Raw genomic sequence first — 93,785 nt, 5'->3', positions numbered from 1 at the left:
TCTTTGCTCACATCAAACAATTTAGGCGGGTTGCAACGCGATACGACAAACTCGCTGAACGATTTGCTTCATTTGTGGCAATTGCAGCTTCGATGCTTTGGTTAAAATAAATGTCAACACGCCCTAATCAAAAATAAGATGATTTATAAATTTTCCGCTCTTATTTATGGCGGTAGTAACAACGTACTCGTTCTACGCATTGATCTCACAAAATCACCTGCATAAATGACGTTGTGAAGAATGATTGGGATTCCAATCAGGTCATAGCGAGCTTCTGCAAAGCTGCCCGCTTCACAACCTTAGCGTAAGTTTATAGCAGATTGCAACAATGTGTTGTTGCAAGACACAATGAATATCTTCAGAGAAATAATATGCGCTTAACCTAAGCAAACGATGCGGATATTAGAAGGCATCTGGGTGCCTGTTACTCCACCATTCCGCCGACAAGAAGTCGATCGCATAGCGATACAAAAGCTTGCACTAGGTTTATACAGGTCAGGCACCAACGATATCGTCTTAGGTGGTACGACGGGTGAAGCTGACGAGATCCTACGTATTGTTTTTCAATAGATTACAAATTAATGTTAGATGTTTTTTCTCGTCGCTCTACAAACTGTAAGAAATCTTTAGAAGGTATCGCACGCCCAAAAAGGAATCCCTGAAAATGCATGCATCCCATCTCAAAAAGTAAACTGCGCTGCTCTTCTGTTTCAACCCCCTCGGCGAGAATCTGAAGATTTAATTCTGTAGCTAGAGTAATAATCGTTCTTACAATTGCTAAATCTTTTTCAGACACTGTCATTTGACCAACAAAACTTTTATCTATTTTCAATTGCGTCAGAGGTAATTGTCGAAGATAGGAAAGTGCCGAAAAACCAGTGCCAAAATCATCCAATGCAAATTGAATACCGTGGCGACCAAGCATCGACATAATAGAGACGACATCATTGACGTCTTGGGCAAGCGTACTTTCGGTAAGTTCTATTTTTAGTAGGCGGGCTGGCGCACCGGCATCTGCTATTTGAATAAGGACGTTTTCGGCAAACCGTTGATCAACGAATTGTGATGCGCTAACGTTCACTGCAAGCCATAGATGCTTCATTGATGGATGATTGCTCCATGACGCCAGTTGTTCGCATGCAGTTTTGAGAACCCAGTCACCTAACTGCGGCATCAGCCCGGCAGCTTCGGCGACAGGAATGAACTCTGCTGGAGAAATAAAACCACGTGCAGGATGTCGCCAGCGCAGCAAAGACTCGGCACCAACAACTTCTCCTTTTTCATTCAACTGGGGTTGATAATAAAGCTCCATTTCTCCCCGAATAAGACCATCGGCAATTTCCCCATCAAGTGAATCTTTATCCCTAACGTCGGCTTGAAACGCATGTAGTGTAAAAAATAAAGCAACTAAACCGAACAGGACATTCAGTGCAGTACCGGGGACTCTGATACTTTCATCCAAAAGGTAAGGTGTGATCCAGATCGGATTAACTACGGCAAAATAGCCATAAGCAAGCAAACAAACGACGGTGGATGTGTTGCGTATAAAAGCATTTTCTTCCCTGAGTAAAAGACAGCCTGCAGCAGCTAACGGGAGAAAACAAAGATGAATCGTCCGCGGCGTCGTTAGTGTAGGAATGTCAGTTAAAGCGGCACTCAGAAAAACGGCTAAATACAAGCACGTTAACCAAATCCATGATGCAGCTCTTAGCAAATTTCTTTGTTCTAAACGTAGCGAATAAAAAAGTGCCGCAATAGTAAGTGAGACAAAGGTAATGCCGAGCCAGTTCACGATAACGAGAAATAAAATAAGCCAGGCGAGACAGATGGTAATAGTGATCGCCGATCCTGTTCGTAGGATCAGTCGAATCCGCAGTTCATGCTGCCTCGCTCGTGTCAGAAGCGAAGTGGGGGTGAGTTTTTTCCTTGGGAATAGAGATGTTATTAATTTTCTCATATGACCGTCGGTGTAAGCTGTAGAGCTTTTTGTTGTTGTGGTAACGAATACTTGCCCAAATGAATTTCTATTTGATCTTATATTAAATCCTTGCTTCTAGCTGTCTCAACTTTGTCAAATTTAGTCAATCTTAACGGGATAGCCTTAGTTGATTAAGAAATAAATCAATAACCTCATTCCTAGTCAACCGTAACGTTGCAAATAAATACAGTTGTCAATTTCACTTCTGACGTCAACAATGAATCATTGTGTCCTCCGACTCAGAAGTAAAACTTATCAAAGTTAATTCACTTACACTAATGTAGCCAACGCTTGTTTAATCTGCGGCATCGCTTGAAGAGCTGCTTGGTAACCGGCAGCAATAAGCTCCTTTCGTGATTGGAAATCAGTACTTGAGAATTTTTTAAGATCTGGATGAATGAGAATGTCAGCTTTTTCTGCTTCCATACGTATCAATGATTGCCCCATAATGTCAAAAGACTGCATCAGCAATTCAAACATCCCATATAAATTGGCATTGTCTGTCTGTGCACTCACGTCAACGGCAATCACATAATTTGCCCCCATTTTTCTTGCTTCGTTGACTGGCAGAGGACTGATCAGACCACCATCGACAAACTCATCGCTACCCTGTCTTGCCGGGATGAAGACCCCAGGCATGCTACAAGACGCGCGCACAGCAAATCCGGGATTGCCAGATCGGAACAAATTGGCTTTACCAGAAATTAAATTCGTTGCAACAGCGCAAAATGGAATAGGGAAAGTTTCAATCGGTTTGGACTGCAAATATTGGTTCACCACGTTTTGTAAAGCGGTTCCAACGACCATCCCTCGTTTAGATCCCACAGAGAGATCGATGACTTCCATATCTTTCAGTTTAAGGGCGACCTCTTCCATTTGCGCACCAGTAAATCCTGCTGCGTAAAAGGCGCCAATAATACTGCCAGCACTGGTACCGACCACAAGGTCAGGTCGGATTTTATGCTTTTCGAGTGCCTGGATCACACCGATATGCGCAAACCCGCGTGCTGAGCCGCCGCCAAGCGCTAAACCAACTTTGGGTGGGCGACCAGAAGCAGTCGGTTTATTGGCAGCGACTGTATCGCCGGTATTTTTTTGTGCTGCAGATGCCGCAAATGGCAGACTAGCGCCCATTGCCAACATCAGGCGACGTTTCAGTTGAGTTTCCATGGCGGTCTTTCTATTTTTCAGGCGACTGTAAAATGCCTTGGTCAACCATACTCTTGAGTCTACTAAATGCAGTTTCAAACGTATTTGCTGCCTCTCCCTGAGTGATGTTTTCAATCTTCTCATCAAGGATAATAATTTCTGTCCGGCGATTAAATTTTCGTCCCTCGTCGGTCGCATTTGAGGCGACTGGATGCGTGAAAGAAAATCCTACAGTAGTCATTCGTGCATCAGGCACTTTGAGGTCAGTCAGCACTTTTTTGACTGCCGCCGCACGTTGTTCAGATAATTTTTGATTCAATGCAGTTGAGCCGAGGTTGTCAGTATGCCCCTCAACCGAAACGATTTTATTAGTTTTGGTGGTCAATAGATACGCAATACGTTCGAGGTAGGATCGCGAAGCATCAAGATTAACTTCCGCCTTACCGCTTTCAAAGAGTACATTGTCTGGCAATACGATTTGTACACCACGATCAAGCTGAGCAATTGGAAGAACTGGAATATTCGCCTTAGGGGCAGGTGGCGTACTGCAGGCGGCGAGGCTTAATGCTAATGTTGCGCAGATAAACGATGTGACGAGTTTTTTCATACTGACTCTCATGACAGAAATGATCGGAAAGTCATTATTTCATATTACACCTGCGGAAGAAATGACGCGTGACAATCGTTTTCATTCAATGACAACAACGCAAAACTCACGAAACTGCTCTTGGTAAATTTTTTGTGCAATGCCTTGATGATCGATTCTGCCAAAGAGAATCGATCATCAAATGTGTTATCGTCAACGGATTTATTTGGTTTTGTAAATGCCAGCTTCTAAGATGATGTCCCCCGTTCTAACAATGTAGGTCGATTTGTTTTCGACTTCTTTAGAAACGGGATTGTTGTAACGATAGTCGACCCACCCTTTACCTTTGGTTTTTGCCAAATTGACGATATCTTTTCTGTAGAGTTTTCCATCTGCGTCTGGTAGCTCGAGCATATTTTTGCCGACTAATTTTGCGTTGACTGGATGAGCCAGAATAATTCCATCAATACTCCGAACGTAGAGATAGATATCCCCTTTGATGAATTCGGGATTTTTATTATTGATTTCAGCAATCAAGCCTTCTTTGCTATTTTTATTTAAATACGACAAACCCTTTTCAACCATGGCAACCGCGTCAGCAGGAACGTCTGCTGCGAGAGTCACATTGATTACGCTAAAGAAAAAAATAGCTGTGAATAGTTTAAGAATGGATTTCATCGTAAGTCTCCATGAGGTAGCAACACTGAGGCTGGATTAGATTTTTTCAACACATGCAAAAGCAACACAACTAATTTGATTGCAAGAAGATGAATGATTAGCGCATAAATTGGTGGAAGTAATAAGTTACGTCCAATTAATTGGACGTGATAACTGTACACCTTTTTAATGCTTTCACTGAAATTATTATTCGTGTTTTTATCTAAGTAATTGAAATACTTACACGCTTTTTTTAACTTCAGCATTATTTTATTGTTATCACAAAAATACTTCATTGATTACGAGACGACTGTCATATTATTCGCATGAATGTATGTGATAATAAAATCTCACCGACGCATACGAACAAACACATGTTTGGTACGGTAAACGAGAACAGCCTATGCGCTTTTTCAGGGAATGTATTCTTCTGAATAAAAAATATTTATCCTTTTTTATCAATTTAGTTTGAAGAAATACGGATAAAATAAATAACAATATTACAAGCTCCCTTATCGATTTTATGTCTTTGTCAAGCAGCACTCAGTTGAACCCACACGTCTTATATGGCGAAAACAATCCTAATCTTATCCGTGACGAAATACTTGCTGATATATTGGAAAACACCGCGCAACGCTTTCCAGACAAGGCTGCGCTTGTATTTCAAGATCAAGTAATGAGCTACGGCACACTTGACGAGCGTGCTGATCAAGTTGCATCCGCACTCCTCCACGCTGGTGTTCGTTCAGGTCACATTGTTGGTCTTTGGTTGCCGCGAGGCATCGATTTATTGGTAATGCAAGCCGGTATTGCAAAGACAGGCGCTGCCTGGTTACCATTTGATGCTGACACACCGATCGATCGTATTGCGGTTTGCTTGGTCGACGCACAAGCTGTTGGATTATTGACATGTGCCGCACTGAGTAATATCTGTAAAGATTTGCCCTGCCAAATCTGGGCTGCTGAGACTATCCTGAATGAAAAGCAGACACCTCTGCTTAGACGAGAAACAGCCGATCCACTAGCCCCAGCCTATGTCATATATACGTCTGGATCAACTGGAAAACCAAAGGGCATCGTCGTTAATCAGACCAGTATCTGCCATTTTTTACGCTCCGAAAACGCGGTGTTGGGTATCCGTGAATCAGATAAAGTGTATCAAGGTTTCTCAGTCGCTTTTGACATGTCGTTTGAGGAAATCTGGATCAGTTATTTGGTGGGCGCTACTCTGTGGATAGCACCGAAAGAAATTACTGCTGATCCTGATGCGCTGCCTCTGGCTTTAGAGGTAAATCAGATTACCGTTCTCCATGCCGTGCCAACGTTGCTTGCCTTGTTCTCGCAGGACATAACTAGTCTTCGCTTGATTAACCTCGGCGGCGAGATGTGTCCTGAAACCTTAGTCAATCGGTTTAGTCGCGCCGGTCGGCAGATATTTAACACCTACGGACCAACTGAAGCGACCGTTTCTGCGAGCCTTGCCTCTTTACATGCCAACCAGCCTGTTAATATTGGAACGCCTTTGCCGAATTACTCGATGATGGTCGTAGCGACTGATATCGAAAATGGACTGCGTTTATTACCAGCAGGAGAAACAGGCGAGCTATGCATCTCAGGCCCTGGGGTGGCCATTGGCTATCTCGGACGCCCTGATCTGACTGCGGAAAAATTTCTACTCAATCCTTGGGCAACTGGTCCCTTTGATCAACGCTTATATCGCACCGGTGATCTCGCCTGTATTGAGACAAATGGCAGCATTCAATGTCTAGGACGTGCTGATGATCAGGTGAAAATCCGGGGCTTTCGGGTTGAACTTGGTGAAATTGAAGCAGTTCTTGCACAACAACCCGGCGTTGGTACGGCCGCAGTCATCCTACGAAAAGAAGATGACATTGATCAAATCATGGCATTTATTATGCGTGATGAGGCAGCGTTGACGAAAGCAGAAAGCTGCCCTTCCGATGCTGAATTTAAAGCGACATTACGTTCTCATTTGTCTCAAGTGTTACCGCCGTACATGGTTCCTTCCAGATTTGAATTTCTGAACGAGGTACCACGTCTGACCTCAGGGAAAATCGACAGAAATGCGCTCAAAAAATTAGAGTTAGGCAGCACAGTTAATCTAGGTGAATCAGATAGTGCAGCAAACAAAACGGAAGAATTTTTGTTTGCTGCTTTACATAGTTTATTCCCGGGACAAACGATCCGACGCCATTCTGATTTTTTCGTTGACCTAGGCGGACACTCGCTCATGGCTGCGAGGCTGGTTTCGCTATTACGGAAAAATAGTCGTTTTGCGTATTTCAAAATCGCGGACATCTATCAGCAACGTAGTGTAGGTAAAATCGCCGAACTATTAGAAGTTGCAGGCGTTGCCCAAGACAATATGCATGATAAAGAAGCGGATTGGGTGCCGCCATCAACCTGGAAGCGCTGGCTATGCGGCACGGCACAGGCGCTCGTTATTCCATGGCTAGTAGCGATTAGGATGGTGCAATGGCTAGCACCGTTCTTTGCCTATCACTTTCTGACAGGTGATCCTGACGACTCAAGTATCAGAGCGGTTCTACTCTCATTGGTAACATTCCTTTTGCTGACGCTTGCTGAATTTGGCATTGCTATTGCGGGCAAATGGATCGTTGTGGGTCGTTTAAAGGCCGGACGCTATCCGTTATGGGGATTGACGTATTTTCGATGGTGGTTAGGTGATCGACTGATTGAAGCTGCGCCGACCTATATGTTGAGTGGTTCTTCCTTGTATCCTTTGTGGTTGCGAGCATTAGGTGCAAAAGTTGGCAAAGACGTGACGATTGGATCCATTACGCTGAGAGTGCCGGATCTGCTGAATCTAGGTGATGGTGTCAGTATTGGCAGCGCGGTTAATTTAGAAAATGCGCGGGTCTGGCATGGGGAGTTGATTCTTGGGTCAATTTCCATCAAAGAAAATGCTTATGTAGGTTCGTATTCAGTGTTGGAAGGAAACGTTAGCCTAGAACCCAGAGCGCATCTTGATGGTCAATCCGCACTAGCGGATGGCATGGTCATTCCTGCAGGACGCGTTTGGAAAGGTTCCCCTGCGAGAGATTTTTCTGCCTTTGACCCAAGCAACTTACCACCCCGCCCTCTTTTCTCGAACATCCGAGCTATCGGTGAGATGGTATTTTTCATTATTGGCACCTTGCTGATTGGTTCTTTATTTTTCGTACCGGTATTTCCTAGCTTTGTCATCATTGATTGGTTTGATAATGCTGATACATTCCCTTGGTTGCAAAGTAGCTCGATTCCATTCCAGTTAACTAAATATTTCACGTTGGCATTCCCTGCAACTGCTCTTCTGATTATTTGTACTGCTTTATTGTCAGCAGGAATCAGATGGTTTATTCTGCCAAAACTCAAACCTGGCCTATATCAAATTCATGGCAATACGTATTGTCAAAAATGGCTGGTCAATCAGATTCAAGAGTCTAGTTTGCACGTATTACACGGTATTTATGCGACAGTCTACGCCCCGTTTTGGTACCGTCTGTTAGGTGCTAAGGTAGGGAAAGGCGCTGAGATTTCGACAGCATTAGGGGTGGTTCCAGATATGCTGACGCTTGGTGATGAAACGTTTATCGCTGATGCAGTTTTGCTGGGTGACGAAGAAATTGACGCTGGATGGATGAAAATGCAGCCAACAGTCATATCGCGGCGTAGTTTTGTTGGTAATGGCGCTTACATCCCCGATGGTACTATTTTACCTGAAAATGTGTTGATTGGCGTTCACAGTTGCGCACCCACAAATGCGCAAATGCATGCAGGTGACACGTGGTTAGGCTCACCTCCGATTCATCTGCCAGCCCGCGAAGAAACCAAAGGATTTCCAGAAAATTTAACCTTTACGCCTTCGGCAGCAAGACGTATCGGTCGTGGTTTAGTTGAAGCCTTCCGTATTATTACGCCGCATGCGATTATCATCGCGGTGGGCTATACGGTAGTACTCAATCTCATGCCTTTAGCAGGTGACGATCGCTGGATGGAAGTATTTTTATACTTATTATTTGCCGGATTGCTATACGGAATGGGCAGCTTTGGCTTTGTTTTAGTATTGAAATGGTTGTTGATCTATCGCTATAAAAAAGCGAGCGTCCCGATGTGGACACCGTTTGTCTGGCTCTCAGAAGGAATCACTAATCTGTATGAGGGCGTCGCTATTCCCAATTTTATGCGTTACTTACGCGGTACGCCGTGGCTTCCTCTTGCTTTCAATATGCTGGGATGCCGAATCGGTAAAGGGGTGTATCTAGATACAACTGATATTACTGAGTTTGATTGCGTAAGCATTGGCAACTACACAGAAATTAATGCCCTAGCCTGCCCACAGACACATTTATTCGAAGATCGTGTGATGAAGGTGGATCATGTGGTAATCGGTGAGCGTGTCTATATGGGAGCACGTAGTTCAGTCTTATACGGTGCTGAGGTCGGTAACGGTGCGAGCCTCGGGGCGCTGACATTAGTAATGAAAGGCGAATTTATACCTGCCAATTCAAGTTGGCGTGGATGTCCGGCGGCAATGACAGGAATTTAATCTGTTGTATCTTTCATTCTCTGATGGCGATGAGTAACTATTTTTCAGTATTAATATGGCCTCTCCAGGCTCAGGTAGCACTGGAGAAGTTTGCATCAGGAAAAATAATTGTCATCGCTACACTCACCCCAGAGAACATGGCACGTGATGCCGCCAGGCAGCATCTTCGTCTAGCGCTCAGTGAGTTTTTAGCAGCGGCATTTCACTCACCTGCTGAGCAATTACGGATAACAAGCGTGATTGCTGAGGGAGTAAAAGTGTCCATCGGTGACGTCGACGTACACATTTCAACTAGCCATGAGTCTGGCATCTCTGTTGCAGCCATTAGCGGCCTAGGCCGAATTGGCGTCGATATCATGCGAATTGACTTACCCGTTGATTGGCAAGATGTTGCCCGACTCTATTTTGGTGAACGACGAACTACAACTCTTATTGCTACTGCAAAACCACATCAAGCTCCGGTATTCGCACAATATTGGACACAACTTGAAGCAACACTAAAATGTGCAGGTTGCGCGTTAACTGAATACGAGACCCAAATTACTCCTGAGTTTAGCGATAAGCTCAAAGATATTCATGTCTACCCTCTTGATGTAACCAACGGCTATACAGCGAGCCTTGCGTTGCAAGGTAAAAAACATCCCCCTCACTGATCTAGATGGCAAAAGCAACTTCTATCCTGAATCAGATCACAAGAGCTTGATAATAACCTCGTCACGATGTCGCTCGATGGTTTTACCCTCCTAGACTTCGCAACAATTACCAGTTTGCCTTAGACAATATAATCAACCACTTTTTGCAAAATAAAATTTCTAAGTGCCCTGCTTGTACGCCTGTAGAACAATCAATCACAGGATTCACATGGTAAGCACGCTGTCTGAAATCACGGCAAACAAAAATTTCACGGCGGCCTAAGCGCATCAAAAAAGAGGTAGGCGCGAATTGCAAACTAAATCGGGTGTCAAATGCTGTGTCGAGGTGTGCCATGGTCAATCTCCGTGTCGGTTGATAATACAAAAATATCATTCAGGACATCATTGAGAACGTCTCATCTTCATTTAAATCATCGTTTGTCCTTGATACAAACTTTAACACAAAGTACTGTATAAGCAATCAGTATTTGTATTAATGTTGCGTAATCTGCACACCCTATCGTTTCTTATAAAATTATAGAAATTTACCTAAAACCCTTACTGGTATTGGGTTTGCAGGCTTTTTTATATTTTTCTATAAAATTCTTTTGAAGTTTCAGCGCTCAGACAATATACTGTATATTTAATCAGTATATTGCTTTGTGATGACTCAACTTCATTTGCCAGCTGACCGCACTCATGAACGACATAGGTTAGAAAACCGATATCCGGGTATCTGGCGTGCATCGCAGTTAGCGCATGATATGGCCGCAACAATTCATACCGGTTATATCGCTTTAAATCAGGAGTTGCCAAATGCGGGCTGGCCGTTGGGTCAGTTAATCGAAATCCTGATTGCGCAGTTTGGTACTGCAGAATTAAATCTATTGATGCCCGCGCTGAAACGACTTGATCACCGCCCTGTCGCCCTTCTCGCACCACCGCATATTCCCTTTGCATCAGCCTACCAACAGGATGCGGCTGAGGCTGTTTCTCTGCTCTGGATTGCGGGGACGAAGCACAGTGATCATTTGTGGTCAGCAGAGCAAATTTTAAAAAATGGTAGTTGTGGTGCTTTATTACTCTGGCAAAAGCAGATAAAAACTGAGGTATTGCGACGGCTGCATCTGTTGGCGCAAAAATCACAGACATTATTTTTTGTTATCCGCCCGATGCAGGCTGCGCAGTCACCATCACCTGCGGTCTTACGGATTGCTCTGACCCCAAAAGCATCAGGGATGCAGATCAATATCCTCAAACGTCGTGGAGCAAGCAACGAAGCCCCGCTATTTTTATACACCAATGATCACCCCTATCTGTCAAGCCGGGTAATTGAACCGCTCCGGCAATCTGTGCCGGACAGTCCATTGGGATTGTCGCGGCAAGATCAGCAAAAGCAGACCAGTATTTTTTAAATCATTACCGACTCTAACCATACCCATTCATACTTTTAGCAGACTACAACATGAAACTTCGCGCAGATACAGGAGAGTCGACCTGGATTGCAGTCCATCTGCCATTGATTGAACTGGAGGCCTTCATCCCCTGCTGGCAACATGGGTTAAGGTCTTCCGCCATCGTCGTATTAAAGCAAAATCGTGTTATCGCAATGTCTCACACGGCGATGGTGGCGGGGGTACGTGTTGGTATGCGACGTGGTGGCGTACAAATGCTACTTCCTGACGTACATTTTTTCACGCAAGACAATACCCGTGAAACAGCCGCTTTATCCGCCATCGCACTTGCCCTACTCCGTTACACACCACAGGTTAGCTTCGCCGAAGATGCCAGTATTTTGCTCGATATTGGTGCCAGCATCAGACTATTTGGAGGATTGCCTTCATTGCGACGTCTGGTGCGTTCAACCGTTAAGTCGCTGGGATATAGTCCCACAATCGGCTGTGCACCGACCGCAAAAACAGCATGGTTATTCGCCAGAAATGCGGCACGTATTGGTCGCTTGGGGCAATCCTGTCTGCGTACGACACACATTTCGGCCGCCACTGACCGCTTATCCGTGGATTTATTGATCGCTGCGGCAAGCTCACACGACCTGTTGCAAGGCCTCGCATGCCATTCCCTTGCAGACCTGAAAGCATTACCCCGCGCTGGTTTGCAACGACGATGTGGTAAGAGTTTGTTGGCAGAACTTGATCTTGCTTATTCGTCACGTTCAACGCCACAAATATGGATTGTGGCTGCGCCTGAATTTTGTGCCAAGATAGAGTTGCCGGATCGGTCAGATAGTACAGAGGAACTATTTACTTATAGCCGGAGTTTGTTAAGCCAACTATTGGGATGGCTTCATGCGCATCAGTTCGCTGTCAAACAATTACGCCTTGAGCTACAACATGAACGTGGTCGTCAGGCAGTTGCGCCGAGTGTGCTTGACATCGATCTGGCCGTCGCCAGTTGGCAAGAGTCTAACTTACTACCGTTACTCAAAGAAAAAATTTCTCTTTTACGCTTACCTGGGCCTGTGATCAGTCTCGTGCTTAAAGCCCCAGAGACGGTGACTAGAGCGCTGGCAAGTGATTCCTTGTTTCCCGAAACCGTCACCAATCCGGCAGATCATCAACATTTGCTGGGTTTATTGGTTGCACGACTCGGTGCAGCGCAGGTGTTACGCCCTTGTAGCCAGGAAGATCACCGTCCTGAATTTGCTAATCAATGGATTTCAGTGATGGAGCCATCCGTATCAACGCATTCCAAAGAAAGCTCAGTAACACCGTTGACGATACTCAGACCAACATGGCTATTAGCGCAGGCTATCGTACTCGAAGTCCGCCGACATAAACCTTACTTAGATTCAGAACTCACACTGATTTCGCCGGCTGAACGAATAGAAGCTGGCTGGTGGACCGATCAGACTCAGGTACGAGACTACTTTGTTGCCGTCAGTGCTGATCATATACGTTACTGGATTTATCGTGAACGCTCCTCTCATCGGAATAATGCAGCGCCTGCGTGGTTCTTGCATGGCATTTTCGGATAACGCGCAGAGCATTAGAGAGTCCATCAGTAACAACCTCAGTGACGCCATCATCAACAATATCAAACTATGCAATTTTTGGATAAAAACCTGAACAAAAACCCGGCAACAACGCTATTGCCTGCGTATACCGAGTTATTCTGCCTATCGAATTTCAGCTTTTTACATGGCGCATCGCATGCCGAAGAATTAGTCAAACGTGCGTCTCAATTAGCCTACCATGCGCTGGCAATCACCGACGAATGCTCGTTCGCAGGCATCGTCCGCGCACACGATGAAGCCAAGTTGCAACAACTAACCTATATTGTCGGCACTTATTTCAAGCTAACCCAAAAGGATGAAACACTTCCACCTATCACCCTAATCGCCTTAGCAATGAACCGCGAGGGCTATGGGAATTTATCTGAACTCATTACCTTAGGGCGTAGTCGCTGCAGCAAAGGCAACTATCTGCTCACGCATGAAGATCTGAGCGCACCGACAAATGACTACGAGCATTTGTCAGGTCTTCCAGACTGTCTTTTGATTTTGGTTCCCGATTATCCAGTGCAGACTGACATCCTAGCTTTACAGGCAAAATGGTGCGCGCAGATTTTTGCCAAGAGGGTCTGGATAGGATTGAATTTATTGCTGCAGTCAGGTGACTACTATCATCAACAAGGCGTGGCACATGTTGCCACTGGATTAGGCCTGCCGGTGGTCGCTCTAGGACATGTACTGATGCATGTGCGATCCCGCAAACCTTTACAAGATACGTTAACAGCTATCCGACTAGGCAAGTCCATTGCCGAATGCGGTTATGCGCTGGCAGCCAATGCAGAGCAACATCTACGTTCCCGACTCAGGCTGGCAAATATCTATCCGACAGAGGCATTGGCAGAGACGATGAAAATCGCTAGTTTATGTCATTTCTCACTCGACGAATTACGCTACGAATACCCAGAAGAAGTTATTCCAAAGGGACAAACACCAGCCAGTTATCTGCGAAGCGAAGTATATGCAGGGGCAGCCTTGCGCTATCCTAACGGCGTTTCTGAGCATCTAAAAAAAACGATCGAACACGAGCTGCATCTGATTAACGAATTAGCCTATGAAGCCTACTTTTTAACAGTGCATGACATCGTCAAGTTTGCGCGTCAACAAGGGATACTTTGTCAGGGACGTGGGTCGGCTGCTAACTCGGTTGTCTGCTACTGCTTATACATTACCGAAGTCAACCCAGAGGTCAATAGCCTGTTATTCGAACGCTTCATTTCAAAAGAGCGTGGTGAGCCGCCCGATATCGATGTCGATTTTGAACACCAGCGACGTGAAGAAGTCATTCAGTACATTTATAAAAAATACGGCCCCAACCGCGCCGCGCTCGCTGCGGCTGTGCACACCTATCGTCCTCGCGGTGCACTGCGTGAAACAGGTAAAGCGCTGGGAATGGATGAAGCCTTCATCGATATGGCTGCTAAGTCGCATCACTGGTTTGATAGCAAACAGGATTTGCTCGGACGGTTTGCAGAATGTGGTCTCGATACAAGCTCAATGCAGGCCCAGCAATGGGCCAGTCTCGCGACACAGTTACTACGTTTCCCGCGCCACTTATCCCAGCATAGCGGTGGTTTTGTGATTGCCCGCGGCAAGTTATCCAGACTGGTGCCGATTGAAAACGCAGCCATGAGAGATCGTCGCGTGATTCAGTGGGATAAGGACGACCTTGAGTCACTAGGTTTATTAAAGGTCGATATTCTGGCGCTAGGGATGTTATCAGCACTCAAACGAGCGTTGAATTTAATGAAAACACTCCCTGGCAAACCAGGCCGGATGCAGGATATCCCCCGTGAAGACAAAGCCACCTATGACATGCTCTGTCGAGCCGACACTGTTGGCGTCTTTCAGATTGAGTCGCGGGCGCAAATGAGCATGCTGCCGCGTCTGCGCCCACGGCAATTTTATGATTTAGTTGTTCAAGTTGCAATTGTGAGACCTGGACCAATTCAAGGTGGGATGGTGCATCCCTATCTACGTCGTCGGCAGGGGCTCGAGCCAATCGAGTCGCATCAGGATCCGGCAATGCAAAAAGCGCTGGGGCGGACACTCGGCATTCCGATCTTTCAGGAGCAAGTCATGCAAATTGCCATGCTTGCAGCCAACTTTACCGCGGGAGAAGCTGATGGCTTGCGGCGCGCGATGGCTGCATGGAAACGCAAAGGTGGACTGGATGCCTATCATGATCGCATCGTGGATGCGATGGTGAAAAACAACTATACGCTGGAATTTTCCGAAGGTATTTTTGAACAAATGAAGGGCTTTGGTGACTATGGTTTCCCTGAAAGCCATGCGGCCAGTTTTGCGATTTTAGCCTATGTCAGTAGCTGGATTAAACGACACGAACCTGCTGTGTTTTTATGCTCGCTGCTTAATTCTCAACCTATGGGGTTTTATTCTCCGTCACAGCTAATTCAGGACGCGAAAAGACATGATGTTCACATCAGGCCAATTGATGTGATGTATAGCACCTGGGATTCAACAGTAGAAACAAATGATCCTCCCACCCACATCAATACGTTCACAGGCACATTACAACCCGCCGTACGTTTAGGAATGTCACTCTTAAATGGCATGTCACAGGATGCCGCCATCCGAATTCATACCGCACGCACACAAGGGGCGTTTACTGATGTCGCCGATCTCGCTGGTCGAGCGCAACTCAATCGACATGATTTACACGTGCTTGCCGCAGGTAATGCGCTGTTGACGCTTGCTGGCCATAGACGGCAGGCATTGTGGTCGGCCGTTGGTGCAATACCTGATCACGATCTATTAAGAGGCACATCATTGCAAGAAACGTCGCCAGTTCTTTCTGCCCCCAGTGAAGCACAAGAAATTATGAGCGACTATCAAAGCACAGGCTTAACTTTGCAGCGTCACCCACTTGCTCTTTTACGCAAACAATTACTGGCTAAACGTTTTTTGCCTGCGACGATGCTCAATACCTTTCAGCAAGGTCAATTTGCGCGTGGTTGCGGTATCGTTACCATCAGACAGCGCCCAGGTACCGCCAATGGTGTCATGTTTGTGACGTTGGAAGACGAAACAGGTACGGTCAATGTACTCGTATGGCCAGCACTAGTTGAACAGCAGCGCCGAGAACTGCTGGGGGCAAGCTTATTAGGTGTGTATGGCATATGGCAAAGAGAAAATGAAGTATGTCACCTGCTCGCCAAACGGCTAGTGGATCTGTCACATTTACTCGGCGAGTTAGACGTCAGCAGCAGGAATTTTTGTTAAAATAAATGCACGTCACATCGCCTGACTCTAAAAGAAAGACCACACTTGAATCCCACATCCAGCACAAGGCCAGATCGGGCAGTCAACATTCCAAGTGCTGCCCATCATCAATATCGTCAGCAGCGCCAGGCATTGACTGCGGCATCAACTGCGCATGCTGTGCATGACGGCTTAACCGATCTGATTTACGTTCTTCTACCCATCTGGCAAACTCAGTTTGGTATTAGCTATGCGATGGCCGGGTTAATGCGCGGAGTTTACGCTGGGTGTATGGCAAGTTTTCAAATTCAAGCAAGTAAATTCGCAGAAAAATATGGCCGGCGAACTTTACTCGTTGGCGGTACGGCACTTGCAGGCCTTGCCTATCTGCTTGCGGGCCAGACAGCAACGTTTATTGGACTGACCGCTGCCCTTGCGATTGCAGGCGTAGGGGCAAGTACACAACACCCATTGGCATCATCATTAGTCGCAGATGCCTATGACGATGACAAATCCCGCTCCCGTTCCGCATTGGCCACCTATAATTTTGCTGGCGATCTCGGCAAAATGGCACTCCCCGCCGCAGTTGGTTTCGCATTAAGCTGGTGGAGTTGGCAGCAAAGCGTCAGTATGGTCGGCATATTTGGCCTTCTAACGGCAATCTGGCTAGCATGGGCAATCAAAGAATCCCCCGTAGCAACTCACCCCTTAGCAACAAACACCATTGAAAAGACGGAGACAAAAAATAACCACGCCTACGGCCGCGGCTTTCAGGCATTGTTAGCCACCGGCGTTATTGATTCAGCAACACGGATGGGTTTTTTAACTTTCCTGCCATTCGTACTTAAAGACAAAGGGGCGACCACAGCAAACATTGGCGTGGCATTGACACTGCTGTTTGTTGGTGGTGCTGCCGGAAAACTGGTCTGTGGTTACCTTGGACGCCGTATTGGTATGCTAAAAACCGTCTGGCTCACAGAAATTCTCACTGCCATCGTCATTTTCTGCATTTTATACCTGCCGCTAACGCCGGCATTGCTGACACTGCCTGTGATTGGTCTGGCGTTAAACGGAACCTCGTCAGTCCTGTATGGTAGTGTTCCAGAACTTGTGTCCACTCATCGCCGTTCACAGGCCTTTGCGCTGTTCTATACCGGCACGATTGGTGGCAGTGCGCTCTCTCCCCTGCTTTTCGGATGGTTAGGCGATCACACAAACATCATTGCAGCGATGAAATGTGTCGCACTTTTTGTCATTCTGACTTTGCCACTGGCGTGGGTGGTAGATAAAGAATTACCGACTTAACAAAAACGCGTCCAGAAAAGTAACCAGATAGATTCCAGCACAAATCAAAAACTGATCTTCTCCATATGCACCCGAATAATTTCGGCACTTTGACGCAATGCACTCTTTTCAGCGGGATTAAGTGGTGGCACAACGGTCATTTGAATTCCATCCCGACCGATAATGTGCGGGAGCGACAACGCAACATTCTCCACGCCCTCAACTGAGGGCATCACCGAACACACGGTATAAGCGACCCGTTCATCGTACAACACACTACGACAAAGACTAGCGATGGCTGTACCCACGCCAAAATACGTCGATCCTTTACCCGCAATAATTTTATAAGCAGCGCCGCGGACATCTTGCTCAACCTGTCGCTTCATTTCTTCAGTTAATATCACTCCTTTTGCCTGCGCGAACTCTTCCAGAGAAACGCCAGCAATCCGTGCGCCTGACCAGACCAAGACCTCTGAGTCGCCATGTTCCCCAACGACGCATGCGTGTACAGAGCTTGGTGCTACCCCGAACAATTGACTGAGTAAAGTCCTAAAACGCGCTGTATCCAGAATCGTGCCACTGCCAAATACCCTGCATGCTGGGATACCTACCCGCACCGCCAGCGTTGTCGCTACTTGTGTCATGATATCAAGCGGATTCGTTGCGATGAGAAAGACAGAATCGCTAGCAGACTGAATAATTTTCGGCATGATATCAGCAAAAACTAATGCGTTTTTTTGCAGCAAATCGAGACGTGTTTCTCCAGGCTGTTGACTAACGCCAGCGGCTATTACCACCAATTGACAACCCGCCAAAGCTGCAAAGTCACCACTAGAAATCAGCACTGGATGACAAAAAGGTGTTGCATCCCGGAGGTCCATTGCCTGTGCAGCAGCCAAGGAGGGTTGATGATCAACCAAAACAATTTCACTAGCCACGCCTTGTAACACTAAACAGTAAGCCGCCGTGCTACCGACATATCCCGTACCCACAATCCCAATTTTCATCTTTACGCCTCCTTTAAGCTAATACCCCCTAAGCATACGTACATTGAAATTTTTAAAAAATAAATACACTGAAAATCTTAATGCAGATCAAATTCTCTCGCTTCAGGGTATGCATTTACATTTTTTAGCATCTCGACAGGATCTACCAATATAAAAAAGCGCTCAAACCAGTGAGCGCTTTTTTGGGAGTCAGACTCATCTGTGTGATTACTTTTTTAAACGCTCCTTGAGCACATTAGCAACCAACGCATCAATCACCTGAAATGTCGCCTGAGTGACTTCATTGCGGTTCATCTTAGGATTGCTCGCAGAGAGCAAAACCGGATTAGTCAAATAGCGTCCGTTAATTATAAAAGTCGGCGTATTCTCGACTTCATAAGTATCAGAGAGCTTAGGTAGGCGCATTCGCGCTGATGTGACTGAAAAAGAGTTGTAAGCATCGACAAATTTCGCTTTATCGATGCCATTAGCGACCGCCCAATCAATATTATCCTGATCCGTTTTTAAACGAATATGATCAATGTGCCACGTTTTTAGCACTTTGGCGTGCATACTTTGTTCCAGACCAAGTGCCTGGAGCGTTAAAAACAGATGCGCTTCCGGATCATTGGGGCCGTCATAAGGCAAATGAATGCGACGAAACTCAACATTATCGCCCTGGCGCTTTAACCATTCTGCAATGTCCACTTCAGTCGCGTTACATGCAGGGCAGTGATACATAAAAAACTCAATCACCTCAACCTTACCTGGAGCAGCTTTTGCCTCTTGGGGTATTTTTAATGCAATGTATTCAACCCCTTTGACCGGGCTGACTGGTGATGAACTTGCAACCGAAGAAATAAAAGCCAAGCTCATCAAAGCGAAACGCACAAAACGCATTATGTTCTTTCTCAAGATTTTTTAAATAAGTTGACCATCTCATCCCTACTTAAGGCGCAAGCTCATAAGCAAGAATGGCTGTATATTGGTCTGAATTAAATTTTTTTCCGACAACTAATAATTGCCCCTGATACGGCGAATTATAGTTGAAAGAGAAGGAGTCCCCCTCTTTATCCATTTCTTGCCATTGATCTGTCTGTACTAACGCCATTTTCTCAAAAATTCCTGCATTGATCTTGAATATGTAACGGCGATCGACTTTAAGGCGATACATCACTGGCGCTTGCAATACCGATACAAGATGGTAAGGCAATTCAAACGTATGTACAAAGCTCCCTGAAAACTCAGGACTTTTAATCGCCTCCCACGCATCTATCGGCGAAATATTATTATGAAAAAAAGTCGGCTCAATCTGAGGCAAAGATTCAAATTCGCGCTGCGATAAACGCGAAGTCCTTTGCAATTGCCACTGTTCATCCAATGGGAAATGACTAAAAACAAATTGTTCTGGCGGGGTTAAAAAAAAGGCTTCTGACATTTCCTTTTTAAACTGATTATTCTTAATATAACCAGCACCCCAGGTGGAATCAATCAAAAACCAATTTCCATTGATGCGTATTGCGTTCCATGCATGATTTGGCTTGTCAAAGTGCTGCCCCTGAGAAGTACCATAAGCCTTTGCAAAGCCTGTAATACTCTTGACCTCTAGACCGGCATCTTTAGCCATTTTTTCAAACAAATTAGAAAATCCAAAGCAAACGCTCAGACGCTTTTTCATGACATCATCGATACTCATGTCATCAATGCGCCCTGACAAGAATGCTGAAGCATCGTAGGCAATACGATCAGTGATCCAACGATAAATTGCGCGGGCTTTTTCGCTGTCGGTATGGAGTCCTTGCATGAGATAAGTGACCAGTGCCTTGCGATCAACTTCAACCTCGGGAGGTGTCGCCAGTGCGTGCGCATCAATTGCCGCCAACTGTTCATCACTCAGATCATGGGGGAAAGCCGTACCATGGAGCGCGAAGGTCAACAGAGCCAGACAACAAACTGCAGACCAGCGCTGGAGAAAAGTCTGCCGAAGATCATTTGAGAAATTCATGCGTACACCGCTAAGACAAAGAAAAACGGAGAAACATCAAAAAATAATGACCAATGCAGACAACCCATGGCGGGTTAATGACCGTCGCCGCTTTTCGCCACAAACGCGAAACACTAGCGTGTCAATCACCGCACAAATCAGCGCAGACCATCACTCACAACAAATGTTACTGGGAATCTAAAGTATGGTCTGTTTTTGAACCTATCGTCAATCAAACAGACATTTTTCTCCATATATTTTCCATAAAGCAAGCATTTTTGTTGCTGCGAGGGTAATAAAAAATGGCAACCTGTCTACGGTTGCCATTCATAAAATACTTTGTCTATTACAAAATATACGAATTATTCTTCGCTCTCTTCTTCTGGTAGCTTCAGACGCCCAGTATGATAGTCATACTCGTAGACCTCGCCGTAACGCCCCCATTCAATGGCGACCTCAAGTACCCGTTTTGCCTCATCTGCCTTCAGAAATTCTTCTAACAATTCCAATAAAGGCTGTTCAGACAAACTACCGTTGACTTCGACTTCCAGTTTACGGCGAATATGGGCAGCTAATGGCACGTGCATCAACAATTGCTCACCGAACAATTCTTGCTTCTGTGCCTGTTCAGCTTCGAAATATTTGCGACCCAACGGGGTCAAAATGATATCGCCTTTTTCAAGAACAGCGAAACCTAAGAGACTCAATGCTTCATAGGTCGGGAATAATTCTTCATCAGATAATTCTGCTTCTTCGGCCAGTTGCGGCAAGTCGGCGCGACCATTGTATGGTGCCTCAGCAACCATATCCAAAATCGCTTCGATACGGCTGACGTCAGTATCAGGCAAGCGGTAACCAAGATGTTTAGTACTAGGCACTTCGGAGCTTGCTTCATGAGTCGTCCGCATGGTCATCAAGCCATACACTTCGTCAATTAATGCGCGAACTTCAGCAGATTCAACGTTACGTGGACGTGGTAGGTCAATCTTCACTTCGCAACGAATCGTACCGGGATCACTCGACAAAATAATGATTCGGTCTGCCATGACCACGGCTTCTTCAATATTATGAGAAACAATCAGAATCCCCTTGGTCGAAATTTTATCCTCGTCCCACAATTCCAGCATGTCATTACGCAGCGTCTCACCTGTCAGCACGTCTAGCGCAGAGAAAGCTTCATCCATCAGCAAAATATCTGGATTTGTCACTAACGCACGGGCAATACCTACGCGCTGCTTCATCCCACCTGATAATTCACGCGGTAACGCGCCACCGAAACCGGCCAAACCGATCAGTTCCAATACCGCATCAGCACGTTCTTCGCGTTCATCTGCAGATACACCTTGCGCTTCCAGTCCTAATTCCACGTTTTGTTGCACGGTCAACCAAGGGAATAACGCAAACGATTGGAACACCATTGCCACACCAGCGACAGGTCCAAAAATAGCTTTGTCGCGATACGAAACCTTACCTTTGTCCGCTGGGATTAAGCCAGCCATAATTCGTAATAACGTGGATTTACCTGAGCCAGATTTGCCCAATAAGGCAACGATTTCACCTTCCTTTAGCTGAAAATCGACTTTATCAAGAATCAGACGCGATTTACCGTCAGTGGCTTTGAAGGACTTAGCGACCTGGTGCAGGTCTATCAATAAATTTTGAGTCATCTTTTTTTCTTTCAGACATGTTCAGATTACATTCAACATATATAAGCTATCAAGAAGCTTAATCTCATGAAAAATGCACGTTATCGAATATGATCCTCTGCCAACAAATACAACTTACGCCAGAAAAAACGGTTCAGCAAGGTCACAAAAATACACATGATGCCAATACCTAAAGCGATACGATGAAAGTCACCTGTTTCGGTCATTTGCTTAATATAACTACCAAGGCCATCTGCAACCAGCGTCGTTTTACCCCATGTAACGTATTCGGCAACGATACTCGCGTTCCATGAGCCACCACTGGCCGTAATTGCACCGGTAATGTAACTAGGGAAAATGGCAGGCAGATAGACGCGCTTCCATTTCAACCACCCTTTCAGTCCAAGATTATCTGCTGCCAGTCGCAACTCGTTAGGGATCGTTGCGGCACCGGCGACTACATTAAACAAGATATACCATTGTGTTCCGAACACCATCAAAGGACTGAGCCAGATATTTGGTGTCAAATTGAATGTGACCATCGCAAAAACAACCAAAGGGAACATCAGATTGACAGGAAATGCCGCCAGGAATTGCGCAATTGCCTGCACTTTTTGTGAATACTGTGGCCGCAAACCAATCCAAACTGACACAGGCACCCACACCAAAGACGCAAGGCCAATCAGCAGCATCACCCGCACCAATGTAATCATCGCCAGGCCAATGACGTGTACTACTTCGCTCATGCCAACGTCACTATGAATAAAGCTAATAAGCCGGAAAATCGCGAGTAAAGTCACCACGGTCAAAACGCCATCCCAGATACGTGACCACAATGGACTCATTGGTTTTTTCAAAGCGCGTTCTGAAGTACCATCATAAGTGACGCTAAACCAGCCTAAACCACGGCTTAAAAATGCCCAGAAACTCTCTGTCCAAGAACGCACCCAACTACTATTACGCATCCAATCCAACAACCACGATTGCTGCGACGTTTCACCTTGCGATTCTTCGAAGCGGAATTTATCTGCCCATGCCAGCAAAGGGCGGAAAAATAATTGATCATAGAACAAAATACCGGTGAGCATTGCGCCTATTGCCCATGCAATCGCATGACCATCTTTGGCTTCAATTGCAACTGCAATATATGAACCGATACCAGGTAATTTAATATCTTGCCCCGCAACTGAAATTGCTTCAGCCGCGACCAGAAAGAACCAACCACCCGACATGGACATCATCATATTCCACAACAAGCCAGGCATCGCAAACGGTAGCTCAAGGCGCCAAAACCGCTGCCAACCAGACAATCGGAAAATATGTGCCGCCTCCGACAACTCAGATGGCACCGTTCGCATGGACTGATATAGACTAAAAGCCATATTCCACGCTTGCGACGTAAAAATCGCAAAGATCGCCGCACACTCAACACCGAGTAAATTACCCGGAAATAAAGCAATAAAAGGCGCAATTGCAATCGCCTGAAAACCTAAAATAGGCACTGATTGCAAAATATCCAATGCAGGAATCATGATCTTCTCAGCCGCAGCATATTTCACAGCAATTGCCGCAAACGCCAGACTGAAAAGCAAAGAGAAACCCAGCGCGGTAAACATGCGCAGAATGGTTCGTAGTAAATAATACGGAAGATAAAAAGGATCCAGTGATACTTGCAACGCTTCGCCCACCGAGAACGGTCGGCTCATCTGCATCGCTGCAAAAGCAAAGATGCTAAATAAGGCAAGGATCAAAGGCAGCAACGCCCAGTCCCAACGGTTTGGGCCTTTATCATCCACCACATCATCACGAGATTGGAGTTTGAACAATTCAAACATGGGCACCACCTTGCAGCAAGCGTTTCATCAAAATAAAATTAATGCGCAACAAACTACCTCCTCGGCTTTTGACGATAAGTCATCAGCACTGGGATAACTCTCACCTCCATTTTTCAACACCAAAAAGGCGCGTTAAAACGTCAGATCGAACAAACAAACTGGGTAGAAAATCAGCGAAAGCTGCAAGAACTACTACCCGCCAATCGGCAAGGTAGCAGCAGGAAATCTGCGGTTACATTGCCGTGTTGAAGTCGACGTGTGATCGACAACTATAACCATCCACAGAATGAACTCCAATAAGAAGAAGCCCGCACTTTAACACAGGGACAGACCTGTCCACAATATGATGCGATGCAAAATAAATGATATATTTTCAGCCTTATATTTGCTGCGAAATCCAATGACAACAAGACAGCCGCCAGCGCTATTTTTTTCCCTGATTAATGCGTTCATTTAACAACAAAATCAGATCTTTTCTCTCTGTTTCGGCGGCAAAATCCATCGCGGTCATACCCGCGTCATTTTTTAGGTGTATGTCTGCACCTGCATTCAATAAAAGTTGAGCCGCATCGTATTTTCCTGATCGGAGCGCCAGCATTAACGGCGTTGTTTTATTCGGAGACTCACTATCGATGTAGGCAGCGTTGTCGAGTAAAAAATTCAGCGTTTCTATATCACCGCCAGCAGCTGCATAGTGAATGGCTGCCCAGCCAGGTTGATTGACTTCTGCGCCTGCTGCGACTAACTTCTTAACAACAGAAGCATTGCCTAAAAAACTCGCCAACATCAATGCGGTATCACCATTTCTGGCGCGTGCTTCCAGATGAATGTTACGCGTACTCAACAACACATCAATGACCCGCGTAGACTTTTCTCTCATGGCAATCATTAACGCGGATTCACCACGCAATGGCTCAACCGAATTCGCATCTGCACCGTCAAGAATTAAACGTTGAACGGTCGGTGCATCATCAAATTTGACCGCAAAAATAAAGTCATCATAAGAGCTCGTTTGCGCAGCTACATTTGCAGCACAAAACATGTGTAACAGTATGCTTAGCGAAAGCGCGATAAATACTCGCCAAGACCATATTCTCCGCGCTACACGATTCTCAGATGCCATTATGATCTTCCCTTACCATACGCTTCCGCACACTCAAGTTAGGATGCAAAACTGAATAATCTAAAAAAATTCTCAGTGGTGACTTTCTGCACTTCCTGAACAGAGATACCCCTTAAATCTGCCAAGAATTCACCAACATGACGTACAAACCCGGGCTCATTCATTTTGCCACGATGCGGCATTGGTGCAAGGTAAGGAGAATCTGTTTCAATCAAAATACGGTCTAACGGTAAGACTTTGGCAACTGCCTGCAAATCTTTTGCACTCTTAAAAGTCAGAATGCCAGAAAACGAAATATAAAACCCCATTGCCACGGCAGCCTGCGCAACCTCCAGCGACTCCGTAAAGCAATGCATAACACCTGCCACCCCACCCTGCTCCACACCAGCGCCTTCTTCATGAAGAATCCGGATGGTATCCTCCGCTGCAGCGCGCGTATGAATAATCAAAGGCTTACGGCTGATCCGAGACGCGCGTATGTGTTGACGGAAACGTTCTCTCTGCCACTCCAGATCCCCCTTTAGACGAAAATAGTCCAATCCTGTTTCGCCAATAGCAATAATTTTCGGATGTTGTGCCAACTCGACCAGCTGTTCTGCACTTGGCTCTGGGGTATCCTCATAATCAGGATGCACCCCAACCGAGGCGAAAATATGAGGATAAGATTCCGCCAATGCCAGCACCTGCGGAAAATCAGGCAGATCAACAGAAACACATAAGGCATGCGTGACACCGTTGTCGGACATCTTTTGAAGGACTTCCGGCATCCGAATAGCAAGCTCAGGAAAATTAATATGGCAATGAGAGTCAACGTACATAGTCATACCAGACAAAAGTTAAAATGGCAGCCTGAGCTGCCACTATATTTAGATAAAAAAAGCGATGACATCGCCAATGTGAGAGACGCAAATCATTTTGACAATCGGTGCTGCGCGATGACATCTAGCACCGCTTGCGCTGATAGATTGGCGGTGTCGCGCAACAGCGTATGATGCATTGCCGTAAAACGTTCTTTGAGATTAGCCTGCAACACATCGTTATTCAATTGCTCCCAAAGCGCATCAGCCATCGCTTCAGGTGTTGCCGCAGACTGCAAAAATTCTGGAACAACGAACTCACGCTCAAGGATATTAGGCAATCCTATCCAAGGCTGATATCCCATATGTTTCATGATTTGCCAGGATGCTTCCATCATCTTGTAGGCAATGACCATTGGTTTCTTAAACAAGGCAACTTCCAAAGAAGCTGTCCCCGACGCAACCAAGACAACATCTGCCGCGGCAATCGCGATATGAGAGCGGCCATCAATCAATAACACAGGAACACCTTCAAGCTTTGCGGCAACCACCAACTTAATATAATAGCTGCGTTGCTTATTGCCGGCCATCGGCACTACGATTTGTAAATGCGGATCGCGCTCTAACAAGCGTTTTGCGGTACGGATGAAAGCTTCTGTGTTGTATTTAATTTCGGAAATACGACTGCCAGGCAATATTGCGACAACCTTAAATCGCGGATCGAGCCCCAATTCATCACGTGCTGCCTGAGTGTCGATTTCCAATGGAATCACTTGTGCAAGCGGATGACCAACATAGGTGGCAGGAATGCCAGCATCGCGATAAATTTTTTCCTCGAAAGGAAACACAACCAGCATGTGGGATACTGCCGCTGCAATCTTTTTGATACGACCGCCACGCCACGCCCAGATCGAGGGACTGATGTAATGCATGGTCGGAATGCCCGCTTGCTTGAGCTTGATTTCCATGTCCAAATTAAAATCAGGTGCATCCACGCCGATAAAGACATCGGGCTTTTCAAGCAATAATTGCTGCGTTAATTGTTTACGGATGCCGCTGATCTCACGGTAATGGGCGAGCACCTCAAACAGGCCGCGGACGGACAGTTTCTCCATGGGCCAGTCGCTAACAAAACCATGTTCTGCCATCCGTGATCCGCCAATGCCATGCATCAACGAATCTGGCAAACGCGGTCTTAAACCAGACAACAAACGTGCCGCCAACATATCGCCGGATGTTTCCCCAGCGACCATAGAAATAACTGGCCGGGTAATGGAGTTCATGGTGTCTTAACGCACGATGCCGCGGGTCGACGTATTAAGGAACTCACGCATGGATTTCACATGAACGGAAACATTATCAGGCAACACACTTATTTGTTCATCCAGCGTGGATTTAGCTTCATCCAGTGTCAACCCCGACTTGTAGAGTGACTTATAGGCTTGGCGGATCGCATTTAACTGTTCGCGATCAAAACCACGGCGCTTCAATCCTTCCAGATTAACACCGTGCGCCACCGCTGGATTGCCAGAAAGCAATACGAATGGCGGTACATCTTGCGTCAGACTGGTATTCATCCCGACAAAGGCATGCGCCCCGATTTTGCAGAATTGGTGTACAGCGGAGAATCCGCTCATAATGACCCAGTCACCGATTTCAACATGCCCCGCCAGCGCCGCGTTATTTGAGAAAATCGTGTTACTGCCAACAGTACAATCATGCGCAATGTGAACATAAGCTAAAAACCAGTTATCACTACCAATGCGCGTGACGCCACGATCTTGCACGGTACCGGAGTTGAAGGTACAAAACTCACGTACCAGATTACGATCACCGATCTCTAGATAAGTTACTTCGCCTGCATATTTTTTATCTTGCGGTGGACCGCCAATCGAAGAAAATGCATGAAAATCGTTATCTTTACCAATGGTCGTGTGACCAGAGATCACCACATGCGGCCCTACCTTCGTTCCAGCCCCGATATTGACGTCAGGACCGATAATCGCATAGGGGCCGACCTCAACTGAACTATCAAGGTTAGCCTTTGAGTCAATCAGGGCGCTTGGATGGATCAACATTATTTCTCCGCATTATCATCAGTTTTGCGCATCGTACACATCAACTCACCTTCTAATGCAAGCTGACCGTCAACTGTACCTTTGGCTTTATATTTCCAGATGCCACGGGCAACCTTAAGAATTTCAACTTCCATCTTCAACTGATCGCCTGGCTCAACCGGACGCTTGAAGCGAGCACCATCGATTCCTAAAAAATACACAATCGTTTTGTCATCTGGTTTTTGCCCCATCGTCAAAAACGATAACAGTGCTGCCGTTTGTGCCAATGCTTCAATCATTAATACACCTGGCATCACAGGTTTATTTGGGAAGTGACCATTAAAAAACTCTTCGTTTGCAGTGACGTTCTTGATGGCAGTGATCGTTTTTCCATCCTCCCAATCGAGCACGCGGTCAACGAGCAGCATCGGGTAGCGATGCGGCAGATATTCTTTAATTTCGTTGATGTTAAGTGTTTTTTTCATGATGATTTTTCAGTCAATGTTTTGATAGTTTTTTCTAGCTGGCGAATTTTTTCCCGCAAGCCAGAGAGATTTCTTACGATAGCGGCAGATTTTTCCCAGTCGGCGTTTTTCGCTAAAGGGTAAAAGCCGGTATATTGCCCCGGTTCCAGGATTGATCTGGAGACCATGCTTGCAGACGAGATATGCACATTATCGACAATGGTCAGATGACCGAGAACCATCGCCGCACCACCGAAGGTGCAATTTTTCCCAATCTTTGCGCTGCCAGCGACGCCAACACATCCAGCCATCGCTGTATTCTCACCGATATGGCAATTATGACCAATCTGGATCTGATTATCCAGAATGACTCCATTTTCAATGACTGTGTCGGCAAGTGCTCCGCGATCAATACTTGTGTTCGCACCGATCTCCACGCGATCACCGATGACAACACGTCCTGTTTGAGGAATCTTAATCCATTGCCCACGTTCATTCGCAAACCCAAAGCCATCCGCACCGATAACAGCACCAGAGTGAATAATACATTGCGCACCAATAATGCAGTGGTCGTAGACACTAACGTTGCCATGCAATAACGTATTATCGCCAATGGATACACCACGCCCAATCACTGTTCCTGCTTTAATCACAACGTCTTCACCGACCACCGCTTCGGCGTCGATACTCACGTGAGGACCTATGCTCGCAGTTGCGGCGACTACCGCATGTGGGCTTACCCAAGCCGTTGGATGAATGCCAAGCGCAGGGGGAATCGCCACCAATGAGGCAAAATACTGCGCCGCTCGAGCAAAATAGACATACGGGTTGGGCGCGATAATGCAAGCACCAGCGTAGTCTTGCGATACTTGCGCATAATCTGACTCAGTCAGTATCAACGCTGCAGCACGGGTACTAGAAGCCTGATGGCGTAGTTTTGAATTGGAGAGAAACGTGATGGAATGATGATCGGCATCGCTCAGTGGAGCAATGCCAATTACAGTAATATCGGGAGATCCAATTAATTGACCACCGAAGCGATCGACCAATTCTCCCAGCCGAGTGCTCGTCGTGGTCATTATTTATTTAGCGAGTGCTTTGAGAACCTTGTCGGTAATATCAACGCGTGGATTTGAGTAAACAGCATCTTGCAATACGATGTCATATTTTTCAGCTTCAGCGATTTGCTTCACGGCTTTGATTGCACGATCTACCAATGCAGCAATTTCTTCATTTTTTCGCTGGCTAAGATCTTCATTAAAGATACGCTGTTTGCGCTTAAAATCTTGATCCAGATCGGTTAATTCGCGCTGTCGTTTAATACGATCTGACTCAGATAAAATCGGAGAATCCTTATCCAATTTTTCTGCCATAGATTTAATTTTCGCAGACATATCCTGCAATTCTTTTCCCCGCTTAGAAAATTCTTGCTCTATCTTTGCTTCCGCTGCTTTCGCAGGGGCAGACTCGCGAATGACGCGTTGCGAGTCAAAAATAGCCACTCGGGAATCTTGTGCAAGAACATGGCCCACGCTAAAAAAACAAGCCGCGCAAACCATTAAACGTTGAAGCAATTTGGACGGGGTAATATGTTGAATCAAAATAATCTCCGTAACTCGAACTAAAGCACGCTTTGCATCAGCGACGCCAATTAAAAACCAGTACCCATCTGGAACTGGAAGGTCTGCTTCTTATCATCAGGCTTCGCATTTAATGCATGCCCGAAGCTGAGCTTCAAAGGTCCCACTGGTGAAATCCAACTAATACCAATACCAGTTGCAAAACGCAAGTCTTGGTATCGCATTTTTTGACCTTCATCAAAAACCTGACCACCATCAAGGAAGGTGAACCAGCGTAAAGACTTATCTGCACCTGGGAACGGCACTTGTAATTCTACATTACCAATCACCCTACTAGCACCACCTAAAGAGTCGCCATTAGGATCTTTTGTTCCAAGAGATGACGGTTCGTAACCACGAACAGAGCCGATACCGCCAGCATAGAAATTCTTAAAGATCGGATAAGGATTGCCGCCTAGTCCATGACCATAGTCAAACTCGCCGTTCAACGCCAAGACAACAGAACGATAGATTGGCTTGAAGTATTGTGCATTATAAATCGCACGGTAATACTTCATATCACCGATTGTCGCAAGCTCAAGATTGGCACGTTGGTAACGTCCAACTGAAGGAGTCATCACACTATCGCGGCTATCCCGCTGCCATGCTACGGTAAATGGGAAAGAATTTGTAGTTGCCGTACCGACACCATATAACGGGTCAGTTGGATCGCGAGAAACATTCGATCCGTATGTTGCTACATATTTGAGATAGCGGGCAGGACTACTGAGGTAGTAGGTGTCAACCTTCGTTCTTTCTGCGCCAATACCAAAGAAGACGGTATCAACTTCAGAGAATGGGACACCAAAACGAACATTACCACCGGTGGTCTGCACTTTATAGTCGCCGACACTGCCAACAGTAGGACGAGTCGTTCGCAGATATACGTCCATACTACGGCTAATACCATCGTCAGTAAAATACGGATCAAAGTGCGACAATGCAATGGTTCTGTTAATCCGGCTGGTATTCATTTCAATACCAATTGTATCCCCACTACCGAAAGCATTGGCTTGCGAAATAGAACCTGTCAGTGTTAATTTCTCGGCATTGGAATAGCCTGCACCAAAAGTAAGGTTACCCGTTGGTTTTTCTGTGACGCTCAGACTCACGTCAACTTCATCAGCGCTGGTTGCCACTTCTGGCGTTTCCAGCTTTACGTCACTGAAGTAACTCAGTCGTTCCACTCGGTCACGAGAAGCTTTAATTTTTTCACCATCGTACCAAGATCCTTCGAATTGACGGAATTCACGACGAATAACTTCATCTCGGGTGCGGGTATTTCCTGCAAGATTGATGCGACGAACATAGACCCGTTTTCCTGGATCAACAGCAACTGTAAAGGCAACTTCCTTTTTCTCTTTATCCAGAATAGGATTAGCGTTGACATTGGCAAACGCGTAACCGAAGTTTCCTAATCGCTCAGAAATACGTTTCGTACTCTCTGTTAACCGAGCAGCGTTATAAACGTCGTTCTTTTTAAGCAACATCAGGGACGCAAGTTCTTCCTCACGCCCAAACATGTCGCCCTCCAACTTGATATTGGAGACAGTATATTTTTCTCCTTCAACCAGATTGATCGTGATGTAGATTTCTTTTTTGTCTGTAGTAATCGCGATTTGACTAGAAAGAATTTGCATTTCCAGATAACCACGATTTTGGTAAAACGACCTGATTGCTTCAATATCACCAGACAACTTCTGTTTAGAATATTGATCTGCTTTCGTGTACCATGAAAACCATGTTGGCGTGTTTAATGCCATTACATCGCGCAATTCACCATCCGAAAATGCTTTATTTCCAATAATTTTAATTTGAGCAATTTTTGCAATATCACCTTCATCCACTGCAAAAAGCACTTTGACACGATTACGCTCTATAGGCGTAATTGTTGTCGTGATCTGCATGCCATAAAGACCTTTGGATAGGTATTGCTTTTTCAACTCTTGCTCGGCGCGGTCGACTGTCGCCTTATCAAAAATCTTTGAATCGCCAATACCGATATCTTTCAGCGCCTTAATCAGCGCATCTTTCTCAAATTCTTTTGTACCTGTAAAGTCCACGCCAGCAATCGTCGGGCGTTCTTCTAACAAGACAACTAACACGCCACCTTGTTCCTCAATCTGAATATCTTTAAAAAATCCAGTTGCATATAAAGATTTAATAGCTGTCGTACTTTTAGCATCATCAAATACCTCGCCTACTTTCACAGGCAGATAGCTAAACACAGTACCAGCTTCAGTTCTTTGCAGACCTTCTACGCGAATATCTTTTACTGTAAATGGTTGAATCGCGAATGCGCTACCAGAACATAAAGCCAATGCGGCTAAAGCCACTGAATGACGACGAAAAATAGGCAAAGTGAAATGCTCGATATGTAATTTCATTGGGTATAAATTTCTTTCAATACTCTCAATATTGCTGTCTAGAATGAGTTTTGTCATCAAGCTGACTATTATGACATTAGTCTGACTATGTCATTAAAAAAAGCTACTGCCATTATTGCCATCAACAATGTCAAACCTACACGTTGTGCGATTTCACCAAAACGTTCCGAAATAGGTTTCCCTGTCAAAACTTCCAGCGAATAATACAACAAATGGCCACCATCCAACACAGGTATGGGCAGCAAATTCATCACCCCAAGGCTAATACTAATCAAAGCCATGAAACTCAAGTAACTAATCAGACCTGATCTTGAGGTCTTTCCAGCATAATCTGCAATGGTCAGCGGGCCGGTAACATTTTTCAAGGACACTTCGCCCGACAGCATTTTGCCTAGCATGCTAAAGCTCATCAAGCTGGTATCCCACGTCTTCTGCCCGGCCTTCACCAACGACTCGACCGCGTCCGTCTGTACTAACACCATCTCCGGTGCCAGCATCATCTGCACCTTCAGACGACCAACTTTTGAACCGCCAACGCTTTCTAGCTCCGGCGTCGCAATCACATCAAATTCGTTTCGCCCTCTCAAAATATGAAGCTTAAGAGCTTGCTCTGGCGACGCATTAACAGACTCGGTGAAAGCCAGCCCATCAAGTACAGCTACGTTATTTATCGCCAGTATAGTATCCCCCGCTAGCAATCCTGCCGCCTGCGCACGACCACCCTTGAGGATTTCACCTAATACTGCGGGCGGCCTGGCAAGGGATAAGCCTAATTTCGACAAAAAATCAGCTTCGACGTCTTTGACGCTCAATTCTTGCAGCGGCAAATCGACAACACGCCTCACGCGCCCATGAGAACCGTTGCCAGCCATAACATCGCTATCGCGTTCAACAACAATCTCTGCGGCTTTTTTTGCTAAAACACGCTGCATTAACTCCCATTGTGCATCACTCCAGCTGCGCACCAACTTCCCGCTCACGCTCAGAATGACATCTCCATGGCGCAGACCCGATTGATACGCAATCGAGTTAACAGATGGGACCCTGATTTTCGCAATTGGTTCAGGAATACCATGCAAAAACAATCCAGCATAGAGGACAATTGCCAACAAAAAGTTAGCAATTGGCCCTGCGGCGACAATAAAGATTCGTTTCCAGACAGACTGGCGACAAAATTCTCGCGGGAGGTCTTCACTAGCAATTTGATCCGCTCCCTGCTCGCGAATATCAAGCATCTTCACATAACCACCAAGTGGTAGCATGGAAATAGCCCACTCCGTCTGGTCTCTACCGAATTTACGCGAAAAAACTACCTTCCCCATTCCAACAGAAAAACGTAACACTTTCACGCCACATAAACGGGCAGCAAGGTAATGTCCAAATTCATGGATCGTTACCAAGGTCCCCAATGCGACCAGAAAGGCGAGAATGGTTTGAACAAGTTTCATTATTGAATCAGACTTGACGCGACACGTCGAGCATGAGCATCAACACCGAGAATACTCTCGAGATCAGCCACCTTACTTGAAGGTATTTTATCGAGACACTGCTCAATCACTTGGGCAATCATGTTAAAGCTGATGTTGCCATCTAAAAATGCCTGTACAGCAATTTCATTGCTCGCATTTAGAACGGTTGGCGCTGAATGCCCCGACCGCAACGCATGGTATGCCAACCGGAGGCATGGAAAACGGACTAAATCGGGGGCTTCAAAATTCAACTTGCCGACTTTGACCAAGTCAAGCGCTTCAACACCCGAGTCTATGCGCTCAGGAAAAGCCAAGCCATACGCAATCGGCGTGCGCATATCTGGATTTCCTAGTTGAGCAAGGACTGATCCATCGTTATACGAGACCATAGAGTGAATCACACTTTGCGGATGAATGACAACATCGATCTGATCTGCGGGCACAGAGAAAAGCCAATGTGCCTCAATGACCTCAAGGCCTTTATTCATCATTGTGGCCGAATCAATAGATATCTTACGTCCCATTACCCAGTTCGGATGCGCGACGGCCTCTTCTGGCGTAACAGCACTCAAAGTATCCACGTCACGATACAAGAAGGGCCCACCAGAGGCGGTAAGTAATATTTTACGAATACCGTGCTTATCTAACTCACCATCAAAACTTCTAGGCAGACATTGGAAGATCGCATTATGTTCACTGTCGATCGGCAATAACGATGCCCCAGTCGACTTAATTGCATTCATAAACAAACTGCCTGACATCACTAAGGCTTCTTTGTTTGCAAGTAAGACCTTTTTACCTGCCTGCGCAGCAGCAAGGGAGGCAGGTAATCCAGCCGCACCTACGATCGCCGCCATGACACTATCGCACTCTGCAGCGGTGGCAGCATCACACAAGGCCTGCGGACCAAATTCAATCTGAATTTTTTCCAAACCACGAGAGAGTAAAAGCTGACGTAGGCCGTCCGCGGCCGATGCAGAACCTACGACCACAACTTGAGGAAGAAAATGTGCACATTGTTGAGCCAATTTCTCAATTTGAGTGTGCGCTGTCAATGCATAGACGCTATAACGATCAGGGTGACGGGCGATGACATCTAAGGTCGAGACGCCAATAGAACCCGTCGAACCCAAAATACATACTCGTTGCTTTTTATACATATTATTCATTGAACTAACGCCATAAATCTAAAAGAACAGCCAGAGGCAACACAGGAATCAACGCATCAATCCGATCCAGCACGCCACCGTGACCAGGAAGCAAATTACTACTATCCTTCATCCCTGCACGACGTTTCAGCATTGACTCGAATAAATCTCCAACCACACTTGCTGCCGACACCAGACTCAGGAGTAACGCGGCGATTAACCAACCTTTACGCATTAATAGTTGCGCTGCGAATGTGTCCTGCAACTGAGGCACTAGCGCCGATCCGCCTGCGATCAACAAGACCGCCAGCCACCCGCCAAACGCACCTTCCCAAGACTTCCCCGGGGAAATAGACGGCGCAAGTTTATGTTTGCCGAATGCTTTTCCAGAAAAATAAGCGCCGATATCGGCCACCCAAACGAGCGCCATTACTGACAACAAATAAAGAGGTGAGCGCTTAAACAAAACTGCAATAGCAATAAAGCACCCAAAAATTGCAATGCCATACAAGGTGCTCAGCAAACCATTAGAAAAGCCGAACCCTGGCAAACCCTTCGCCAGCAATGGTATAAGGCGCAATAGCCAAAAAGCGACACACAGCGCAAAAAGTAAAGGTGTGGAAAAACTTTCCAGATGAAACAATAGATAAGCAAAGAAAATGGTCCAGATAGCAGCCATTAAGAGAGGCCCTGGCTTCTTGAACAAGCGCTGACATTCCCAAATGGCAGCAGCAAAAAATGTAACGACCACAACGGAGAACGCGTAAAAGTTTCCGACATAGAGTACAGGCAATAAAATCGCCAACAAAATCAATGCTGTGATAACGCGGGTCTGTAACATCAATGACTTTCGATCAGATTGGTTTATTGAAAGTGCGTCTCAAAGCAAACTTCTCACGGAGCACTTCGCACTTCATTCATATTTAAGAAAAAAGCGTGAAATTCTACTCTTCCCCCGCTAACAACACACTACCGCCTCTTTGTTATTTTTAAAGGGAGTGCAAGCAAAATCGAGGAGGAGAAAGTACACTATTTTTGCACACAAAAAAGATAGACTTTCTTTACAGTGCACATCAATCTTAGCTCCAGAAAAGACAAAATACACACACCTTGCAAAAAACATAAAAATCTTTTACAAGGAGGTGCGTATCTAACTAGACGATTCGTGCGCTTGTCGCACAATAAAGTATAGGCTATCGAAGAAAAATAAGATCTATACCGTCAATACTTCTTTTTCTTTTTCAAGCAATAATTTATCAACTTCAGTAACAAACTTATCCGTCAATTTCTGAACATCGTCTTGTGCGCGACGCTCATCATCTTCAGAGCATTCTTTATCCTTCAATATTTTTTTCAGGGTTTCATTGGCATCACGGCGAATATTGCGGACGGCAATTTTAGCGCCCTCACCTTCGGTTTTGACCAGTTTCACCATCTCTTTACGGCGCTCTTCTGTCAAGGGTGGGGTTGGCACACGGATCATCTCACCCTGGCTGGATGGATTGAGGCCAAGATCGGAATCGCGAATCGCTTTTTCAATCGCGCCCAGCATTTTCTTTTCCCATGGCTGAACGCCAATCGTGCGCGCGTCAATCAATGTCACATTCGCTACTTGCGTAATGTTTGTCGGTGAGCCGTAGTAATCGACCATCACGTGATCAAGTATGCCGGTGTGAGCACGACCCGTGCGCACTTTCGCGAGATCAGCCTTCAGAGTCTCAATAGACTTCTGCATTCTTTGTTCGCTATTTTTTTTAACGTCTGCTACTGCCATTCTGTCCTCCAGTACATCATTGCAGGGCCTTTGTTTGACAAAGACCCTTATCAAAATTAATCCACTACTTCAGAAACGCTGCATTATACGTGGACAAGTGTGCCTTCGTCTGCACCCATAATGACATTCTTTAGTGCACCAGGCTTAACAATAGAGAAAACCTTGATTGGCAGCTTCTGATCGCGGCACAGCGCAAATGCGGTGGCGTCCATGACTTGTAAATGACGAGAAATTGCCTCATCAAAAGAGATCGTCGAAAACCGCGTTGCGTTCACATCTTTTTTCGGATCAGCCGTGTAGACGCCATCAACTTTCGTGGCCTTCAATACGATCTCAGCACCAATTTCTGAACCACGTAATGCCGCTGCCGTATCCGTTGTAAAAAATGGATTACCAGTACCCGCAGCAAACACGACAACTTTGCCTTCCTCGAGATATTGCAAGGCTTTTGGACGCACGTATGGCTCAACAACTTGATCAATGGCAATGGCGGACATCACACGAGCTGTAATGCCAATCTGACGCATTGCATCTGCTAACGCCAGCGAATTCATCACCGTCGCCAACATTCCCATGTAATCTGCAGTCGCACGATCCATGCCTTGCGCACCTGGCGCTACGCCACGGAAAATATTACCACCACCGATAACGATGGCCAATTCCACGCCCATACGGGAAATTTCTGCTACGTCGGCCACCATGCGTTCAATGGTAGCGCGATTAATGCCAAATGGGTCATCGCCCATCAAGGCTTCGCCAGAGAGCTTCAAGAGCACGCGCTTGTAAGCAGGTTTTGTCATGATAGGACTCCTTCTGGAAAGTTAAATAAACACAATAAAACTGAAAAACTGATTTAATTTAGTTACTCATCTGCGCAATAGTCAGTTATTGCTTCGGATGCAAATAACGAAATAAACAAATTAAATCGTTTTAACTTTAATAAAACAAATTTCAATTACCAACAACAGCTTTAAGCTAAACAATCGGTTTCATTCTGCGCTGGACTTTTTTAACGACCTCATTACATTTGCATTCGGTTAAGTGCACACCGGAAGGTTTATACGGGCTTAAAAAAACGGGCCTTTCGGCCCGTTTCGAATAACGCCTGATTATGCTTGTTTTGCCGCTGCAACTTGCGCAGCAACTTCTGCAGCAAAATCGTCAACTTTCTTCTCAATACCCTCACCAACAACGTACATAGTGAAAGCTTTAACAGAAGAATTAACAGATTTCAGCATTTGCTCCACTGTCTGCTTGTCGTTTTTAACGAAAGGCTGGTTAAACAGGGAAACTTCTTTCAGGAACTTCTGAACAGAACCTTCTACCATTTTCGCAACGATGTCAGCTGGCTTGCCAGATTCTGCTGCTTTTTGCTCAGCGACTGAACGCTCTTTAGCGATCAATTCAGCAGGAACTTGTTCAGTAGAAAGGGAAACTGGCTTCATCGCAGCAATGTGCATTGCCACGTCTCTACCTACTTGATCTTCAGCGCCGTCGAATTCAACGATAACGCCGATGCGTGTGCCGTGCAGGTAAGAAACCAGTTTAGTTGGCGTTTCAAAGCGAGCAAAGCGACGGAAGGACATGTTTTCACCGATTCTACCAACCAATGCAGCACGTACTTCTTCTACTGTTTTACCTTCGAGTGGCAACGCGCCCAATGCAGCGATATCCGCTGGATTATGTTCAGCGATCAGTTTTGCAACTGTGTTAGCCATTGCCAGGAAGTCGTCATTTTTAGTAACGAAGTCAGTTTCGCAGTTAACTTCAACCAAAGCACCAACGTTACCGGAGATATAAGAAGCAACAACGCCTTCTGCAGTAACACGGGAAGCAGCTTTAGACGCTTTACTACCCAGTTTTACACGCAGAATCTCTTCCGCACGATCCATATCACCATCAGCTTCTGTCAAAGCCTTTTTGCATTCCATCATTGGTGCATCAGTCTTTGCACGCAAAGCACCAACCAAAGCTGCTGTAATCGCTGCCATGTCATTCTCCTAATTCAGTAGTGCTAAAAAAGCACAATCATCAAATTTTGTTTAAAAAAAAGGGCGAACGACAGTTGCCCCATTTTTTTGCCTTGAGCCACCAGAGCAACCCAAGACCTATTTACATGAACAAACTATTACGCTTGCTCAACTTCTACAAACTCATCAGAACCTGGCTTAACAGCTTCCAGAACTTCGTTAACCGCATTTGCACGGCCTTCGATAATCGCGTCAGCTACGCCACGAGCGTACAAGGAAATCGCTTTAGAAGAGTCATCATTACCTGGAATGATGTAAGCAACACCTTCTGGAGAATGGTTAGTATCAACTACGCCGATAACTGGGATACCCAATTTAGCAGCTTCAGTGATCGCGCCTTTGTGGTAGCCAACGTCAACCACGAAAATTGCATCAGGAATACCGCCCATGTCTTTGATGCCGCCGATAGATTTTTGCAACTTGATCATTTCGCGCTGGAACATCAACGCTTCTTTTTTGGACAGTTTCTCAACAGAACCGTCTTCAACAGAAACTTCCATATCTTTCAAACGCTTGATAGAAGTTTTTACTGTTTTGAAGTTTGTCAACATACCACCCAACCAGCGTTGATCAACGAAAGGCATACCTGCGCGTTGAGCTTCTGCAGCAATGATTTCACGGGATTGACGCTTAGTACCAACCAACAATACTGTACCGCGGTTTGCGGACAATTGACGGATGTACTTCATCGCTTCCTGGTACATAGACAACGTCTTTTCCAGGTTAACGATATGAATTTTGTTGCGGTGACCGAAAATGTACGGTGCCATTTTTGGATTCCAAAAACGAGTTTGGTGACCAAAGTGCACACCAGCTTCCAGCATTTCACGCATTGTTACAGACATAATAACTCCAGGGTTAGGTCTTGAATCCAGCCAGTGATCTTTAGATACATATCCAAAGACACCCTTTTCGACCGGATTCGATTGATAAGAATTGAATTAACTCACCACGAATTTACATTCATTTGTAAGCTAACCATCTATTCTACTATGAAACCATGAAAATTCTCAAGCAAGATGTTTCAGGGAGCGCTGCGGCGACGCAGTTCCTCGTCTATAATTCTATTTTTAGTAGCCTTTGGCAATTTTTTACATACAGCGACCTCTGATGACTGGTAGATCGAAGTAAGATCAAATAATTAACAGGTCGTTGTCACCAAGAAGAAAAACTATGGAATCCATCTCAATCAAAACGGCCGAAGATATCGCGGGAATGCGCATTGCCGGAAAACTAGCCTCGGAAGTACTCGACTACATCACACCGTTCGTTAAAGTTGGTATAACGACGGGCGAGATTGATCGCCTGTGCCATGAGTATATGGTCAATGTACAGGGCACGATCCCAGCACCACTCAATTATTGCCCGCCGGGCTACACCCCCTACCCTAAGGCTATCTGCACATCCGTCAATGATGTTATTTGTCACGGCATTCCAGGCGACAAGGTATTGAAAAGCGGCGACTCAGTCAACCTTGATATCACCGTTATCAAAAATGGATACCACGGCGATACCAGCCGTATGTTCTTGGTCGGTGAACCCTCCATCCTGAGCAAGCGTCTGAGTGAAATCACCTATGAGTGTATGTGGCTGGGAATCGCAAAAATTAAGCCAGGCGCTTACTTAGGCGATATTGGCCATGTTATCCAGCAACACGCAGAAAAAGCCGGCTATAGCGTCGTACGTGAGTTTTGCGGCCATGGCATTGGCAAAATTTTCCATGAGGCACCACAGGTGATGCACTACGGCAAACCTGGCACGATGGAACGCCTCGAATCCGGTATGATTTTCACTGTTGAACCAATGATTAACGCTGGTCGCCGTGAAATTCGAGAAATGGGCGACGGCTGGACGATCCGTACCAAAGATCGTAGTTTGTCTGCGCAGTGGGAGCACACCGTACTGGTCACTGAATCAGGCTATGAAGTATTAACACTGTCTGACGGATATCCACCCATCCCCGACTTCATCAAAATCAACCAGGGTTAAATTCTCACAATGCTCGTACCTGCCCTCGCGTTCAAAGAAGAAATTAAAGCCAATCAGGCAGCTGTGATCAACGCATTCGCTGAGCATCACAAAGCAGAGCAATTGCTGCATGATCTATGCCGAAACGTCGACCATATCCTTGAAAAAGTCTGGAAACATTTCCAACTACCAAAGGAGTATTCTTTAGTTGCGGTGGGCGGCTATGGCAGAGGCGAGCTTTTTCCACACTCAGACGTTGATGTACTGATCCTACTAAGTAAAGCCCCAGAACAAGCAGAAAAAGAGAAGCTAGAGAATCTGGTTCAACTATTCTGGGATATTGGCCTCGATATCGGCCACAGTATCCGCACTATTGATGAGTGCCTACAAGAGGCTGCTGCCGATATTACAGTTCAAACTAGCCTTTTAGAGGCCAGACTCATTACAGGCAGCCGTAAGCTCTTCTGGGAACTCCAAGAACGCTACGCGGACGCAATGAATCCACAAAAATTCTTTCAGGAAAAATTGCTTGAGTTACGACAGAGGCATGTCAAGTATGAAGATACGCCTTATAGTCTCGAGCCTAACTGCAAAGAAAGCCCTGGCGGATTGCGAGATCTGCAAGTAATTCTGTGGGTGGCTAAAGCTGCCAACCTCGGCAACTCATGGCGGGAGCTTGCTGATCGCGGGCTGATTACAGATACCGAAGCACGACAACTAAAGCGAAACGAACGGGCATTCAAAGATATCCGCATCCGTTTGCATATTTATGCTGGGCGTCGAGAAGATCGCCTTATTTTTGATGTACAGACACCAATTGCCGAGTCCTTTGGCTTCAAAACTACCGAATCACGCCGCGCCAGTGAATATCTGATGCAACGGTATTATTGGGCTGCCAAAGCAGTAACCCAGCTCAATCTGATTTTACTCCAGAACATTGAAGCAGTTTTATTTCCACAACCATCAGTCCCACGCCCAGTCAATGAGCGATTTAATGAAGTTAATGGCTTTATTGATATCGCCCGCGACGACACATTCGAAGTGACGCCATCCGCTTTACTAGAAGTATTTCTTCTCATGGCGAAGCACCCTGAATTAAAAGGCATGACCGCCAGGACGTCACGCGCTTTGTGGCACGCTCGCCTATTAATCGATGCAGAGTTCCGGCACGATATTTTTAATCGAGCACTTTTTTTGCAGTTGCTGCAATCCCCGCAAGGTATTACTCATGCATTGCGACGCATGAACCAGATGAGCATTCTTGGTCGCTACCTACCAAACTTCCGTCGTATCGTCGGGCAAATGCAGCATGATTTGTTTCACGCGTACACCGTTGATCAGCATATTCTGATGGTGGTACGTAATATACGTCGATTTACGATGCCGGAACATGCTCACGAGTATCCGTTCTGCAGTCAGTTAATGGCAAATTTTACTCAACCCTGGGTGCTTTACATTGCTGCGCTGTTCCATGATATTGCCAAAGGTCGTGGTGGCGACCACTCTTTACTCGGCATGTCCGATGCCAAGAAATTTTGCTATGACCATGGATTGAATCGCGCCAACTCAGAATTGATCGTATTCTTGGTGCAAAACCATTTAACGATGTCGCACGTCGCGCAAAAACAAGACCTCTCTGATCCCGATGTCGTCAAAGAATTTGCCCGTTTGGTGAAAGACGAACGCCATCTGACAGCACTTTATCTCTTGACCGTCGCCGATATACGCGGCACCAGCCCGAAGGTATGGAATGGCTGGAAAGGCAAACTTCTCGAAGACCTCTACAAAATGACCTTACGCGTATTGGGGGGAGAGGCGCCATCAAAAGATCGCGAACTAAAGAATCGCCAAGAGGACGCCCTGAAAGCCTTACGCCTAATTGGCATTGCGCCAAATGCCCATGAGAAATTCTGGCAGCAGCTCGATGTCGCTTATTTTTTACGGCACGATGCCTCTGATATTGCGTGGCAAACCAGAGTGCTGCATGACAAAATTGATAGTCCCAACCCAGTTGTCAAATGCCGCTTGTCGCCGATTGGAGAAGGATTACAAGTCACCGTTTACGTCAAAGATCAACCGGACTTGTTTGCGCGCATTTGTAATTATTTTGACAGTAAGAACTTCGGCATTCTGGATGCCAAAATTCACACTAGCAAAAATGGTTACGCGCTAGATACGTTTATGGTGACTGAACCCTCTTTTGCTCATCAATATCGCGACATCATCAATCTTATTGAGCACGAATTAAGCGGAATTCTTGTCCAACAGACGCCGCTATCGCCACCAAACAGAGGGCGGCTATCAAGAATGTCGCGTAGCTTCCCCATCGTTCCGACGGTGGATTTGCGACCAGATGATAAAGGCCAATACTATCTACTCTCGATTTCTGCCAATGATAGAAACGGCTTACTCTACGCCATTGCGGAAATACTCACCAAATACAAGATCAATCTGCATACCGCAAAGATCATGACCTTGGGTGAACGCGTTGAAGACGTCTTTATCGTCGATGGCCCTGCGTTACAGGGGGCGCGCTCGCAAATTCAATTTGAGACTGATTTACTTGATGCGCTACGTGTTTAAGGTGTAAGCTCGCGCCCTGATGAATTTTGCACCATCGCCGTCAGCTGTTTTAGTGAGATAAAAGACATCAGGATCAGAAACATCAAAGTGTGAGCATAAGGTAATCGCTAAGGCTTAATGAGCAATCTAGTACGATTCACGACATAACAACTTATTTACTGAAGCTTACCAAGTACGCTTCGTGACCAGATAGACAGATATAAAAATGACAGAATTAGTAAGACTTTCGAAACGCATGTCCGAGCTGGGGTTATCCTCGCGCCGCGAAGCCGATGAATGGATCGCGCGCGGATGGGTGCGCGTTGATGGCAAAGTTGTTGATGAACTGGGTAGTAAGGTCTTGCCACATCAAAAGGTGACAGTTGAACGTCAGGCCGCGGCTGAACAATCAAAACGGGTCACTATTTTAATCAACAAACCAGTAGGATACGTCAGCGGCCAAGCTGAAGATGGCTATACACCCGCCGTCGCATTGATTAAGCCGGAAAATCGCTGGTCTGAAGATAAGCTCGATACAGTGTTTCATCCTACCCAGTTACGCAGTTTGGTGCCAGCAGGTCGACTTGATATAGACTCTGTCGGTCTTCTGGTTCTAACGCAGGATGGACGTGTCGCAAAGCATCTTATCGGTGAAAACACCGTAGTTGAAAAAGAATATCTCGTGCGCGTAGCGTATACAGCTGGGGGGAAATTACCTGACCATGAACTGCGTCGTTTAAATCACGGCTTAAGTTTAGATGGAAAGAAACTGCTCCCCGCTAAGGTCAGCTGGCAAAATGAGGACCAGCTCAATTTCATCTTACGCGAGGGTAAAAAACGCCAAATCCGCCGGATGTGTGAGATGGTCGGATTGAAAGTACTGGGCCTTAAGCGAGTCCGTATCGGCAAGGTAAGATTAGGAAACTTACCAGAAGGTCAATGGCGATATGTTCGTGAAGACGAGATGTTCTAAACTAACTCTCCAAGAGTAGATCTTGCTAACGCAAAGACAAGTAAGATCTACTTGGACACAAACTCCAAGCCTCTCTTATCAAACTAACGAAGATCATTGAACTAAACCTGCTCGACAAATCCAAACTGTGTCATATCCTTGATTCTCATCGGATACAAAATTCCATTCAAATGATCGCATTCATGCTGTACCACTCGCGCATGGAAACCATCAACCTCGCGACGAATCCCTGTACCAAATTGATCGAAACCTTCGTAACGCAAAGCTGACCAGCGCGGCACCTGACCTCGCATTCCAGGAACGGACAAGCACCCTTCAAGACCGTCTTCTTTAAGATCATTTAAAGGCGTCAATACGGGATTAATTAGAACGGTTTGCGGAACCGCAGGCGCATCAGGATAACGTGGGTTATGTTGAAATCCAAAAACAACTACCTGCAAATCAACCCCGATTTGAGGAGCGGCCAAGCCAACACCGCTCGCATCCATCATTGTCTCCAACATATCAGCGATTAATTGGTGCAATTCAGACGTATTGAACGCACTCACTTTTTGCGCCACTCGCAATAATCGGGAGTCGCCCATTTTCAAAATCGGATGAATCATACCGATATCCTTTCTTCAAAGCATCATCAAAGCAGAACCCACAGTAACTACCAAGTAAAAATGCGGTCAGATAAACTATCCGTACCGCATTTTACCGATGCAACATGCATCACTTTTCACTCGTCGTCAGCTTACCTCAGTGAAATAGCCGAGATTGAGACAACTTCTTATTTTAAGGAATTCAAATATGCCGAAAATTCCGCCGATGTCTCTTTGTGTTTCAGACCCAGTGCGACACTTGCCTTCAAATAGCCAAGCTTAGATCCGCAATCATATCGAGTTGCTTGAGCGCGATAAGCGTACACAGGAAAATCCTTCAACATAGCAGCGATACCATCCGTTAATTGAATTTCCCCACCAGATCCTTTTCCTAACGTTTCCAGGTACGAGAAAATACGACCAGACAAGATATAACGGCCCACAACTGCTAAGGTCGATGGGGCGACATCTGGCATCGGCTTTTCAACAATCGCCTGTACGCGTTCAAGGCGATCTTTATAGGCTGTGCCACTGACAATACCATACTGTCGGGTGAATTCACGAGGAACATCCTGAACAGCGATGATACTACCTCCCTCTTGTTCGTACTCTTTTGTCATTTGAGCCATAACAGATGGCGCACCAGGATCTGCATCCATCAAATCGTCGGCCAGTAACACTGCAAATGGATCGTCGCCGATCACTGGACGTGCGCACAATACAGCATGACCCAACCCAAGGGCTGCAGGCTGACGGATATAAATGCAATTAATGTTTTTCGGGATAACATTGCGCACCAGATCCAGCAATGCCTCTTTACCAGCGGCTTCGAGCTCACTTTCGAGTTCGTAAGCTTTGTCAAAGTGGTCTTCGATCGCTCGTTTATTACGACCAGTAATGAAAACCATCTCTGTAATACCAGCCTCAACTGCTTCTTCAACCGCATATTGAATCAATGGCTTATCAACGATTGGCAACATTTCTTTTGGCTGCGCCTTTGTTGCAGGAAGAAAACGACTCCCCAAACCAGCTACAGGGAACACTGCCTTTTTAATTTTTCTCATTTTTAGCTCCGAAGACAAAGTTGAAGCAAATCTGCTTCTGTTAAGATAGATACACCTAATTCTTGCGCTTTCAATAACTTGCTGCCAGCCTCATCGCCGGCCACCACATAGCTAGTTTTCTTTGATACAGACCCACTGACTTTACCGCCAGCGGCCTCGATCATGGCACTCGCCTGATCACGACTCAGTGTTGGCAAAGTGCCGGTCAGGACGAATGTTTTCCCAGCCAAAATTCCTTCAGATTCGACAATCGCTGGAATTTTAATGATTAAATCTGCCCGCAGGTTTTCTAATTGAAGTAGTTGTTCTCTATTAGCATCTAAAGCAAGCCAATCCCGTAGAGCAGAATTGACGTCCGCCGGCAGGCCTAACTGAACAAACCCCCCGTCCGCTATCTCTGCGAGACTGGCCAACGTGATACCGCGATCCTGTAATTGCTTGCACCGAGTTGGTGTCAGTTTTGGAATCACGAGCGCGGATAACAGCACGGAATTTTCCAACTTTGGCAACAGTTTCGCAGAGGGCAGATGCTCTCCTTGCGGCATTACTCCTGCTGACAATAACTCATCTAGAGCAAGCTGATTTTTTTCTTCAGAAAAGAAGTCTGCAATTGCTTGCGCCACGGCAGAACCAATATCCGGCAATACACGGAATAAACTGACTGGTGCACGTCGAATCAATGCGAGACTACCTAACCATTCAGCTAGCGTCTTTGCCGTTGATTCACCGACATGTCGAATACCCAGCGCAAATAAAAGGCGTTCGATTGGCGGCTGTTTACTAGCTTCTATTGCTTCAATGAGATTCTCTGCCCATTTGGTTGCAATCTTACCTTGCAACACAGTCTCCGGGATGACACCTTCGCGCTCATCTGCACGCCGCTTCATTTCCAGCAGGTCGTCCAGCTTGAGCTTATAGAGATCTGCAATGCCGCGAACATAATCGAAGTCGACTAAATTCTCAATATAGCGTTCACCAAGCCCATCGATATCCATCATTTTGCGAGCGGCGAAATGGCGCAACGCTTCTTTTCGCTGGGCAGAACAAAACCAACCACCAGTACAGCGCGCAATCGCCTCCCCTTCTTCTCGAACAACATGGGAGTCGCACACTGGGCAATGCTTTAACATTTCAAAAATTGCTGGTGCTGGGTCTGGGCGACGTTCAGCAACTACCGCCAACACCTCAGGAATGACATCTCCCGCACGCCGCACAATAACGGTATCGCCAACACGCACATCTTTACGGCGGATCTCATCTTCATTATGCAAAGTCGCATTGGTAATCGTAACACCACCGACGAATACCGGCGCCAACCGTGCAACGGGTGTCAACGCGCCAGTACGTCCTACCTGAATATCGATACCTTGTACGATGGTCATCGCCTCTTCTGCAGGGAACTTATGCGCAATTGCAAAACGTGGTGCCCGAGAAACAAATCCCAACTCTTCCTGCTGTGCAAAATCATTGACCTTGTAGACAACCCCATCAATTTCGTATGCAAGTGAAGGACGTTTAACCTGAATTTGACGATAGAAATCGAGCAAACCTTCGGCCCCAGTGACCACAGCATGTTCATCGCAGACAGGAATTCCCATCTCACGATACCAGTTCAGAAGAGCACGATGGGAGTCCGGCTTTAGCGCACCTTCAAGATGGCCGATGCCATAGGCAAAAAAGCGCAGCTTGCGTTGTGCTGTGATTTTTGAGTCTAATTGGCGCAAGCTACCAGCAGCCGCATTGCGCGGATTGGCAAATTCCTTCCCACCAGAGTCACGCTGGCGCTGATTGAGTCGCGCAAAATCGGCTTTGAACATCAAAACTTCGCCACGCACGTCGAGAATTGTGGGTGGATTGGGTGTATTCAATCGCAATGGAATACTGCGGATTGTGCGAATATTTTCCGTGACATCTTCACCAACGAAACCATCACCGCGTGTCGCGGCCTGAGTGAAAATACCCTCGACATAGCGTAAGTTAATCGCCAGGCCATCAAATTTGAGATCGATCGCATAATCGATAGCAGCGGCTGAGTTCAGGCCTTCACTAACCCGTCGGTCAAATGCACGAATATCTTCATCTTCAAACGCGTTATTGAGAGATAACATAGGAACAGCGTGCTGGACCTGGCCAAATTCAGCCAGCGGCGTACCACCAACACGCAAGGTCGGAGAATCCGATGTTCTGAGCTCAGGATTCTCTTGTTCTAAGTGCTGCAACTCCAAAAATAATTTATCGTATTCGCTGTCGGGAATACTTGGCGTATCTAGCACGTAATAGGCGTGACTATGGCGTTCCAACTCAGCGCGCAACAAACTAGCGCGTTGAGCCTTTGGCGTAACAAGGCTCGTAGTAACATTCTCACTGTTACTAAAGAAATCGTTCTGCATGAATCTCGGCAACCTGCTTAACTGAACAGACGTTGGGCGCGAATCGAACCAGCGGGAATTTGAGCCTCAGCCATAGCGCCATAAAATTCATTCACCTGACCAGCAATTTCATCGAGTGCCGCTTTGGAAATCGGCTGATTACCATCATCAACAACCGTACCACTCAAACGTGTAGCCAATGAGCGCGCGCATGCAGCCATTGCACCAAAGCTGTCACGCGAAGGAGCAACGCAAGGGACGTCCAATAGCAACGTTAGACGTGATGTCATCACCTCGCTTACTGCGGCGTTTGTCGATAATGTAAACAAGCTACCGCCGTCACCATCCGGCATCATTAAGCGACCATCCGGGCGTTGATCAAATCCCATTTTTTCCAATGCGGCGAGCAAGGTATTGAGTGCCCAAGGCGCCCCATTAGAGACAATATTGACACTTAACTGAGCGTCGTGTTCAGCGACAAACTGATGCAACTCCCGCGCGTGGAGAATGACCTTGTTCATATCCGGTATATCCGAATGTGCATTCAAATTATCTGCAATCGCCCGTAATTTCATGATGAACTCTGAGTATTCAAGTTCATTGAGAGGACCACTACGGCTGACCATTTGAATGCCAGCAAACAAAGTTGTATAGGCACCGCCAATTGCGATAACGCCTTGTGATCCATCGTCACTCTGACCAATAAAATGCACTGGTTTTTTACCAATATATTTAAGGTCAGCGATCTCGTTAAGAATCTTCTCACCACGGATAGGCGTATCAAATTCTAGAGGAATAACACAGTCAATTAATTCATCGACTGGCAATTCGCGGGTGTGAGTAACAGGTGCTTGCGACGGAACCTCGACCTCGGCTGACTCATGCTCTGAAACGGAAATGAGTTCTGCCTCTAACGGTGCCGCTTCTGTTGAGATTTCAGTATCAGCATGATCGGGCGCCAAGCTTGATTTAACTACAGGAGCATTTCCCGCTTTTTTCGTCGGTTCGACGAGCTCTTTTTCATCAAATACGGGTTCATGTCGTTGCGCAACACTCGCGGGGTTGTCAGAATTGAGCAACACATCATCATGACCGTCTGAAAACGCATTTTCTACCGTTTTCTTTGCCTTGTATTCTTGCCATCTGTTAAAAATAACAACGCCGACAAGCAGTGTGCCGCCAGCAATTAATAAACTTATTTGGAAATCGGTCATGCCGCTTGAACCTCAGTAGCAAAATTGACAGCAGACTCCATGTCCACTGCCACAATTCGGGAAACCCCCTGCTCTTGCATGGTGACACCAATAAGTTGCTGCGCCATTTCCATTGCAATTTTGTTGTGGGAGATAAATAAAAATTGGGTATTAGACGACATACGTTTCACCATCTTGCAGAAACGCTCGGTATTCGAGTCATCTAATGGTGCATCAACCTCATCAAGCAAACAGAATGGTGCTGGATTGAGTTGGAACATTGAAAACACTAACGCCGTTGCAGTGAGCGCTTTTTCACCACCAGAGAGCAAATGAATCGTTGCATTCTTCTTACCTGGCGGCTGCGCCATGACTTGCACACCGGAATCAAGGATTTCATCTCCAGTCATAATCAGTTTTGCCTGTCCGCCACCAAATAAGATTGGGAAGAGTTCAGCGAAATGGTGATTCACCTTATCAAAGGTGCCTTGTAATAATTCGCGCGTTTCGATGTCGATTTTATGAATCGCGTCCTGCAGTGTCGTAATCGCCTCTGTTAAGTCTGCATGCTGTGAATCAAGGAAGGTTTTGCGTTCTTTTGCCTGCGCCAACTCATCAAGCGCGGCCATATTAACAGCACCTAAGGCAGCAATCGCATTCGTGAGTCTAGTCACTTCACCTTGCAGATAAGACGGTTTTAAATCAGCGTGCAGTTTTTCAGACAGTTTCTCTTCATCGACTTCAAAATTACGCAATTGCTCGGAGAATTGCTCTTGAGAGAGGCGCGCTGCTTGTTCTTTGAGTTGCAATTCAACGATGCGATCACGTTGAGGTTGCAAACCACGCTCAGTCTGGGTTTTGTTGTCTTCAAACTGACGTAATTGCTGCGTCAGTTGGTCTAACTCATGCCGTGCATCAGCTAATGCACGCTCTTGCTCACTGCGCTTATCGAGCAGATCTTGTAAACCTGCCTGAGACGTCTGGTCATTCATGGACTCTAACTCAAGTTGACCTTGCTGCATACTGGCGAACAACTGTGCAGACTGCTCCAATGCGGTCGCGATATTGCGGCGCATTTCTTCCATCTTACTTCGATGAGATTTCTCAGCAAACGCAGCTTCTTGGGCCGCTAGCTCAAACTCCCTGAGTCGCTGGCGAGCATTGTTTAATACCTGCTCTTTTTCTAGGTATTCGGTCTGCCCATCTTCATGGGACTCTTGCAACTCTGCCAGCTCGATATCGAGCTGCTCAAATTTCTGCTCGGACTCGGCCCGTATTTGCTGCTGCTCGGCTTCTTGCGCTGCAATCTCGGCCAGATCACTGCCAATTTGCGTGCTACGTTGATTGAAGCGAGTTTGAACCTCGGCCAGCTTCATGTACTCGATCTGCAAACTATGATTCGTTTGAGTCATGGTCGAAACACGTTGTCGCAACTCTTGCAATCGATGCGTCGCTTGCCCATATGCAGCTTCAGCCCTAACAGCACGCGTTTTCGCTTCATCTGCCAGCAACTGTTTGGCTCGGCATTGCTTGCCGATATTTTCAATTTCTTGTTGCCGACCCAAAACACCATCTTGCTCAGAATCAGACGCATAAAATCTCACACTGGAACGAGAGATGACGTGACCCTGTCTAGTAACAAAAGACGCCCCAACTGGCAACTTAATACGGTCGACAAATGCGGCAGTCACATCATCAGCGACATAAACCTGATGAAGCCAGTCTTGCATCAGACTGCGCACTCCTGCATCATTTAACTGCAAGAGGCTGATGAATGGTTTTAATCCGGGTACGACAGTCGCTTGTTCGGCATTGATCTGAGGACTATAAACCGCTAGTTTTGCTGGAGGCGCGTCACTAAAAAATGCTTTTGCCCAGTCCAGATTAGACATCTCAAGTGAAGCGGTACGTTCGCGCAGTACGGACTCGAGTGCTGTTTCCCAACCGGTTTCAATATGTAATTTTTGCCACAATTTTGGTAAACCACCAAGCTCATGCTTCTCCAGCCATGGTTGGACCTTGCCCTGCGTCTGAACTTTTTCCTGTAGCTGCTTCAGCGCTAGCAAGCGAGCTTCTAATTGTGCCAGCTCGGCCGTATCCTGATTAACTTGCGTCTGCGCCTGCTTGCGCTCATCTTCAAGCAAAGGCAAATTTTCTTGGGCTTCTTCAAGCTCAATGGAGAGTTCTTCAAGTACCTGCTTCTTTTCTTCTAGCTGAAAGCCAAGATTTTCCAAATGACTAGAGTCAGGTAGAGCGAGCCCCTGCTTTTCTTGTTGCAGACGTTCTTTGCGAGAGGCCAGAGAATTAAGAATATTGGAGGCATTGCGTTGATGGGCAGATTCCAGCTCAATTTGTTGCTGCATCTGCATAATTCGGGCGCGCGATTCGGTCGTCTTTAATTGCGACTCGCGCCAAGCCTGCTCCAAGGCTGGCAAGGTATCGGCACTAGAATGCGCCACTTCAGTTGCCTGCTCGGCGCGCATTGCCAGCTCTTCTACTTCAATCTCCGCCTCAGCCAATTCATCTTGCAAATGATGACTTTGTGTCTGCCACTGCTCACGTTGCGCGGTCAGCGAATGCAATTGTGACTGTAATCGCGATCTGGATTCAATGACAAACTTGATTTGCGCTTCTAAGCTGCCGATTTCTGCATTGGTCTGATACAAATGCCCTTGTGCCTGGTGCATGCGATCACCAACAGCATAATGCGCTTGACGCATCTGCTCCAACTCAAGTTCGATGTGACGCAACTTAGCTGTGTGCTCTTCAAGATTGAGCTGTGTCTTCTCAATTTCAGCAAAATATTTTTGCTGTTCGTTGGCGGCTTCTTTTTTACGTAGCAACCACAATAATTTCTGTTTTTCTTCTTGGTCAGATTGCAATTCGTGGAATTTATTTGCGACAACTGCTTGGGCTTCAAGCTTATCGAGGTTGCTATTTAATTCCCTCAAAATATCATCGACACGTACCAGGTTTTCATGGGTATCGTGAATACGGTTTTCAGTTTCGCGACGGCGCTCTTTGTAGCGTGAAACGCCTGCAGCTTCCTCAAGGAAGATACGTAACTCTTCAGGACGCGCTTCAATAATTCTAGAAATCATCCCTTGGCCAATGATCGCGTAAGCGCGTGGACCGAGACCGGTTCCCAAGAAAATATCCTGAATGTCACGTCGCCGCACTGGTTGACCATTGATGTAATACGTCGACGTGCCGTCACGAGTCAGTGTGCGCTTAACTGCAATTTCGCCGTATTGACTCCACTGTCCTGCCGCTTTACCCAAACTATTATCAAAGACCAGTTCAACGGAAGAGCGTCCCGCTGGTTTTCTATGCGTAGATCCATTAAAAATAACGTCCTGCATGGACTCACCGCGCAGCTCAGAAGCCTTCGATTCGCCCAGCACCCAGCGCACCGCATCAATGATGTTGGATTTGCCACAGCCGTTTGGCCCGACAACGCCGACCAATTGGCCTGGGACCTGAAAATGAGTGGGGTCAACGAAAGATTTGAATCCCGACAATTTGATAGAAGTTAATCGCACTTAATGAATTTTAATAATCTTTTGCAATCATATCTACCCGTACAAATCAATAAGTAGATGTTTGCAGGATAGAGCCTAGGCTAGTATCTTGCCATCATACCATTTGAACAGCAAAATTATGATATTTACGACGCTGCATCACGTAAGAAAAATCAAAAATACAGCAACAGGGGAAAAAGGAAACGAAGGAGAAAAGTCAGAAAAAGGCATTAATCCATTATTTTTACCGAGGTACATCGGAAGAAGGCAAGAGGAAATTCACACCGACCTGAAAAACAAGCCAGTGTGAATATCAAGAATACATTAATGACAAGAGACTACCACCGCAGTAATTGGGCCTGACACAGGAATAGTGCCGGAGGTGTTTGCTAAAGTGCAGTTCAAACCTGCAGTTTGACTCTGCAAAGTCACATTATATTGATTGCCTGTCGATACAGCCGTAGGGAATGCAAACATTCCATTAACATTTAAGGTCAGCGTATCCGCGCCGTTCAGCAAAGTCACAAAGTCTCCCGCCGGAAGTCCGGATAGTTGGCCCAAAACAATATTATTGCTATTGGTGCTTGCAACACAATTCACGGCAACGTTTGTCACACCAGAGCCACTGGAATTAACAGTACCCGTTCCATTTGTCACTGTGCAGGTTTCGCCGATTGGCTGCGTTCCGATTGTCACGTTATAAGTAGAACCAGCTGAGATGCTGATAGAAAACGTAAAAACACCATTGGCACTCAAAACAATTGGATTAACGCCATTATTAAGCAATTGCAAGGTTGTACCGGTAGACAAACCCTTTAAAGTGCCACTGATTGGCGCACTTGATGTGCCGCCGCAGCCAGCAACAACCAGACCAACCATCGAACTAACTAACAGCGTTTTCAACTTATTCATCTTTTCCTCTTTTTAAAACCACTTAATTTTGACAGAGATATCTACTCACGTTCATCCTAGGAGATTGCAAAAACACTCTCACATTAACCTTGCAATTAAATACATGTGCTCCTTGTAATGGTAATTTTAACTCAAGCAAGCCAAATGCAACTAAATTTGTCAACATAGTAATCGATCAAAAAAATCAACCAAAGGCGACAGTTGTAAAGCTATTCCGCTCTTTTGTATCTTGATGTACGAACACGATTGAACACATTCCACTTTGCCATCCATGAATCAGCAAAAGAGTATTACTGAAACATTTTTAGCATTTCGCTATTTTTCCGGAGTTAATAGAAACTAAATGCGGTCAATTTATTGAGTAGCCAAACTTTGTACTAGATTGATGAGAAACGCTTCCTCGTTAGAATCTCGGTAGAGATATATAATGTCATTAATTATGGACGACTCGACCAATCAATTGCCTGTTACTCGTGTGCAAACAGATATAGATAGAAAATAACAAAATGGCTTTCCACCCACATCTGACAAAACTACAACCCTACCCCTTCGAAAAACTGAAACGCTTGTTCGCTGGCGTTACGCCAAACCCAGCTTATAGCGCTATCAGCCTAGGAATAGGCGAGCCTAAGCACCCGACGCCAGCATTTATCAAACAAGCGTTGATCGATAATCTAGATGGATTAGCCAGCTATCCTGCGACAGCGGGATCAGAGGCATTGCGCACAGCAATCTCTGATTGGATCACACGTCGTTACAGCATTCCAGCACTTGATCCAGCAACCCAAATCCTGCCTGTAAACGGATCAAGGGAAGCATTGTTTGCGTTGGCACAGACGATCATTAACACAGAAGAAAACAGCTCAGGCTCACCACTCATCCTTTGCCCTAATCCGTTTTATCAGATATACGAGGGTGCGGCATACTTGTCAGGTGCTGAGCCCTATTTTGCCAACTCTGATCCCAAACGGAATTTCGCACCAGATTACAAAAGTATTCCAGAGGAAGTGTGGCGACGCGTTCAACTTGTTTTTGTCTGCTCACCAGGAAACCCAACTGGATCTGTTTTAAGCCTGGAAGACTGGAAAGAGCTGTTTGATTTATCGGATCGCTATGGCTTTGTGATCGCTGCCGACGAGTGCTATTCTGAAATCTATTTTAAAGCGGAAGCACCTTTGGGTAGTCTACAGGCCGCGCAGCTACTCGGCAGGCATGACTACCCAAGGCTAATTACGTTATCAAGTTTGTCAAAGCGTTCAAATGTTCCAGGGATGCGTTCTGGGTTTGTCGCCGGCGATGCGGAGATCATCAAAAACTTTTTACTCTACAGAACTTACCACGGCAATGCGATGAGTCCGGTTATTCAGGCCGCTTCAGTCTTTGCGTGGAGGGATGAGGCGCATGTAGAAGAAAATCGCGCAAAGTACGTTAAAAAATTCGCACAAATCACGCCAATTTTAGAAGAAGTTTTAGATGTGAAGTTACCTGACGCAGCATTTTATCTGTGGGCTAAAGTTGATCATCTCAATGGCATCAACGACGTTGAATTCGCAAAACGTCTTTACGAGAAATACAACGTCACGGTACTCCCTGGTAGTTACCTAGCACGCGAGGCGCACGGCATTAATCCTGGACAAAATCGTATCCGCATGGCATTGGTCGCCGAGGTCGAAGAATGCTTTGAAGCTGCTCAACGCATCGTTGCCTTCTGCAAAGAATTAACAATTTAATAAAATAAAAAAGCGCGATGATCGTTTTTTTTTAAAAAGATCACTATTAATGCTTTAAATTAACCGGAACACGCAAAATAACCTACAACGGGGGGTGACAACAACATGTCATCCCCCTAATATCTTGCTACATTGCACCATAAGTGCTCGCGAGAAATTTTGTGTAGCACCGAACTCATCACCACGATTTTAATTTCATTACAAAGACACATCATGACTCAACAATTACAGCAAATTATCGACCAAGCTTGGGAAGATCGCGCAAATTTCTCCCCTAAATCAGCTCCAGCAGAAATACGTGATGCAGTCGCTCACGTCCTGAGCGAATTAGACAGCGGCAGTTTGCGTGTGGCGCAAAAAGTGGATGGTGCATGGCACGTTAATCAATGGATTAAGAAGGCTGTACTTTTATCTTTCCGTTTGGAAGATAACATTTGCATGCCATCCGGCGATCACATGCAGTTTTTCGATAAAGTGCCGACAAAATTTGCAAACTACACGGCAGAAGATTTTGCAAAAGGCGGCTTCCGGGTCGTCCCACCAGCAGTGGCGCGTCGCGGTAGCTTTATTGCCAAAAACGTGGTTCTGATGCCATCCTATGTCAACATCGGCGCCTACGTCGATGAAGGCGCGATGGTAGATACATGGGCGACTGTTGGCTCTTGCGCACAAATTGGCAAAAACGTCCATCTGTCTGGCGGCGTAGGTATCGGCGGCGTTTTAGAACCAATGCAAGCAAACCCAACCATCATTGAAGACAACTGCTTTATCGGTGCTCGCTCCGAAATCGTTGAAGGCGTGATTGTTGAAGAAAATTCGGTAATTTCTATGGGTGTCTACATTGGTCAGTCAACAAAGATTTATGACCGAGCAACTGGTGAAGTAACCTATGGTCGCGTTCCTTCCGGATCCGTGGTCGTGTCCGGTAGCTTACCCTCGGCCGACGGCAAATACAGTCTTTACTGCGCTGTGATTGTGAAACGTGTAGATGCTCAAACACGGTCAAAAACCAGCATCAACGAACTGCTACGCGGCGCATAAATTGCGTTAATAAGTCAAACCAATTGAATAACCCGCATAGATAGATTTGATTTCAAAGGAAGCATTATGGCAGCAATGGAACGTTTATTTCTATTGATGAAGGAAAAGCGTGCTTCCGACATGTTTTTCGCAATGAACTCCCCTGTTCATCTGAAAATTAACGGTACTCTTTTGCCGATTAATCAACAGAAAATGGACCAAGCAAACATCTTTGCTTTATTGAGCGAAGTTGTTGCCCCAGAGGACATGGAAGTGTTGGCGCAGGAAAACGAACTAAACATCGGGATTGGTGCAGCTGGCATCGGACGTTTCCGTTTATCGGCCTTCCGCCAGCGGGGGTCGATTTCAGCGGTATTTCGTTTTATTCCCGGCGACATACCGAGATTAGACACGCTCAACCTGCCACCTGTGATGTCAGAACTGATCATGGAAAAGCGTGGTCTAATTTTGGTTGTTGGTGCGACCGGCTCAGGAAAATCAACGACGATTGCATCCATGCTGGATTATCGCAATGAAGTCAAGACCGGGCATATTCTGACGTTAGAAGATCCGATTGAGTATCTCTTCCGAAGTAAAAAATCGATCGTCAATCAACGTGAGATTGGCACCGACTCAGAGAGCCTGAAAATGGCACTGAAAAACTCTTTGCGTCAGGCGCCAGACTGCATTCTAATTGGTGAGATCCGCGATCTAGAAACCATGATGGCGGCGATCGCGTATGCACAATCAGGCCACCTGGTTCTTGCTACATTACACGCAAACAATAGTTACCAAGCGCTTAATAGAATTATCAGTTTCTTTCCCATGGAAAACCGGACTGCTTTGTTGTTAGATCTTGCATCGTCTATCCGAGCTATTATTTCCCAGCGTCTGATCCGATCAGTAGATGGCGGTCGCTGTCCTGCTGTTGAGATCATGCTCAATACACGTTACGTTTCTGAGCTGATTGAGCAAGGTGATATTTTCCAAATTAAAGAAGCCATTGAGAAAAGCTTATCCCCAGGTTCCCAAACATTTGAGCGTGCCTTAATGAACCTAATTAGAGAACGACTGATCACAAAAGAAGAAGGCCTTGCTAATGCGGACTCAGCAAATAACCTCCTATGGCTGCTCAATAACGAAGCAGTGTCCGGTGTGGCACCACCACCGGAACCAGAAAATGACGTAAAAGAAGAAGCTTCTTTTACAGAATTCACGTTAAATGTATAAATGTAGGTATTAAATGACTGCTTTACCGTCTTCTCGAATTACTATTTTCGGCATTCCTAATTGCGATACAGTAAAAAAATCACGGACCTGGCTACAAGAACAGGGTCACGACTTTTTGTTTCATGATTTTAAAAAACAAGGTTTGAATCAGACTACGGTCGAAAAATGGCTGCAATATGTGCCACTAGAGACACTGATCAACCGTAAAGGGACCACTTGGCGTGCGCTAACAGACGAGCAAAAAAACTCAGCCACGAGCGAGAATCAGGCAATAACACTTATCCTGAGTAATCCCTCATTAGTAAAACGTCCTGTCTTGCAAATTGAGAACAACGACAGCATCAAACATGTGTCTGTTGGCTTTTCAGCAGATCAGTTTCAAACAATTTTCGACACCCTATAATGAGTAAAACACTTGCCCTGACGGAGCAACTGATTGCCCTTGATTCCGTAACGCCTGAAGATAAAGGCTGCCAACGCACACTGATCTCCTTGCTCGAACCCTTAGGCTTTCAGTGCGAAACTATCCAATCCGGTGATGTCACCAACCTTTGGGCGCGTCGTGGCACAGCGCAACCGTTAGTCGTCTTTGCAGGTCACACAGATGTTGTGCCAACTGGTCCGGTAGCGCAATGGCAGTCTGCTCCATTTACGCCAACTCATCGCGACGGTAAGCTATTTGGACGTGGCGCGGCCGATATGAAAACATCCATCGCCGCCTTTGTTGTTGCCTCTGAAGAGTTTATCGCTGCACACCCAGATCACAACGGTTCCATCGGCTTTCTGATCACCAGTGACGAAGAAGGTCCGGCAACCGATGGTACCGTGGTCGTTTGCAACAAACTCAAAGAGCGTGGTGAACAACTAGACTATTGCATCGTCGGCGAACCGACGTCTGTGGGCGCATTGGGAGACACGATTAAAAATGGTCGCCGTGGCACCATGTCTGGAAAATTGACCATCAAAGGTGTTCAAGGTCATATCGCTTACCCGCAGTTAGCTAAAAATCCTATCCACCTGTTTGCACCTGCGATGGCGGAACTGGTAGCGGAAGTCTGGGATCAGGGCAATGAGTATTACCTGCCAACGTCGTGGCAAATGTCCAATATTCACTCGGGGACTGGCGCATCAAATGTTATTCCTGGCGATGCAGTCATTGACTTCAATTTCCGCTTTTGTACAGCAAGCACCGCAGAGAGCTTGCAACAACGTGTGCATGCCATTCTCGACAAACATCAGCTCGACTACGATCTGAAATGGACCATCGGCGGCCACCCTTTCCTGACGCCAAAGGGTAATCTGAGCGATGCATTAGCAGATGCCATTCGCGCTGAAACTGGCATCGAAACAGAATTATCCACGACAGGCGGCACGTCAGACGGCCGTTTTATTGCCAAAATTTGCCCACAAGTGGTGGAGTTCGGCCCACCGAACGCCAGCATTCATAAAATCGATGAGCACATTGAAGTGCAGTACATCGATCCACTCAAAAATATTTACCGTCGCACCTTAGAAAATTTGCTGACTTAATCTGCGTACGAGGACTTTTTACATGACAACACCCGCTACTACCTTCATCACCATCCGCGATCTGTTACGCTTTGCCGTGACACGTTTCAACAAAGAGAAGCTTTTTTTTGGTCACGGTAGTGTCAATGCACTGGATGAAGCGGCGTATTTGATTTTACATACGCTCAGTTTACCACTCGACAAAATCGATCCGTTTCTGGACGCTAAATTACTTACCAATGAGATTGATGCTGTATTGCGCGTGATCGAACGTCGCGCAACGGACCGCATCCCAGCATCGTACATCACCAATGAAGCATGGTTAGGTACCTACAATTTTTATGTCGATGAGCGTGTCATCGTACCGCGTTCATTTATCGCTGAACTCATCCCCGAACATTTCTCACCATGGGTCAGCGACCCTGACAACATTAGTAACATCCTTGAACTGTGCACTGGTTCTGGCTGTCTACCAATTATGCTGGCTGACATGTTCCAGAACGCCCATGTTGATACTGCTGACATCTCAAAAGATGCACTAGAAGTTGCCAAACGTAATGTTGCCACTTACGAGTTGCAAGACCGTATCACCTTGATTGAGTCCGATCTGTATACCAACGTGCCTGATAAGAAATATGATCTGATTATCACCAATCCACCGTACGTGAATTCAGGCTCGATGGCAAAATTGCCACAGGAATACCTGCATGAGCCACAAATCGCCCTCGCAGGCGGTGAAGATGGCATGGATCTCGTGCGTAAAATCGTGGCAGGCGCAGCTCAGCGCCTCACAGAAGACGGTTTGTTGATGGTTGAGATCGGCAATGAACGCGCGTTTACGGAGGCTGCCTTCCCTGATTTAAACATGACGTGGCTCTCGACCAGCGCTGGAGATGACATGGTATTTTTGGTCGAAGCACGGGATTTAGCGAATTTCAGCGCATAACCATGTAAAATTGCGACCATTATTGCAATATTGAAGTAATACGGGCAAAAAATCACTTTGCCCGTTTTTTATTTAAACATACTCTCGGCGAGTATGTTTTAGAGCCGCTTACTGATTGCTGACTGTGTCAGCAACAAGCGAAATACCCCCTCATTTTTAAGTTTATATGATACGTTTGCAGCAAGTCATCCTCGCCCGCGGCACCAAGCCGTTGTTTGATAGCGTCGATGTGACACTTAACCCCGGTGATAAAATTGGTCTAATCGGCTCAAATGGCGCGGGTAAGTCCAGCCTGTTTGCCATGTTGCGCGGGGAACTGCATCCAGATCAGGGCAGTATTGAATTCCCAGCCAAATGGCAATTAGCCCACGTCGCCCAAGAAACACCGCCATTAGAACGCTCAGCAATTGACTACGCGATTGATGGTGACGTCACCCTGCGCAAATTAGAAGCACAATTAGCTGCGCTTGAAACTGAGCCAGAGAGCTATGAAAACGGTATTGCGATCGGCGACCTATACGGCGCGATGGCCGATGCTGACGCTTACACCGTTCGCTCCCGTGCAGAGCAGTTACTGATCGGTCTAGGTTTTAAACTCGACCAACTCGAACGCTCAGTAGCAAGTTTCTCGGGTGGTTGGCGTATGCGTCTGAATCTGGCACAAGCCTTGATGTGCAAATCAGACTTATTGCTGCTCGATGAACCAACCAACCATCTGGATCTGGACGCCATCATCTGGCTCGAAGACTGGCTGAAACGCTATGCCGGCACATTAATCATCATTTCACATGATCGCGACTTTTTGGATGGTGTGGCAAACGTCATCGTCCATATCGATGAACGTAAACTTAAACGTTATTCAGGTAACTATTCTGCCTTCGAGCGTCAACGTGCTGCGCAATTAATCCTGGCTGCTGGCACCATCGAAAAGCAAAACCGCAAGCGCGCGCATCTGGAGTCGTTCATTAGTCGCTTTGCGGCAAAAGCATCTAAAGCCAAACAGGCGCAGAGCCGTATTAAGGCGCTGGCAAAAATGGAAGAACTAGCACCATTACGTGCTGCCGCTGAATTTTCATTTGAATTTCGTGAACCACTCAGCGCACCAAATCCAATGCTGGTGATGGAAGATGTGGATTGCGGCTACCGAATTGAATCAGAAACAGACCACAGCTTTACCGAACGTCGCATCGTCAATGACGTGAAGTTTTCTTTACAAATCGGGCAGCGTATCGGCCTCTTGGGTGTGAATGGTGCTGGTAAATCAACGCTGATTAAAACCATCGTTGGTGACATTGCACCGTTATCTGGCGAAATGCAGACCGGCAAAGGTCTATCGATCGGTTACTTCGCACAGCATCAGGTCGAAATGTTGCGCCATGATGAATCACCACTCTGGCATTTGGCGCATATTGCCCCTAACGTCCGTGAACAAGAATTGCGCAACTTCCTGGGTGGATTTAACTTCCCTGGTACGATGGTGACGAGCCCGATCAAACCGTTTTCTGGCGGTGAGAAAGCGCGTCTCGCATTGGCGATGATCGTGTGGCAGCGCCCTAACCTGCTGTTGCTTGATGAGCCAACCAACCATTTGGATCTGGAAACGCGCGAAGCCTTAACGGACGCGTTAGCACAATTTGAAGGCACTTTAGTCGTCGTGTCCCATGACCGCCATCTGCTACGTGCAACGACAGACCAATTTATCATCGTTGCTGACGGCAAGTTGCAACCGTTTGATGGTGATCTGGATGATTACAAAGACTGGCTCTTCAAAAGCAAATTAGAGAAGGAGGCTAATCCTTCGCTGCCAGAGAAAGCCAAAGCAAAAGGAGCTGCGCTGCCACAGGCAAAACCAATTCCTGCCGCAAAAGTCGACGACAAGGAACAACGCAAACGTGACGCTGATGAACGCCAGCGCCTCGCTAATTTACGTAAGCCAATAGAAACCCGGATTAAACGCCTTGAAGAGCAAATGGCTAAGCTTAATATGAAGAAAGCCGCCATTGATGCACAGCTTGAGGATAGCGATATCTACAGTGACGCCAATAAAGAGAAGCTCAAAGGCTTGTTGATGGATCAGGCATATGTCGTGAAAGAACTTGAAACGACCGAGGCAGACTGGCTCGAGCAGCAGGAGTTCTTGGAAGCTGTAGGGTAAAGTCGCTTTGGCGATGATAGGTCAGGTGCACCCCGCGGCGGCGACTGTTGGTCAGTCGATCGCGGCTTCGCGCATCTGGCCTACTGACATCCAAACACATGCGAAGCACCCTTGCTAGACCCAATCTCTCGGTTCCACTTGATAGAAACTCCGGAGCTGCTCATACAAAGCAGGATGATGCTGTGCCAACTCTGTACTTTTCTTAAAAAACGCCTCAGTTGAAACGGCAAAAAACTCAGCGGGATTCGTCGCACCGTAGGGATCAATGACCGTGTGATGATGGTGGTGCTGGATGGCGTGCAATAAACTCTCATACTCTCGCTCCATCACTTGCGACCACGCCCGATAGGCGGCGGCGCTACTGAGTAATGGAGCACCATTGGTCTGCCCTGTTTCGCTGTCTAACTGATGCGCAAACTCATGCATGACCACATCCTGGCCATGTAATTCGTTGTGCGCGCCATGAAGCACCTGATCCCACGCCAAAATCACCCGTCCGTCGCTCCAGGATTCTCCACTCAGTCCCTGATTGGTGTGTGTCACGATACCACCACTCAACATCTGTTGACGCGGCGCTACAAACGCGGCTGAATATACAAGAATGTGCGTCAGTTTTGGGTAGACCTCACTAGGACGGTTTAACAGCAACATACAAGCCTTACCGGCGATCGTCACTCTGATTTCATCCGTGATCTCCAGATCCCCGCAGCCGACAAATTTTTTTTGATATAAAAACTGCCGGATACGTCGCTTCAACTGCATCTGAAGATCAGTCGGCATGCGCGAATATTCAGGTAAATTTTTTCTTAAAATTCGGGAATAAGGTAAGGGAAAAGCCTGCCGTAAAATGTAACGCAATCGTACACGCGGCACTTCAAATGCAAAGAGCAACGCAATGACGATCAAGAGTAACCAACCCATACGATGCAATCCAGAAAAGAATGATTAATTTCCATCACATGGGCGCGAAGACATTAAAGTCAATGGCGAGGCTAAAAAGAATGCGACAAAAAAAAGCTACCTTGAAAACAAGGCAGCTTTTATATGAAGCTAAATAACGTACTATTGCGTTTTTTGTTTAGCAACCGCGCTAAACTTTAAACAGCATTATTTTACGTCGGAGATGAACTCTTCTGTCGGACGACGTACTTTTTTCAAGTTCACTAACCAGTCACCCTCTGCTTCACGGTAACCTAAAGGTAGGATCACAACGCTACGCAAGCCTTTTGCACGCAAGCCCAGGATTTCATCCAGTGCTGCAGGGTCAAAGCCTTCCATTGGTGTGCTATCAACCTGCTCTTCAGCTGCAGCAATCAATGCCGTTCCGAGCGCGATGTATGCCTGGCGCGCAGCGTGTTGGAAGTTGACTTCAGCATCCCGAGCTGGGTAGGTGCTCAACAACATATTACGATAGTTTTCCCACCCTTCATTTTTGAAGCCACGAACTTCGTTCGTGAAATCAAACATCTTATTGATACGTTCTGCCGTGTAGTTATCCCATGCTGCAAAAACTAACAAGTGTGAACTATCTGTGATCTGGCCTTGATTCCAAGCGATTGGCTTGATTTTTTCGCGGATTTCTTTGTTCGTCACAACCAGTACTTCATATGGCTGCAAGCCGCTAGAAGTTGCTGTCAGACGAGTTGCTTCCAAGATGTTGTCCAATTTTTCTTGTGGAACTACTTTGGAAGGGTTGAATTTCTTTGTTGCATAACGCCATTGCAGCTTTTGGATTAAATCGCTCATTTACATTATCCTCGATCGGGTTAATAGAAAAAATCTGGCAATCAGCTATAAAAAATAGCCCTCATACAAACATACAAGCTAGTTTGTATGTTGATTGAAGCAACACTATAACAGGACATTCCATTTCTTGCTGGCCGCTGCATTAGTAAATATCTGCATAAGCTCACACACTCCAGAAGCAAAAGAGCATCAGGAAATCATCGCGCAACAATGATGTCACAATATCAAACATCAAACATCAAACTTATTCAACTTACGTCTGTTGTTGAACAAAAAAACACGCTCATCTGCATCAGCAGCAACAAGCGAGCATCATTGAATTTATTACACTGTAAGGCAACGTGCTCATCAATTTGAAATATTTCTCATATATGATAATGAATTGCTGAAACAATCACGTTGCCTTTCAACGTTTCGTTGAAACTCATGAATGCCTCCAAACTCGGCAACGCATTCTCCAACACTGTTTTTTATTGTTAACGTTAAAAATGACAAAAAATTTACTACCATCGTTACGACCTCTACGTCACCTGATGTTGATCAGCAGCTTACTGGTAACAACCGGTCTGACTACGCAACCTGCCCTCGCTGTTGAGAAACCAAGCCAACCAAAACTCGTTGTGGTGTTGGTCGTTGACGGCCTCCCACAAGAGCAAGTCGTGCGCTACCGCGATCAATATACGCAAGGTGGCTTCCGACGTTTGCTGGAACAGGGAGCATGGTATAGCGACGCGCATCAGGCGCATGGCGTTACGGTGACTGCGGTGGGGCATACGGCAGTATTAACAGGTGCGTATCCTTATCAGCATGGCATCATCGCCAACGAATGGATTGATACAACCACCCACGAAAGCATGTATTGCACACAGGATGGCAACTATCACTATCTGGGCGAAGAAACAAAAACGGATGACGGTACAGCGCCAACTAATTTAAAAGTCAGCACGGTCGGTGACGAGTTACGTTACGCCACTGGCAATCAGTCCAAAGTGATCACGGTCTCTGGCAAAGATCGCGGTGCGATTCTTCTGGCTGGCAGAGCAGGTACACCTTATATTTACATGAAAAAGTCCGGTAACTTTGCAAGCAGCAGCTACTATTTACAAAGTCATCCAGCCTGGGTTCAGCAATACGACGCAAAGCATCCACAAGATCGATTCTATGGTCAGGAGTGGAAACCCTTACTTGCAGATGCAGCCTACCAAAATGACGTCGACGATAGCATCATCAGCGAACCCAAAGACCGTTTCCCGTTCAAATACGAGAGCAAATCAGGCAAACCAGACGCTGAGTATTACGGCAAATTAATGACCAGTCCTTTTGTCGATGAAATGACCTTAGACTTCGCCCGCGCTGCTGTTGAAGGTGAAAATCTTGGTAAAAATCCTGCCGGTGTGACAGATATTCTTGGTATCAGCCTCTCCAGCCATGATTACGTCAATCATGCCTTTGGGCCGGAAAGCCGTATGTCGCACGACCACTTGCAACGTCTAGATCGGTTATTAGCGAACTTTTTTACCTATCTGGATAAGCGCGTTGGTCTAGACAACACTGTTATTCTTCTGACTGCTGATCACGGTTTTCCGAATACACCTGAATTTTCACGTTCTATCAAACGTGACGCGCAACGCATCAATAGCAAAGACATGATGGCGGCACTGAATCAGCATTTAAACAAACAGTTTGGTACAGAGAAGCTTGCCGCAAAATGGTCAGGTCCATTAGTGCTACTAGATTATCCGCTGATCGCACAAAAAAATCTGAAGCGTGAAGAAGTAGAAACCAGCGCAGCGCGTTTCCTGCTCTCCTACCCAGGTATCTCTGATGCCTTCACACGCACCCAATTGGAACAAGGTGCCCTGCCCAACACCCGCATTGCAAAGCTCATGCAACGTGGATGGAACCGTCAAGTTTCTGGTGACATCATGCTGGTAACGAAGCAATACTGGTATTTTGGGAGTGGCAATCATGGTACATCACATGGATCGCCTTACTCCTATGACACCAATGTACCGTTGATGGTGCTGGGTAAAAATTGGATCAAACCGGGCAACCGTTCTGAGTACGCAGAAGTCGTCGACATTGCACCAACCTTGTCACATCTACTCAAAATCCGCCCACCTTCAGGCTCTGAAGGACGCATCTTGGGTGAAGCACTCAAATAAGTCAGCGTAAATAGAACGAAACAAAACAGAACAAAAAAACCGCATGATGAAATTCATGCGGTTTTTTTTGATGTCTGAGAGCTTAACGTGGCTGTGTATAGTTAAGCGGTGTCCATTGGTAGGACTTCGTCGCACCCTTACCTACGACACGAATATGACCAAGACCTGGGAATGGAATATGCGCTGCTGCAACGATATCACCCTCTTTTGCAGCTTCGTCAAAAATACGGAAACGTGATTCCATCGCCGCTTTTGGTGTCGTATCAAAACCAATCGTCACTTGTGGATGATCAAACTGTACCGCACCGACGTGGATCAGATCGCCAGCGATAATCATCTTCTTGCCATGGCTTTCAACCACATAAGATGTATGGCCTTCTGTGTGACCATAGCTTGAATATGATGTGATGCCTGGAACTAACTCACCATTGTTTTTGAATGGTTGAAAGTGATGTGCATCAACGTATGGCTTGAGAGAAGCAGACGCGCCTTGAAAAAAGCCCTTGCTGCCCTCTGGTGCTTTGGCCAGGTTAGCTTCACTTAACCAGTATGCCGATTCACGCTCATCCGCACGTACGATCGCATTTGGGAATGCCAGCTTACCGTCTTGCATTAGGCCGCCAACATGGTCAGGGTGCATATGCGTAATGTAGATTTCATCGACGTCAGAAGCTTTGTAGCCAGACGCTGTCAGGTTCGCAAGCATCTTTCCTAAGGTTGGTCCAAACAGTGCACCTGCGCCGCCATCGACCAGAATCAACTTACTACCCGTATTGATCAGATAAGCATTAACGGATGTTTCTGTAGGCACACTCAGATAGGCATTGGCTAATTCTTTCTTTGTTTTTTCTGGTGCTTGCTTGAGCAATTGGTCGACAGGCAAATCAACTGTGCCGTCACTTAACGCAGTGACTTCGAAATCACCAAGTGCGAAACGGAAGAAGGCCGGTGCCGGTACTTTGGCCATCGGCGCAGCAGCAAGCGCAGATGTTGAATACATCGCACCAAAAGCGGCGCTTGTGGTGATGGCTGCGACGATCGCTAATTTCAGGAAGGATTTATTTTTCATCATTTTCTTTCAGTCTTTGGTTTCAAAGGAAAGGTTACGGGTGGCACGGATTGGTATTATTTCAGGTTTTCAATTCTATAGATTGCTAAAAATTGAACAATAAGGTAATTTGCAAACTCATTTTGCGAAATACGCTAAGATAAATCACTTGCTGATGATGGCATCAACAGAAAAAATAAACGTTGAAGATTTATCCAAACACATATTAAAGAAGGCCCGCAATGTTAGATGACCTACGCATTTTTTTAGAGGTTTCCCAAACTGGCAATCTCTCCAAAGTCGCCCAAGCCAGGGGCATTGCAGTGTCTTCAGTCGCCAGAAAAATTGACTCGCTTGAAGCCAGTCTGGCAACAAAACTCTTCCACCGTACATCTCGCGCAATCATTCTAACCGATGCTGGCGAACGCTTCTTGCCACATGCAAAAAGCATGATTAGTGAACTAGACGATGCCAAAGATGAACTCTCTGCACTACGTGCGGATCCGCGCGGCCTTTTGAGCGTTACTGCGCCCGCCGCCTTCGGTCGTCGTTATCTGACACCCGCCGTTTCGAGTTTTTTAAAACAATATCCGCTAATGGAAATCGATCTGCATCTGAGTGATCAGGTAATTGATCTTGCAGCGCAACGCCTTGATGTTGCAATTCGCATCGGGACCTTACCAGATAGCGATCTTATCGCCACCCGATTGGCACCGCTTAACCGCCTGGCCTGTGCCAGCCCAGAATATCTGAGTCGGCATGGAACACCCCAAACACCATTAGATTTACTCAAACATAACTGCCTCAAGAAAACGACTCGCCACCTCCCCTATGAATGGTTGTTTGCTGGCGCCAACCAAAACAAAGGTATTCCAGTCAAAGGCAGTTTTCGATCGGATGACGTGGAAGCACTGATGCAAGCAGCTGTTGCTGGCATGGGGGTTATTCACCTCGCCAGCTTCATCGTTAGTGATATGGTCGCCGCTGGCAAACTCCGTATTTTGTTTGAAAATGACATAGCAAATATCCAAAAAGCATCTCAGAAATCCGAGGCAGGCATCCATGCAGTAAGACTTCCAGGACGATCTCATGCAGCAAAAGCGCAGCTTTTCATCAATCATCTCAAACAAGAATTTGGTCAACCTCCGGTCTGGGATCAGGCGCTAGGGCTAATTTAGCACCACCAAACAAGAAAAAACCTTTTAACTATTAATTTCATAGAAATATTTTATTTTACCTATCAACCGATTTATTTCATGATGATCATTGTTACGGGTGAACTACCCTAAATCCCGCTATGCAATTTTTTTCACAGGATAAAACTAGAAAATGAAATCACAATACGTTGAAACAATCATCCTCACTTTGGCTGCAATGGCATTAGCTGCTTAATCTATACGCAAACCGGCATATACATTGAGGGACATCAATTCAAGAAAGTGCCTCCCAGCGCTTCTCTTTGGTCCAGCTATCGGCCCAGTCTAAGATTTTATCAGCTGGCATTGGTCTAGCAATTCCGTAACCCTGTACGCGCTGGCACCCCATTTGCAACAACGCTGCACCATGCGCCAAGGTTTCCACACCTTCGGCAATCACCTGCCGATTAAATGCTGTCGCTAGACTAATGACCGCATTAACGATGCCGTAGTCCTCATGATCTGTCAGCATATCTCTAACAAAGCTCTGATCGATTTTGAGCGTATCAACTGGCAATTTTCGTAAATAGGTGAGCGACGAATAGCCAGTACCAAAGTCGTCTAAGGCGAGTTTCACCCCTATTCTGTGGCACTCTCCAAGAACATGGACAGTCCGTGGCATATCGCTGATAGAAACACTCTCCAAGACCTCTAACTCTAAAAATTCTGGGGGCACTTTGGGATGCATAACAAGCGCTTCGTGCAAATCATCCAAAAAGTCAGGATGCATCAATTGGTTAGCACCAACATTGACGCTGACCTTCAATGGAAAGCCTTTAGATATCCATTGCGCGGCCTTCTCAAGGGCATCAGAAATAACCCATTTCCCAATAGGATACTCGGCAATACTCCCCTCCATCTGTGGCAAAAATGAGGCGGGTGTGAGTAATCCAAGATCAGGATGCTGCCATCGTATCAACGCCTCCAATCCCACGACTTCACCGGTCGTCAGATCCACTTTCGGCTGAAAATAAAGTTCAAATTCTTGCCGATCCAGTGCACCCATCATGCGACTGATTATTTCTCTTTGTTGCTGGGCTTTTTGGTCACTATCAGGATCAAACAAATGAAAACGGTTGCGCCCACTTTCTTTTGCACGATACATCGCCTGATCTGCATGTCGAAGTAGTGAGTCGGCATCAGAGTGGTCGTGAGGATACAAGCTAACACCAATACTTCCAGAGACATTAATCACGGCATCATCAACCGTAATCGGTACTTTGATGGTTTCTAATATTCGCTCAAGGATGATGGAACAATCAGCCGGCGATCCGCAATCATTGATAAGCAGGATAAATTCATCCCCACCCAAGCGAGAAAGCGTGTCTTCTGCCCTTAGGATATTTTTAAGATTATTGACGATCCCAATCAGTAACTCGTCCCCAGCTTGATGACCATAGTTATCGTTGACGAACTTAAATCCATCTAAATCGATATAACAAACTGCCAGTGTTTTATTATGGCGGTCAGCTCTGAGGATGGATTGTTGGAGACGATCGGATAACAATCTGCGATTCGGCGTTCCCGTTAGCGAATCATAGTGCGCGACCCGATCAAGCTCCGCTTCATGTTCTTTGATACGACTAATATCAGAAAAAATGCCGATATAGTGTTCAATATTACTTTTCTCATCAATAACAGAAGAAATGGAAAGTAGAACAGGATAAGCTTGTCTGTCTTTTTTTTTGCCCCAGATCTCGCCGGTCCAGTATTTGTTGTTTGCCAAAGAACTTTTTAATTCTTCGTAAAGCCGATAATTTTGGGATTCGGAGAAGAGCACCCTGTACGACTTCCCAATCACCTCCTGCTCGGAATAGCCAGTAATACGGGTAAAGGAGGGATTAATTCGCGCTATCAAACCTTTCGGGCTAAGAACAATAATGGCGTCATAGCTGTTTTCAAAGACAGTAACAGCCTCACGTTGCGCCATTTCAAGTTGTTTTCTGTTATGGACATCGGTGTGCGTACCGGACACCATCAGTGGGTTTCCATATTCATCCCACTCAACAACTCTGCCGCGAGATAATACCCATCGCCATTCACCGGACTTCGTTAGACAACGAATTTCTTGTTCAAGATGAGACAACTTACCTTGCAAATGTCTCAACACGATCGCCATCACATTAACAAGATCACTAGGGTGCACATATTTTTCGTATCCGCCTTCAGATAAGTCAATCTCATCGAGCGTATAACCAAGCATTTGCGCCCAACGGGCGTTAACATTCAGGGAGTTTGTCTGGATATTCCAGTCCCAGTAGCCCTGTTCAGAACCTTCAATCACTCGTGACAAACGCTTTTCCCGATCCACGAGTTCAGCGTGTATTCGACGGCTCTCCGTAGAGTCAGAGATTGTCCCAACTAAGCGCGCTGGTCTACCTTGACCATCTCGTTCGACAATCTTTGCTTGCGTAGTAACCCAAACTTCAGACTCTCCCGGCTTGACTGCTAGGCGGTAATCAAGCTCTACTCTTACCTGATCACTCGCTAAAAATAGATCAATTTTTTTCAGCACCGATTCAACATCATCAGGATGAATCGTACTCTTAAAAAAATGAAAATCGTATGCCGCCTCATCCGGCAAACCACCTGTGATTTTAAGGGTCTGATCAGACCGATACAGTTTATTTGTAATCAAATCCCAGTCCCACATGGCGTTATTGCTCGCTGCCAATGCCATTTCCAACCGTTGATGCTCCACGATTAAGGGCGTCACATCCTTCACTATTTTGCAAGCGCCGATGATCTTTCCATTCGTATCGCGAATTGGCGTCGTAGTAACGGTGACATGAATTAGACGTCCCGACTTATGCACACGCACAGTATCAAAGTGGTCGATCTTCTCCCCATACTGTAACTTTTCGAGAATAAATTTCTCTTCATCCAGACGGTCGGGTGGAAATAAGCGCAGAATCGACCTGCCCAGCACTTCCTCAGCTCGATACCCAAACATTACCTCGGCCGCACCGTTCCAGCTCGTTATAATTCCATCAAGTGTTTTACCAATCACAGCATCATCAACAGAATCAAGAATGGCCTGGATCAGTTCAGTCTCGTACTTACTAACTGCAGAAGAAAAAGAAAGCTCAGACTGCGTGACGTCCCGCGCAAAAGAAATAACAGAAGACACTTCACCGGACGACTCTTTTTCAGCAATCAAATGCGAATGAAAATCTCTATTTCCATCAACGCCAGGAAAAGTGAATGTAATATCCCGTGACTCGCCCGTACAAAACACGTCTTTAAGTGCCGCATCCCACTGCCGCACCAATTCTGGCGGCATGCCCAACTCACAGTTGGTCTTACCAACAAAATCTCCCGGCTTTAGACCTGTATATTGTTCAATTGAAGAATTGACGTACGTATGTCTTAGCTTACGATCAAACATTGCCACAATATCAATATGAAAATCAGCAAACGTTGATGAATAAGTTGGTCTAGATGGTGGCGGCATGACAATAACTCACTCGTTATGTTGGAGACATCCAAAAACCATTTTTTGTAATAAATGAAAAACGTATGTCGTTCGCGGTCCTATCCGTGAAGTATCGCTCAGGTTGCGATGAGAAATGAATTGAAGGCTGCCTTAAGCAGGAAAGGCACCATCACAAATCAATAAAATATTATTTTGCTCAAACACAATATAGAAGATTAATGTCGCTTTATCAAATAGTTCTTGCATTACGCCTGATTCAGTGAACAGTGATGTTGTTACTCCTGCCACCATCATCTGTTAGTACAAGCATCGACCGACGCGCATGAATAAATGAGTTAACCAATAATAAACTTTTTCGTGGCTGCATCCATGGATACAACGACATTGCCATAGTTGGGTGACTTCGTTAGCCAGAACAGATTAAATGTATAGGCATGATGATCGCCCCTGTGCATATTGCGCTACGAAATGATCGTAAGCCCGCTTGCTTACAGTATAATTTCTGGGTCGCTTGGTACTACTATGCGGATCTTAAAGACCGTCGCGTACCGCATGACGTTTGAATCTATTTTCTTCGAAAACCACCCTTTCCAGATTTTTTAAAAAATAGAGCTATGACCAAACCAAACGCGATTTCACTTTCGAAAAAAAGCATAGCCAAAGATGATTATCAATTTGCCGTCAATCTTATGCAGTTTTTGGTCGTTCCTGCCTTCGTACTTAACATGCAAGGTAAAGTAATTATCTGGAATAAAGCGTGTGAACGTCTGACTGGTATTAAGGAGGCGGAAATTATTGGTACCGATGAGCATTGGCGGGGATTCTATGCATCACCTCGACCATGTTTATCAGATCTCATTGTTCAAAATAAAATTAACGAGATGGATGGACTTTACGTTGCACACGAAGACCCTACAGAGTCCAGGCAAGAATTGCATGCAGAAAATTGGTGTGTAATGCCTCGCTTGGGTACGGAACGATATCTCTATGCCGATGCAGGGCCTATTTTTGATACCTCTGGAAAATTGATCGCTGCGGTCGAAACACTTCGTGATATGACAATTCAAAAAAAGGCACAGCTTGATTTAGAAGTACTTGCTGTACATGATGGACTGACAGAAGTGATCAATCGTCGTGGCTTTGATAACGCTCTCGACACTATCTGGAATAGTGCTATCCACAATCATTTAATGGTGGCGCTCATCATGCTAGACGTCGATCATTTCAAACAATTCAATGATATCTACGGACATCCTGCTGGTGATGAGTGTTTAAGAACAATCGCAAAAGTTCTTAAAGGATCTACATTACGCTCTTCTGATATTGTGGCTCGGTACGGGGGCGAAGAATTTGTCGTGATTTTACCATCTATAGATACACAAACCGCCGGAAAAGTGGCGGCAAGAATCGTTGACTCCATATCAAAATTGAAGATGCCGCATCTCGCTGGCGAAGGTGGTGTTGTAACCGTGAGTGCTGGGGTAGCAGTTGCTTCACCTGTGTTAGGCTCTTCACAAAAAAATCTCATTAACGTGGCAGATAATTCTTTATATGAAGCCAAGCATGCGGGTCGTAACAGAATGGTTTTAAATAGAGCCGATGAGTGACACAATCGTTCACGCGATTACAAATTGATTGCGTCCATTATTTTTACCTTCATACAGCGCAATATCTGCACGTTTAATTGCACTATCGAGATCCTCTTTTTTTCCAACTAGCGCTAACCCAGTGGTGATGGTAACAGATAGTACTTGGTTGTCAGAAATAGTCATTGGTGTCGTTGCGATTGTAGTGACGACTCGGCTTGCTGATTGCGACGCTTCTTCTGACGACTTGCACCGTAAAAACCATAAAAATTCCTCACCACCAAAACGATACAATGGGTCATTACTACGAAGCACCTGTTTCAAGATAGCCGCTGTAGATTGCAGAATAATATCCCCTATCGGGTGTCCATGAGTATCGTTGACTTTTTTAAAATTGTCGATATCGATCATTGCAACATACAACAATGAATTGTTTCGCTCAGCATCTTTCTGGCATAAAGAAAAATCACTTGCAATTCCGTACCTTAAAGGAAGTCCAGTCAACGGATCATTTCGCAGAGCATTTGAAAGTACAATATTTTTTAAATTAGCCAATAAAATAACAAATTCTGCCTGTGATTTTTCAAAATCTTCCAGATCAACGATACTACCAGGCGTTCCTGTCATTACATGCTCGCAAATTGCAGAGATTAGTTCATGCATTCTTTGATGAACGAAAGTTACACGTTGAGTTGTTTGAATATCTATGGATTCAAAATAGGCGGCATGCAAAGCAAACCAGCGACCGAACCGACAAAGTGTATGCGCGGTTGGTGAAAGGATATCGTCACCAGGTGACTCATGCAATACAGCGCAGCGTAAAATACGTTGGTTCCACTCGTTATGTGCCACCATTGCCTCGTCAAATTCAGCAATAAATGTTTCTGTTTCAAATGAAAAATTTTGCATGATAATCAAGACACAATAATGAAATACGCTGGATTAAAGAAGATAAAATCGACATAGGGTGTCAGAAATTAATCTATCGTGGAATTGCCACTTTCCAATGTTTACTCTACCTTATTTTGACAGAACCTTATGACCCATCAATTGTCGTCATTTGAAAAATCATCAAAATCCATATAAGCGAACATTTCCTCTTCAGCATCCAGCTACCGTGAAATCCGATAAGACTTGAGCCATCGTTTAAGATTACTGATATCCCGGAGGGCAGCAAGATCCTGTTTCAACATTGTAATGTCACGCTGAATGTGCTTGATATGAGCTTGGAGACTGTGCATCACCTGCGCAGGAGACAACGACGCATCGGGCGAAAAACCAAAGCTTGCCCTGAAGTCCCTTTCCATGTCTTCGATCTCCTGCTGCAATTCCACCGATTGTTCGGTTAATATCTTGTTATAGTGTTTCAAGCGATCGGCGGAAATGGCATTGATCATGGATTGGTCAATCTGCTCCACTTCCAGTTGCAACTCCAAGAGCTTGAGCAAATCTCGCTTGTCATAAGCCACATTGACACGTTGCATTAAGGTGGTCTTGCGATCCCGTTCTGCTGGGTCTTGTTCGCGATCAGGGTGCAGTGCACTAGCCAATTGCCGAAATACCGCGCGGATCGACTGACTGACATGATGCGCTTCTTTTTCCTGCCTAGCTTCCCTGGCTAATTCTTTTGACGACTTTTTGCGATTGCTGCGCAAATCATCATATTCTTGTTGATTCTTTTCTTGATGCGCCTGATGCTGCCTCCGCTTTTCGTCGACATACTCGAACACGCTTTCCGATGAGGTTAAATCAACCTCGTCGAGTTCGACTCCCAGCACATCTTCCATGATGGATCTTATCGCTGTGTTGACTTCCTTCGCTTCTGCATCAAAGTCGGTGTCGCTGTACATGTTGTAAATCGATTTCAATGCTGGATCGTCGTTTTCAACAAGTAATTTCCCTGCGATTGCACATAGGATGTCGCTCAGCTTAGCTCGGTCCGTCTTGCTCAATGTGGGATCGGCATAGGATTTATCAAATAACTCGACCAGCTTCTTGCGCAGGAGATTAAATTTTTGCAATAACGGAGCAAATTCGGTGGATTGTTTTTGTTGATACAACGGAATCATGGCCTGCCACTCGGCAAGTTGCTGGCGTTGCTGATCAATTTTCTTAATCAGTCGATTAAACGTTTTTTGACCAGCCGAAAGCGTAGGCTGCCCCTTCGGTTCAATAATACGGACAATGTTGGATTTGGATAGCGTCATCAATTCATTACAGGTCTTTGCATTTTGCGAACGCTGTCTCGGTATCGGGCCTGTCAGCGGCGCAACCAAGATCAGTGTTAACCTTTATTTTCAAAAGTTTTCAATACCACAAAACGCGGATCATCAGATACAAATCGATACATTGCGAACACTTTAGGTTGCGACATTTAATTGTAACGTTAAGGTGTATAGCATAGATATACACCGTTTTTAAAAGAGTTTTCCATCAATTTGCGGACACAATTTTATATGGACAGCTCAATCAATGCGAAATGCTAAAGCACATCTAGCATATCGTTATGCTAGTACCGCATAGGTCGTTCAGGCTTTGATCCAAGTCGTTCAGACTCAACACAGATGACGCACAACACTAACTTTGGTCAAAAATGAAGCATTTCAATGCGATCCGCTGCTCTGATTCAAGCTGATCGAATTCGATTCCGTGAACGATCAACCCATCGAACGACTCATCCTTACGCACATTACGGATGTACGCCATCGCGTCAATATCGAGGTTGAATTCGCCCGTCTTGATCCGAAACCGGACGTGCAAACGATCACCTGTCGTGCCCAATGCTATCGACGCGGCAAGTGACATTCCTAGGGGACTAATATCCTGTGCGATGCCGATCCCTTCATATTCGCTAGCCGTTGTAGCAATAGCATAACTCACAGCGAGCTTCACACGGGCACGAGCTGATTTACGCGAACGAAGCCGACGGATTGCGAATGGGGCGGACAGTATCAAATAGTTGAAGGGGCCTGAGCATACGGTGTCGACTGTACAAAGGAAAAAAATACCGCGCGAACCGAGACAGCGACCACCTCGATTTGTTCGCCTTGCACGAAGAATAGCGGCTGCCCCCTCTGCACCGGAGCCATGATAAATAACGCATCGTTTTGGGCTAGTCCGATCAGCTTACTCGCATGCATCGGCCCTCCCTTACCAGCCATTGCCCGGATGCCGAGCGACATACCGATTGTCAGGTCTAGGTCGTTGACAGTGAGTGGTTCCTGTTGATTATCTAGATCTTCATTGGATAAGGAAGGGATTTCATTGGCATCCAAATCACCACGTTGCGGTTGAAAGTGTTGGAATAAAAAGGTGCGGTCTTCTGCTTGCGACAAGGTCGCACCTCGGTCAAACAGGAGTACGCCACAAGTGTCGAAAATTGGCCATTCAAGTGGCGCTCCTATAGGAACATCATTCGGTTGCAATAGAGTGACAGGTTCGTTGGATATGTGATTTTCGCCGCCTTCATTCATTACCGTAATAACTTTCTAAGTTTGAGATAAATGCATTCGCGGATCAAAGAAACGTAACGCATTTCTCCTAGATTTTTTGAGATCAACCATGGCAATGTCGCCCTGCCTGCATAGATCTTTTACACTCTGTTGAGTGCCATTAAACAGGTTGCCGCTGCCACTAATTTGAATTGTATAGAGACCACCTGATAAGTTTGGTTTAGCACATCACGATGTTATGGCCAACGATCTCTGTTTGAGAATCGGCGTCAAAAGGTGTTCGCCACCTGTTTTAAAAACATATCACCCACATCTTGAGCTAGCGTATCGTTGATGGTCTTGAATTGATCGAGATCAATAAACGTTGATCGCTCCATAACATCCATTACGCATACTGGTAAGCAATGCCCAAAGTTGCTCAAATTCAAATCCCTGACGTGCATTAAGTTCCCAATTCTACCGCCTGTTACCGCCACAACATTGACACAATGTATCAAAGTAGTCGCATGCAACATATAGCCCAAGTGGCAGGTGCTCTGCAGACATGTGGCGTCAATAGATTAATCATGCAACCGCTGTTTGCCTGTCACGGTTATTTCTGCGGCTCTTTGAAAATGAGTGCACTCCGTATTTTGCGGTGCTCATTTTTAGTTAATCAGATGACGCTTCGCGCGTGCGCAATTGTCAATTGCAGGCTCTTATATCTTAAAGCCAGTCAAAGCGTTAAACCCGGCGATGACATCAAACAACTCCTCATCGATCGCATTTTGTCGTAATCGCGAAAAAGTTCGATGAAGTTGATCTGATAATTCATTAATACTTTTTTCCGCTCTCTGCATGGCGGCAAGCCGACTCGCGTTCTCGCTAGCCAGCGATTCTGCGCAGGCCTTATAGACTGAGATAAACAAATATTCGCGAATCAGATCGCTCAAAAGTGTTTCTTTCTCTCCTACAGGTTCTGGTAACGCTTTGGTCGGCCAAGGTGTGGTGGCAAGAGCGCGCTGCCACCGCGTATCCAATGGCAGCAATTGTTGGCATACGGGTTGATATTGCGAAGCGGCTTGTGGTTGATTATGAAAAAGGTACATTTGCGCAAATTCATTATTGAGACGACACGTATCACCATCGATTTGAATGCGCCCTACCAGTTGCGAAATCGCAGACACCGAACCCGGTACTGGGTAAGGACCGACCAAAGCAAGCTTAGCTTCTGCTAGACGTGAAAACAAACGTTCACCTACCACCCAAATTTTCTTTTCGCCTGGCAGTTGGTCCAACGTATCGATGACGAAGGTCGTCATGATTTCATTGAATTGTCCGACTAGCCCTTGATCAGAGCCAAATACGATGGCGCCGATTGTGCCAACGGCATTTGAACTAGCTTGCTCAATGTGGGGAGTCGGTTTAACTACGTTTTGCCGCAGGACCGCAGCTAACCCAAGGGTTACCGTACGTTCGTAATCAATCAACGCCAAAACGGCATTTTCATATGAGCCAATGCTAGATGCAGCAATAGCCTTCATCGTCCTCACCACGGATTTGAGTTTCTCGGTACCGTCAATTTTTGAGAGCAAGATGGCTGATGTATCACTCAATTTTTTACCTGCAGAAAAGAATGGAGTACGGTCTGAATAATTTGAATGAGGAGTGCACGATCATCTTCGCTGAGCGTACTTTCTGTCATAAAGCGCCGTTGCATATCAACTGGAATAAAGCTTGTTGCGTTGCAAAGCGCAGATTCTGCATCCACTATTTTTTCAATTGGGATTAGATCAAAGACACCACTGGTCAACGCCAACAAGACACAGATCTGTGCCGATATCGTCAGCGGTGAAAATATTGCCTGCTTGAGATAGGCACGGATGCGCAAACCATGGTTGAGCGTCTTTTTTGATGTCTCGTCTAATCGCGTACCGAAGCGGGCAAATGTTTCCAGTTCTTCGAATTGCGAATAATCGAGTTTCAACGTTCCGACGACAGAACGATATGTCCCAAGTTGCGCTTTCCCCCCTACTCGCGATACTGACTTTGCCACATCGACTGCGGGTAAAATGCCAAGTTCAAATAGGTTGGGTGACAGGTAGACTTGACCGTCGGTGATAGATATCAGATTAGTTGGAATATAAGCCGAGATGTCCTGGGCTTCCGTTTCGATGATAGGTAAGGCCGTCAGCGACCCACCGCCCAAATCCTGATGCAAATGGGTGGCACGTTCGAGTAGACGGGAGTGTATATAAAACACATCGCCGGGAAACGCTTCTCTGCCGGGTGGTCGGCGCAACAATAGCGATAACTCGCGGTAGGCACGCGCATGTTGAGTAAGATCGTCGTACACAATCAAGACGTCACGTCCGGCCTCCATAAAGTGTTCGGCGATACTGGTAGCCGCATACGGTGCAATATAGGTCAGTCCAGGCGCGCTATTGCCTTCGCTGACCATGACGACTGTATAGTCCAGTGCACCGTGGTTGCGCAGATCGGCCACGACCTTAGCGACCGCCGAGGCGCGCTGCCCAATCGCACAATAGATACAAAGTACATTGTGATCGCGCTGGTTAATAATAGTGTCGATCGCTATGGAGGTCTTGCCGGTTTTGCGGTCACCCAAAATTAATTCGCGCTGTCCGCGGCCAATTGGAACCAATGCATCAATCACCTTGATGCCGCTTTGCAGAGGCACCGTAACTGGCGCTCGGTCCATAATAGCTTTGGCTTCGCGTTCTATCGGCAGCCGTTGCGCGGTGTGGACGATTCCCAATCCGTCCAATGGACGACCAAGCGGATCAATCACGCGCCCCAGCACGCCATCACCGACACCGACATCCATCACTCGACCAGTGCGTATCACTTCATCACCCGCCTGCAAGTTGCTGTAATCGCCTAGCAACACGACACCGATTTCGTTGACATCAATATTAAAGGCGATACCCAATAGCCCATCAGGAAACTCAATCAATTCTTCAAAACCGACTCCGGGTAATCCGGTAACGATCGCGATGCCAGTCGATACGGATAAAATTGTACCCACTTCGAGCGGCTGAAACGATGGAACGAAGTGCTCTCTGGCTTGACTCACTATAGCCAATCTGTTTAGCGCGACATGTAATAGAGACGAGTCGCTCATACGCTTGACTTAGTGGACGATTCAGGCTTGGCTGAATCACTGGCAACTGAATCGAGCACGTGATTGACATGGCTATCGAGTGAATGAAGATAGCCAGCGACGCTCCATGCCAGTTTCTGTCCGTTGATACTGAGTTCGATGCCACAACCCACATTAGGTGATACGTCAAATTGGATCGTTAATTCAGTACCAGTCAATACGTTCAATGCTTGTCTGATTGCCTGCCGTTCTGCTTGGCCAAGGTCAAATACGCTTCTCACCTGTACTGTCTGCGGTGCGCCATTGACGGCGGCAAGTAGCGCAGCTTTGGAGCGGGTGTCAAGCGCCTTCAGATGTTCAATAAATGCCGTGGTGATCTGTGTTTCGAGATCGACATTTGCAAGGCTAGCTAATGCCTGACGTGCGATAGCAAACGCTTCATGCTGAATCGACACTGCCAATTCGCGCTCCAGCGTTTTACGTTCATTTAACACAGCCATGCTGCCTTTGGTCCGCATGGCTTCTACCTCCTGACGTGCTGCGTCCATCAGTTTTCGCTTTTCTGCCTCAGCGCTGTCTTGCGTCTTCTTCATCAACTTATCGCGTTCCTGATCGAATTGCTGGTTCTTTTGCTGAAACAGATCACGCTCCTTTGCTGCGTCGTTTGCCTTGCTTTTGGCCTCAGACAGTTGAGCAGCAATACGTTTTTCGCGCGCATCAATGGCGGTAAATATAGGCTGGTACAGATAACGTTTCATTAACCAAACCAGAATCAAAAAATTGGCGATCTGTGCAATGACGGTGAACCAATCAACTAACATGACTTATTTCCCCTGAGCCAAACTAATCGCATGGTTCCAGAACGGATTGGCAAAGATAAGAATCATCGACACAACAAAGCAATAAATAGCAGTCGATTCGATCATGGCAAGACCGACGAACAGCGTGCGCGTGATGGTGGCAGACGCATCGGGTTGCTGTGCCAGTGATGTCAGTGCCGTCGCAACTGCCCGTCCTTCGCCTAGCGCTGGGCCAATCACGCCGATTGCAATGGTAAAACCCGCAGTGAAAATTGAAACGATGGCGATAATGGTCATGCTGTCCATGGTTGCTCCTATCAGTTTAAGTAGAATGAGTTGGCTCGTGTAGCTGCACGGCCGCAGTGATATATACGGTTGCCAGAATGCTGAAAATGTACGCCTGTACCATACCGGTCAACAGACCAAGCAGCGTCATCGCAAGTGGAAAAATAAATGGGGTAATCGTTAGTAAAATCGCGATGATCATGGTGCCACTCATCATATTGCCAAACAAACGCACTGCAAGCGCCAGCGTGCGCGACACTTCGCTGATTATGTTGAATGGCAACATAATCGCGGTTGGCTCTAGATAAGATTTTAAATACGCACTCAAACCGATCCTCTCAATGCCAAACACGGGAATAGCGACGAAGACACATAACGCTAGTGCAATCGTCGTCGAGAGCGAACCAGTAGGCGGGTTATAACCGGGCAGTACGGTACAGATACTGGCCGTCGCAATAAGCAGAAACAGGGTACCTAAAAAGCCGATATATTTTTGGGGATTTGGCAAACCAACTTCTTCAATTTGCTTTGCGACACTAAGCACGATGATTTCTAGAACACACTGCCACCGTGAGACATACCCATCTGTAGACAACTTTCGCGTCACCAACATCGCGGCAATTGTCATACCTAGCATGAGCAGCCAAGTCGTGAGTATGGTTTCGTTCACATGAAAAAAACCATACTGCCACAGGATCAACTGATCGGAACTGAGATTCATGGTCTGCCTCTCTGCAACGATTGAGATGGCAAGATCCGCAGTAAAATCATGCGTGCTACCGTGAACCCGATCAAACAGGCGATCAGTCGATGCCAATCAGCATTGCACAGGTAGTAGAGGCTAACGAGCAGCACAATGGTCCTCCCAAAGAAACTACCGGCAAACCAAAGCACAGGCTGATTGGAGGTTAATCCTTTGTTGGTCGTCCACCACAACACTGCAAAAAACATCGCCCCCAAACAAAAACCAACAACTGTCATCGCTGCAAATGCAAAGATGTCATTCATCTTTTTCTCCGATTGCGTCAGTACGAGCCTTGCTGATAGCGACATTTTCTTTAGCGACCCAATGCCAAGCGTTGGCACAACCCAGGCAAAGGCCGGCAACGAGCAAGGCAAGGGTCCAAGAGTGGCTACCGGGATAATGGTCGTCTATCCACATGCCAAGTGTGGCACCAGCTAGGGTTGGCACAACGACCGACCACCCAATCAGTCCCACCATGCCAAGACCAAACCAGATGCCATACACGGTATTTTTCTGCACCGCGAGCTTGCGCATCTCTTGCTGCTGCACCCGCTCGCTGAATTCGGTGTCCGGCTTCTCGTTAATTGCCATGAGGGAACTCCGCCATGCGCCGTAACAGTCCGGTCTCGAGCTTTGCCATCACCAAGCGCCGATCTTTTTCCATGCTGTCGATGGTTAAAAACTCGCGCGTCACTGCCTCATGTAGATTACCGAGATCTGCGCCGCCAATTGCGTTGCGCACCGATACCATTACCTCACTACCCGTCTTGACCAGTACGCCCCGATCAACCGCTACGTAAATAGTTTCTCCGTTTTTGGTAACGTAGCTCAGTACACCAGGTGCCAATGCCATGACACAGTCTAGGCGCTGAGGCAAAATTCCGAACGAACCAGATGTGCCGAGCGCTACGATGCGAGCAACATCTGAACAATCGACGAAAATTTGGAATGGCACCAGAACTTTAAGATGCATGAGCGACGGCATATTGTTTGTCCTGTTCTGGTTTGGGTGTCGGTTTTACATCTGGTTTTTCAGTATGCACTTCGTCGATCGAACCAATCATGTACAGTGCGCTTTCAGGGACGTCTTTGAACTCGTCGTTTAATATTCGTTCACAACCGTCAAGTGCATCCTTCAAACTGACGGCCTTGCCAGGTACATTACTGAATTGTTCAGTAGTGAAAAAGGGTTGAGTCAAAAAGCGCTCCAGTCGCCTTGCGCGCGCCACGATATTTCTATCGTCCTGAGAAAGCTGTTCAAGACCTAACATGGCTATGATATCTTTGAGTTCGGCATATTGCGCCAGCGTCTGACGGATTTTTTGCGCCAGTAGGTAGTGTCGCTCTCCGATAATACCGGGCGTCGCCATTTTTGAATTCGACTGCAAGGGATCGATGGCTGGGAACAAACCTTCACTGGCCCGTTCCCGTGATAACACAATCGATGCCGACAGATGACCAAAAATATGCACAGCAGCCGGATCGGTAAAATCGTCAGCTGGGACGTAGACGGCCTGGATAGACGTGATTGCGCCATTCGCAGTATTGGCGATCCGCTCCTCCAGACCGGCCAATTCGGTGCTCATCGTTGGCTGGTAGCCCATGCGTGACGGCATTTGCCCCATCAATCCTGAAACTTCTGATCCAGCTTGAATAAAGCGAAACACGTTGTCAACCAATAGCAAGACATCGCGATGCTCCTCATCACGAAAATATTCGGCCATGGTCACTGCCACATCGCCGACGCGAAATCGACTACCCGGTGGTTCATTCATTTGCCCGAAAACCATCACCATATTTGGCAGGACACCAGCCTCTTTCATTTCTCTATGTAACTCTTCGCCTTCTCGGCAACGTTCACCAATGCCGCAAAATATGCTCACGCCGTTGTGGTATCCAACCATGTTGTGGATCATTTCAGTGAGGAGTACGGTCTTGCCGACTCCCGCGCCACCGAACAGACCTGCCTTGCCCCCGCGTTCCAGCGGCACCAGCACATCGATAACTTTAATACCGGTTTCAAAAATCTCCGATTCGGTAGATTGTTCCACAAGGGGTGGCGGCAGATTATGCACAGAGCGCAGAGTAACATCCGATAACGGCACTCCTCGGTCGATAATACGACCAAACACGTCGAACATGCGCGACAGAATTGCTTTGCCTACTGGTGCCAAAAGTGGACCTCCAGTGTCTACGACCGGCATGCCGCGTGAAAGACCCTGCGTCGGCGTCAAGGCTATACCGCGTACACTATGGGCATCGAGCTGCGCCCAGACCTCAATAGCAATGTTCCCATCCTGACCGACCCGCAACAGAGTGTTGATCGATGGTAAGCGCTCGTCGAAACGAATATCCACCACGCTACCGCGCACCGCTAAAATCGTTCCAATATTGGGATGTGGCATCGTTTCTTTCATGCGGTTTTCCTGAGTGATTGGAATGAAACAGATACCCGGATGCTGCAGTTCGTAGTAAATTTTCTGGCATTTGGCATAAACGCCCAACCAGACTCATCCTCGGATTCAAAGACTTTCATTGTGTCGCCAAACTAATCTCGGGAATTGACACCATGTACATGATCAGAAAGTCGTGGTTCAATGGTGGTGTGTGAGAGACCGTTGTGCACTTTCAACACTATCAATCTCTCCAAGAACGGCTGCCAACAAGGTTCCAATAGTAAGTTGTGCAAAAAGTGGAACCATCAATTCTCGCGCCGCTGTGATTAATGGGTCAGTATTTGTATTATCATCAAGCGAAGTACTTGGTAACCGAGTTTCTGCTTGTAATTGACCAGCAAGAAGTTTCAATCCGGATAACCGCTTTTCTAACTCATCTATGCTCGAACTCATCATCGTCTCCATTTGGATTAGCTACATATAGCGCGCAATTCTCATTCTCGACAACAGAATAGAATTTTAGTCATACCAATTTTAGTTATACCTTATATCAGTCCAAATCAAATCGGTTTGATCCCAAACAAATGTTAACCAGCTTCCACAAATCAGAGACCAATGAAGACCAAAACAGTCAAGACGTATACATTTCATCGAACCACGCCATCGTTTAGCGTTCAGCGTGCCCTTTAAACCAACTTTCAACTGTCAATGATGAATTATCCGATACAACCAACTTCACGGAAATTTGCCCTTGACCATCCGTTTTTTACGGCAATCGTATTATCACTGGGGCCCGCTATCGCCTTGGGCATATCACGCTTTTCGTACGGCCTGCTGATGTTGCCGATGCGTACCGATCTAGGTTGGTCGTATTTGCTGGCCGGCACCATGAATACCGCGAATGCCTTTGGCTATTTCTCGGTGCGCTGGCAACCTCGATGCTGATGCCGCGCTGGGGTGCAAGGCGCCAGTTGACTGGCGGCGCACTCTTTATTGGTATATTCACCTTGCTGTCAGGGTTTGTCACCAATGCCAGCGTGATGCTTTTCCTACGTATGTTGGTCGGCATGGCGAGCGCATTCGTGTTTATCGCCGGCGGTGTATTAACGGCCCAGCTTGGCGTTTTGCGCGGCAAGCAAATGGGGTTGTTGCTTGGTCTATATTATGGTGGTTCCGGTCTGGGAATCATGCTGTCGGCGCTGCTAACACCGTTGGTAATAGCTGCCGCACAGTCCCACGCTAGCGCACATGATTGGCAATGGGCCTGGCGGGTATTCGGAACGATTTGCTTGCTGGCGGCGCCAATAATGGGAATAACCGCCCGAAGTATTCCGGAACCGTCGCCACACAATCGAGAACATGCTGCTGTGCGCACGCGCAGCCTCGCTTTTGGCTTGCTTTCGTATTTCATGTTTGGCATGGGCTATATCGGCTACATGACTTTTGTCGTTGCTTTGCTCAAACAGCAAGGAATCCATGATGTGACAATCACGCTGTTTTACAGTCTGCTGGGATTAGCGGTTATCGGTTCAGGCAAGTTGTGGGCACACATGCTGGATCGGTTCAAGGGCGGTGAATCGATGGCAATCCTCAACGGAGTACTAGCTGTCGCAACCCTGCTACCGGTGCTCGGGGTACAACTTCCGCTGATTTTCGTTTCCGGTATATTGTTCGGTGCCGTATTTATGTCGGTCGTTACGTCAACCACCGCACTGGTGCGGCATAACTTACCGCCAACCGCTTGGTCGTCTGCTATCAGTATGTTTACGACTGTGTTTGCACTAGGCCAGATCGTTGGCCCGACTATCGTTGGTTGGATTGCCGACAGCACAGGTGGCCTCAAGCAGGGTCTGGTATTTTCGGCCTTGACGCTTTTAGTTGCCGCTTTACTGGCTCTTGGGCAACGTACGCCGACCTCAGTAAATTCATCTGCGTTGTTAAAATAATTCCGCTATAAAGAGAAGCGTCATGCAGACGACTTACGGTGCGTCAAGTACGGTAAATGGATCGCTATTTCCAGACCCTAAGTGAAGTCGGGAACGAATATAGGTGGCACTTTTACTTCGCGCAACGGCTACAAATATTCCCGATTTCATCCTACTTATAAATTCCACATCCAAAATAGATATCATCGATACGTTCAACGTATGTGCTTTTCTGTTCTATTTGGCCGTTAATTGGATTGGGCCATTTGTAGTCAACCCACCCTTTTCCTTCTTTACTTTGAGCCAATTCAACCATTTTTTTGGCGAAGTAATTACCGTCAACATCCTTTAGCTGCGACATATCTTTGCCAACCATCTTTGGATTTGCCCCGTGCGCAGCCAGAGGAGCGCCAAGTTTGACGTCAGAAGCAAAAAGATAAAGATCCTTATTCTTAAATGCGGGGTCGTGGTTATTAATCGCCTGGTAGGCTTTTTCGGCGCCATTTTTTTTGTAGAAATCGATGGCTTTCTTGACTAATGCGACGGCTTCTTCACTTGAACCATGCTGATCGGCTGCCTGCAAGGGAAATGTAAAAGCTGCGATAACAAATGCGAAAACTAGGCGATATATTCTGATATTCATGATTTCCTCTTATAGTTTTTTAAAATTAGATATACGTGCAGAGCTTGAACACGTTGATACCACAAAGTTTTTTTCAGACGCTGCTTTGTAGAGCACTTATCAACACGTTTCAGGTGATTCGACTATTGATTCAACTGATCGGTACAATGTTAGCCACTCAGAAAAGACCACTACGCCAATTTCTTCGGGCATGCAAAAATCCTATATGATATTTTGAGTAAAAACGAAGCAAAAATCCAAGCTCGCGCTCGGGTGCTAGCGACTCCAGCTTTCTAGGCCAACCCTTCTGACATCAATGGTTCTTCCACGTGATTCCTTGCTTATTATGATCCCGCCTTGAGGAAATTCATGTCAATTTTAATTTGACACTTTGTCAAAGAGCAAAAGGATTCCCAACAACTTATTTTGCGATTACAAATTTCTCCTACCATATCGGGAGTGACCATCTACGTCCTATTCATTTCAACTTTAAGGTGTAGCTGATATCAGGTGCTGTCTTTGGTCTTGAACGGCCGTGCGCTGAAACCAAGGATGTTGCGGTCATCATGACTGCGGTGGTATGCGTGTCATCTAGCCGGAATACACTGACCACGTGCGAGAGATTACTGGCCTGATCTTGCAGACCTGCTGCTGCGGCCGCAGCCTCTTCCACCAAGGCAGCATTTTGCTGGGTTACTTCGTCCATTTGTGCAATCGCCTGATTAACTTGTTCAATGCCGGTACTTTGCTCCTGACTAGCGGCGGTGATCTCGCCCATAATTTCTGTCACGTGACGCACGCTCGCGACCACTTCGTCCATCGTTCTGCCTGCCTCGCCAACCAATTTACTACCGATCGCCACTTTATCGACCGAATCGCCAATGAGAGTCTTGATTTCCTTCGCTGCCGCCGCGCTACGCTGCGCCAAATCGCGCACTTCGGAAGCCACCACCGCGAAACCGCGTCCTTGCTCCCCTGCACGCGCTGCTTCGACAGCAGCATTCAACGCGAGAATATTGGTTTGGAACGCAATGCCCTCAATCACGCTGATAATGTCGACGATTTTTTTAGACGAATCATTGATCGAGACCATCGTATCAACCACTTGCGAGACCACTGCCCCTCCTTTAACCGCAACATCGGAGGCGGACATGGCGAGGTGATTCGCTTGCCTTGCATTGTCAGAGTTTTGCTTCACCGTGCTAGTCAATTCTTCCATCGAGGCGGCAGTTTCTTCCAGAGAGCTGGCTTGTTCTTCGGTACGAGCCGATAAATCCAAATTGCCAGCAGCGATCTGGCTTGAGGCAGTGGCTATGGTGTCCGTTCCAGTACGAACTTCGCCGACGATTTTGACGAGACTTTCGTTCATATTTTTCAATGCTTGCATGAGACGGCCAGTTTCGTCGTTCGACAAGACGTTAATGTGCTGCGTCAAATCGCCAGCGGCAATGCCATCTGCGATCTCCACTGCGGCATCTATCGGGCGGGAAATAGCGCGAATCAACCAAATACCGACTAGGATTGCCAAGACCAAACCAAACAAGACACCTGCGATGCAACTTGTGCGAACGAGGTTATAGGTGCGTTGTGATTGCTCATATGCAATCTTACCAATATCCAGTTGGAGTTGAATAAGGGCATTGATCCCTTCCCGAACAGGTAAGAAGCGTTGCGTCATCGCTCCATGCATAATCACCGTAGCGCCGGCAGTATCTTGCTTACGTAATGCAGCAATTGCCGGCTTTAGTGCCTCAGCAATGAACTGCTTACGATCACCATCAAATTTGTCGGCCAGTTTTTTTTCCTCTGGAGTGAGATAAGTTGCCGAATATTCCTCCCATATCTTGTTCAAGGTTTGGATATTCGCCTCTACTTTCTCGATCTGCTGAGCCACTTCGCCTGGATCGCCTGTGATGGCCGTGGCGATTGCTAACTGATTCACATTCATCAGGCGTATCACCTGATCCAGTTGGCCCATGCAGATGAGCCGATCTTCATAAATGGTTTTGATCGAATCATTAGAAAAACCTAGACTGATGATGCCGATCAGTACACCAACAATCAATTGCAAGGATAAGAAGCCGATGACGAAGATCAATCGCCATTTGATGGTGATATTTTTTAGCATATTATTTCTCCGTAAAATAAGTGCCGATGAAGCGCCATGTAACAACGGTGGAATTAGAAATAGGTTGTGCTTCGTTCGTTATCAGTCCTACAAGTGCAGCTTTCTATTGTGATGAAATGAATCTCATGCGTTACCCACCGCTACATTGTGGCCGTGATGGATAACGCATGTTTTTCATCAAAAGTTGAAGCTGATCCGGTGAGACAGGCCTGCTAAGGTGATATCCTTGAATGTGGTCACACTGCTGTTCCCCCAGAAAAATTAATTGCTCGTCGGTCTCCACTCCTTCCGCAACGACCTTTAACTTCATGCTGTGTGCAAGAGCAATGATCGATTTTGCAATAGCTGCATCATTTGCATCCGTGGTGATGTCTTTTACAAAAGACCGATCAATCTTCAGTGAATGAATTGGGAATCGCTTCAGATAGCTCAGGCTTGAATAACCGGTACCAAAATCATCGATCGAAAGTTGTACGCCCATATCACTGAGTTTTTGCAATGTTTGTGCTGCGGCTTCCGGATTGTCCATCACCACGCTTTCGGTAATCTCGAGTTCGAGACAGGTGGCACCACAACCGGCTTCCCGCAGCACCCGCGCAACTAGTTGCTCAAGATTTTTCTGTCTGAATTGGCGCGCAGAAAGGTTCACAGCCATTCTTACTTCGGGAAGTCCCAATTTTTTCCAGGCGACATGCTGAGCACATGCTGTACGCAATACCCATTCTCCGATCGGTACAATCAAGCCGGTTTCTTCCGCAATAGGAATGAAATCGTTCGGCATGACCATCGGCTTTCCTAGCGGCTGCCAGCGAAGCAATGCCTCAACGCCGACAATTTCACCAGAGGAGATATCCATTTGCGGTTGGTAAAGAAGTATGAACTCTTCGCGCTCCAAAGCATGGCGTAATCCGCCCTCGAGCTTTAAACGGTCGAGCGTACGGGCATTCATTTCTTGGGCGTAAAATTGAAAATTATTACGCCCAAATCCTTTGGCTTGGTACATCGCTGCATCGGCATTTTTTAACAGTGTAGAGCCCTCTTTGCCGTCTTGCGGATAGACACTAATCCCGATACTGCCGATCGGAGATAATTCCTGGCCCTGAATAATCATAGGTAAAAACAGCGCATCAAGAATTTTCTGGGCAAGCAATGCAATTTCATCTTCCCGTGCAATATCTGACAACACGACCACAAATTCATCTCCGCCCAGACGTGCGACAGTATCTCCCTCTCTGATGTTCAGCGATAAGCGCCGAGCTACTTCGACGATAACCTGATCACCGGCGTCATGTCCAAGACTATCGTTGATATTCTTAAACCGATCGAGATCGATAAACAACACGGCGACAAACCTGCCTGCGCGGTTGGCATACGTCATCGCCTGAGACAGTCGATCTAGGAGCAAAACACGGTTAGATAACCCCGTCAACGCATCATGGTGTGCCAGATGCTGTAATTTTTGTTCGAACTGTTTGCGCTGAGAAATATCTTCGATCACTGCAATAAAACCGCCGGGTCCTTTTTCTATCGATATCGGCGCAACGGACACGTTAAGCCAGACAAGATGGCCGTCTTTGTGGATATACTGCCTTTCTTTCGCGTAAGTCTGAATTTCGCCACCCAGTAGACGCCCCAACAACGCATGAGTACTATGCCGTTCGTTGACAGGAATAAGATCTAGGACCGAGAGATTCAGTAATTCTTGCTCAGAATATCCGATAATATCTTGAAACTTTTGATTCACACGCGAACAGTGACCGTCGAGTCCGACATGGGCTAATCCTACTGCAGCCTGCCCGAACGCCACACGAAATCGCTCTTCACTTTCGAGCAAATCGGCGCGCGCCTGCATCTGCGTCGTAATATCTTCGACCATCAAAATCAAGAGATTTTGCTCATCAAGCAATGTTCTGGAAATTGTGCAGCGAAGAGAGGTGTCAGCTCCGGTGGACGAAGAAAGAGTAATCACCAGATCACGCTGATAATCCTGCTTCGACAGCCCTTGGTCAATGAAATCCAGCGCCAACTGATTTGAAATAACGGCAGAAATCGCCATCACGTCCTCTGTGCGCTTTTCGCCGAGGCCGAACATACTTCTTATAGCGTGATTCATCGTGAGAATCGTGCGCCCCCCATCAATCACCATCACGCCCGATGGCATATTGCTGATGATCTGCTCGGAATAGTTTTTAAGGTGAAAAATTTCTTGTTGGTCCGATCTAATATACGTATCCATCGCTAAGGACATATCGAAACAAACGATCTTGAGCAACGCATCATAGGTAGGTAAAAATTTTTCCGGCACCTCTTTCAGCAAATCTCGTAGGACAGGCAATAATTCAGATAAATATTTTCTGTAAGCGCCGATATACCATTGGGGTTCCAGACCAATGCGCTGATGTGCGATACCAACCCGTAATCGGTTACTAACGTAATCTGCGCCATATTCGCCACCGGTGAGGCTGTCAAAATAAGCCGTTTGTGTTTGCTTTAAACGTGCCACCATCAGAGCGTCTTTCAAGAGCTCCTGTAAGGGGGGAAACTGAAGCAGATGATCATAAAATGCGTCAACGAAAAGAGATTGTTTTTCCGCCAATCGAGTATGAATTTCGCGCAGCAGTGCTACGTAAGCGCGTTATTAACCACACATTGACATCAGTACCAACACAATTTTTATGTGCTTAATTAGCAGTCGTCGTAGTCATTTTTTTGAAGTTAAACGGTAACAGATCAGTTATATCAGCGTCCGTAGCACGCTTTGGAAGTTCTGTCAGCACATGAAGTAGATAGCTGTATGGCTCCACGTTACATGCACGGCAGGTCAACATTAGACTGTAAATCGTCGCACTCGCTTTCGCCCCAGCGACCGTATCACTGAACATCCAATTTTTCCGACCCGTCACAAACGGACGTATATCACGTTCAATTATATTATTGTCTATAGGCGCCGCACCATCCTCAATATAGCGCGTAATGTATTTCCATTGCCCCAAGGCATAATTGATCGCCTTGCCGATCAAGGATTGCGGTAGGACCTCTTCCTTGTTCTTAATCAGCCATTCTTGCAATGCATCCAGAATGGGGCGACTTTTGGTTTGCCTCAGTGTATAGGTGTGCTCTGTTTGCGTTACTCCTGATGCTGGCTTTTCCAGCGCCTGCTTTTCAATTTTGTATAACTGAGCGAGTGTTTCAAGCACGTACTTAGCGCGTCCTGTTGCGTTCTTTTGTGCCTTCAAGGCCTCATCAAATTTTCTTCTGACGTGCGCCAAACACCCAAGATGCATGACATCCTTTTGCATGCGCCATGCCGCATAACCGTCCGTCATCAGACTACCCCTGTAGCCATTTAAAAAACGCTGCGGATGTTCATGCCCACGACCCGGCTGGTAATCAAACAAAACCACCGACTCGTCACTGTGCTGCGCACTTCGATATACCCACATATAAGAGGTACTCTGCGCTGTCTTGCCATTCTCTTTTAACACCTGCACCGAGGTTTCATCACCATGAATGATTCTCTGTCGTAGCAACACCTGATGCAGCCCATTAACAATAGGACTAAGCCACTTTTCACTACTGCGTATGAGCCAGTGTCCCATCGTCCCACGCCCCACTTGAATATCACTGCGTTCGAGAACCGATTCCAGCCGGTATAACGGCAATCCGTCTGCATACTTCGCCGTCATGATCGTCGCTATGGTTGCTGCACTGGCGATACTGCCAGGAATCGGCTGGGCTGGTATTTGCCCCGTCACCATCGTGCTGGAGGTACCATGCTGTTCGCAGTGACGACAGGCGTATTTGAAACGGACATGCTGCAATACGCTGACCTGTGCCGGTACGATGTGTAATTGTTCGCTGATCTCTTCGCCCATACGATGCAATGCACCGTGGCAGCAGGCGCATTGTTTATCGGCCTCTGGCAAATCATATTCGATACGGACACGCTTGAGATGCGCTGGTAACTTTTTACGACCACGTTTCTTACCTGAAACCTCCCCAGCATTATCCTGTTGTTGATTGTCTTCTACCGTATCTTCCCCTGCTGCACTACCATCGTCGTCCATGCAGGCAGACTCTGCCTCATTGAATAAGCACCCCTGAACCCCCAGCTTTTCGCTCGACGGTGCATAGCGCTTGAGTTGCGCTAAACGGAATTGTTCTTCAAGTTGATCAACGCGCTGTTTTAATTCAACGATTTTCTCCTCGTAGCGGGAGACCAGATCGTGTACGTAGGCTTGTACTTCGGGCGGCAGGTGAGTGAGGTTTGGGCTTGACATGACACTACTGTAGCCAATTTCAACCCTCTATGGGTTTACGTCATTTTTACGATCTTCATAAAATGTCGCGCTTTGACAACGGCTGATGCGCTATGGCGTTTTGCCATGGAAGACCATCAAGCAACCAACGCAACTGCTGCGCCGTCACTTGCAAGGCGGGATGATCCTGCGGATCTTTAGGCCAGACGAAACGACCTTGCTCTAAACGGCGGTAGTGTAGCCAGAATCCGTTGGTATCCCAATGCAGTATTTTAAGTTTATCGCGGCCACGACCACAAAAAACAAACCAATGCGGACCGACCGGATCGCCCTGCATATTTTCGACAACGAGCATGGCAAGGCTATTAATCGATTTACGCATGTCGGTCACGCCGGGCGCCAGGTAGACATGCCCTCGCGGTGTGTTCCACATCAGACAAGCGCTGCCAGAATGGTGGGAAGTAACGCCACATGAGCCGTTGTATAGAGATCAATGCGATAACCGCCAGGCGTGTGAATCGCCAACGTCGTTGCCTGCGATCTCTCTTGCGTTTCTGTCACTAGTGCTGGCAAGGCGATGAACGCTGTCACGTCCTTTTTAATCTCGCTATGTTGACGCCAGTAGTAATAAGTCGAACTTGTGATGCCTTCTTGTTGACACCATGCTGTGATGCTCAATCCTGAAGCGCGCTGCGCTTCAAATCGCTGCTGCCAAAGTAGGCGTTTGGTTTG

General features: G+C 46.4%; 76 protein-coding genes and 2 pseudogenes (1 of these 78 only partly in view). 22 read left to right on the top strand and 56 right to left on the bottom strand.

Annotated features, from left to right (window positions below; translation table 11 throughout):
- Window positions 1-110 (top strand): annotated as a pseudogene (locus tag ACO0KV_RS03925) (IS5/IS1182 family transposase); the annotation flags it as partial.
- Between the two features lie 283 nt (window positions 111-393).
- Window positions 394-570, top strand: coding sequence for a hypothetical protein (locus tag ACO0KV_RS03920; protein ID WP_423040086.1), 177 nt, complete (start codon window positions 394-396; stop codon window positions 568-570).
- A 1-nt stretch (window position 571) separates the two neighbouring features.
- Here the strand turns inward: ACO0KV_RS03920 and ACO0KV_RS03915 are convergent, their stop codons facing one another.
- From ACO0KV_RS03915 to ACO0KV_RS03900, 4 genes are all read right to left on the bottom strand, one after another.
- Window positions 572-1,957, bottom strand: a complete 1,386-nt coding sequence (locus ACO0KV_RS03915) for a putative bifunctional diguanylate cyclase/phosphodiesterase (RefSeq protein ID WP_423040084.1) — start codon at window positions 1,955-1,957, stop codon at window positions 572-574.
- A gap of 291 nt (window positions 1,958-2,248) precedes the next feature.
- Window positions 2,249-3,148 (bottom strand): patatin-like phospholipase family protein, encoded by a 900-nt coding sequence (locus ACO0KV_RS03910; RefSeq protein WP_423040082.1) that lies wholly within the window; start codon window positions 3,146-3,148, stop codon window positions 2,249-2,251.
- Between the two features lie 10 nt (window positions 3,149-3,158).
- Window positions 3,159-3,734, bottom strand: coding sequence for an OmpA family protein (locus tag ACO0KV_RS03905; RefSeq protein WP_423040080.1), 576 nt, complete (start codon window positions 3,732-3,734; stop codon window positions 3,159-3,161).
- A gap of 201 nt (window positions 3,735-3,935) precedes the next feature.
- Window positions 3,936-4,391, bottom strand: a complete 456-nt coding sequence (locus ACO0KV_RS03900) for a cache domain-containing protein (protein ID WP_423040078.1) — start codon at window positions 4,389-4,391, stop codon at window positions 3,936-3,938.
- Between the two features lie 502 nt (window positions 4,392-4,893).
- Between ACO0KV_RS03900 and ACO0KV_RS03895 the strand changes: the two genes are divergently transcribed.
- Together ACO0KV_RS03895 and ACO0KV_RS03890 are read left to right on the top strand one after the other, a co-directional pair.
- Window positions 4,894-8,940: a Pls/PosA family non-ribosomal peptide synthetase gene (locus tag ACO0KV_RS03895; protein ID WP_423040076.1), complete on the top strand. Its 4,047-nt coding sequence runs from the start codon at window positions 4,894-4,896 to the stop codon at window positions 8,938-8,940.
- A 29-nt stretch (window positions 8,941-8,969) separates the two neighbouring features.
- Window positions 8,970-9,593, top strand: coding sequence for a 4'-phosphopantetheinyl transferase family protein (locus tag ACO0KV_RS03890; protein WP_423040074.1), 624 nt, complete (start codon window positions 8,970-8,972; stop codon window positions 9,591-9,593).
- A gap of 106 nt (window positions 9,594-9,699) precedes the next feature.
- Here the strand turns inward: ACO0KV_RS03890 and ACO0KV_RS03885 are convergent, their stop codons facing one another.
- Window positions 9,700-9,927, bottom strand: coding sequence for a hypothetical protein (locus tag ACO0KV_RS03885; protein ID WP_423018111.1), 228 nt, complete (start codon window positions 9,925-9,927; stop codon window positions 9,700-9,702).
- Window positions 9,928-10,237: 310 nt separating this feature from the next.
- Between ACO0KV_RS03885 and imuA the strand changes: the two genes are divergently transcribed.
- The 4 genes from imuA (at window position 10,238) to ACO0KV_RS03865 (ending at window position 17,127) form a co-directional block, all read left to right on the top strand.
- Window positions 10,238-10,987, top strand: a complete 750-nt coding sequence (imuA, locus tag ACO0KV_RS03880; RefSeq protein ID WP_423040072.1) for a translesion DNA synthesis-associated protein ImuA — start codon at window positions 10,238-10,240, stop codon at window positions 10,985-10,987.
- 50 nt (window positions 10,988-11,037) lie between these two features.
- The gene (locus tag ACO0KV_RS03875) at window positions 11,038-12,567 is read left to right on the top strand and encodes a Y-family DNA polymerase (RefSeq protein WP_423040070.1); all 1,530 of its coding nucleotides are present in this window, start codon (window positions 11,038-11,040) and stop codon (window positions 12,565-12,567) included.
- A gap of 66 nt (window positions 12,568-12,633) precedes the next feature.
- Complete coding sequence (locus ACO0KV_RS03870) at window positions 12,634-15,843, top strand: error-prone DNA polymerase (RefSeq protein WP_423040068.1); 3,210 nt, start codon at window positions 12,634-12,636, stop codon at window positions 15,841-15,843.
- A 45-nt stretch (window positions 15,844-15,888) separates the two neighbouring features.
- A complete protein-coding gene (locus ACO0KV_RS03865) occupies window positions 15,889-17,127 on the top strand; it encodes an MFS transporter (protein WP_423040066.1) in 1,239 nt (412 codons plus the stop codon).
- 44 nt (window positions 17,128-17,171) lie between these two features.
- On the opposite strand, the gene ACO0KV_RS03860 is transcribed toward ACO0KV_RS03865, so the two are convergent.
- The 20 genes from ACO0KV_RS03860 to rpsB form a co-directional block, all read right to left on the bottom strand.
- Window positions 17,172-18,113 (bottom strand): L-lactate dehydrogenase, encoded by a 942-nt coding sequence (locus ACO0KV_RS03860; protein WP_423040064.1) that lies wholly within the window; start codon window positions 18,111-18,113, stop codon window positions 17,172-17,174.
- A gap of 207 nt (window positions 18,114-18,320) precedes the next feature.
- Window positions 18,321-18,992, bottom strand: coding sequence for a thiol:disulfide interchange protein DsbA/DsbL (locus tag ACO0KV_RS03855; protein ID WP_423040062.1), 672 nt, complete (start codon window positions 18,990-18,992; stop codon window positions 18,321-18,323).
- A 49-nt stretch (window positions 18,993-19,041) separates the two neighbouring features.
- The gene (locus tag ACO0KV_RS03850; RefSeq protein WP_423040060.1) at window positions 19,042-20,097 is read right to left on the bottom strand and encodes a transglutaminase domain-containing protein; all 1,056 of its coding nucleotides are present in this window, start codon (window positions 20,095-20,097) and stop codon (window positions 19,042-19,044) included.
- 341 nt (window positions 20,098-20,438) lie between these two features.
- On the bottom strand, window positions 20,439-21,743 hold the full coding sequence (locus tag ACO0KV_RS03845; protein WP_423040058.1) for a nitrate/sulfonate/bicarbonate ABC transporter ATP-binding protein: 1,305 nt from the start codon (window positions 21,741-21,743) through the stop codon (window positions 20,439-20,441).
- Between the two features lie 80 nt (window positions 21,744-21,823).
- Window positions 21,824-23,557, bottom strand: coding sequence for an ABC transporter permease (locus ACO0KV_RS03840; protein WP_423040056.1), 1,734 nt, complete (start codon window positions 23,555-23,557; stop codon window positions 21,824-21,826).
- Between the two features lie 424 nt (window positions 23,558-23,981).
- Complete coding sequence (locus tag ACO0KV_RS03835; RefSeq protein ID WP_423040054.1) at window positions 23,982-24,599, bottom strand: ankyrin repeat domain-containing protein; 618 nt, start codon at window positions 24,597-24,599, stop codon at window positions 23,982-23,984.
- Window positions 24,600-24,718: 119 nt separating this feature from the next.
- Window positions 24,719-25,498: a TatD family hydrolase gene (locus ACO0KV_RS03830; RefSeq protein WP_423040052.1), complete on the bottom strand. Its 780-nt coding sequence runs from the start codon at window positions 25,496-25,498 to the stop codon at window positions 24,719-24,721.
- A 92-nt stretch (window positions 25,499-25,590) separates the two neighbouring features.
- A complete protein-coding gene (gene lpxB, locus ACO0KV_RS03825) occupies window positions 25,591-26,760 on the bottom strand; it encodes a lipid-A-disaccharide synthase (protein ID WP_423040050.1) in 1,170 nt (389 codons plus the stop codon).
- 6 nt (window positions 26,761-26,766) lie between these two features.
- On the bottom strand, window positions 26,767-27,555 hold the full coding sequence (gene lpxA / locus ACO0KV_RS03820; RefSeq protein ID WP_423040048.1) for an acyl-ACP--UDP-N-acetylglucosamine O-acyltransferase: 789 nt from the start codon (window positions 27,553-27,555) through the stop codon (window positions 26,767-26,769).
- Window positions 27,555-28,019, bottom strand: coding sequence for a 3-hydroxyacyl-ACP dehydratase FabZ (gene fabZ / locus ACO0KV_RS03815; RefSeq protein WP_423040046.1), 465 nt, complete (start codon window positions 28,017-28,019; stop codon window positions 27,555-27,557). The genes lpxA and fabZ overlap by 1 nt, the downstream gene beginning before the upstream one ends.
- Complete coding sequence (gene lpxD, locus ACO0KV_RS03810) at window positions 28,016-29,077, bottom strand: UDP-3-O-(3-hydroxymyristoyl)glucosamine N-acyltransferase (protein ID WP_423040044.1); 1,062 nt, start codon at window positions 29,075-29,077, stop codon at window positions 28,016-28,018. The genes fabZ and lpxD overlap by 4 nt, the downstream gene beginning before the upstream one ends.
- A gap of 3 nt (window positions 29,078-29,080) precedes the next feature.
- Window positions 29,081-29,557 (bottom strand): OmpH family outer membrane protein, encoded by a 477-nt coding sequence (locus tag ACO0KV_RS03805; protein ID WP_423040098.1) that lies wholly within the window; start codon window positions 29,555-29,557, stop codon window positions 29,081-29,083.
- Between the two features lie 92 nt (window positions 29,558-29,649).
- A complete protein-coding gene (bamA, locus tag ACO0KV_RS03800; protein ID WP_423040042.1) occupies window positions 29,650-32,004 on the bottom strand; it encodes an outer membrane protein assembly factor BamA in 2,355 nt (784 codons plus the stop codon).
- Window positions 32,005-32,072: 68 nt separating this feature from the next.
- Window positions 32,073-33,452, bottom strand: coding sequence for an RIP metalloprotease RseP (gene rseP / locus ACO0KV_RS03795; protein WP_423040040.1), 1,380 nt, complete (start codon window positions 33,450-33,452; stop codon window positions 32,073-32,075).
- Window positions 33,452-34,642 carry a 1-deoxy-D-xylulose-5-phosphate reductoisomerase gene (gene ispC, locus ACO0KV_RS03790; protein ID WP_423040038.1) on the bottom strand — a complete coding sequence of 397 codons (1,191 nt, stop codon included), beginning with the start codon at window positions 34,640-34,642 and terminating at the stop codon, window positions 33,452-33,454. Before ispC ends, rseP begins: the two co-directional genes overlap by 1 nt.
- Window positions 34,643-34,646: 4 nt before the next feature.
- Entirely contained in the window at window positions 34,647-35,462 is an 816-nt protein-coding gene (locus ACO0KV_RS03785) for a phosphatidate cytidylyltransferase (protein ID WP_423040036.1), read from the bottom strand.
- A gap of 372 nt (window positions 35,463-35,834) precedes the next feature.
- Entirely contained in the window at window positions 35,835-36,395 is a 561-nt protein-coding gene (gene frr / locus ACO0KV_RS03780; protein ID WP_423040034.1) for a ribosome recycling factor, read from the bottom strand.
- An 83-nt stretch (window positions 36,396-36,478) separates the two neighbouring features.
- Window positions 36,479-37,195, bottom strand: coding sequence for a UMP kinase (pyrH, locus tag ACO0KV_RS03775; protein WP_423040032.1), 717 nt, complete (start codon window positions 37,193-37,195; stop codon window positions 36,479-36,481).
- A gap of 309 nt (window positions 37,196-37,504) precedes the next feature.
- Window positions 37,505-38,386: a translation elongation factor Ts gene (gene tsf / locus ACO0KV_RS03770; protein ID WP_423040030.1), complete on the bottom strand. Its 882-nt coding sequence runs from the start codon at window positions 38,384-38,386 to the stop codon at window positions 37,505-37,507.
- 137 nt (window positions 38,387-38,523) lie between these two features.
- Entirely contained in the window at window positions 38,524-39,270 is a 747-nt protein-coding gene (rpsB, locus tag ACO0KV_RS03765; RefSeq protein ID WP_423040028.1) for a 30S ribosomal protein S2, read from the bottom strand.
- Between the two features lie 328 nt (window positions 39,271-39,598).
- Here rpsB and map point away from each other — a divergent pair, with 328 nt between their 5' ends.
- The 3 genes from map (at window position 39,599) to ACO0KV_RS03750 (ending at window position 43,928) form a co-directional block, all read left to right on the top strand.
- Window positions 39,599-40,414, top strand: a complete 816-nt coding sequence (map, locus tag ACO0KV_RS03760) for a type I methionyl aminopeptidase (RefSeq protein ID WP_423040026.1) — start codon at window positions 39,599-39,601, stop codon at window positions 40,412-40,414.
- Window positions 40,415-40,423: 9 nt separating this feature from the next.
- Window positions 40,424-42,976 carry a [protein-PII] uridylyltransferase gene (locus tag ACO0KV_RS03755; RefSeq protein ID WP_423040024.1) on the top strand — a complete coding sequence of 851 codons (2,553 nt, stop codon included), beginning with the start codon at window positions 40,424-40,426 and terminating at the stop codon, window positions 42,974-42,976.
- Window positions 42,977-43,181: 205 nt separating this feature from the next.
- On the top strand, window positions 43,182-43,928 hold the full coding sequence (locus ACO0KV_RS03750; RefSeq protein ID WP_423040022.1) for a pseudouridine synthase: 747 nt from the start codon (window positions 43,182-43,184) through the stop codon (window positions 43,926-43,928).
- Window positions 43,929-44,029: 101 nt separating this feature from the next.
- Here ACO0KV_RS03750 and def read toward each other — a convergent pair whose 3' ends face one another.
- The 6 genes from def to ACO0KV_RS03720 all read right to left on the bottom strand — a co-directional run bounded on the left by def (window position 44,030) and on the right by ACO0KV_RS03720 (window position 53,571).
- Window positions 44,030-44,533: a peptide deformylase gene (gene def, locus ACO0KV_RS03745; RefSeq protein WP_423040020.1), complete on the bottom strand. Its 504-nt coding sequence runs from the start codon at window positions 44,531-44,533 to the stop codon at window positions 44,030-44,032.
- A gap of 167 nt (window positions 44,534-44,700) precedes the next feature.
- Window positions 44,701-45,576, bottom strand: a complete 876-nt coding sequence (gene galU / locus ACO0KV_RS03740; RefSeq protein ID WP_423040018.1) for a UTP--glucose-1-phosphate uridylyltransferase GalU — start codon at window positions 45,574-45,576, stop codon at window positions 44,701-44,703.
- Between the two features lie 2 nt (window positions 45,577-45,578).
- Window positions 45,579-47,966, bottom strand: a complete 2,388-nt coding sequence (gene ligA, locus ACO0KV_RS03735) for an NAD-dependent DNA ligase LigA (RefSeq protein ID WP_423040016.1) — start codon at window positions 47,964-47,966, stop codon at window positions 45,579-45,581.
- A gap of 17 nt (window positions 47,967-47,983) precedes the next feature.
- Complete coding sequence (locus tag ACO0KV_RS03730) at window positions 47,984-49,159, bottom strand: cell division protein ZipA C-terminal FtsZ-binding domain-containing protein (protein WP_423040014.1); 1,176 nt, start codon at window positions 49,157-49,159, stop codon at window positions 47,984-47,986.
- Window positions 49,156-52,680, bottom strand: a complete 3,525-nt coding sequence (gene smc / locus ACO0KV_RS03725) for a chromosome segregation protein SMC (protein ID WP_423040012.1) — start codon at window positions 52,678-52,680, stop codon at window positions 49,156-49,158. Before smc ends, ACO0KV_RS03730 begins: the two co-directional genes overlap by 4 nt.
- A gap of 303 nt (window positions 52,681-52,983) precedes the next feature.
- A complete protein-coding gene (locus ACO0KV_RS03720) occupies window positions 52,984-53,571 on the bottom strand; it encodes a hypothetical protein (protein WP_423040010.1) in 588 nt (195 codons plus the stop codon).
- Window positions 53,572-54,077: 506 nt separating this feature from the next.
- Here ACO0KV_RS03720 and dapC point away from each other — a divergent pair.
- The 7 genes from dapC to ACO0KV_RS03685 all read left to right on the top strand — a co-directional run bounded on the left by dapC (window position 54,078) and on the right by ACO0KV_RS03685 (window position 62,161).
- Window positions 54,078-55,301 (top strand): succinyldiaminopimelate transaminase, encoded by a 1,224-nt coding sequence (dapC, locus tag ACO0KV_RS03715; RefSeq protein ID WP_423040008.1) that lies wholly within the window; start codon window positions 54,078-54,080, stop codon window positions 55,299-55,301.
- A gap of 213 nt (window positions 55,302-55,514) precedes the next feature.
- Window positions 55,515-56,342 carry a 2,3,4,5-tetrahydropyridine-2,6-dicarboxylate N-succinyltransferase gene (dapD, locus tag ACO0KV_RS03710; RefSeq protein ID WP_423040006.1) on the top strand — a complete coding sequence of 276 codons (828 nt, stop codon included), beginning with the start codon at window positions 55,515-55,517 and terminating at the stop codon, window positions 56,340-56,342.
- Between the two features lie 66 nt (window positions 56,343-56,408).
- Window positions 56,409-57,551 (top strand): PilT/PilU family type 4a pilus ATPase, encoded by a 1,143-nt coding sequence (locus ACO0KV_RS03705; protein ID WP_423040004.1) that lies wholly within the window; start codon window positions 56,409-56,411, stop codon window positions 57,549-57,551.
- Window positions 57,552-57,564: 13 nt separating this feature from the next.
- A complete protein-coding gene (locus tag ACO0KV_RS03700; protein WP_423040002.1) occupies window positions 57,565-57,954 on the top strand; it encodes an arsenate reductase in 390 nt (129 codons plus the stop codon).
- Complete coding sequence (gene dapE, locus ACO0KV_RS03695) at window positions 57,954-59,081, top strand: succinyl-diaminopimelate desuccinylase (protein ID WP_423040000.1); 1,128 nt, start codon at window positions 57,954-57,956, stop codon at window positions 59,079-59,081. Before ACO0KV_RS03700 ends, dapE begins: the two co-directional genes overlap by 1 nt.
- 22 nt (window positions 59,082-59,103) lie before the next feature.
- A complete protein-coding gene (gene prmB / locus ACO0KV_RS03690; protein ID WP_423039998.1) occupies window positions 59,104-60,006 on the top strand; it encodes a 50S ribosomal protein L3 N(5)-glutamine methyltransferase in 903 nt (300 codons plus the stop codon).
- A gap of 166 nt (window positions 60,007-60,172) precedes the next feature.
- On the top strand, window positions 60,173-62,161 hold the full coding sequence (locus tag ACO0KV_RS03685; protein WP_423039996.1) for an ATP-binding cassette domain-containing protein: 1,989 nt from the start codon (window positions 60,173-60,175) through the stop codon (window positions 62,159-62,161).
- Between the two features lie 114 nt (window positions 62,162-62,275).
- Here ACO0KV_RS03685 and ACO0KV_RS03680 read toward each other — a convergent pair whose 3' ends face one another.
- A complete protein-coding gene (locus ACO0KV_RS03680; protein ID WP_423039994.1) occupies window positions 62,276-63,082 on the bottom strand; it encodes a zinc-dependent peptidase in 807 nt (268 codons plus the stop codon).
- A 186-nt stretch (window positions 63,083-63,268) separates the two neighbouring features.
- A complete protein-coding gene (locus ACO0KV_RS03675; RefSeq protein ID WP_423039992.1) occupies window positions 63,269-63,907 on the bottom strand; it encodes an NAD(P)H-dependent oxidoreductase in 639 nt (212 codons plus the stop codon).
- Window positions 63,908-64,395: 488 nt separating this feature from the next.
- Here ACO0KV_RS03675 and ACO0KV_RS03670 point away from each other — a divergent pair, with 488 nt between their 5' ends.
- On the top strand, window positions 64,396-66,072 hold the full coding sequence (locus ACO0KV_RS03670) for an alkaline phosphatase family protein (RefSeq protein WP_423039990.1): 1,677 nt from the start codon (window positions 64,396-64,398) through the stop codon (window positions 66,070-66,072).
- Window positions 66,073-66,154: 82 nt separating this feature from the next.
- Here ACO0KV_RS03670 and ACO0KV_RS03665 read toward each other — a convergent pair whose 3' ends face one another.
- The gene (locus ACO0KV_RS03665) at window positions 66,155-67,144 is read right to left on the bottom strand and encodes an MBL fold metallo-hydrolase (protein WP_423039988.1); all 990 of its coding nucleotides are present in this window, start codon (window positions 67,142-67,144) and stop codon (window positions 66,155-66,157) included.
- Between the two features lie 218 nt (window positions 67,145-67,362).
- Here ACO0KV_RS03665 and ACO0KV_RS03660 point away from each other — a divergent pair, with 218 nt between their 5' ends.
- Entirely contained in the window at window positions 67,363-68,298 is a 936-nt protein-coding gene (locus tag ACO0KV_RS03660) for a LysR family transcriptional regulator (RefSeq protein WP_423039986.1), read from the top strand.
- A gap of 253 nt (window positions 68,299-68,551) precedes the next feature.
- Here ACO0KV_RS03660 and ACO0KV_RS03655 read toward each other — a convergent pair whose 3' ends face one another.
- Window positions 68,552-71,770, bottom strand: a complete 3,219-nt coding sequence (locus tag ACO0KV_RS03655) for a PAS domain S-box protein (protein WP_423039984.1) — start codon at window positions 71,768-71,770, stop codon at window positions 68,552-68,554.
- A 596-nt stretch (window positions 71,771-72,366) separates the two neighbouring features.
- Between ACO0KV_RS03655 and ACO0KV_RS03650 the strand changes: the two genes are divergently transcribed.
- Window positions 72,367-73,359 (top strand): diguanylate cyclase, encoded by a 993-nt coding sequence (locus ACO0KV_RS03650; RefSeq protein WP_423039982.1) that lies wholly within the window; start codon window positions 72,367-72,369, stop codon window positions 73,357-73,359.
- A 9-nt stretch (window positions 73,360-73,368) separates the two neighbouring features.
- Here ACO0KV_RS03650 and ACO0KV_RS03645 read toward each other — a convergent pair whose 3' ends face one another.
- The 15 genes from ACO0KV_RS03645 to ACO0KV_RS03575 form a co-directional block, all read right to left on the bottom strand.
- On the bottom strand, window positions 73,369-74,247 hold the full coding sequence (locus tag ACO0KV_RS03645) for a diguanylate cyclase domain-containing protein (RefSeq protein WP_423039980.1): 879 nt from the start codon (window positions 74,245-74,247) through the stop codon (window positions 73,369-73,371).
- Between the two features lie 203 nt (window positions 74,248-74,450).
- A complete protein-coding gene (locus ACO0KV_RS03640; protein ID WP_423039978.1) occupies window positions 74,451-75,614 on the bottom strand; it encodes a molecular chaperone DnaJ in 1,164 nt (387 codons plus the stop codon).
- Between the two features lie 301 nt (window positions 75,615-75,915).
- Window positions 75,916-76,293 (bottom strand): PilZ domain-containing protein, encoded by a 378-nt coding sequence (locus ACO0KV_RS03635; RefSeq protein ID WP_423039976.1) that lies wholly within the window; start codon window positions 76,291-76,293, stop codon window positions 75,916-75,918.
- Window positions 76,290-76,811 (bottom strand): flagellar brake protein, encoded by a 522-nt coding sequence (locus ACO0KV_RS03630; protein WP_423039974.1) that lies wholly within the window; start codon window positions 76,809-76,811, stop codon window positions 76,290-76,292. The genes ACO0KV_RS03635 and ACO0KV_RS03630 overlap by 4 nt, the downstream gene beginning before the upstream one ends.
- A 248-nt stretch (window positions 76,812-77,059) precedes the next feature.
- Window positions 77,060-77,167 (bottom strand): diguanylate cyclase domain-containing protein, encoded by a 108-nt coding sequence (locus tag ACO0KV_RS03625; RefSeq protein WP_423039972.1) that lies wholly within the window; start codon window positions 77,165-77,167, stop codon window positions 77,060-77,062.
- 321 nt (window positions 77,168-77,488) lie between these two features.
- Entirely contained in the window at window positions 77,489-78,385 is an 897-nt protein-coding gene (locus ACO0KV_RS03620) for a F0F1 ATP synthase subunit gamma (protein ID WP_423039970.1), read from the bottom strand.
- The gene (locus ACO0KV_RS03615) at window positions 78,382-79,866 is read right to left on the bottom strand and encodes an alternate F1F0 ATPase, F1 subunit alpha (protein ID WP_423039968.1); all 1,485 of its coding nucleotides are present in this window, start codon (window positions 79,864-79,866) and stop codon (window positions 78,382-78,384) included. Before ACO0KV_RS03615 ends, ACO0KV_RS03620 begins: the two co-directional genes overlap by 4 nt.
- Before the next feature lie 44 nt (window positions 79,867-79,910).
- On the bottom strand, window positions 79,911-80,714 hold the full coding sequence (locus ACO0KV_RS03610) for a F0F1 ATP synthase subunit B (RefSeq protein WP_423039966.1): 804 nt from the start codon (window positions 80,712-80,714) through the stop codon (window positions 79,911-79,913).
- Window positions 80,715-80,717: 3 nt separating this feature from the next.
- Entirely contained in the window at window positions 80,718-80,999 is a 282-nt protein-coding gene (locus ACO0KV_RS03605) for a F0F1 ATP synthase subunit C (protein WP_423039964.1), read from the bottom strand.
- Between the two features lie 16 nt (window positions 81,000-81,015).
- The gene (locus tag ACO0KV_RS03600; protein ID WP_423039962.1) at window positions 81,016-81,699 is read right to left on the bottom strand and encodes a F0F1 ATP synthase subunit A; all 684 of its coding nucleotides are present in this window, start codon (window positions 81,697-81,699) and stop codon (window positions 81,016-81,018) included.
- Window positions 81,696-81,986 (bottom strand): ATP synthase subunit I, encoded by a 291-nt coding sequence (locus tag ACO0KV_RS03595; RefSeq protein WP_423039960.1) that lies wholly within the window; start codon window positions 81,984-81,986, stop codon window positions 81,696-81,698. The genes ACO0KV_RS03600 and ACO0KV_RS03595 overlap by 4 nt, the downstream gene beginning before the upstream one ends.
- Window positions 81,979-82,314, bottom strand: coding sequence for an AtpZ/AtpI family protein (locus ACO0KV_RS03590; RefSeq protein ID WP_423039958.1), 336 nt, complete (start codon window positions 82,312-82,314; stop codon window positions 81,979-81,981). Before ACO0KV_RS03590 ends, ACO0KV_RS03595 begins: the two co-directional genes overlap by 8 nt.
- Entirely contained in the window at window positions 82,304-82,696 is a 393-nt protein-coding gene (locus ACO0KV_RS03585) for a F0F1 ATP synthase subunit epsilon (RefSeq protein ID WP_423039956.1), read from the bottom strand. Before ACO0KV_RS03585 ends, ACO0KV_RS03590 begins: the two co-directional genes overlap by 11 nt.
- Complete coding sequence (gene atpD / locus ACO0KV_RS03580) at window positions 82,686-84,140, bottom strand: F0F1 ATP synthase subunit beta (RefSeq protein WP_423039954.1); 1,455 nt, start codon at window positions 84,138-84,140, stop codon at window positions 82,686-82,688. The genes ACO0KV_RS03585 and atpD overlap by 11 nt, the downstream gene beginning before the upstream one ends.
- 177 nt (window positions 84,141-84,317) lie before the next feature.
- Window positions 84,318-84,572: a hypothetical protein gene (locus ACO0KV_RS03575; RefSeq protein WP_423039952.1), complete on the bottom strand. Its 255-nt coding sequence runs from the start codon at window positions 84,570-84,572 to the stop codon at window positions 84,318-84,320.
- Window positions 84,573-84,827: 255 nt separating this feature from the next.
- Here ACO0KV_RS03575 and ACO0KV_RS03570 point away from each other — a divergent pair.
- Window positions 84,828-86,065: pseudogene (locus ACO0KV_RS03570) on the top strand (YbfB/YjiJ family MFS transporter).
- 151 nt (window positions 86,066-86,216) lie between these two features.
- On the opposite strand, the gene ACO0KV_RS03565 reads toward ACO0KV_RS03570, so the two are convergent.
- From ACO0KV_RS03565 to tnpA, 6 genes are all read right to left on the bottom strand, one after another.
- A complete protein-coding gene (locus tag ACO0KV_RS03565) occupies window positions 86,217-86,687 on the bottom strand; it encodes a cache domain-containing protein (RefSeq protein ID WP_423039950.1) in 471 nt (156 codons plus the stop codon).
- A 457-nt stretch (window positions 86,688-87,144) separates the two neighbouring features.
- Window positions 87,145-88,794: a methyl-accepting chemotaxis protein gene (locus ACO0KV_RS03560; RefSeq protein ID WP_423039948.1), complete on the bottom strand. Its 1,650-nt coding sequence runs from the start codon at window positions 88,792-88,794 to the stop codon at window positions 87,145-87,147.
- Window positions 88,795-88,924: 130 nt separating this feature from the next.
- The gene (locus tag ACO0KV_RS03555) at window positions 88,925-91,411 is read right to left on the bottom strand and encodes an EAL domain-containing protein (protein WP_423040096.1); all 2,487 of its coding nucleotides are present in this window, start codon (window positions 91,409-91,411) and stop codon (window positions 88,925-88,927) included.
- Between the two features lie 64 nt (window positions 91,412-91,475).
- Window positions 91,476-93,074, bottom strand: a complete 1,599-nt coding sequence (tnpC, locus tag ACO0KV_RS03550; protein ID WP_423039946.1) for an IS66 family transposase — start codon at window positions 93,072-93,074, stop codon at window positions 91,476-91,478.
- A gap of 55 nt (window positions 93,075-93,129) precedes the next feature.
- Window positions 93,130-93,486 carry an IS66 family insertion sequence element accessory protein TnpB gene (gene tnpB, locus ACO0KV_RS03545; RefSeq protein ID WP_423039944.1) on the bottom strand — a complete coding sequence of 119 codons (357 nt, stop codon included), beginning with the start codon at window positions 93,484-93,486 and terminating at the stop codon, window positions 93,130-93,132.
- Window positions 93,486-93,785, bottom strand: the 3' portion of a protein-coding gene (tnpA, locus tag ACO0KV_RS03540; protein WP_423039942.1) for an IS66 family insertion sequence element accessory protein TnpA. Its footprint extends 12 nt past the window's final position; only the last 300 of its 312 coding nucleotides appear in the window; the start codon falls outside the window, past its right edge; its stop codon occupies window positions 93,486-93,488. Before tnpA ends, tnpB begins: the two co-directional genes overlap by 1 nt.

This window comes from Undibacterium sp. RuRC25W (assembly GCF_049339825.1).
Lineage (GTDB): Bacteria > Pseudomonadota > Gammaproteobacteria > Burkholderiales > Burkholderiaceae_D > Undibacterium.
Note: the sequence above shows the minus strand (reverse complement) of the source record. Positions and strands in the feature narration are given on the sequence as shown.

What these genes read in the sequence shown, in the direction of transcription:
- ACO0KV_RS03730 (WP_423040014.1), bottom strand. Translation starts at nt 49,159, where the DNA reads ATGACCGATTTCCAAATAAGTTTATTAATTGCTGGCGGCACACTGCTT.
- ACO0KV_RS03645 (WP_423039980.1), bottom strand. Translation starts at nt 74,247, where the DNA reads ATGCAAAATTTTTCATTTGAAACAGAAACATTTATTGCTGAATTTGAC.
- atpD (WP_423039954.1), bottom strand. Translation starts at nt 84,140, where the DNA reads ATGAAAGAAACGATGCCACATCCCAATATTGGAACGATTTTAGCGGTG.
- ACO0KV_RS03850 (WP_423040060.1), bottom strand. Translation starts at nt 20,097, where the DNA reads ATGAATTTCTCAAATGATCTTCGGCAGACTTTTCTCCAGCGCTGGTCT.
- ACO0KV_RS03605 (WP_423039964.1), bottom strand. Translation starts at nt 80,999, where the DNA reads ATGGACAGCATGACCATTATCGCCATCGTTTCAATTTTCACTGCGGGT.
- ACO0KV_RS03700 (WP_423040002.1), top strand. Translation starts at nt 57,565, where the DNA reads ATGACTGCTTTACCGTCTTCTCGAATTACTATTTTCGGCATTCCTAAT.
- prmB (WP_423039998.1), top strand. Translation starts at nt 59,104, where the DNA reads ATGACAACACCCGCTACTACCTTCATCACCATCCGCGATCTGTTACGC.
- ACO0KV_RS03685 (WP_423039996.1), top strand. Translation starts at nt 60,173, where the DNA reads ATGATACGTTTGCAGCAAGTCATCCTCGCCCGCGGCACCAAGCCGTTG.
- ACO0KV_RS03785 (WP_423040036.1), bottom strand. Translation starts at nt 35,462, where the DNA reads ATGTTACAGACCCGCGTTATCACAGCATTGATTTTGTTGGCGATTTTA.
- ACO0KV_RS03600 (WP_423039962.1), bottom strand. Translation starts at nt 81,699, where the DNA reads ATGAATCTCAGTTCCGATCAGTTGATCCTGTGGCAGTATGGTTTTTTT.
- ACO0KV_RS03610 (WP_423039966.1), bottom strand. Translation starts at nt 80,714, where the DNA reads ATGTTAGTTGATTGGTTCACCGTCATTGCACAGATCGCCAATTTTTTG.
- ACO0KV_RS03805 (WP_423040098.1), bottom strand. Translation starts at nt 29,557, where the DNA reads ATGGTTTGCGCGGCTTGTTTTTTTAGCGTGGGCCATGTTCTTGCACAA.
- ACO0KV_RS03560 (WP_423039948.1), bottom strand. Translation starts at nt 88,794, where the DNA reads ATGCTAAAAAATATCACCATCAAATGGCGATTGATCTTCGTCATCGGC.
- ACO0KV_RS03565 (WP_423039950.1), bottom strand. Translation starts at nt 86,687, where the DNA reads ATGAATATCAGAATATATCGCCTAGTTTTCGCATTTGTTATCGCAGCT.
- ACO0KV_RS03895 (WP_423040076.1), top strand. Translation starts at nt 4,894, where the DNA reads ATGTCTTTGTCAAGCAGCACTCAGTTGAACCCACACGTCTTATATGGC.
- rseP (WP_423040040.1), bottom strand. Translation starts at nt 33,452, where the DNA reads ATGAAACTTGTTCAAACCATTCTCGCCTTTCTGGTCGCATTGGGGACC.
- ACO0KV_RS03845 (WP_423040058.1), bottom strand. Translation starts at nt 21,743, where the DNA reads ATGACTCAAAATTTATTGATAGACCTGCACCAGGTCGCTAAGTCCTTC.
- ACO0KV_RS03905 (WP_423040080.1), bottom strand. Translation starts at nt 3,734, where the DNA reads ATGAAAAAACTCGTCACATCGTTTATCTGCGCAACATTAGCATTAAGC.
- lpxD (WP_423040044.1), bottom strand. Translation starts at nt 29,077, where the DNA reads ATGACCACGACGAGCACTCGGCTGGGAGAATTGGTCGATCGCTTCGGT.
- lpxA (WP_423040048.1), bottom strand. Translation starts at nt 27,555, where the DNA reads ATGTTGATCCATCCAAGCGCCCTGATTGACTCAAAGGCTAACCTTGAT.
- dapD (WP_423040006.1), top strand. Translation starts at nt 55,515, where the DNA reads ATGACTCAACAATTACAGCAAATTATCGACCAAGCTTGGGAAGATCGC.
- tnpB (WP_423039944.1), bottom strand. Translation starts at nt 93,486, where the DNA reads ATGTGGAACACACCGCGAGGGCATGTCTACCTGGCGCCCGGCGTGACC.
- ACO0KV_RS03750 (WP_423040022.1), top strand. Translation starts at nt 43,182, where the DNA reads ATGACAGAATTAGTAAGACTTTCGAAACGCATGTCCGAGCTGGGGTTA.
- ACO0KV_RS03650 (WP_423039982.1), top strand. Translation starts at nt 72,367, where the DNA reads ATGACCAAACCAAACGCGATTTCACTTTCGAAAAAAAGCATAGCCAAA.
- ACO0KV_RS03920 (WP_423040086.1), top strand. Translation starts at nt 394, where the DNA reads ATGCGGATATTAGAAGGCATCTGGGTGCCTGTTACTCCACCATTCCGC.
- ACO0KV_RS03585 (WP_423039956.1), bottom strand. Translation starts at nt 82,696, where the DNA reads ATGCATCTTAAAGTTCTGGTGCCATTCCAAATTTTCGTCGATTGTTCA.
- ACO0KV_RS03830 (WP_423040052.1), bottom strand. Translation starts at nt 25,498, where the DNA reads ATGTACGTTGACTCTCATTGCCATATTAATTTTCCTGAGCTTGCTATT.
- ACO0KV_RS03675 (WP_423039992.1), bottom strand. Translation starts at nt 63,907, where the DNA reads ATGAGCGATTTAATCCAAAAGCTGCAATGGCGTTATGCAACAAAGAAA.
- ACO0KV_RS03855 (WP_423040062.1), bottom strand. Translation starts at nt 18,992, where the DNA reads ATGCGTTTTGTGCGTTTCGCTTTGATGAGCTTGGCTTTTATTTCTTCG.
- ACO0KV_RS03890 (WP_423040074.1), top strand. Translation starts at nt 8,970, where the DNA reads ATGAGTAACTATTTTTCAGTATTAATATGGCCTCTCCAGGCTCAGGTA.
- ACO0KV_RS03705 (WP_423040004.1), top strand. Translation starts at nt 56,409, where the DNA reads ATGGCAGCAATGGAACGTTTATTTCTATTGATGAAGGAAAAGCGTGCT.
- ACO0KV_RS03885 (WP_423018111.1), bottom strand. Translation starts at nt 9,927, where the DNA reads ATGGCACACCTCGACACAGCATTTGACACCCGATTTAGTTTGCAATTC.
- dapC (WP_423040008.1), top strand. Translation starts at nt 54,078, where the DNA reads ATGGCTTTCCACCCACATCTGACAAAACTACAACCCTACCCCTTCGAA.
- ACO0KV_RS03590 (WP_423039958.1), bottom strand. Translation starts at nt 82,314, where the DNA reads ATGGCAATTAACGAGAAGCCGGACACCGAATTCAGCGAGCGGGTGCAG.
- lpxB (WP_423040050.1), bottom strand. Translation starts at nt 26,760, where the DNA reads ATGAACTCCATTACCCGGCCAGTTATTTCTATGGTCGCTGGGGAAACA.
- ACO0KV_RS03595 (WP_423039960.1), bottom strand. Translation starts at nt 81,986, where the DNA reads ATGAATGACATCTTTGCATTTGCAGCGATGACAGTTGTTGGTTTTTGT.
- galU (WP_423040018.1), bottom strand. Translation starts at nt 45,576, where the DNA reads ATGAGAAAAATTAAAAAGGCAGTGTTCCCTGTAGCTGGTTTGGGGAGT.
- ACO0KV_RS03575 (WP_423039952.1), bottom strand. Translation starts at nt 84,572, where the DNA reads ATGAGTTCGAGCATAGATGAGTTAGAAAAGCGGTTATCCGGATTGAAA.
- ACO0KV_RS03900 (WP_423040078.1), bottom strand. Translation starts at nt 4,391, where the DNA reads ATGAAATCCATTCTTAAACTATTCACAGCTATTTTTTTCTTTAGCGTA.
- ispC (WP_423040038.1), bottom strand. Translation starts at nt 34,642, where the DNA reads ATGAATAATATGTATAAAAAGCAACGAGTATGTATTTTGGGTTCGACG.
- fabZ (WP_423040046.1), bottom strand. Translation starts at nt 28,019, where the DNA reads ATGAAAAAAACACTTAACATCAACGAAATTAAAGAATATCTGCCGCAT.
- bamA (WP_423040042.1), bottom strand. Translation starts at nt 32,004, where the DNA reads ATGAAATTACATATCGAGCATTTCACTTTGCCTATTTTTCGTCGTCAT.
- ACO0KV_RS03625 (WP_423039972.1), bottom strand. Translation starts at nt 77,167, where the DNA reads ATGGAGCGATCAACGTTTATTGATCTCGATCAATTCAAGACCATCAAC.
- rpsB (WP_423040028.1), bottom strand. Translation starts at nt 39,270, where the DNA reads ATGTCTGTAACAATGCGTGAAATGCTGGAAGCTGGTGTGCACTTTGGT.
- ACO0KV_RS03915 (WP_423040084.1), bottom strand. Translation starts at nt 1,957, where the DNA reads ATGAGAAAATTAATAACATCTCTATTCCCAAGGAAAAAACTCACCCCC.
- ligA (WP_423040016.1), bottom strand. Translation starts at nt 47,966, where the DNA reads ATGCAGAACGATTTCTTTAGTAACAGTGAGAATGTTACTACGAGCCTT.
- frr (WP_423040034.1), bottom strand. Translation starts at nt 36,395, where the DNA reads ATGGCAGTAGCAGACGTTAAAAAAAATAGCGAACAAAGAATGCAGAAG.
- ACO0KV_RS03660 (WP_423039986.1), top strand. Translation starts at nt 67,363, where the DNA reads ATGTTAGATGACCTACGCATTTTTTTAGAGGTTTCCCAAACTGGCAAT.
- imuA (WP_423040072.1), top strand. Translation starts at nt 10,238, where the DNA reads ATGACTCAACTTCATTTGCCAGCTGACCGCACTCATGAACGACATAGG.
- tnpC (WP_423039946.1), bottom strand. Translation starts at nt 93,074, where the DNA reads ATGTCAAGCCCAAACCTCACTCACCTGCCGCCCGAAGTACAAGCCTAC.
- tsf (WP_423040030.1), bottom strand. Translation starts at nt 38,386, where the DNA reads ATGGCAGCGATTACAGCAGCTTTGGTTGGTGCTTTGCGTGCAAAGACT.
- ACO0KV_RS03670 (WP_423039990.1), top strand. Translation starts at nt 64,396, where the DNA reads ATGACAAAAAATTTACTACCATCGTTACGACCTCTACGTCACCTGATG.
- def (WP_423040020.1), bottom strand. Translation starts at nt 44,533, where the DNA reads ATGATTCATCCGATTTTGAAAATGGGCGACTCCCGATTATTGCGAGTG.
- ACO0KV_RS03870 (WP_423040068.1), top strand. Translation starts at nt 12,634, where the DNA reads ATGCAATTTTTGGATAAAAACCTGAACAAAAACCCGGCAACAACGCTA.
- ACO0KV_RS03860 (WP_423040064.1), bottom strand. Translation starts at nt 18,113, where the DNA reads ATGAAAATTGGGATTGTGGGTACGGGATATGTCGGTAGCACGGCGGCT.
- ACO0KV_RS03630 (WP_423039974.1), bottom strand. Translation starts at nt 76,811, where the DNA reads ATGAATGAAGGCGGCGAAAATCACATATCCAACGAACCTGTCACTCTA.
- ACO0KV_RS03840 (WP_423040056.1), bottom strand. Translation starts at nt 23,557, where the DNA reads ATGTTTGAATTGTTCAAACTCCAATCTCGTGATGATGTGGTGGATGAT.
- ACO0KV_RS03755 (WP_423040024.1), top strand. Translation starts at nt 40,424, where the DNA reads ATGCTCGTACCTGCCCTCGCGTTCAAAGAAGAAATTAAAGCCAATCAG.
- dapE (WP_423040000.1), top strand. Translation starts at nt 57,954, where the DNA reads ATGAGTAAAACACTTGCCCTGACGGAGCAACTGATTGCCCTTGATTCC.
- ACO0KV_RS03835 (WP_423040054.1), bottom strand. Translation starts at nt 24,599, where the DNA reads ATGTTTTGTGCTGCAAATGTAGCTGCGCAAACGAGCTCTTATGATGAC.
- ACO0KV_RS03910 (WP_423040082.1), bottom strand. Translation starts at nt 3,148, where the DNA reads ATGGAAACTCAACTGAAACGTCGCCTGATGTTGGCAATGGGCGCTAGT.
- map (WP_423040026.1), top strand. Translation starts at nt 39,599, where the DNA reads ATGGAATCCATCTCAATCAAAACGGCCGAAGATATCGCGGGAATGCGC.
- pyrH (WP_423040032.1), bottom strand. Translation starts at nt 37,195, where the DNA reads ATGACAAAACCTGCTTACAAGCGCGTGCTCTTGAAGCTCTCTGGCGAA.
- ACO0KV_RS03665 (WP_423039988.1), bottom strand. Translation starts at nt 67,144, where the DNA reads ATGATGAAAAATAAATCCTTCCTGAAATTAGCGATCGTCGCAGCCATC.
- ACO0KV_RS03655 (WP_423039984.1), bottom strand. Translation starts at nt 71,770, where the DNA reads ATGCCGCCACCATCTAGACCAACTTATTCATCAACGTTTGCTGATTTT.
- ACO0KV_RS03680 (WP_423039994.1), bottom strand. Translation starts at nt 63,082, where the DNA reads ATGGGTTGGTTACTCTTGATCGTCATTGCGTTGCTCTTTGCATTTGAA.
- ACO0KV_RS03875 (WP_423040070.1), top strand. Translation starts at nt 11,038, where the DNA reads ATGAAACTTCGCGCAGATACAGGAGAGTCGACCTGGATTGCAGTCCAT.
- ACO0KV_RS03720 (WP_423040010.1), bottom strand. Translation starts at nt 53,571, where the DNA reads ATGAATAAGTTGAAAACGCTGTTAGTTAGTTCGATGGTTGGTCTGGTT.